Annotated in this window: 121 protein-coding genes; 64 read left to right on the forward strand and 57 right to left on the reverse strand. The window is 71.1% G+C overall.

The genetic code is table 11. The features are described 5' to 3' along the window. Positions 1-64 precede the first annotated feature (64 nt). The 3 genes from ACT4N7_RS17360 to ACT4N7_RS17370 all read right to left on the reverse strand — a co-directional run bounded on the left by ACT4N7_RS17360 (position 65) and on the right by ACT4N7_RS17370 (position 2,186). Positions 65-322 carry a hypothetical protein gene (locus ACT4N7_RS17360; RefSeq protein WP_444829792.1) on the reverse strand — a complete coding sequence of 86 codons (258 nt, stop codon included), beginning with the start codon at positions 320-322 and terminating at the stop codon, positions 65-67. Between the two features lie 9 nt (positions 323-331). Then, the gene (gene nagA / locus ACT4N7_RS17365) at positions 332-1,471 is read right to left on the reverse strand and encodes an N-acetylglucosamine-6-phosphate deacetylase (RefSeq protein WP_444829793.1); all 1,140 of its coding nucleotides are present in this window, start codon (positions 1,469-1,471) and stop codon (positions 332-334) included. Positions 1,472-1,568: 97 nt separating this feature from the next. Continuing rightward, a complete protein-coding gene (locus ACT4N7_RS17370; RefSeq protein WP_444829908.1) occupies positions 1,569-2,186 on the reverse strand; it encodes a SigE family RNA polymerase sigma factor in 618 nt (205 codons plus the stop codon). 125 nt (positions 2,187-2,311) lie between these two features. Here ACT4N7_RS17370 and ACT4N7_RS17375 point away from each other — a divergent pair, with 125 nt between their 5' ends. Then, a complete protein-coding gene (locus tag ACT4N7_RS17375) occupies positions 2,312-2,593 on the forward strand; it encodes a YciI family protein (RefSeq protein WP_444829794.1) in 282 nt (93 codons plus the stop codon). Here ACT4N7_RS17375 and ACT4N7_RS17380 read toward each other — a convergent pair. From ACT4N7_RS17380 to ACT4N7_RS17390, 3 genes are all read right to left on the reverse strand, one after another. Continuing rightward, positions 2,590-3,054, reverse strand: a complete 465-nt coding sequence (locus ACT4N7_RS17380; RefSeq protein ID WP_444829795.1) for a pyridoxamine 5'-phosphate oxidase family protein — start codon at positions 3,052-3,054, stop codon at positions 2,590-2,592. The two genes, ACT4N7_RS17375 and ACT4N7_RS17380, sit on opposite strands and share 4 nt — an antisense overlap. Before the next feature lie 30 nt (positions 3,055-3,084). Continuing rightward, on the reverse strand, positions 3,085-4,020 hold the full coding sequence (locus tag ACT4N7_RS17385; RefSeq protein WP_444829796.1) for an SDR family oxidoreductase: 936 nt from the start codon (positions 4,018-4,020) through the stop codon (positions 3,085-3,087). 75 nt (positions 4,021-4,095) lie between these two features. Then, positions 4,096-4,380, reverse strand: a complete 285-nt coding sequence (locus ACT4N7_RS17390; protein WP_444829797.1) for a DUF427 domain-containing protein — start codon at positions 4,378-4,380, stop codon at positions 4,096-4,098. Positions 4,381-4,462: 82 nt separating this feature from the next. On the opposite strand from ACT4N7_RS17390, the gene fbaA reads away from it, so the two are divergent. Further along, a complete protein-coding gene (gene fbaA / locus ACT4N7_RS17395) occupies positions 4,463-5,497 on the forward strand; it encodes a class II fructose-bisphosphate aldolase (RefSeq protein ID WP_444829798.1) in 1,035 nt (344 codons plus the stop codon). Between the two features lie 63 nt (positions 5,498-5,560). Here fbaA and ACT4N7_RS17400 read toward each other — a convergent pair whose 3' ends face one another. Then, positions 5,561-6,742 carry a hypothetical protein gene (locus ACT4N7_RS17400; RefSeq protein ID WP_444829909.1) on the reverse strand — a complete coding sequence of 394 codons (1,182 nt, stop codon included), beginning with the start codon at positions 6,740-6,742 and terminating at the stop codon, positions 5,561-5,563. 165 nt (positions 6,743-6,907) lie between these two features. Between ACT4N7_RS17400 and ACT4N7_RS17405 the strand changes: the two genes are divergently transcribed. Next, entirely contained in the window at positions 6,908-7,318 is a 411-nt protein-coding gene (locus tag ACT4N7_RS17405) for a DUF3151 domain-containing protein (RefSeq protein WP_444829799.1), read from the forward strand. 46 nt (positions 7,319-7,364) lie between these two features. Here the strand turns inward: ACT4N7_RS17405 and ACT4N7_RS17410 are convergent, their stop codons facing one another. From ACT4N7_RS17410 to ACT4N7_RS17430, 5 genes are all read right to left on the reverse strand, one after another. Next, positions 7,365-7,613, reverse strand: coding sequence for a hypothetical protein (locus ACT4N7_RS17410; protein ID WP_444829800.1), 249 nt, complete (start codon positions 7,611-7,613; stop codon positions 7,365-7,367). A 38-nt stretch (positions 7,614-7,651) separates the two neighbouring features. Continuing rightward, entirely contained in the window at positions 7,652-8,290 is a 639-nt protein-coding gene (locus tag ACT4N7_RS17415) for an HNH endonuclease family protein (protein WP_444829801.1), read from the reverse strand. Between the two features lie 208 nt (positions 8,291-8,498). Then, entirely contained in the window at positions 8,499-9,092 is a 594-nt protein-coding gene (locus ACT4N7_RS17420; protein ID WP_444829910.1) for an HNH endonuclease family protein, read from the reverse strand. Between the two features lie 146 nt (positions 9,093-9,238). Continuing rightward, complete coding sequence (locus ACT4N7_RS17425; protein ID WP_444829802.1) at positions 9,239-10,102, reverse strand: hypothetical protein; 864 nt, start codon at positions 10,100-10,102, stop codon at positions 9,239-9,241. Positions 10,103-10,237: 135 nt separating this feature from the next. Then, positions 10,238-10,918, reverse strand: a complete 681-nt coding sequence (locus ACT4N7_RS17430; RefSeq protein ID WP_444829803.1) for a hypothetical protein — start codon at positions 10,916-10,918, stop codon at positions 10,238-10,240. Between the two features lie 99 nt (positions 10,919-11,017). On the opposite strand from ACT4N7_RS17430, the gene ACT4N7_RS17435 reads away from it, so the two are divergent. Further along, a complete protein-coding gene (locus ACT4N7_RS17435) occupies positions 11,018-12,304 on the forward strand; it encodes an adenylosuccinate synthase (RefSeq protein ID WP_444829804.1) in 1,287 nt (428 codons plus the stop codon). Between the two features lie 396 nt (positions 12,305-12,700). Here ACT4N7_RS17435 and ACT4N7_RS17440 read toward each other — a convergent pair whose 3' ends face one another. Continuing rightward, positions 12,701-14,236: a Na+/H+ antiporter gene (locus tag ACT4N7_RS17440; RefSeq protein WP_444829805.1), complete on the reverse strand. Its 1,536-nt coding sequence runs from the start codon at positions 14,234-14,236 to the stop codon at positions 12,701-12,703. A gap of 70 nt (positions 14,237-14,306) precedes the next feature. Between ACT4N7_RS17440 and ACT4N7_RS17445 the strand changes: the two genes are divergently transcribed. Next, positions 14,307-14,567, forward strand: coding sequence for a UBP-type zinc finger domain-containing protein (locus ACT4N7_RS17445; RefSeq protein WP_444829806.1), 261 nt, complete (start codon positions 14,307-14,309; stop codon positions 14,565-14,567). Here the strand turns inward: ACT4N7_RS17445 and ACT4N7_RS17450 are convergent. Then, a complete protein-coding gene (locus tag ACT4N7_RS17450) occupies positions 14,564-15,688 on the reverse strand; it encodes a glycerophosphodiester phosphodiesterase (protein WP_444829807.1) in 1,125 nt (374 codons plus the stop codon). The genes ACT4N7_RS17445 and ACT4N7_RS17450 overlap by 4 nt on opposite strands. A 180-nt stretch (positions 15,689-15,868) precedes the next feature. Between ACT4N7_RS17450 and ACT4N7_RS17455 the strand changes: the two genes are divergently transcribed. The 11 genes from ACT4N7_RS17455 to ACT4N7_RS17505 all read left to right on the forward strand — a co-directional run bounded on the left by ACT4N7_RS17455 (position 15,869) and on the right by ACT4N7_RS17505 (position 26,344). Beyond that, a complete protein-coding gene (locus tag ACT4N7_RS17455; protein ID WP_444829808.1) occupies positions 15,869-17,926 on the forward strand; it encodes a TRAP transporter permease in 2,058 nt (685 codons plus the stop codon). Continuing rightward, complete coding sequence (locus ACT4N7_RS17460) at positions 17,919-18,905, forward strand: TAXI family TRAP transporter solute-binding subunit (RefSeq protein WP_444829809.1); 987 nt, start codon at positions 17,919-17,921, stop codon at positions 18,903-18,905. The genes ACT4N7_RS17455 and ACT4N7_RS17460 overlap by 8 nt, the downstream gene beginning before the upstream one ends. 78 nt (positions 18,906-18,983) lie before the next feature. Beyond that, positions 18,984-20,252, forward strand: a complete 1,269-nt coding sequence (gene purD, locus ACT4N7_RS17465) for a phosphoribosylamine--glycine ligase (protein WP_444829810.1) — start codon at positions 18,984-18,986, stop codon at positions 20,250-20,252. 110 nt (positions 20,253-20,362) lie between these two features. Beyond that, positions 20,363-20,770 (forward strand): hypothetical protein, encoded by a 408-nt coding sequence (locus ACT4N7_RS17470; RefSeq protein WP_444829811.1) that lies wholly within the window; start codon positions 20,363-20,365, stop codon positions 20,768-20,770. 287 nt (positions 20,771-21,057) lie between these two features. Further along, positions 21,058-21,411: a DUF3558 family protein gene (locus tag ACT4N7_RS17475; protein ID WP_444829911.1), complete on the forward strand. Its 354-nt coding sequence runs from the start codon at positions 21,058-21,060 to the stop codon at positions 21,409-21,411. Between the two features lie 8 nt (positions 21,412-21,419). Further along, positions 21,420-22,100 carry a DUF3558 domain-containing protein gene (locus ACT4N7_RS17480; RefSeq protein WP_444829812.1) on the forward strand — a complete coding sequence of 227 codons (681 nt, stop codon included), beginning with the start codon at positions 21,420-21,422 and terminating at the stop codon, positions 22,098-22,100. 9 nt (positions 22,101-22,109) lie between these two features. Further along, entirely contained in the window at positions 22,110-23,339 is a 1,230-nt protein-coding gene (locus ACT4N7_RS17485; protein ID WP_444829813.1) for a hypothetical protein, read from the forward strand. A gap of 8 nt (positions 23,340-23,347) precedes the next feature. Continuing rightward, entirely contained in the window at positions 23,348-24,112 is a 765-nt protein-coding gene (locus ACT4N7_RS17490; RefSeq protein ID WP_444829814.1) for an ESX secretion-associated protein EspG, read from the forward strand. Positions 24,113-24,131: 19 nt separating this feature from the next. Then, positions 24,132-25,280, forward strand: a complete 1,149-nt coding sequence (locus ACT4N7_RS17495) for a pyridoxal phosphate-dependent aminotransferase (protein ID WP_444829815.1) — start codon at positions 24,132-24,134, stop codon at positions 25,278-25,280. Positions 25,281-25,344: 64 nt separating this feature from the next. Next, positions 25,345-25,515, forward strand: a complete 171-nt coding sequence (locus ACT4N7_RS17500) for a hypothetical protein (RefSeq protein WP_444829816.1) — start codon at positions 25,345-25,347, stop codon at positions 25,513-25,515. A gap of 40 nt (positions 25,516-25,555) precedes the next feature. After that, the gene (locus tag ACT4N7_RS17505) at positions 25,556-26,344 is read left to right on the forward strand and encodes a potassium channel family protein (RefSeq protein ID WP_444829817.1); all 789 of its coding nucleotides are present in this window, start codon (positions 25,556-25,558) and stop codon (positions 26,342-26,344) included. On the opposite strand, the gene ACT4N7_RS17510 is transcribed toward ACT4N7_RS17505, so the two are convergent. Continuing rightward, positions 26,298-27,347, reverse strand: coding sequence for a threonine aldolase family protein (locus tag ACT4N7_RS17510; protein ID WP_444829818.1), 1,050 nt, complete (start codon positions 27,345-27,347; stop codon positions 26,298-26,300). The two genes, ACT4N7_RS17505 and ACT4N7_RS17510, sit on opposite strands and share 47 nt — an antisense overlap. 145 nt (positions 27,348-27,492) lie before the next feature. Between ACT4N7_RS17510 and ACT4N7_RS17515 the strand changes: the two genes are divergently transcribed. The 4 genes from ACT4N7_RS17515 to purB all read left to right on the forward strand — a co-directional run bounded on the left by ACT4N7_RS17515 (position 27,493) and on the right by purB (position 30,895). Next, positions 27,493-28,011 (forward strand): SigE family RNA polymerase sigma factor, encoded by a 519-nt coding sequence (locus tag ACT4N7_RS17515; RefSeq protein WP_444829819.1) that lies wholly within the window; start codon positions 27,493-27,495, stop codon positions 28,009-28,011. Positions 28,012-28,544: 533 nt separating this feature from the next. Next, on the forward strand, positions 28,545-28,820 hold the full coding sequence (locus tag ACT4N7_RS17520) for a hypothetical protein (protein WP_444829820.1): 276 nt from the start codon (positions 28,545-28,547) through the stop codon (positions 28,818-28,820). Between the two features lie 26 nt (positions 28,821-28,846). After that, on the forward strand, positions 28,847-29,428 hold the full coding sequence (locus ACT4N7_RS17525; protein WP_444829821.1) for a TetR/AcrR family transcriptional regulator: 582 nt from the start codon (positions 28,847-28,849) through the stop codon (positions 29,426-29,428). A 27-nt stretch (positions 29,429-29,455) separates the two neighbouring features. Next, complete coding sequence (purB, locus tag ACT4N7_RS17530; RefSeq protein ID WP_444829822.1) at positions 29,456-30,895, forward strand: adenylosuccinate lyase; 1,440 nt, start codon at positions 29,456-29,458, stop codon at positions 30,893-30,895. 7 nt (positions 30,896-30,902) lie between these two features. Here purB and ACT4N7_RS17535 read toward each other — a convergent pair whose 3' ends face one another. Further along, entirely contained in the window at positions 30,903-31,709 is an 807-nt protein-coding gene (locus ACT4N7_RS17535; RefSeq protein WP_444829823.1) for an SAM hydrolase/SAM-dependent halogenase family protein, read from the reverse strand. A 76-nt stretch (positions 31,710-31,785) separates the two neighbouring features. Here ACT4N7_RS17535 and ACT4N7_RS17540 point away from each other — a divergent pair, with 76 nt between their 5' ends. Together ACT4N7_RS17540 and ACT4N7_RS17545 are read left to right on the forward strand one after the other, a co-directional pair. Beyond that, complete coding sequence (locus ACT4N7_RS17540) at positions 31,786-32,670, forward strand: phosphoribosylaminoimidazolesuccinocarboxamide synthase (protein ID WP_444829824.1); 885 nt, start codon at positions 31,786-31,788, stop codon at positions 32,668-32,670. A 51-nt stretch (positions 32,671-32,721) separates the two neighbouring features. Then, positions 32,722-33,468 (forward strand): DUF2334 domain-containing protein, encoded by a 747-nt coding sequence (locus tag ACT4N7_RS17545; protein ID WP_444829825.1) that lies wholly within the window; start codon positions 32,722-32,724, stop codon positions 33,466-33,468. On the opposite strand, the gene ACT4N7_RS17550 is transcribed toward ACT4N7_RS17545, so the two are convergent. Then, positions 33,438-35,213 carry a S8 family peptidase gene (locus ACT4N7_RS17550; RefSeq protein ID WP_444829826.1) on the reverse strand — a complete coding sequence of 592 codons (1,776 nt, stop codon included), beginning with the start codon at positions 35,211-35,213 and terminating at the stop codon, positions 33,438-33,440. The genes ACT4N7_RS17545 and ACT4N7_RS17550 overlap by 31 nt on opposite strands. Positions 35,214-35,339: 126 nt before the next feature. Then, on the reverse strand, positions 35,340-35,981 hold the full coding sequence (locus ACT4N7_RS17555) for an MBL fold metallo-hydrolase (RefSeq protein ID WP_444829827.1): 642 nt from the start codon (positions 35,979-35,981) through the stop codon (positions 35,340-35,342). A 49-nt stretch (positions 35,982-36,030) separates the two neighbouring features. Here ACT4N7_RS17555 and ACT4N7_RS17560 point away from each other — a divergent pair, with 49 nt between their 5' ends. Continuing rightward, on the forward strand, positions 36,031-37,518 hold the full coding sequence (locus ACT4N7_RS17560) for an aldehyde dehydrogenase family protein (RefSeq protein ID WP_444829828.1): 1,488 nt from the start codon (positions 36,031-36,033) through the stop codon (positions 37,516-37,518). Between the two features lies 1 nt (position 37,519). Here the strand turns inward: ACT4N7_RS17560 and ACT4N7_RS17565 are convergent, their stop codons facing one another. Continuing rightward, on the reverse strand, positions 37,520-39,100 hold the full coding sequence (locus ACT4N7_RS17565) for a GMC family oxidoreductase (protein WP_444829829.1): 1,581 nt from the start codon (positions 39,098-39,100) through the stop codon (positions 37,520-37,522). Positions 39,101-39,205: 105 nt separating this feature from the next. Next, positions 39,206-40,201, reverse strand: a complete 996-nt coding sequence (locus tag ACT4N7_RS17570; protein ID WP_444829830.1) for an NAD-dependent epimerase/dehydratase family protein — start codon at positions 40,199-40,201, stop codon at positions 39,206-39,208. Positions 40,202-40,314: 113 nt separating this feature from the next. Between ACT4N7_RS17570 and ACT4N7_RS17575 the strand changes: the two genes are divergently transcribed. The 4 genes from ACT4N7_RS17575 (at position 40,315) to purL (ending at position 44,284) form a co-directional block, all read left to right on the forward strand. Next, on the forward strand, positions 40,315-40,848 hold the full coding sequence (locus tag ACT4N7_RS17575) for a hypothetical protein (protein WP_444829831.1): 534 nt from the start codon (positions 40,315-40,317) through the stop codon (positions 40,846-40,848). 258 nt (positions 40,849-41,106) lie between these two features. Further along, positions 41,107-41,346, forward strand: a complete 240-nt coding sequence (gene purS, locus ACT4N7_RS17580; protein WP_444829832.1) for a phosphoribosylformylglycinamidine synthase subunit PurS — start codon at positions 41,107-41,109, stop codon at positions 41,344-41,346. Further along, positions 41,343-42,014 (forward strand): phosphoribosylformylglycinamidine synthase subunit PurQ, encoded by a 672-nt coding sequence (gene purQ / locus ACT4N7_RS17585; RefSeq protein WP_444829833.1) that lies wholly within the window; start codon positions 41,343-41,345, stop codon positions 42,012-42,014. The genes purS and purQ overlap by 4 nt, the downstream gene beginning before the upstream one ends. Then, a complete protein-coding gene (gene purL, locus ACT4N7_RS17590) occupies positions 42,011-44,284 on the forward strand; it encodes a phosphoribosylformylglycinamidine synthase subunit PurL (protein WP_444829834.1) in 2,274 nt (757 codons plus the stop codon). The genes purQ and purL overlap by 4 nt, the downstream gene beginning before the upstream one ends. A 16-nt stretch (positions 44,285-44,300) precedes the next feature. Here purL and ACT4N7_RS17595 read toward each other — a convergent pair whose 3' ends face one another. From ACT4N7_RS17595 to ACT4N7_RS17615, 5 genes are all read right to left on the reverse strand, one after another. Further along, entirely contained in the window at positions 44,301-45,626 is a 1,326-nt protein-coding gene (locus tag ACT4N7_RS17595) for a hypothetical protein (protein WP_444829835.1), read from the reverse strand. Further along, positions 45,623-46,429, reverse strand: coding sequence for an ESX secretion-associated protein EspG (locus ACT4N7_RS17600; RefSeq protein WP_444829836.1), 807 nt, complete (start codon positions 46,427-46,429; stop codon positions 45,623-45,625). The genes ACT4N7_RS17595 and ACT4N7_RS17600 overlap by 4 nt, the downstream gene beginning before the upstream one ends. Next, the gene (locus ACT4N7_RS17605; protein WP_444829837.1) at positions 46,430-46,948 is read right to left on the reverse strand and encodes a hypothetical protein; all 519 of its coding nucleotides are present in this window, start codon (positions 46,946-46,948) and stop codon (positions 46,430-46,432) included. Between the two features lie 78 nt (positions 46,949-47,026). Further along, positions 47,027-47,953: a pentapeptide repeat-containing protein gene (locus ACT4N7_RS17610; protein WP_444829838.1), complete on the reverse strand. Its 927-nt coding sequence runs from the start codon at positions 47,951-47,953 to the stop codon at positions 47,027-47,029. 51 nt (positions 47,954-48,004) lie between these two features. Continuing rightward, positions 48,005-48,832 carry a lysozyme gene (locus ACT4N7_RS17615; RefSeq protein ID WP_444829839.1) on the reverse strand — a complete coding sequence of 276 codons (828 nt, stop codon included), beginning with the start codon at positions 48,830-48,832 and terminating at the stop codon, positions 48,005-48,007. Positions 48,833-49,132: 300 nt separating this feature from the next. On the opposite strand from ACT4N7_RS17615, the gene ACT4N7_RS17620 reads away from it, so the two are divergent. Continuing rightward, positions 49,133-51,250: a putative bifunctional diguanylate cyclase/phosphodiesterase gene (locus tag ACT4N7_RS17620; RefSeq protein ID WP_444829840.1), complete on the forward strand. Its 2,118-nt coding sequence runs from the start codon at positions 49,133-49,135 to the stop codon at positions 51,248-51,250. Between the two features lie 3 nt (positions 51,251-51,253). Here the strand turns inward: ACT4N7_RS17620 and ACT4N7_RS17625 are convergent, their stop codons facing one another. Then, positions 51,254-51,469 (reverse strand): hypothetical protein, encoded by a 216-nt coding sequence (locus tag ACT4N7_RS17625; RefSeq protein ID WP_444829841.1) that lies wholly within the window; start codon positions 51,467-51,469, stop codon positions 51,254-51,256. Between the two features lie 19 nt (positions 51,470-51,488). Beyond that, a complete protein-coding gene (locus ACT4N7_RS17630; protein ID WP_444829842.1) occupies positions 51,489-51,656 on the reverse strand; it encodes a hypothetical protein in 168 nt (55 codons plus the stop codon). A gap of 57 nt (positions 51,657-51,713) precedes the next feature. On the opposite strand from ACT4N7_RS17630, the gene ACT4N7_RS17635 reads away from it, so the two are divergent. Further along, positions 51,714-52,292: a CGNR zinc finger domain-containing protein gene (locus ACT4N7_RS17635; RefSeq protein WP_444829843.1), complete on the forward strand. Its 579-nt coding sequence runs from the start codon at positions 51,714-51,716 to the stop codon at positions 52,290-52,292. Here ACT4N7_RS17635 and ACT4N7_RS17640 read toward each other — a convergent pair. Next, on the reverse strand, positions 52,289-52,831 hold the full coding sequence (locus ACT4N7_RS17640; RefSeq protein ID WP_444829844.1) for a type VII secretion system-associated protein: 543 nt from the start codon (positions 52,829-52,831) through the stop codon (positions 52,289-52,291). The two genes, ACT4N7_RS17635 and ACT4N7_RS17640, sit on opposite strands and share 4 nt — an antisense overlap. Positions 52,832-52,909: 78 nt before the next feature. Between ACT4N7_RS17640 and ACT4N7_RS17645 the strand changes: the two genes are divergently transcribed. From ACT4N7_RS17645 to ACT4N7_RS17665, 5 genes are all read left to right on the forward strand, one after another. After that, entirely contained in the window at positions 52,910-53,533 is a 624-nt protein-coding gene (locus ACT4N7_RS17645) for a DUF3558 family protein (protein WP_444829845.1), read from the forward strand. A gap of 150 nt (positions 53,534-53,683) precedes the next feature. Then, a complete protein-coding gene (locus ACT4N7_RS17650) occupies positions 53,684-54,055 on the forward strand; it encodes a hypothetical protein (protein WP_444829846.1) in 372 nt (123 codons plus the stop codon). 101 nt (positions 54,056-54,156) lie between these two features. Further along, positions 54,157-55,440 carry a PPE domain-containing protein gene (locus ACT4N7_RS17655; protein ID WP_444829847.1) on the forward strand — a complete coding sequence of 428 codons (1,284 nt, stop codon included), beginning with the start codon at positions 54,157-54,159 and terminating at the stop codon, positions 55,438-55,440. Next, the gene (locus ACT4N7_RS17660; protein WP_444829848.1) at positions 55,440-56,246 is read left to right on the forward strand and encodes an ESX secretion-associated protein EspG; all 807 of its coding nucleotides are present in this window, start codon (positions 55,440-55,442) and stop codon (positions 56,244-56,246) included. Before ACT4N7_RS17655 ends, ACT4N7_RS17660 begins: the two co-directional genes overlap by 1 nt. A gap of 2 nt (positions 56,247-56,248) precedes the next feature. Then, positions 56,249-56,629: a sterol carrier family protein gene (locus tag ACT4N7_RS17665; RefSeq protein WP_444829849.1), complete on the forward strand. Its 381-nt coding sequence runs from the start codon at positions 56,249-56,251 to the stop codon at positions 56,627-56,629. Between the two features lie 167 nt (positions 56,630-56,796). On the opposite strand, the gene ACT4N7_RS17670 is transcribed toward ACT4N7_RS17665, so the two are convergent. Then, positions 56,797-57,432: a TVP38/TMEM64 family protein gene (locus ACT4N7_RS17670; RefSeq protein ID WP_444829850.1), complete on the reverse strand. Its 636-nt coding sequence runs from the start codon at positions 57,430-57,432 to the stop codon at positions 56,797-56,799. 108 nt (positions 57,433-57,540) lie between these two features. Here ACT4N7_RS17670 and purF point away from each other — a divergent pair, with 108 nt between their 5' ends. The 5 genes from purF (at position 57,541) to arfB (ending at position 62,042) form a co-directional block, all read left to right on the forward strand. Next, positions 57,541-59,085 carry an amidophosphoribosyltransferase gene (purF, locus tag ACT4N7_RS17675; protein ID WP_444829851.1) on the forward strand — a complete coding sequence of 515 codons (1,545 nt, stop codon included), beginning with the start codon at positions 57,541-57,543 and terminating at the stop codon, positions 59,083-59,085. A gap of 39 nt (positions 59,086-59,124) precedes the next feature. Next, a complete protein-coding gene (gene purM / locus ACT4N7_RS17680; protein WP_444829852.1) occupies positions 59,125-60,219 on the forward strand; it encodes a phosphoribosylformylglycinamidine cyclo-ligase in 1,095 nt (364 codons plus the stop codon). Positions 60,220-60,281: 62 nt separating this feature from the next. Further along, positions 60,282-60,791 carry a SigE family RNA polymerase sigma factor gene (locus tag ACT4N7_RS17685; protein ID WP_444829853.1) on the forward strand — a complete coding sequence of 170 codons (510 nt, stop codon included), beginning with the start codon at positions 60,282-60,284 and terminating at the stop codon, positions 60,789-60,791. After that, the gene (locus ACT4N7_RS17690; protein WP_444829854.1) at positions 60,788-61,588 is read left to right on the forward strand and encodes a hypothetical protein; all 801 of its coding nucleotides are present in this window, start codon (positions 60,788-60,790) and stop codon (positions 61,586-61,588) included. Before ACT4N7_RS17685 ends, ACT4N7_RS17690 begins: the two co-directional genes overlap by 4 nt. Before the next feature lie 25 nt (positions 61,589-61,613). Continuing rightward, on the forward strand, positions 61,614-62,042 hold the full coding sequence (gene arfB, locus ACT4N7_RS17695) for an alternative ribosome rescue aminoacyl-tRNA hydrolase ArfB (protein WP_444829855.1): 429 nt from the start codon (positions 61,614-61,616) through the stop codon (positions 62,040-62,042). A 3-nt stretch (positions 62,043-62,045) separates the two neighbouring features. Here the strand turns inward: arfB and ACT4N7_RS17700 are convergent, their stop codons facing one another. From ACT4N7_RS17700 to ACT4N7_RS17710, 3 genes are read right to left on the reverse strand one after another with little or no spacing between them, the layout of a single operon-like run. Beyond that, a complete protein-coding gene (locus ACT4N7_RS17700) occupies positions 62,046-62,285 on the reverse strand; it encodes a helix-turn-helix domain-containing protein (protein WP_444829856.1) in 240 nt (79 codons plus the stop codon). Then, the gene (locus ACT4N7_RS17705; protein ID WP_444829857.1) at positions 62,285-62,926 is read right to left on the reverse strand and encodes a DUF2975 domain-containing protein; all 642 of its coding nucleotides are present in this window, start codon (positions 62,924-62,926) and stop codon (positions 62,285-62,287) included. The genes ACT4N7_RS17700 and ACT4N7_RS17705 overlap by 1 nt, the downstream gene beginning before the upstream one ends. Before the next feature lie 58 nt (positions 62,927-62,984). After that, the gene (locus tag ACT4N7_RS17710) at positions 62,985-63,977 is read right to left on the reverse strand and encodes a LacI family DNA-binding transcriptional regulator (protein WP_444829858.1); all 993 of its coding nucleotides are present in this window, start codon (positions 63,975-63,977) and stop codon (positions 62,985-62,987) included. A 102-nt stretch (positions 63,978-64,079) separates the two neighbouring features. Between ACT4N7_RS17710 and ACT4N7_RS17715 the strand changes: the two genes are divergently transcribed. The 10 genes from ACT4N7_RS17715 (at position 64,080) to ACT4N7_RS17760 (ending at position 73,767) form a co-directional block, all read left to right on the forward strand. Continuing rightward, entirely contained in the window at positions 64,080-65,078 is a 999-nt protein-coding gene (locus tag ACT4N7_RS17715) for a Gfo/Idh/MocA family protein (RefSeq protein ID WP_444829859.1), read from the forward strand. Beyond that, positions 65,075-65,950 (forward strand): TIM barrel protein, encoded by an 876-nt coding sequence (locus ACT4N7_RS17720; RefSeq protein WP_444829860.1) that lies wholly within the window; start codon positions 65,075-65,077, stop codon positions 65,948-65,950. The genes ACT4N7_RS17715 and ACT4N7_RS17720 overlap by 4 nt, the downstream gene beginning before the upstream one ends. 26 nt (positions 65,951-65,976) lie before the next feature. After that, complete coding sequence (locus ACT4N7_RS17725) at positions 65,977-66,984, forward strand: sugar ABC transporter substrate-binding protein (RefSeq protein WP_444829861.1); 1,008 nt, start codon at positions 65,977-65,979, stop codon at positions 66,982-66,984. A gap of 16 nt (positions 66,985-67,000) precedes the next feature. Further along, a complete protein-coding gene (locus ACT4N7_RS17730) occupies positions 67,001-68,044 on the forward strand; it encodes an ABC transporter permease (RefSeq protein WP_444829862.1) in 1,044 nt (347 codons plus the stop codon). Continuing rightward, entirely contained in the window at positions 68,041-68,820 is a 780-nt protein-coding gene (locus tag ACT4N7_RS17735) for an ATP-binding cassette domain-containing protein (RefSeq protein ID WP_444829863.1), read from the forward strand. Before ACT4N7_RS17730 ends, ACT4N7_RS17735 begins: the two co-directional genes overlap by 4 nt. Next, the gene (gene iolC, locus ACT4N7_RS17740; RefSeq protein ID WP_444829864.1) at positions 68,817-69,746 is read left to right on the forward strand and encodes a 5-dehydro-2-deoxygluconokinase; all 930 of its coding nucleotides are present in this window, start codon (positions 68,817-68,819) and stop codon (positions 69,744-69,746) included. Before ACT4N7_RS17735 ends, iolC begins: the two co-directional genes overlap by 4 nt. Next, complete coding sequence (locus ACT4N7_RS17745; RefSeq protein WP_444829865.1) at positions 69,743-70,633, forward strand: Cgl0159 family (beta/alpha)8-fold protein; 891 nt, start codon at positions 69,743-69,745, stop codon at positions 70,631-70,633. The genes iolC and ACT4N7_RS17745 overlap by 4 nt, the downstream gene beginning before the upstream one ends. Then, the gene (gene iolB / locus ACT4N7_RS17750; protein ID WP_444829866.1) at positions 70,630-71,526 is read left to right on the forward strand and encodes a 5-deoxy-glucuronate isomerase; all 897 of its coding nucleotides are present in this window, start codon (positions 70,630-70,632) and stop codon (positions 71,524-71,526) included. The genes ACT4N7_RS17745 and iolB overlap by 4 nt, the downstream gene beginning before the upstream one ends. Next, positions 71,523-73,379, forward strand: a complete 1,857-nt coding sequence (gene iolD / locus ACT4N7_RS17755) for a 3D-(3,5/4)-trihydroxycyclohexane-1,2-dione acylhydrolase (decyclizing) (RefSeq protein WP_444829867.1) — start codon at positions 71,523-71,525, stop codon at positions 73,377-73,379. Before iolB ends, iolD begins: the two co-directional genes overlap by 4 nt. A gap of 112 nt (positions 73,380-73,491) precedes the next feature. Beyond that, entirely contained in the window at positions 73,492-73,767 is a 276-nt protein-coding gene (locus ACT4N7_RS17760) for a hypothetical protein (RefSeq protein WP_444829868.1), read from the forward strand. Positions 73,768-74,098: 331 nt separating this feature from the next. Here the strand turns inward: ACT4N7_RS17760 and ACT4N7_RS17765 are convergent, their stop codons facing one another. Continuing rightward, positions 74,099-74,281, reverse strand: a complete 183-nt coding sequence (locus ACT4N7_RS17765; protein WP_444829869.1) for a DUF3073 domain-containing protein — start codon at positions 74,279-74,281, stop codon at positions 74,099-74,101. A 194-nt stretch (positions 74,282-74,475) separates the two neighbouring features. On the opposite strand from ACT4N7_RS17765, the gene ACT4N7_RS17770 reads away from it, so the two are divergent. Then, entirely contained in the window at positions 74,476-75,366 is an 891-nt protein-coding gene (locus ACT4N7_RS17770) for a hypothetical protein (RefSeq protein ID WP_444829870.1), read from the forward strand. A gap of 28 nt (positions 75,367-75,394) precedes the next feature. Here the strand turns inward: ACT4N7_RS17770 and ACT4N7_RS17775 are convergent, their stop codons facing one another. The 5 genes from ACT4N7_RS17775 to ACT4N7_RS17795 form a co-directional block, all read right to left on the reverse strand. After that, positions 75,395-76,345 (reverse strand): asparaginase, encoded by a 951-nt coding sequence (locus tag ACT4N7_RS17775; protein WP_444829871.1) that lies wholly within the window; start codon positions 76,343-76,345, stop codon positions 75,395-75,397. Between the two features lie 8 nt (positions 76,346-76,353). After that, a complete protein-coding gene (locus ACT4N7_RS17780; RefSeq protein ID WP_444829872.1) occupies positions 76,354-76,932 on the reverse strand; it encodes an RsiG family protein in 579 nt (192 codons plus the stop codon). A 55-nt stretch (positions 76,933-76,987) separates the two neighbouring features. Further along, positions 76,988-77,836, reverse strand: coding sequence for a 3-keto-5-aminohexanoate cleavage protein (locus tag ACT4N7_RS17785; RefSeq protein WP_444829873.1), 849 nt, complete (start codon positions 77,834-77,836; stop codon positions 76,988-76,990). Between the two features lie 107 nt (positions 77,837-77,943). Beyond that, positions 77,944-79,059 (reverse strand): CAF17-like 4Fe-4S cluster assembly/insertion protein YgfZ, encoded by a 1,116-nt coding sequence (gene ygfZ / locus ACT4N7_RS17790; protein ID WP_444829874.1) that lies wholly within the window; start codon positions 79,057-79,059, stop codon positions 77,944-77,946. Then, complete coding sequence (locus tag ACT4N7_RS17795; RefSeq protein WP_444829912.1) at positions 79,056-79,436, reverse strand: Fur family transcriptional regulator; 381 nt, start codon at positions 79,434-79,436, stop codon at positions 79,056-79,058. Before ACT4N7_RS17795 ends, ygfZ begins: the two co-directional genes overlap by 4 nt. Before the next feature lie 107 nt (positions 79,437-79,543). On the opposite strand from ACT4N7_RS17795, the gene ACT4N7_RS17800 reads away from it, so the two are divergent. Further along, positions 79,544-80,389, forward strand: coding sequence for an aminodeoxychorismate lyase (locus ACT4N7_RS17800; protein WP_444829875.1), 846 nt, complete (start codon positions 79,544-79,546; stop codon positions 80,387-80,389). On the opposite strand, the gene ACT4N7_RS17805 is transcribed toward ACT4N7_RS17800, so the two are convergent. From ACT4N7_RS17805 to ACT4N7_RS17845, 9 genes are all read right to left on the reverse strand, one after another. Beyond that, positions 80,368-81,252 carry a biotin-dependent carboxyltransferase family protein gene (locus ACT4N7_RS17805; RefSeq protein WP_444829876.1) on the reverse strand — a complete coding sequence of 295 codons (885 nt, stop codon included), beginning with the start codon at positions 81,250-81,252 and terminating at the stop codon, positions 80,368-80,370. The genes ACT4N7_RS17800 and ACT4N7_RS17805 overlap by 22 nt on opposite strands. After that, on the reverse strand, positions 81,249-81,869 hold the full coding sequence (locus ACT4N7_RS17810) for a 5-oxoprolinase subunit B family protein (protein WP_444829877.1): 621 nt from the start codon (positions 81,867-81,869) through the stop codon (positions 81,249-81,251). Before ACT4N7_RS17810 ends, ACT4N7_RS17805 begins: the two co-directional genes overlap by 4 nt. An 11-nt stretch (positions 81,870-81,880) precedes the next feature. Continuing rightward, positions 81,881-82,510 carry an FABP family protein gene (locus ACT4N7_RS17815; protein ID WP_444829878.1) on the reverse strand — a complete coding sequence of 210 codons (630 nt, stop codon included), beginning with the start codon at positions 82,508-82,510 and terminating at the stop codon, positions 81,881-81,883. 250 nt (positions 82,511-82,760) lie between these two features. Beyond that, a complete protein-coding gene (locus ACT4N7_RS17820) occupies positions 82,761-83,939 on the reverse strand; it encodes a Fic family protein (protein WP_444829879.1) in 1,179 nt (392 codons plus the stop codon). Between the two features lie 120 nt (positions 83,940-84,059). Continuing rightward, positions 84,060-84,365, reverse strand: coding sequence for a DUF1416 domain-containing protein (locus ACT4N7_RS17825; protein WP_444829880.1), 306 nt, complete (start codon positions 84,363-84,365; stop codon positions 84,060-84,062). Positions 84,366-84,388: 23 nt separating this feature from the next. Beyond that, the gene (locus ACT4N7_RS17830) at positions 84,389-85,228 is read right to left on the reverse strand and encodes a sulfurtransferase (RefSeq protein WP_444829881.1); all 840 of its coding nucleotides are present in this window, start codon (positions 85,226-85,228) and stop codon (positions 84,389-84,391) included. After that, positions 85,225-85,671: a DUF4395 domain-containing protein gene (locus ACT4N7_RS17835; protein ID WP_444829882.1), complete on the reverse strand. Its 447-nt coding sequence runs from the start codon at positions 85,669-85,671 to the stop codon at positions 85,225-85,227. Before ACT4N7_RS17835 ends, ACT4N7_RS17830 begins: the two co-directional genes overlap by 4 nt. A gap of 284 nt (positions 85,672-85,955) precedes the next feature. After that, a complete protein-coding gene (locus ACT4N7_RS17840) occupies positions 85,956-86,375 on the reverse strand; it encodes a TlpA family protein disulfide reductase (RefSeq protein WP_444829883.1) in 420 nt (139 codons plus the stop codon). After that, positions 86,372-87,250 (reverse strand): LmeA family phospholipid-binding protein, encoded by an 879-nt coding sequence (locus ACT4N7_RS17845; RefSeq protein WP_444829884.1) that lies wholly within the window; start codon positions 87,248-87,250, stop codon positions 86,372-86,374. Before ACT4N7_RS17845 ends, ACT4N7_RS17840 begins: the two co-directional genes overlap by 4 nt. A 355-nt stretch (positions 87,251-87,605) precedes the next feature. Here ACT4N7_RS17845 and ACT4N7_RS17850 point away from each other — a divergent pair, with 355 nt between their 5' ends. The 10 genes from ACT4N7_RS17850 (at position 87,606) to ACT4N7_RS17895 (ending at position 96,951) form a co-directional block, all read left to right on the forward strand. After that, positions 87,606-88,343: a winged helix-turn-helix transcriptional regulator gene (locus ACT4N7_RS17850; RefSeq protein WP_444829885.1), complete on the forward strand. Its 738-nt coding sequence runs from the start codon at positions 87,606-87,608 to the stop codon at positions 88,341-88,343. Between the two features lie 14 nt (positions 88,344-88,357). Next, positions 88,358-89,242, forward strand: coding sequence for a mycothiol synthase (mshD, locus tag ACT4N7_RS17855; protein ID WP_444829886.1), 885 nt, complete (start codon positions 88,358-88,360; stop codon positions 89,240-89,242). A 205-nt stretch (positions 89,243-89,447) separates the two neighbouring features. Next, positions 89,448-90,575 carry a phosphate ABC transporter substrate-binding protein PstS gene (pstS, locus tag ACT4N7_RS17860; RefSeq protein WP_444829887.1) on the forward strand — a complete coding sequence of 376 codons (1,128 nt, stop codon included), beginning with the start codon at positions 89,448-89,450 and terminating at the stop codon, positions 90,573-90,575. A 123-nt stretch (positions 90,576-90,698) separates the two neighbouring features. Beyond that, positions 90,699-91,685 (forward strand): phosphate ABC transporter permease subunit PstC, encoded by a 987-nt coding sequence (gene pstC, locus ACT4N7_RS17865; RefSeq protein ID WP_444829888.1) that lies wholly within the window; start codon positions 90,699-90,701, stop codon positions 91,683-91,685. Further along, positions 91,682-92,593, forward strand: coding sequence for a phosphate ABC transporter permease PstA (pstA, locus tag ACT4N7_RS17870; protein WP_444829889.1), 912 nt, complete (start codon positions 91,682-91,684; stop codon positions 92,591-92,593). The genes pstC and pstA overlap by 4 nt, the downstream gene beginning before the upstream one ends. Before the next feature lie 21 nt (positions 92,594-92,614). After that, positions 92,615-93,391, forward strand: a complete 777-nt coding sequence (gene pstB, locus ACT4N7_RS17875; protein WP_444829890.1) for a phosphate ABC transporter ATP-binding protein PstB — start codon at positions 92,615-92,617, stop codon at positions 93,389-93,391. A gap of 126 nt (positions 93,392-93,517) precedes the next feature. Continuing rightward, complete coding sequence (locus tag ACT4N7_RS17880; protein WP_444829891.1) at positions 93,518-93,904, forward strand: hypothetical protein; 387 nt, start codon at positions 93,518-93,520, stop codon at positions 93,902-93,904. 38 nt (positions 93,905-93,942) lie between these two features. Further along, positions 93,943-94,503, forward strand: coding sequence for a DUF3558 domain-containing protein (locus tag ACT4N7_RS17885; RefSeq protein WP_444829892.1), 561 nt, complete (start codon positions 93,943-93,945; stop codon positions 94,501-94,503). Positions 94,504-94,521: 18 nt separating this feature from the next. Further along, positions 94,522-96,171 (forward strand): hypothetical protein, encoded by a 1,650-nt coding sequence (locus ACT4N7_RS17890; RefSeq protein WP_444829893.1) that lies wholly within the window; start codon positions 94,522-94,524, stop codon positions 96,169-96,171. Between the two features lie 6 nt (positions 96,172-96,177). Then, complete coding sequence (locus tag ACT4N7_RS17895) at positions 96,178-96,951, forward strand: ESX secretion-associated protein EspG (RefSeq protein WP_444829894.1); 774 nt, start codon at positions 96,178-96,180, stop codon at positions 96,949-96,951. A gap of 4 nt (positions 96,952-96,955) precedes the next feature. On the opposite strand, the gene phoU is transcribed toward ACT4N7_RS17895, so the two are convergent. From phoU to ACT4N7_RS17925, 6 genes are all read right to left on the reverse strand, one after another. Further along, positions 96,956-97,618 carry a phosphate signaling complex protein PhoU gene (gene phoU / locus ACT4N7_RS17900; RefSeq protein WP_444829895.1) on the reverse strand — a complete coding sequence of 221 codons (663 nt, stop codon included), beginning with the start codon at positions 97,616-97,618 and terminating at the stop codon, positions 96,956-96,958. An 81-nt stretch (positions 97,619-97,699) separates the two neighbouring features. After that, complete coding sequence (locus tag ACT4N7_RS17905; RefSeq protein ID WP_444829896.1) at positions 97,700-99,889, reverse strand: LCP family glycopolymer transferase; 2,190 nt, start codon at positions 99,887-99,889, stop codon at positions 97,700-97,702. Between the two features lie 1,935 nt (positions 99,890-101,824). Then, positions 101,825-102,751, reverse strand: a complete 927-nt coding sequence (locus tag ACT4N7_RS17910; protein ID WP_444829897.1) for a GGDEF domain-containing protein — start codon at positions 102,749-102,751, stop codon at positions 101,825-101,827. Between the two features lie 163 nt (positions 102,752-102,914). Then, positions 102,915-103,373, reverse strand: a complete 459-nt coding sequence (locus tag ACT4N7_RS17915; RefSeq protein WP_444829898.1) for a hypothetical protein — start codon at positions 103,371-103,373, stop codon at positions 102,915-102,917. A gap of 3 nt (positions 103,374-103,376) precedes the next feature. Then, positions 103,377-104,513 carry a tRNA dihydrouridine synthase DusB gene (dusB, locus tag ACT4N7_RS17920; RefSeq protein ID WP_444829899.1) on the reverse strand — a complete coding sequence of 379 codons (1,137 nt, stop codon included), beginning with the start codon at positions 104,511-104,513 and terminating at the stop codon, positions 103,377-103,379. 89 nt (positions 104,514-104,602) lie between these two features. Then, a complete protein-coding gene (locus ACT4N7_RS17925; protein ID WP_444829900.1) occupies positions 104,603-105,142 on the reverse strand; it encodes a hypothetical protein in 540 nt (179 codons plus the stop codon). Positions 105,143-105,283: 141 nt separating this feature from the next. On the opposite strand from ACT4N7_RS17925, the gene ACT4N7_RS17930 reads away from it, so the two are divergent. Then, positions 105,284-106,027: a 3'(2'),5'-bisphosphate nucleotidase CysQ gene (locus ACT4N7_RS17930; protein WP_444829901.1), complete on the forward strand. Its 744-nt coding sequence runs from the start codon at positions 105,284-105,286 to the stop codon at positions 106,025-106,027. Here the strand turns inward: ACT4N7_RS17930 and ACT4N7_RS17935 are convergent. Both ACT4N7_RS17935 and ACT4N7_RS17940 read right to left on the reverse strand, forming a co-directional pair. Further along, positions 106,024-106,494 (reverse strand): CYTH domain-containing protein, encoded by a 471-nt coding sequence (locus ACT4N7_RS17935; RefSeq protein ID WP_444829902.1) that lies wholly within the window; start codon positions 106,492-106,494, stop codon positions 106,024-106,026. The genes ACT4N7_RS17930 and ACT4N7_RS17935 overlap by 4 nt on opposite strands. A 12-nt stretch (positions 106,495-106,506) precedes the next feature. Next, positions 106,507-107,418 carry a phosphotransferase gene (locus ACT4N7_RS17940; RefSeq protein ID WP_444829903.1) on the reverse strand — a complete coding sequence of 304 codons (912 nt, stop codon included), beginning with the start codon at positions 107,416-107,418 and terminating at the stop codon, positions 106,507-106,509. A gap of 157 nt (positions 107,419-107,575) precedes the next feature. Between ACT4N7_RS17940 and ACT4N7_RS17945 the strand changes: the two genes are divergently transcribed. Continuing rightward, on the forward strand, positions 107,576-107,881 hold the full coding sequence (locus tag ACT4N7_RS17945) for a type II toxin -antitoxin system TacA 1-like antitoxin (RefSeq protein ID WP_444829904.1): 306 nt from the start codon (positions 107,576-107,578) through the stop codon (positions 107,879-107,881). A gap of 25 nt (positions 107,882-107,906) precedes the next feature. Continuing rightward, positions 107,907-108,497: a hypothetical protein gene (locus ACT4N7_RS17950; RefSeq protein ID WP_444829905.1), complete on the forward strand. Its 591-nt coding sequence runs from the start codon at positions 107,907-107,909 to the stop codon at positions 108,495-108,497. 67 nt (positions 108,498-108,564) lie between these two features. Here ACT4N7_RS17950 and ACT4N7_RS17955 read toward each other — a convergent pair whose 3' ends face one another. Continuing rightward, positions 108,565-108,993, reverse strand: coding sequence for a hypothetical protein (locus tag ACT4N7_RS17955; protein WP_444829906.1), 429 nt, complete (start codon positions 108,991-108,993; stop codon positions 108,565-108,567). Positions 108,994-109,146: 153 nt separating this feature from the next. Continuing rightward, a complete protein-coding gene (locus ACT4N7_RS17960) occupies positions 109,147-110,007 on the reverse strand; it encodes a hypothetical protein (protein ID WP_444829907.1) in 861 nt (286 codons plus the stop codon). Between the last annotated feature and the right edge of the window lie 46 nt (positions 110,008-110,053).

Consider the following 110,053-nt stretch of genomic DNA (forward strand, 5'->3'; position numbering starts at 1 on the left):
AACCAACAACACATATCCCACAATAAAATTTTTTTTGATCATCTTAACGGCCCCCCCAACGACACTAGAGCAGCGTCAACAGACCGACCAGCGACCCCGCGGCCAGCCCCAACAACACCGCCAGCACCAAGATCCACCACGCCCGCGGCGGCTGGGTGACGTCGAAGCGGGTCGTCGCCGGGGCCGTCAGGGGCAGGTCGCTGCCCGACAGCAGGCCGTACCCGCTGACCGGCGCCGTCATCGCGTCCAGCGGCGCCGGGGCCCGGGCCGCCTGGGCCCGCAGCGCCTCGGTGAGCAGCCGCTCCGGGTCGGCGTCGGTCATGGGCCGAAGTTAACCCACCCAGTCCCCGCGGCGCAGCACGGCGGTGGTGTGCAGGGTGTCGTCCAGCAGCACGACGTCGGCGGCCAGGCCCTTCGCGAGCCTGCCGGTGGACTCGGCGAGGCCGAGCAGCGCCGCGGGCAGGGTCGACGTCGCGGCGACAGCCTCGGGCACGCTCAAGCCGCAGCCGTGCACCAGGTTGCGGAACGCCGCGTCCATGGTCAGCGTGCTGCCCGCGAGCGACGTGCCGCCCGCCAGCGTGGGCACGCCGCCGCGGACGACGACCGGTAAGCCGCCGATCTGGTAGCTGCCGTCGCCGACGCCCGCGGCCGCGATGGCGTCGGTCACCAGCACCGTCCGGCCCAGGCCGGCGTGCCGGGCGGCGAGCCGCACGATGGTGGGGCGCAGGTGGACCAGGTCGCAGATCAGCTCGACGGTCACCCGCTCGTCGTCGAGCAGCGCGCCGATCGGGCCGGGCTCGCGGTGGTGCAGCGGGCGCATGCCGTTGAACAGGTGGGTCGCCACCGTCGCGCCGGCGGCGACGGCAGGCATGACCTGCGCTTCCGTGGCGTCGGTGTGGCCGATGGCCGCGATGGCGCCCTCGTCGACCAACTGGTGCACGGCGCGCACGGAGCCTTCCAGTTCCGGTGCCAGCGTCACCATCCGCACCGCGCCCCGGCCCGCGTCGAGCAGCGCGGCCACCGCGGCGCGGTCCGGCGGTTGCAGGACGGCCGGGTCGTGCGCCCCGCAGCGGGCCGCGGACAGGAACGGGCCCTCCAGGTGCACGCCCGCCAGCAGACCGTCCTCGACCAGCTCCCGCAGCCGGGCGACCTGCTCGACCAGTTCGGGCACGGGCCGCGAGACCAGACTGGCCAGCATCGTCGTGGTGCCGTGCCGGGCGTGCGTGGCGACCGCGTTGCGCACCCGGTCCGGGTCGGCGCTGGTGAACGGGTCGCCGCCGCCGCCGTGGCAGTGGATGTCGACGAACCCCGGCACCACCCAGGCCCCCGCCGCGTCGACGGTCTCGTCGGCCCTGGGCGCCTCGCCCGTGCCGAGCGCGCCGATGTAGCCGTCCTCGACCAGCAGCCAGCCGTCGGTCAGCACGCCGTCGGGGGTGACGAGCCTGCCACCTGAGATGAGCCGTCCTGCCATGCGTCCTCCGAGCATCCGTGCACGCGGTCAGTGCACAGTGGCAGTCTATTGGTCTATACCGCAATGGTCTAAACCAACATCGCCCGGCGGAGAGTGGCTACGGGGTGTTCATGATCTTCTGCAGCGCTTCGAGGGCACGGCTCGCGGTCGACTTCACCGTGCCCTTGGAGATCCCGGCCGCCTCGGCGATCTCGGCCTCGGTGAGGTTGCCGTAGTAGCGCAGCACCAGCACTTCGCGCTGCCGGGGCGGAAGCTGCGACAGCGCCCGCACCACGCCCTGGTGCTCGGCGGTGAGCATCGCCAGGCTCTCCGCCGACCGCGCGTTGACCGCGTGCGGCGGCGTGTACTCGCGGGCGGTCTTGCGCCTGCGCAGCACGCTGCGGGAGCCGTTGACCACGGCGGTGCGCAGATACCCGACGGCCGCGGCGGCGTCGCGCAGGTTGCCCCAGTGCCGGTGCAGCCCGGCGAACGCCTCCTGCACGACGTCCTCGGCGGTGGCGGGCTCGTCGACCAGCAGCAGCGCGAGCCGGATCAGCCGCATCCGGTGCGTTCGGTAGAGGTCCTCCAGCGTCAGCGGCGCCTCGGGCTGCGGCGGCGGCGCGCTCTTGAGGTCGATCACCCGCAGCCGGGTGAGCGTCTGCTCGACGCTGCGCTCGGCATTGCCCTCGACTGAGCCCTCCGGGGACGCGACGACCGGCTCCGGCGAGTCGCCCAGAGTGCCGCGCACCGGAGGATAGTCACCTGGTTGCACACCATCCCCTGCCACGTGCAAACCGTACCGGGCGAGGGGATGGAACACACTGTCCGACAGGCGCGAATGCCTGCTGGGATCATGGGCGCATGACGTGGTTCACCGTGGACACCCTGTACATCGCCGACCGCGACCGGCTGGCGGCTGTCCGCCCGGCCCACCGCGACTACCTGCGCGGGCTCGCCGACACGGGGCAGGTGCTCGCGGGCGGGCCGTGGGCAGACGGCACGGGCGGGTTCTTCGTGGTCAAGGTCGCCGACCGGGCCGAGTTGGACGCCATCCTCGCCGTCGACCCGTACACCACCGAGGGCATCGCGGCCGAGCGCACGGTCCGCGAGTGGACCATCGGGATCGGCCCCTGGGCGGCCTAGTAAGTGCCGCCGAGCTTGCGGTGGTCCCAGGACACGACCTTGGTCGGCGTGAACACCACGCCCACCCGCTTCTCGGCCTGCACCCGGACGAACTGCGACGCGGCGGCGGCGACCTCCGCGCTGCCGGTGTAGCGCTCGGTCAGGGCGCTGCCGATGGCGGCGACCCGCTCGGTGTCCTCGGTGAGTGCCACGTCGCATTCCAGGGACACCCCGCGCAGCGTCTCGTAGGAGTCGCCTGCCTCGATCAGCACGGTGGCCTGCGGGAGGCGCCGCAGGTTGGCCACCTTCTGCGACGTCGCGTAGGTCCAGGTGCTCAGGCCGTCGCCCTCGGGGATGTACCAGACGGGGATCAGGTGCGGGCGCCCGTTCGGGCCGATGGTGGCCACGTTCGCCACCCGCTCGGCGGCCAGGAAGTCCAGGACTTCCCCGGGGGTCAGCTTGATCTGGTCCCGTCGCGACATTCGTGTCTCCCTCGCCTGGTTGCGCCCGAGTTATAGCGCAGTGCCGCGCGGGCGCATGGCCGCCTCGCCGCCCGCGCCGACCGGGCGGGAGGACACCTCGGCGCCGCGGGCGGCGATGTCGGCGAGCGCGGCCTTGTCCGCCTTGGCGATCGCGTTGCCTGCCAGCCTGCCGCCCAGTTCGATCACCGGCGGGAGGAACGAGCGGACCAGCTTCAGCGCGCCGACCCAGCCGGGCACGTGCACGGTGCGGTCACGGCGCAGGATGCCCAGTTCCAGCGCGTCGAAGGCGACCGGCACGGGGTACGTCTTGCCGAGCGGGCCGGGCATCGAGGCGCGCAGCGGGCCGAACACCGGGTGCTTGTCGGCGCCGTTCACCAGGTCGGTCGCGATCCACGTCGGGTGCGCCACGCCGACCCGCACGCCCAGGTGCCGCACCTCGGCCCGCAGGCAGTTGGCGAACGCCTCGACGCCCGCCTTCGCCGCCGCGTACGCCGCCATCCCCGGCGCATGCGTGATCGCGGCGAGCGAGGAGATCACCAGGACGTAGCCCCTGCGCTCGACGACCTGCGGCAGCGTGACCCGCACGGTGCGCCACACGCCGAGCAGGTCGACCTCGATGGTGCGCTCGAAGGCGGCCGGGTCGATCGACCGGACGAACCCCGCGGCGGCGATGCCCGCGTTGGCCACCACGATGTCGATCCCGCCGAACCGCTCGACCACCCCGGCGGCGGCGGTCTCCAGCGCCACCCAGTCGGTGACGTCGGCCTCGAACACGGCGGCGTCGGGCCCGCACTCGGCGGCGACCTTCTTCAGCTCGTCCGGTTCCAGCCCGACGAGCGCGACCTTGGCGCCGCGCGCGGCGAACCGCTTGGCCAGCCCAGCGCCGAAACCGCGGGCGGCGCCGGTGATCAGGATGACCTTGCCCTCGACGCTGCGCTTGCGGGCCAGCAGGTTCGTCACGCCCATCGGGTGCCTCCTAGAACGGGTCCGGTCCGGGCACCGTACCGCAACTTACCGCCGGTAAGCTACCGCGAGTAGTTTCTACCCCGTCACCACCACGCCGCGCCAGAAGGCCAGGTGCCCCTTGATCTCGGCCGCCTCGTCCTTGGGCGTCGGGTAGTACCACGCGGCGTCGACGTTGTCCTTGCCGTCGACGTGCAGGGTGTAGTAGCTCGCGGTGCCCTTCCACGGGCACACGCTCGTGGTCTCCGACGGCCGGAGCAGGTGCTGGTGCACGGACTCCGCCGGGAAGTAGTGGTTGCCCTCGATGATCTTGGTGTCGCTGCTCTCGGCGATGATCTCGCCGTTCCATGTCGCTGTCGCCATGGGCACCAGTCTGCCCGCGCCGCGGTGCCGCTGCTCGTAGGATGCGCCAGAACGGCGAAAGCCACCCCGAGGAGGACCACCGATGCCCATCGCCACACCCGAGGTCTACGCGGAGATGCTGGACCGGGCCAAGGCGAACGAGTTCGCTTATCCGGCCATCAACGTCACCTCGTCGGAGACCCTGAACGCCGCGCTGCGCGGGTTCGCCGAAGCCGAGAGCGACGGCATCGTCCAGGTGTCGACCGGCGGCTCGGAGTTCGCCTCCGGGACCAAGGTCAAGGACATGGTCACGGGTTCGGTCGCGCTGGCGGAGTTCGCGCACATCGTCGCGGAGAAGTACCCGGTGAACATCGCCCTGCACACCGACCACTGCCCCAAGGACAAGCTCGACGGCTTCGTCCGCCCGCTGATCGCGATCAGCCAGGAGCGGGTCGCCGCGGGTGCCAACCCGCTGTTCCAGTCGCACATGTGGGACGGCTCGGCGATCGGGCTGGCGGAGAACCTGCAGATCGCCGCCGAGCTGCTGGAGAAGGCCGCCAAGGCGAACATCGTGCTGGAGATCGAGGTCGGCGTGGTCGGCGGCGAGGAAGACGGCGTCGCCAACGAGATCAACGAGAAGCTCTACACCTCCGCCGACGACTACCTCAAGACCGTCGAGGCGCTGGGCACCGGCGAGAAGGGCCGCTACCTGCTGGCCGCGACCTTCGGCAACGTGCACGGCGTCTACAAGCCGGGCAACGTCAAGCTGCGCCCGGAGATCCTCAAGCAGGGCCAGGAGGTCGTCGCGGCGCAGCTCGGGCTGGCGGCGGGCGCGAAGCCGTTCGACCTGGTCTTCCACGGCGGCTCCGGCTCGCTGCTGGAGGAGATCCACGAGGCGCTGACCTACGGCGTGATCAAGATGAACATCGACACCGACACCCAGTACGCGTTCACCCGGCCGGTCGCGGCGCACATGTTCGCCAACTACGACGGCGTGCTCAAGATCGACGGCGAGGTCGGCAACAAGAAGGTCTACGACCCGCGCAGCTACCTCAAGGCCGCCGAGCAGGCGATGGCCGCGCGGATCACCCAGGCGTGCGAGCACCTCAAGTCCGCGGGCCGCATGATCGCGGGCTGACAAACCCCCGATACCCGACGAGGGCCGTCCCGGCAGCCGGGACGGCCCTCGTCGGATGTCGGCTCAGGCGGGCAGGCGGGTGGAATCCGCCTCGGCGGCCTGCCGCCGGGCGAACCACCCGGCGATCGGCTTGCCGGTCCACCACAGCACCGCGAGCAGCGCGAACGTGATCGGCGCCGACCACCAGGCCACCGGCGGCGCCTCGATCAGCCAGCCCTGCAGGTACAGCGCGACGTGGCCGAGCAGGCAGACCACGGCGGCGCCCGCCACGGCGTCCATCAGGTGCGGCAACCGCATCCGGCGCACCATGTCGACCGCGATGCCGACGAACACCAGGTAGAACGGCACCGTCGACGGCGGGAAGTCGGCCACCACGAGCAGCGGCCAGATCACCGCGCGGTAGGCGACGTACACCCCGGCGACGGCGGTCGCCGCCCAGGTGCGGTCGATGGTCTTGCCCGCCACCGCGAGCACCAGCGCGGCTACTCCGATGCCCCACATCGGGTACACCCAGTCGGGGATCGGCAGCGCGAATTGCTTGATCGCCTCGAAGTCGACCGGGCGGCCGATCTGCGCGGCGGCGAACTCCAGCAGGCTGCGCTCGGCGTAACAGGTGTCGATGTTGAGCACGCCGTTGGGCAGGCAGGACGACATCTCCAGCACGCCGTACTCCTGCTGGCCGTTGGGGAACAGGGTGTTCTCCAGGAAGAACACCCACAGCCCGCCCAGCACCCAGGGCCGCGCCCGCCCGGTCGGGCCCGCGACGAGCCAGCCGTCGATGAGCCCGGCGATCATCAGCGCGGTGCCGAGGTAGAGCAGGCCGTGTGACGCGCTCCACGCGGTCAGGTCGAGCCCGTTGACCCGGTGGTTGATCACATCCAGCGGCGCGGCCACCAGGAAGATCGCCAACCCGATTTGGAGCAGTCGCTGTGAGCGTTTGCTCGCCGCCATCCCGGTGAACGTGTGGATAGCGACCAGGACCACCGCGATACCCGTGCCGACACTGTTGATCAAATGCGGTGCGGCGAGATCGTCGCGCTGGAACTTGAAATGCCACGATTCGTCCCAAGAGGACCCGAGCATCTTGAACAGCAGCGCGAGCAGCCAGGTCCGGTAGGCGAAGTGCCAGACCCAGTCGGGTGTCTGCCTGCCCGCGGCCCCACGCGTCCAATGCAGACCGAAGAAATCCTTGAACTGCCCGATCGGCCCCTTGAGCGCCGGGTCGTCGTTGTGTGCCTTCCCCATGTTCACCTGGACATCATGGCGCCGGAGAGCTGAGAACGGGAAGGGGGCCCCACCCCAATGGGGTGAATTGGAAATCTTCGATCACCCGTGCGCGGCCACGCGATCACACAGGGCGAGATCGACGCGCCGCGCCGCGCGGATTCGCCCGTGGGGCAGGATGACCGCATGCACGGCAACCTGCTCGGACCTGAACCCACCCGGCTCCCCGACCGCGCCGAGCCGCAGGGCGCGCTCGACAGCGGAACCGACCCGGCCGAGGTGGCCGCGTCGTGGCCCGACTTCAGCGAAGCGTGGGCGGCGCTCGCCGAACGCGCGCTGGCGGCCGACGACGCCGTCACCGCCTACGCCTACGCCCGCACCGGTTACCACCGCGGCCTCGACCAGCTCCGCCGCGCGGGCTGGAAGGGCTTCGGCCCCGTGCCGTGGTCGCACCGGCCGAACCAGGGATTCCTGCGCGCGCTGGCCGCCCTGGCACTCGCCGCCGGGGCGATCGGCGAGACCGCGGAGCACGAGCGCTGCTCGACCTTCCTCGCCGACTCCGACCCGGCCGCGCCCGCCGCCCTCGGCCTGGCCTGACCGCGCGGGGTGGCGTGTCCTTCGGGCGGCGCCACCCCGGCGCGGGTCAGCCGGACGGTCGGTTGAGCACCCCCACCAGCAGCGAGTGCACGGCGGCGTGGTCGGCGTCGTCGACCAGCTTGCACTGGCCGCCGCGCAGCCGGTACCACTCGTCGGCGCCCGCGTAGCGCACCTTGGCGGTCACCACACCGTCCCCGCTGCTCACCGTGCGCAGCTCCAGGTCCCCGGTGACCACGCCGACGTCCTCGGTCATCACCCCGGGCCCCGCGCTGAACGGGGACGAGTACTCCGACATCCGCTGCTCCTTCCGCCGTGTCCGCCGATCCTGCCCGGTCAGCAGGCGGCGAGCAGATCCTGCAGTGCCGCCTGCTCCGCGGCGTTCACGCTCAGCGACCAAGTGTGCTTCACGTGCGTGTAGGCGCGCGCGTATTCGCACGCGTGCGCGGCCAGCGGCGGCGTCCAGGTGGCGGGCGTCTGGTCGCCCTTGGACTGGTTGACGTTGTCGGTCACCGCCCAGAGCTGCGGGCTGTCCAGGTCGTTGGCGAACGCCTCGCGCCGGTCGGTGGTCCAGCCCGCGGCGCCCGAGCGCCACGCTGCGGCCAGGGGCACCATGTGATCGATGTCGACATCGCTCGCGGCCGTCCAGGTCTCGCCGTCGTACGGGCTGTACCAGCTTCCCGACGTCGCCGCGCAGTCCGAGCCGACCTCGACGTCGTCGCCGTCGCGCTGGAGGACCGTCTCCCGGGTGTTGCACGAGCCCTGCACGGTGCTCCAGTGCGGGAACTTCTCCCGCGAGTAGCCGGTCATCGGCCCGTCCGGTGCGACGGTCAGTCCCGCCAGCTCGGCCGACGCGGTCGCGGCGTCCGGGATGTTCGGCGGTGTCGCGCTCGCCGTCCCGGTGAACCCGGTCAAGGCACCCGCGGTCAGTACTAACGACGCGCCCAGAGCGCGCAGTTTCCCCGACGAAAACATGCCACCTCCCTGTCGTGTGGTGGGTGAAGTGCCCACGACGATGGTCGACGGACCTGACGAACGCAACACCTCTGGGTGACATACGAACGACGGAAGGTGAACACGGAGAGAGTCGGAACTATCGTCGCGCGGCCGATCTGCGCAACCGTTCCCGCAGCTGCGAAACGGCCCCGGGGACGGTGTCCCCGGGGCCGCGGCACGCCAGTTGTCAGCAGCGGTCGAGCATGGTCAGCACGGCCGACTTCTCCGCCGAGTTCACGCTCAGCGCGTACTTGTACTTCACCCGCGTCCACATCTTGGCGTAGGTGCACCAGTACGAGGTCACCGGCGGCTTCCAGGTCGCGGGCGTCTGGTCGCCCTTGGACTGGTTGACGTTGTCGGTGACCGCGATGAGCTGCGGGCTGCTCAGGTCGTTGGCGAACTGCTGGCGCTTGGTCGTGGTCCACGACGCCGCGCCGGAGCGCCACGCCGCGGCCAGCGGCACCACGTGGTCGATGTCCACATCGGACGCCGCGAACCAGGTCGCGCCGTCGTAGGGACTGAACCAGCGACCCGAGGTGGCCGCGCAGGAGGAGTCGGTCACGACCCCACTCCCGTCCCGCTTCAACACCGTCTCCCGCGTGTTGCACGACCCGGAGACCGTGCTCCAGTGCGGGAACTTGTCCCGCGAGTACCCGGACATGGAGCCGTCCGCCGCGACCCGCAGGGCGGCCAGTTCCGCGCGTGCGGTGGCCTCGCTGGGGATGCCGGGCGGCGTCGCGCTCGCGGCGGTCGCGAGACCGGCCGCGAGCACGACGGACATGAGTAACGAGCCGAGCAGGGTTCGCGTCTTCGACATGGTTCCTCCGTGGCGTGGGTGCACACAACCGTGTCGGTGTCACATGGCAGGTGTAATACCTATGGGTGACACACTGACGACCTACTGTAAAAGATCTAGCGCACTCAGCGTTAGACCGGGCAGGGCGGCCGGTTCCCCGCGTCCGGGTCCGGCCAGTAGCCGAACCGCGGGTGCGACGGGCTGATCAACCCGGCCGTGCAGCCGCGCGAGCGGATCTCGGCGTCCGAGTAGCCCACCCCGGTCTTGAGTCCCGCGATGTTGCGGAGCTGCACCACGGGGTCGTTGAAGTACACCGTCGCCCGGCCCTTCGGCTGCACGCACCACGACGGCACGAACGACCAGATCCCGAACGATCCGCCCGGCCGCGGCGCGCTGATCAGCGCGATCGCGCCGTCCTTGGTGATGTACCGGTACGTCACACTGTTCAGGTCCAGGTTGGTGACCCGCTGCGCGGGGTCGACCACGTCGGGCGCGGTGTCCCGGCGGGTGTAGTTCAGCGACGGCACGCACTCGGGGTGCGGCACCAGCGACACGCCGGTGCCGAACACGATCCGGCGCCAGCCCGCCCGGCCGTCCACGGTCACCTTGCGCAGCGACTCGAACGGGGCGTTGATCGCGCCCACCCAGTCGCGCCAGCGGTCGCCGTCGGTGCCGCAGCGCTCCGGCACGCCGTCGAGCCCGCCCGCCTTGCTCGCCCTGGTCAAGTTCTCCCGCAGCACCCAGCCGACCGGTGTGGCCATCACGCGCCCGCTCGTCACCTGGATGCGCACCCACGAGCCGCAGTGCCCGGTGAGGTTGACCCGGTCGCCCGCGTTCGCGTTCGCCAGCACCAGCCTGCCCGGGTACTCGCGCACCGTGGCGCGGTCGCTGGAGATGGTGTCCGTGGTGGCGGCCTGCCCAGTCGGCACCACCACCAATCCCACGGCCACGGCGGCGAGTAGCCCCACCGCCCACTTGATCCGAGTTCGTGCCATCGAGCCACCTCCGCTGTCGTTGCCCCGTCGGCGACAAGTAGTGCGTATATCCACCGATTCCGGGAACGACGTTGCGCGCACGGTCAACGACAGTGCACGCCGGGTCACAGCAAGCCGGGGCACAGCACTGTCGAGTTACAGCAGCCCGCGGGCCACCCGCAGATCCGCGGTGTGTCGGTACCAGGTCCACTTCGCCACGTTGCTGGGCACGCCGTCGCGCACCAGAGCCGTCTGCAGGCAGCCGATCTGGAACGCGCGGCCGTGGAAGGCGGCCACCCGCTTGCCGAGCAGACCCGTGCGCACCACCCGCGCCACCAGCCCCGCGCCGCCGTCCGGGTCCGGCGTGACCTCGATCCGCTTCGCCCGCCCGCGCAGCGCGGTCGCGTCGTCGCAGTAGGCCACCCCCTGCGGCTGCTCGATCACGCCGAGGCCGACGAGCACGCCGCCCGCGTCGTCGCGGATCAGCGGGAACGGGTCGATCTCGCCCGCCACCGCGACCTCGGCGAGCCGCCCCGGGTCGGTCGGCAGGCCCCACAGCTCCGGGATGGCCGAGCGACCCGGGTCCACCGGCAGGTACCCGACCGGGATGTCGGCGAGCCGCTCGGTCCGCATCAGCCGCAGCACCACCGCCGCCAGGTCCGCGTCGGTGCCGTACACCACGACCCGGCGGCCATCGACCGTCTGGAGCAACGGGTCCACCGCCGTTCGGTCGGGGGTGGCGGGCAGCTCCCGCCACTCCAGGTCGTCACGGTCCGTGAGCGTGGCCGGGCGTCCGGCGGCGCCCGCGTTTCCGCAGGCCAGCACGAGTGCGCTCACTCAGGTCTCCTGGTCTAGTCTCGGTCACCGGCATTCACCCGCGGGCAGCCCGGGTTCGGGTGTCCACAGGTTGTCCACTCCCAATACCTGGAGTTTCACATGCCGGCAATCGTGCTGATCGGCGCCCAGTGGGGCGACGAGGGCAAGGGGAAAGCCACCGACCTGCTCGGCGAGCGGGTGGACTGGGTGGTGCGGTACCAGGGCGGGAACAACGCGGGGCACACCGTGGTGCTGCCCGACGGCCAGGACTTCGCCCTGCACCTGATCCCGTCGGGCATCCTCACCCCTGGCATCAACAACGTCATCGGCAACGGCGTCGTGGTCGACCCGACCGTCCTGCTCAAGGAACTCGCGGGCCTCGACGCCCGCGGCGTCGACACCTCCCGCCTGCTCATCTCCGCCGACGCGCACTTGATCATGCCCTACCACGTGGCGATCGATAAGGTCACCGAGCGTTACCTCGGCAAGGCCAAGATCGGTACCACCGGCCGCGGCATCGGCCCGGCGTACCAGGACAAGGTCGCCCGCGTCGGCGTGCGCGTGCAGGATCTGCTGGACGAGAAGATCCTGCGGCAGAAGGTCGAGGCCGCGCTCGACATCAAGAACCAGATGCTGGTCAAAATCTACAACCGCAACGCGCTCGACCCGGAGCAGGTCGTCGACGAGGTCCTGGCCTGCGGCGAGCAGTTCGCCCACCGCATCGCCGACACCCGGCTGCTGCTCAACCAGGCGCTGGAGCGCGGCGAGACCGTGCTGCTGGAGGGCTCCCAGGGCACCCTGCTCGACGTCGACCACGGCACCTACCCGTTCGTCACCTCGTCCAACCCGACCTCGGGCGGCGCGGCGGCGGGCTCGGGCATCGGGCCCACCCGGATCACCACGGTGATCGGCATCCTCAAGGCGTACACCACCCGCGTCGGCTCCGGCCCATTCCCCACCGAGCTGAACGACGAGATGGGCGAGCGCCTGCGCAAGGTCGGCGGCGAGATCGGTGTCACGACAAAACGCCTACGCCGCACCGGCTGGTTCGACGCCGTGATCGCCCGCTACGCCAGCCGCGTCAACGGAATCACCGACTACTTCCTCACCAAACTCGACGTGCTGTCCGGCCTGGCCACCGTCCCGATCTGCGTGGCCTACGAAGTAGACGGCCGCCGAGTCGACGACATGCCGATGACCCAGACCGACGTACACCACGCCGTGCCGGTGTACGAGGAGATGCCGGGCTGGTGGGAGGACATCAGCCAATGCCGCTCCTTCGACGACCTTCCCGTGGCGGCGCGCGCGTATGTGGAGCGGATCGAGGAACTCTCCGGCGCCCGCGTCTCCGCAGTCGGCGTCGGCCCCGGCCGCGACCAGACGATCGTCCGCCACCAACTGGCCTGAGCCCCCGCCGGCCCGCGAACTATCCACATGCCGCCAACTCATCCACAGAATTTCGCCCCACCCCCACCCACCCCCTCAGACCGATAGACTGGAGCAGGGCAGTCCCCCCGAGGTGGGTGGGGGTTTGTCCTGCTGGGGCGGGGAATGGCGAAGTCGATCACCCCTGGATCCTCGTGACGGCGTGTGGTGCGGCGTTCGCTGATGTCGATCGCGGCAGCGGGTGGGTGCCACCCGACCAACCCACCCGTTCGTAACCCTGAACACCACACCGACTTGCCGGGACCCACTGAGGTGGGCGGGCCTGGGCGGTGGGGCAGGGAGAAGTCAACGTGTGGGTGGGTTCGGGCACGGGTGTGCCGGTGGTGGCGAGTTTGGGTGGGGCCGGCCAGTCGGGGACTACTCGCGGGATAGGGCGGCTTCCTCCAAGTCCAACTCCCGCTGCACCCGCCGCAGAATTTCGTCGTCTATGTCGCCCGCGTCCCGGGCGGCGACGAAGACGGCGCGCTCGGCTTCCAGCATCTGTCGGCGCAGCCGTCGGAAGGCGGCGGCCGGGCTCTCCTGTTCCTGCCGCCCCAACCGTTCCCACGCGGCGTTTCCGCGGTGTTCGGCGATGGCGCGCAGCCGGTCGGCGAGGTGGTCGGGGATCTCGCCCTCGCCCAGGATTTCCTCCAGGCGCTCGATCGCGGCGCGGGCGGCGGTGTTCTGGACCTGCGCCTCGGCGAGCGCGCGGTCGTGGCCGTCGTTCGCGCGGACGCCCAGTTTGCGGATCAGCGCGGGCAGCGTCAGCCCTTGCAGCAGCAGCGTCCCTACGGTCACCACGAAAGTCAGCAGCACCACCACGTCCCGCCCTGGCATGTCCAGCGGGATCGCCGCCGCCGCGGCCAGCGACACCACCCCGCGCATCCCGGCCCACGAGATCACCGTGACCACCTGCCACCCCGGCCGGGACTCCCGCTTCCTGATGCGCGGCGACAGCCACCGCGGTATGTGCGCGGCCGGGAACACCCACACGAACCGGCTCAGGATCACCGCGGCCAACACCACGGCCGACGCGCCGAGCAGCTCCCAGTCGGGTTGGGCGTCGGATACCACTGTGCGCAGTTGCAGGCCGATCAGCGCGAACACCAGCGCCTCCAGCAGCACGTCGACCGACCGCCACACCGCGAACTCCTGCAGCCGCGTCGAGAACCCGGCGGCGGGCGCGTTGTGCCCGAGGTACAGCCCGGCGACCACCACCGCCAGCACGCCGGACACGTGCACCTCCTCCGCGAGCAGGTACGCGCCGAACGGCACCAGCAGGCCCAGCGCGCTCTCCAGCACCCCGTCGCCAAGGCGGAGCCGGATCGCGTGCACGACCACGGCCAGCACCAACCCCACCGCCACGCCGCCGACCGACGACACCACCAGCGTCAGCACGCTCTCCCCCCAGGAGAACGCCGCCGCCCCGGCCACCGCGACCTTGAACGCCGTCAGTGCCGTCGCGTCGTTGCCGAGGCTCTCCCCGGTCAGCAGGGTCATCGCCCGCCGCGGGAGGCCGAGTTTGCGCCCGATCGCCACCGCCGCCACCGCGTCCGGCGGCGCCACCACCGCGCCGAGCACCAGGGCCGACGCCAACGGCAGTTCCGGGATCACCAGGTGCGCCACGACGCCGACGACAGCCGTGGTGAACAGCACCAGCCCGACCGCGAGCAGCCCGATCGGCCGCAGGTTCGCCTTGATGTCCAGATACGAGCTGTCCAGCGCGGCCGAGTACAGCAGCGGCGCCAGGACGAGCACGAGCACCAGTTCCGGGTCGAGCCGGAACTCGGGCATTCCCGGAATGAAGGACGCCGCCAGCCCCACCGCCACCAACAGCAGCGGCGCGGGCCAATCGAGCCGCTTGGCGAACGCGGTGACCGCCAGCGACCCCGCGAGCAGGAGGAGAAGTTCCACGCACGCCTCCTTCGTCGTTGTGCGTAAGGATTGCCCATCCGGGCTCACCAGGCACGCGAAGGAGACGGCGATGACCTGCGAACACGCGAACGCACTGCCCGGCGAGGTCGCCCCGGACGCCGAGGACCACTGCCCCGACTGCCGCGCCGCGGGCGAGCAGCACTGGGTCCACCTGCGCCAGTGCCTCACCTGCGGGCACGTTGCCTGCTGCGACTCCAGCCCCAGAAAGCACGCCACCGCCCACCACGAGGCGACCGGACATCCGGTCATGCGCTCGTACGAACCCGGTGAGCGGTGGCGCTGGTGCTATGTGGACTCGCGGATCGTCTAGCGCCGCGGGAAGGTCTCCGCGCGCGAGGCGACAGCGATGTCCGGGTTGTCGGTGAACACACCGTCGACGCCCGCCGCCCAGAACGCGGACAGTTCGCCGAAGAGGTTGCCGTAGTCCGACGGCACGGCCGACGAGCGCAGGTTCGCGGGCAGGAAGTTGTTCTCCACCCGGAAGGTGTACGGGTGCACCTTCAGCCCGGCGGCGTGGGCGTTGCCCACCAGCGCGGTCGGCGCGGCGAGGTTGCCCGCCGCGTCGCGCGGGATGACCTGGTCCTTGGCCGGGCCGACGCCATGGGCGTAGGTCGCCACCTCGCGCAGGCCCGCCGGGGTCAGCAGGTCGGCGTACGTACGCGGGTCGCCCGCCGCGACGAAGTCGTAGGGGGCGCCGGTGGCCGAGGTGAGCTGGATCAGCGGCACGCGCAGTGTGCGGCTCAGTGACTTCAGATTGCCCACCTCGAAGGACTGCACGAACACCTTGGCGTTGCGCCGGTTCAGGCCGTTGCGGTTGAGCGCGTCGACCAGCTTGGGCTCCAGTTCCAGGCCGAGCGCGCGGAAGTACGTCGGGTGCTTGGTCTCCGGGTAGATGCCGATCTCCCGGTCCAGCTCGCGCGAGAGCCGCTTGCTCAGGTCGATGATCTCCTGCAGCGTCGGCACCTGGTAGCGGCCGTCGTAGACGGTGTTCTGCTGGCGCAGCGCGGGAATCCGCTCGACGGCGCGCAGCGTCTTGAGCTCGGCCAGCGTGAAGTCCTCGGTCCACCAGCCGGTGACCTGGACGCCGTCCAGGTTCTTGGTCACCCTGCGGGTGGCGAACTCCGGGTGGGCCGCCACGTCGGTGGTGGTGCCGATCTCCGGCTCGTGCCGGGCGACCAGCACACCGTCCTTAGTGGACACCAGGTCGGGTTCCACGTAGTCGGCGCCGAGCCGCGCGGCCAGCTCGTACGAGGCGAGGGTGTGCTCGGGCCGGTAGCCCGACGCGCCGCGGTGGCCGAGCACGAGCGGCCCGGCCGAGCGGCCGCGGCGGTCCTGGTCGCTGTCCGGGGTCGCGCTCGCGGTGCTCAGCGTGGCGACGCCGAGCAGGGCGAGCGCGCACACGGCAACGCCCGCCAGCCGGGTTCGGAGCATGGGTGACCTCCTTGGTGTGGTGACCGGGCAACCCTGGTCGCGCACCGCGTCGCCAGGACCACCGGAGGGCGAAGGGCGCCCTACGCACTGGTGAACGTCGGTCACAGCGTTGCCCCTTCTGTGTGATGCCTACCACCGGTAGCGTGCGGTCGGGTATCCACGCACCACCGAGGAGGATGGTTGGCCCGCACCGTCGACCCGCCCGCCGAGCCGGTTCAGCGCGTCGATCCGGCGGACGTCGTCGGCGCGCACGACGAGGAGCGCCCCGCCCGCAGGCTGACCGGCCGCTGGGAACTGCTGGTCTGGGCCGCGGCGGTCGGCATCGCGCTGCTGGTGCTCAAGCAGGTCTTCTGGCCCTTCGCCACCGGCAACCAGTACTACCTGGTGATCTTCCTCGGGCTCACCCTGCCGCTGGTCTTCCTCACCTACCGCCCGACAGTCAAGCGACGCGACCCGGACAACCCCGGCGTGCTCGACTGGGTACTGGCAGGCGCCGCGCTGCTGGTCGGCCTCTACCCGGTACTTCCCTTCGGCGGCAACGGTTTCGCGGGCGGCTACGACGCCTTCCTCGACCGGCCGACACTGTCCACACCGGACGTCATCGCGGGCGCCCTGCTGCTCGTGCTGGTCCTGGAGGCCACCCGCCGCACCACCGGCCTGATGCTGCCGATCGTCTGCCTGGCCTTTCTCGCGTTCGCCTACTACGGCGGTTTCCTCCCGCAGAACTGGGACCTCGCGCACGCGGGCATCGACTTCACCCAGATCCTCAACGCGCTCTACAACGAACAGAGCGGGTTCTACGGCGTGCCGCTCGACGTCGCCGCGACCTACATCGTGCTGTTCACCATCTACGGCGCCGTGCTCAACGCGTCCGGCGCGGGCACGTTCTTCGTCGACTTCAGCTTCGCGCTGTTCCGCCGCTCGCGCACCGCCGCCGGGCGCACCGCGGCCATGTCGGGCTTCCTGCTCGGCACCGTGTCCGGCTCGGGCACCGCGACCACGGTCACCCTCGGCTCGATCACCTGGCCCGTGCTGCGCAAGGCGGGCTACCCCAAGGAGAACGCGGGCGGCCTGCTTGCCGCGTCCGGCATCGGTGCGATCCTCTCGCCGCCCACGCTGGGCGCGGCGGCGTTCATCATCGCCGAGTACCTGCAGACCTCGTACCTGACCGTGCTGGTCTGGGCGATCGTGCCGACGCTGCTCTACTACCTGGGCATCGTGTTCGCCGTCGAGGCCGACGCCCGCCGGTTCGGCGCCAAGCCGGTGCACGTGCCCACCCCGGGCGTCTGGCCGCTGCTCAAGCGCGGCGGCTACCACTTCGCGTCGCTCGCGATCATCGTCGTATTCCTGGCGCTGGACATCCCGCCGTTCACCGCCGTCGTCTACGCCACCGGGGTCGCGGCGCTGTTCGCGCTCACCGCCCGCGCGCTCCAGTCGGGCGGCGTCACCGGCGCGGTGCTGCGCACCTGGGTGCGCGACCTGGCCGACGCCCTCGCCGAGGGCATCCGCGGCGCGCTGCCGGTGATCGCCGTGTGCGCGGCCGCCGGGATCATCACCTCGACCATCACCAAGACCGGTCTCGGCCTCGAACTCGCCGCCGCGCTCGTCGACGCGGCGCGGGCGCTGGCCTCCGACCCGGCGATCGTGCTCGCGCTGACCGTGGTGTTCGCCGCCGTCGCGGTGAGCGTGCTGGGCCTGGCCGTGCCGGTGACCGCGTCGTTCATCATCTCGTGGGTCGTGCTCGGTCCGGCGCTGATCAACCTGGGGGTGGCGCCCGAGGAGACCGCGATGTTCATCTTCTACTACGCGGTGCTCTCCGAGGTCACACCGCCGACCGCGCTCGCCGCCGTCGCCGCGGCCGCGATCACCGGCGGCTCGGTCATCGGGACCATGTGGCAGACCTGGAAGTACACGCTGCCCGCGTTCCTGGTGCCGATCGCCTTCGTGCTCACCCACAACGGCGCGGCGCTGCTGTTGCAGCGCCCGCTCGGCGTCGTGCTCTGGGTGACCGCGGCGTCGGCCGCGGGTGTCGCCGCGCTCGCGGTGGTCACCGGGGGCTGGCTGTTCGGCCCGGCCCGCTGGCCCGAGCGCGCGCTGTGCGTGCCCGCCGCGCTCTTGCTGCTCTACCTGGAGCCGCTGTCGGTCGGCATCGGCATCGGCTTCCTGGCGCTCGCGGTTGTCGTGCACCTGGTCACCCGCAGCAAATCCACCCCCATCGAGGAGAACGTCCATGCGTAACCGAGTTGTGCTCACCGCGCTGGCGGTAGCCCTGGTCGCCGCGGGCTGCGGCGGCAAGCGCACCGACACCGGCAGCGGCGGCGCCACCGACGGGCCGGTCGCCTGCGAGGCCACCGAGGGCCGTATCACCATCGCCACCGGCAACACCGGCGGCGTCTACTACGCCCTCGGCGGCGGCCTCGCCCAGCTCATCAGCAACAACACCAAACTCAAGGCCACCGCGGCGGAAACCGGCGCGTCGGTGCAGAACATCCAGCAACTCGTCGCGGGCGACTACGACGTCGCGTTCTCCCTCGCCGACTCCGCGGCCGACGCCGTCGGCGGCAAGGGCAGCTTCGAGGGCAAGCCGGCGCAGATCCGCGCCCTCGCCCGGATCTACCCGAACTCCACCCAGGTCGTCGTCCGCACCGGCAGCGGCATCAAGTCCGTCGCCGACATGCGCGGCAAGAAGATCTCCACCGGCTCGCCCAAATCGGGCACCGAGGTCATCGCCAACCGGCTGATCAAGGCCGCGGGCCTGAACCCGGACAGCGACGTCCAGGCCCAGCGGCTCGCCCTGCGGCCCACGGTCGACGGCATGAAGGCGGGCCAGATCGACGGCCTGGTCTGGTCCGGCGGCCTGCCCACGCCCGAGTTGACCGACCTGTTCACCTCGCTCAAGGGCCAGGTCGAGTTCATCGACATCACCCCGTTGCTCGGCGAACTGCGGAAGGTGAACCCGGTCTACGCCACCGGCACCATCCCGGCGGCCACCTATAACCTGCCCGCCGACGTCCCGACGATCGTCGTGCCCAACGTCCTGCTGGTCCGCGCGGACTTCCCGGCAGGCAACGCGTGCGCGCTCACCAAGCTGATCCTGGACAAGAAGGCCGACCTGGTCACCGTCCACCCGGCGGCCAAGGGCATCGACCCGGCCACCGCCGCCGACACCGACCCCGTCCCGCTGCACCCCGGCGCCAAGCAGGCACTGGGAGGCTGACCACCACCATTCGGCAGACACGAGTGGTCACGACCAAGGATTCGTGACCACCGGTCGCAACCACTAGGCTCGGCACTCGTGCGTGTCCTGGTAGTCGGGTCTGGCGCCCGCGAACATGCCCTCGTCCTCGCGTTGTCGAAGGACCACGAGGTGACCGCGCTGGCGTGCGCCCCCGGCAACGCGGGCACCGCCGCGCTCTCGGAGACCTACGGCGTCGACGGCGCCGATCCGGCCGCGGTCACCGAACTGGCCCGCCGCTGGCAGGCCGACCTGGTGGTCGTCGGCCCCGAGGGCCCGCTCGTCCTCGGTGTCGCCGACGCCGTGCGCGCCGCGGGCATCGCCTGCTTCGGCCCGAGCCGCGCGGCCGCCCGGATCGAGGGCTCCAAGGCGTTCGCCAAGGATGTGATGACGGCCGCGGGCGTGCCGACCGCGCACAGCGAGATCGTCGACAACCCGGCCCGGCTCGACGCCGCCCTCGGCCGCTTCGGCCCCACCTGGGTCGTCAAGGACGACGGCCTCGCCGCGGGCAAGGGTGTCGTGGTCACCACCGACCTCGTCATCGCCCGCGCCCACGCCATGACCCTGCTCGACGGGGGCCACCCGGTGCTGCTGGAGTCGTTCCTCGACGGCCCCGAGGTATCCCTGTTCTGCGTGGTCGACGCGGTCGGCACGGTCGTCCCGCTGCTGCCAGCCCAGGACTTCAAACGCGTCGGCGACAACGACGCCGGGCCCAACACCGGCGGCATGGGCGCCTACGCGCCGCTCCCGTGGGCGCCGGACGGCCTGGTCGCGGACGTCGTCGCGCGCATCGTCCAACCGGTCGTCGACGAGCTGATCCGCCGCGGGTCGCCGTTCTCCGGCCTGCTGTACGCGGGCCTCGCGATCACCGCGGCAGGCCCCGAGGTCATCGAGTTCAACTGCCGCTTCGGCGACCCGGAGACCCAGTCGGTGCTGGCACTGCTGCGCAGCCCGCTGTCCGCCCTGCTGGCCGCCGCCGCCCAGGACACCCTCGCCGACCACCCGCCGCTGGACTGGGCCGACGGCTCGGCCGTCACCGTCGTCATCGCCGCCGAGGGCTACCCCGGCCGCCCCCGCACCGGCGACCTGATCACGGGCGCCGAGGCCGAGGGCGTCCTGCACGCGGGCACCCGCCGCCGCGACGACGGCGCCGTGGTGTCCGCGGGCGGGCGGGTCCTGGCCGTGGTCGGCATCGGCGACGACCTGGAATCCGCCCGCGCGGACGCCTACTGCCGGGTCGCCGCCGTCCACCTCGCGGGCTCCCACCACCGCACCGACATCGCCCTGCGCGCCCTCCGCGGCGAGATCGGCATCCCGGTCGGGCGATAACGGGAACCGAACGCCGAGTTTCTGCGTCAAAGCTCAGGTGGGCCTCACCACGCCGTTGGTAGCCTGCGAACCGAGACGACACCGTCACGATGCGTACGGGGGTGCGTGACATGAACATCGGCGCTTCGATCGGAGCGGTCGCCGGGGCCGCACTGGATGCCGCGAATGCCGTGATGAAGAACGTCCCGTCCGCGGGGGGCGGCCACTTCGTCGTCAACCACGACAACATCCTGGCCGCCGCCAAAATCATCCAAAACCAGGTCGACGCCCTCAGCGAGCGACTCGAAGAGGCCCGTTACGAATTGCGGATTGTCGGTCCGGGCGACGATGTCGTGAGTGAGAAGGTCGCCCAAGCCTGGAACGACCGACTTGTCAATGACGACGACTCATACAGCTTTCGGGTGGATGAGTATGTGCAGAGTCTGCGCAACCTCGTGATCCAGTTGATCGACAGCGCCAAGAACTACGGGTACAACGAGGACGAGATCGCCACCGCGCTCGGGGGATCGAGTGCGTAGTCGGATCGCCCTGTCCGCTGCGGTCATCCTGATGATCACTGGCTCCGCCGCGTGCACCAGCACCGAAGCAGGCGCGCCGATAGTGCCGACCTCTTCGGTCGGCACTGGGCCGTCGCCATTCGCCACAAGTTCGAGCCCGTCCAGCGGAAGTTCGCCCACGGTGGCGATTCCGGCGCGGCCCGTAGAGCTGAAGCTCGATGCCGTCGAGCCGTGCGCGCTGTTCACCGCTGCTCAACAGGCACAGTTGAAGGTCAACCGGACCCGCGCCAGGACCAACGGCACGGAAAATCTATCGCGGTGCGAAGGAATGCGTGCTGAATGTCTCCGCCCAGGAGCCGTTCTACGACTATTCGGCGACGTTGGTGACCACCGAGGGCATCGAGCTCTGGTTGTCCGGGAAGCGCAACGTGGATGCCGAACTCGCCTCCGTCGGCGGGTTCGCCGCCGCGAGGTACTACCTCAAAGGCGGCGGCGGGCCCACCAGTTTCGAGTGCATCACCGCCGTGGATGTCGCCAAGGGACAGCAACTGCAGGTCAGGGTGGCATTGACCAGCCGGGGCGCGTTCACTCAGGATCAGATTTGTCAGATGAGCGAGCAGGCCGCGGGCCTGGCATTGACCACATTGCAGACGCTCGGGTGAGGGCTGACATGCAGGAGACCGGCTCGGCGTCGCGCTCGGGGGCGAGACTGTTGACTAGTCGGGTCGTTCTGCTGTTGGTGTCGGTCGCGCTGGTGATCGGCGCTGCTGCTTGCACCAGTACCGAACCCGGTATGGCGACAACGCCTGTCCTGGACGAGCCGACCATCAGCGAGTCGCCGCCCCCCTCGTCCAGCAGCGGCTTGCCTGGCGTGACGATTCCGCCGCGACCTGAGGAACTGAAACTCGACTCGGTCGAGCCTTGCGCCCTGGTGACCGCCGCGCAACGAACCCAGTTGACAGTCAACAGGGCTCGCTCACTCATCACAGGCGGCGAGACCTATCGGGGCATGAAGCGGTGCGCGCTCGAAGTGTCGGCGCGTGAGCCGTTCTACACCTACTCGGTACTCTTGGTGACGACAGAGGGAATCGGACCTTGGTTGACCGAGAAGCGCAACGTCGATGTCCAGCTTGTGACGGTTGGCGGGTTCGCTGCGGCGCAGTACTACCTCAAGGGCGGCGGCGGACCCAACAGCTCGGAATGCACCACTTCTGTGGATGTCGCCAACGGCCAGCAGTTGATGGTCACGATGCTGTTGACCAGCCGGGGCGCGTTCACTCAGGATCAGATTTGTCAGATGAGCGAGCAGGCCGCGGGCCTGGCATTGACCACGTTGCAGACGCTCGGGTGAGGGGCTGACATGGCAGGGGACAACGGGCTAGGCGACCTCCGCTTCGAGGGCTACAGCCACGGGGCGCTCGCCGACGAGTTGGACATGCTGCGGCAGGGGCCGGGCTCGGAGAGCCTGTTCAAGGCCGTCCGTGCGCTCATGCAGATCGCGGACGGGCTGGCCGACACGGACCGGACCCTGCGCGAGGAGCTGGCCAAGATCGGTGTGGAGTGGGAAGGCGCGGCGTCCGCGGGCGGGACCGAGGCCACCAGGAACTCCGGCATCTACGCCGAAGAGGCGGTGCCGAACGTGGCCCACTCGGCGGGCGGGGTGAGTGAGCAGGGCGACCAGTTCTCCCATACCCGCAACGGTGCCCCCGGGGGCGACGAGCTGCGCGGGCCGAGCAAGCTCAACGGGTTCGACCGGTTCGCGGGCGCGCTCGGCCACACCACCGACAACGCCAAGCAGGTGCAGGCGACCAACGCGGCCCACCAACAGGCGGTCGCGGCGATGAACGGCTACAGCCAGGGCAGTCAGGCCGCGCTCGGCAACTACCAGTCGCTGCCGGTGCCGCCGGGGTTGGATCTGGTGGCGACTCCGGTGCAGGTGCGCGGGACGACGGGGGCGCAGGGCTTCGGCAGCGACCCCGGGTCGTTCACCCCGGGCGGGTCGGCGGCGGCGCCGGGCGCTCCTGGGTCGGCGGGGCAGGGTGGCGGCCACGGTTCCGCGGGATTGCCTGGCATCCCGGGCGGCGGCAACCCCGGGCTCCCGGGTCGGTCGATGGGCGTCGGGCCGGTCGGGCCGAACTTCGGCGGGCTGCCGGGCGGTGGTCCCGGGTTCCCCGGCGGCCTCCGCCCAGGGTTTCCCGGCCCGCTCATGGGTGACATCGCCGCGGTCGCGGGGATGGCGGGGGCCGGTGGCGCGGGTGCCGCGGCAGGTGCGTCGGCGCGGAAGGATCGGGTGGTCCGCGGGGGCGGCGCTGGTGTGGCCGGCGACGGTCCAGATGGTCGGCCCGCGCGGTCGACCAGCGCGATCGCCAACGTGCCCGAGGAGGAGGCGCGCGCGGCGCGCAACGCGGAGCGGCTCGGGGCGAAGGCGGGCAGGCCCGCGTCGTCGCTGATGCAGCCCGCGGCGGGGGCCGGGGCGCCAGGCGAGGACGACGAGGAGCACGTGCGCAAGTACGGCATCGACTCCGACGACGTTTTCGGCGACGACCGGCTCGTGGTGTCGCCGGTGCTCGGCAAAGACGACGACGACTGAGGGTCCACTTGTCCAACAGCGTGGTGCTCTCGACGCTGGAGTTCGACGTGCTCTGGGCGGCCGAGCGGCTGCCCCGGCGGCACGTCGCGCTCGACGTCGCCAGTCCGGGGCGGACGCACACCGAGCGGGCCGAACTGGTGGCCGCGGCGTTCGGCACGCTCGAAGAGCGCGGCCTCGCCGAGGGCACCCGGGCCGTGCCCGAGCTGGCCGACCGGCTGAGCCTGCTCGCGCACCCGCGGCTCAGCATCGATAGCTGGGTGTGGACCGACCACGAGATCGCGGCCCTGGCCGTGGTGTCCGGCGACGAGGGGATGCTCGCCGTTGTCGACGGCGACGAGGTGTGGCTCATCCCGGCCCGCGCGACGGCCATCGCGGAGGCCGCGGTGTCGATCGCGGGCGACGTGCAGGCGGGCACGGGCCGCTCGGTGAGCCTGCCGACCGACGTGCTCGTCGCGGCAGACGCCGGGTCGGGTGGCGAGCCGCACGCGATGGTCACCACATTGCGCGAGAGCGGCGTCGTGCTCCGCGACGCCCAGGCGCTGGCCGCGATGTTCACCGGGATGGGCAGCCGCGGCCAGCTCGGCGTCGAGCGCACCCAGCGTGACCAGCGCCGCAAGCGCGCCGACCGGGTCGTCGCGTTCCACGACACCGCTGCGGGCCGCTACCTCTACCTGGCCCGCCCCAGCAATGACGGCCGGATGTGGAGCACGGTCACCCCGGCCGACAACGCCCGGTTGGCGGCCTGCGTGTGGGAACTGCTCGACGAGGTGTGATCGGCCATAGGCTGCGGTCATGCATGCCCGTCTACTCAAGGTCGCCGCCCGCTCGGCAGTGCCGCCGTTCCACGTGATGGACGTGCTGGTCGCGGCCAACGCCCGGCAGCGGGCGCACGGCGACGTGATCTCGTTTGCCGCGGGCGAGCCGTCAACGGGCGCGCCGCGGGCCGTGCGGTTCGCGGCGGCGGAGGCGTTGGGCACGAGCCCCCTGGGCTACACCGAGCAGTTGGGCGTTCCCGTGCTGCGGGAGGCCATCGCCGGGCACTACGGGCGGCGGTACGCCCTCGACGTGTCGGCGCACGACGTCGTGGTGACCACGGGGTCCTCAGGCGGGTTCCTGCTGGCCTTCCTGTCCGCGTTCGACGTCGGTGACCGGGTCGCGCTGACCCGCCCTGGCTACCCGGCCTACCGCAACATCCTCACCGCGCTGGGCTGCGAGGTCGTCGAGCTGCCGTGCTTCCAGCCGACCGTGGCCATGTTGGACGACGCGGGCCCGCTCGACGGGCTGATCCTGGCGAGCCCGGCGAACCCGACCGGCACCGTGCTCGACCCGGCCGAGTTGGCGGCCATCGCGGGCTGGTGCGCCGAGCGCGGGGTGCAACTGGTCAGCGACGAGATCTACCACGGCATCTCCTACGGCGCCGAGACCAGCTCGGCGTGGCAGTACTCGCGCGAGGCCGTGGTGGTGAACTCGTTCTCCAAGTACTTCGGGATGACCGGCTGGCGGCTGGGCTGGCTGCTCGTGCCGCAGCGGCTGCACCGCGCTGTCGACTGCCTGACCGGCAACTTCACCATCTGTCCGCCCGCGATCTCGCAGCTCGCCGGGGTGGCCGCGTTCGACGAGGAGACCTACGCCGAGCAGGACGGCCACCTGGTCCGCTACGCCGCCAACCGCGCGCTCGTGCTCGACGGGCTGCGTGAGCTCGGCATCGACCGGATCGCCCCGGCTGACGGCGCCTTCTACGCCTACGCCGACGTGTCCCACCTGACCCACGACTCGATGAGCTTCTGCCAGCGGCTGCTCGCCGAGACCGGGGTGGCCATCGTGCCGGGCATCGACTTCGACCCGGAGCACGGGAACCGGTTCGTCCGGCTCTCCTTCGCGGGCGCGACCGAGGACGTCGCCGAGGGCATGCGCAGGCTCGGTGCCTGGCTGCGGCCCTGACGGGAACCAACGGTCCGGGCCGGCCGTTCAGTCATCGAGACCAAGCAGCGGGGAGGCGGCGGTCATGGTTCTGAAGATCATCGGCGCGGTGATCGTGATCTGGCTGGCGTTCAGCCTGATCGGATTCATCTTCAAGGCGGTCGGCACCTTGCTCATCGTGGCCGCCGTGGCGACCCTCGGTGTGGTGGCCTATGGCGCGATCAAGGGCAAGGCGGGCCACAAGCAGATCCGGTAGCCACTGGTCAGACTGCCCGCCCGCGGGTGAGGATGGCGGCGTGTCCGACATTCCCACGCCCGGCGAACGCAAAGTCGACCCGCTCGAACCCAGGCTGACCGCCTGGGAGGCGCGCACCGACCTTCCCCTGACCGCGCTCGCCGTCGTCTTTCTCGTCGCCTACGCCTGGCAGGTTCTCGATACCGGTGCGAGCCCGACCACCCGCTACGTCCTTGAGGTCGGCCTGTGGGTGGTCTGGGCCGTGTTCGTCGTGGACTACGTGGCCCGCTTGGCGCTGGCCAGGGACCGGCTGCGGTTCGTCCGCAGGCACCTGTTCGACCTGATCGTCATCGCGCTGCCGATGGTGCGCCAGCTCCGCGCGCTGCGGCTGATCACCGTGTTCAAGGTGCTCAACCGGCGCATCGGCAGCGGGATGCGCGGCCGCATCGGCGTCTACGTCGGCGGTACGACCCTGCTGGTCGGGCTCAGCGCGGCGCTGGCGGTGCTCGACGCCGAGCGGTCGGACCCGGACGCCACCATCACCACCTTCGGCGACGCCCTCTGGTGGACGCTGACCACGATCTCCACCGTCGGCTACGGCGACCGCTACCCGATCACTGTGGAGGGCAGGCTGGTCGCCGCGACGCTGATGGTCGGCGGGATCGCCCTGCTCGGTGTGGTGACCGGTGTGATCGCCTCTTGGTTCGTGGAGAAGATCGCAGGCGCGGAACACTCGATCGAGGAGACCACCCGCACCGAGGTGCGGGCGATGCGCGCGGAGTTGGCCGAACTGCGGGCCGACCTCAGGCGCGAACCGGCCGAACAGCCGCGGAACTCGGTGCCGCACTGATCCTGCGCACGACCTCGCCGATGTCGGCGGCCGACACATCCCGGTGCGTCACGAACCGGACCCCACCGGGGATGGCCACGGCGAGCACGCCGACGCGTTCGAGCGTGGACAGCGCCACGGTCACGTCGGGCACCGCGGCGAGCACGATGTTGGTCTGCGGCCGGGAGACCTCCCACCCGAGTTCGGCGAGTCCCTCGGCCAGCGCGACTGCGTTGGCGTGGTCGGCGGCGAGGTCGGGGATGCGGTCGAGCGCGATGAGCCCCGCCGCGGCCAGCACACCGCCCTGCCGCACGCCGCCGCCGAGCATCTTGCGGACCCGCCGCGCCTCGGTGACGAACGTCTTCGAGCCCGCGATCAGCGAGCCGACCGGGGCGCCGAGGCCCTTGCTCAGGCACACCTGCACGGTGTCGACGCCGACGGTCAGCGCGGCGGGCGGCACGTCCAGCGCGATGGCCGCGTTCCACAGCCGGGCGCCGTCGAGGTGCACGCGCAGCCCGGCATCCCGAGCGGTGGCCACGAGCTTGGCGTGCTCGTCGGGCGGGGTGACGACGCCGCCCGCAAAGTTGTGCGTGTTCTCCAGGCACAGCAGCCGGGTGCGCAGGGCGTAGTAGGGCGCGGTGCCCGCGGCCTGGGCGCGGATGTCGTCCAGCGCGATCCGGCCGGGTCCGCCGGACCACTCCAGCGGGTGCGGCATGCCGCCCGCGAGCCAGGCGGCGCTGCCCAGTTCGGCCTCCAGCACATGCGAGGAGCGCGCGGCGAGGAACCGGTCCCCGCGTTGCAAGTGGATCATCAGCGCGATCAGGTTGCCCATCGTCCCGCTGGGCACCCAGAGTGCCGCGTCGACCCCGAGCAGGTCCGCTGCCCGCTCTTCGAGTCTGCGCATGGTGGGGTCGTGGTCGAGCACGTCGTCGCCGACCTCGGCGGCGGCCATGGCCACCCGCATGGTCTCGTCTGGCTGGGTCACGGTGTCTGAGCGGAGGTCGATCCGGCGCACTGGGGTCACGATCCGATCACACCACAGCAGGCAATATCACTACACGCGAGGTCGGTCGGCGGGGGTGGCGTGCGTCTCATCGGGGTCTCGTGCAACCGTTGAGCGGGGTACGTCCGTCCCCTGATCGCAGAGATGACGAGCGGAGAGCGTCCGCGTGGACCAACGCGAGGAGCAGGAGTTCGCGGAGTACTTCGCCGCCCGGCGAGATGCCGTGCGGAGAACCGCGTACATGCTCTGCGGCGACTGGCATCGGGCGGACGATCTCACGCAGACCGCGTTCGTCGCACTGCACCGGAGCTGGCGCAAGATCCGGGACCGCGGGGCCCTGGACGCCTATGTCCGGCGCAGTGTGGTGCGGGCGCTGATCGACGAGACCCGGCGTCCCTGGCGGCGCGAGCGCCACGTCGAGCAGTTGCCCGAAGTGGCGACCGGCGACGGGGAGATCGGCGACGCGGTGGCCACGCGGTCGGCGTTGCTCGACGGTCTGTCGCGGGTGCCGCCGCGTCAGCGGGCGGTGCTCGTGCTGAGGTTCCTGGAGGGCTTGGACGTCGCGGGCACCGCCGAGGCGCTCAAGTGTTCGGAGGGAACCGTGAAGAGCCAGACGGCTCGCGGGCTCACCGCCCTGCGGGACGTGCTGGGCGACGCGTTGGACGACCTGAGGTCAACGCCGTGAGATCGGCCGTGCGGATCGGGAGGTGGATGTAGATGGATGAGCGAAGGATTTCGGAGTTGTTCCAGGAGGCGGTCCGCGACGTCCCCCCGCCCTCCTTCGACCGGGGCGATGTGACCGCCGAGTCGGCCAGATTGACCCGAAAGAGGAACGGCGTCCTGGCTGGATCGGCGCTAGGATTCACGTTACTGGCAGGCGCGGTTCTCGCGGGCGTGCTGGTGCGAGGTGGCACGGATGGCGGCGTAGATAACGGTTCGGCCGCACCAGCGAATGCATCGGCTGCGGATGGTAACGAAACGCTTGCTCCATACGAGGTAGCTTCTGACGGACCCGGCGCCCGATCCGAGCAATCGGCGGCGGCGGACTCCAGTTTCCCGTCGGCGACGCCCAAGCAGGGGGGCCCGCCGAGTGGGAATGCCGGCTATGAAGCTGGCAGCACCCCTGGTGGGTGCGGAACGGCGGACCGGGGGCTCGCTGCTGCCCTCGCGGGCGAGCTCCCGGCCGCCACTTCCCCTGGCACGCCTGAGGCGTCCCCCTTGACCTGCCCGTCCGGGACGAACGCGGTCGCGTTCACCGTGCAGAACGGTCCCCGCAAGGGCTTCCTGTCGATCATGGTGGCGCCCGCGGACGCGAAGTTCATCCTGCAGCCGCCGTGGGCGGACCGGCCTTCTGGCACGGTCGGTGCGGTCGTGAAGGCCCCGTCGGGCAAGTCGGTCATCGTGGTTGTCGAGCCTGTGCTGGGTTCCGCCGCGCCGCCGCTGGACGCGGGCGAGGTGCGGCGCATGGCGGAGGCGCTGGCGCCAGGGTTCTGAGCACGACCTGGCACCATCGTCGCACCATGACCACCGCCAGTACGCCCAAAGGTGAGCGCCGCAAGCAGGCCCTCGTGTCGGCGGCCGCCGACCTGCTCATCGAGGGCGGCTTCGACGCCGTGCGCCATCGTGCCGTCGCCGAGCGCGCGGGCCTGCCGCTGGCCTCCACCACGTACTACTTCGAGTCGCTCGACAAGCTGATCATGGCCGCGCTGGAGTTCCACGGACGGTCCGAGCTGGCCCGCGGCCGTGCCGTGCTGGACGAGTTGGCCGCCCGATCGCGCGGGCCGGAGGCGCTGGTGGAGCTGGTGCTCGACCAGTTGCTCGGCCCGGTGCGCGACAACGACTTCGACGCGGTGCTGCTGCGCTACGAGCGGCTGGTGGCCACCGGCCGCAGGCCGTACCTGCGGGCACTGATGCTCGACCTGGGTAGTGAGCTGCGCACGCTGCTGCTGGAGACCTTCGCCCGGTCGGGCGCCCCGATCGACGCCGTGCGGCTGGAGCAGCTCATCGCGCTGGTCGACGGCGCCGTGGTCAACGCGCTCATCGAGGTCGACCCCGACCCGCGCGCCGCCGCCCGCCGCATGCTGCGCGACGTGCTGGACTGACCGGGCGGGCCGGTAAGCTGGTCCGACGTGACCGCCGCGCGCAAGCCCCGCATCCCCAATGTCCTCGCAGGCCGCTATGCCTCGGCCGAGCTGGCCCTGTTGTGGTCGCCAGAGGAGAAGGTGCGGATGGAGCGCGAGCTGTGGCTCGCCGTGCTCACCGCGCAGGCGAACCTGGGGGTCGAGGTGCCGGCCGGTGCCGTCGAGGACTATCGCCGGGTGCTGGCCGACGTCGACCTCGCGAGCATCGCCGAGCGCGAACGGGTCTCCCGGCACGACGTGAAGGCGCGCATCGAGGAGTTCAACGCGCTGGCGGGCCACGAGCACGTGCACAAGGGGATGACCTCCCGCGACCTCACCGAGAACGTCGAGCAGGTGCAGGTGCGCCGCTCGCTGGAGTTGGTGCGGGCGCGCACGGCGGCGGTGCTGGCGCGGTTGGCGCGACTGGCCGCCGAGCACGCCGACCTGGTCGTCACCGGTCGCTCGCACAACGTCGCCGCGCAGGCCACGACGTTGGGCAAGCGCTTCGCCAGTGCGGCAGACGAGCTGTTGGTCGCCTGCACCCGGCTCGACGAGTTGATCTCCCGGTACCCGCTGCGCGGCGTCAAGGGGCCGGTCGGCACCGCGCAGGACATGCTCGACCTGCTCGGCGGCGACCCGGCCAAGCTGGACGAGCTGGAGCGCACGGTGGCCGAGCACCTGGGCTTCGCGTCGGTGCTGACCAGCGTCGGCCAGGTCTATCCGCGTTCGCTGGACTACGACGTGGTGTCCGCGCTGGTGCAGCTCGCCGCCGCGCCGTCGAGTCTGGCCAAGACGATCCGGCTGATGGCGGGCCACGAGCTGGTCACCGAGGGGTTCAAGCCCGGCCAGGTCGGCTCGTCGGCAATGCCGCACAAGATGAACACGCGCTCGTGCGAGCGGGTCAACGGCCTCGCGGTGGTGCTGCGCGGCTACGCGTCGATGGTCGGCGAGCTGGCGGGCGACCAGTGGAACGAGGGCGACGTGTCCTGTTCGGTGGTCCGCAGGGTCGCCCTGCCGGACGCCTTCTTCGCCGTCGACGGCCTTCTGGAGACCTTCCTGACCGTGCTGGACGAGTTCGGCGCGTACCCGGCGGTGGTGGCCCGCGAACTCGACCGCTACCTGCCGTTCCTGGCCACCACGAAGGTGCTCATGGCCGCCGTCCAGGCGGGCGTCGGCCGCGAGACCGCGCACGAGGCGATCAAGGAACACGCTGTCGCGGTGGCCCTGGCCATGCGCGAGCAGGGCATCGAGCGCAACGACCTGCTCGACCGCCTCGCCGCCGACGACCGCCTCCCGCTCGACCGCGCCCGGCTCGACGCCCTGCTCGCCGACCGGCTGCCGTTCACCGGCGTCGCGGGCGCGCAGGTGGCGGCGGTGGTCAAGCGCGTGCAGGACGTGTTGGCGCGGTTCCCGGACGCCGCGGGTTACGTCCCGGCGGCCATCCTCTAGTGGGCCACTAGCCGACAGCCACCTGGAGGACGGCCGAGTCGCCCGACCGCGCGGTCAGCACGCGCTCGGCCGAGCCGCTGTTCACCGCGATGGCCACGTGCCCGGCCGAGTCCACCAGCACGACGGACGCCCCGGCGGGCACGTCCGCGAACGTCCGCCCGAGCACCGCATCGACCGAGCCTTCGCCGACCTGAGCGTGCACCCGAGTGCCGAGCGTGGCACCGGTTGCGGCGAGGTCGGCGGCGGTCGCGGCGAGTTGCAGGTTGCCGAAGATGTCCGTGCCGAGCACCTCGGTGGTCAGCCTGCCTGCCGTCGCGACTGTCGTCGGCGCGGGTAGCCGGGACAGGGTTGTCGGGTCGACGGCTGGGCCGAGCGCGGCCGGGGCCACGCCCGCGGCCAGGTGGGCGGCGGCGGGGGCGAAAATGTCGCGGCCGTGGAAGGTCGCGGACACAGGTTCGAGCCGGTACTCGGTCAGTTCGTGCGCCCCGGTGATGCCGCCCAACGCCTCGGCGGCGGGCACGAGCAGGCCGTTGTCCGGGCCCACCAGGACACCGTTGTCGGTGACGACCGCGATCGGCCTGCGCGCCGTGCCGACACCCGGGTCCACCACGGCCAGGTGCACCGCCCTCGGCAGGGACGGCACGGTCTGCGCGAGGACGACCGCGCCGCGGCGGATGTCCTGCGCGGGCACGGCGTGCGTCACGTGCAGCACCCGCGCGGCGGGTGCGATCCGGGCGATGACGCCCTCGCAGGCCGCGGTGAACCCGCCGTCGAGGCCGTAATCGGTGGTGAACGAGATCCAGTCGTAGCCCATTCGGGGAGTCTCGCAGCCACCCGTTGCACCCGGTGCAAGCGTGGTGCCAATCGGGGAGTCCGTAGGCTGCCCGACCGTGGCCACGCTCGCTGACTACCCCAAGATCGCCGCGGGCAAGGTCCGCGAACTGCACGCGATCGACGACGAGCACCTCCTGCTCGTCGCGTCCGACCGGATCTCCGCCTACGACTTCGTGCTCGACACGCCGATCCCGGACAAGGGCCGCGTGCTGACCGCGATGAGTGTGTTCTGGTTCGAACTGCTGGCCGACCTGGTGCCCAACCACCTGGTGTCGGCCGACGACAACCGCATACCGGCTGAGGTCCGCGGCCGCGCGTTGGTCGTGCGGCGGCTGTCGATGCTGCCGGTGGAGGCCGTCGCGCGCGGATATCTGGCCGGGTCGGGCACCGCCGACTACCAGCGCACGGGCGCGGTGTGCGGCATCGCGCTGCCGGAAGGGCTGGTCGAGGGCTCGCGGCTGCCCGAGCCGATCTTCACCCCCGCCACCAAGGCCGCGCTCGGCGAGCACGACGAGAACGTCGACTTCGCCGCCGTGGCCGCCGAGATCGGGCCTGACCTGGCCGAACGCGTCCGCGACCGGACCCTCGCCCTCTACACCCGGGCCGCCGCGCACGCGCACGAGCGCGGGGTGATCCTGGCCGACACCAAGGTCGAGTTCGGCACCCTCGCCGACGGCACCGTGGTCCTCGGCGACGAGGTGCTCACCCCGGACTCGTCGCGCTACTGGCCCGCCGAGACCTACGCGCCCGGCCGCGCCCAGGCGTCGTTCGACAAGCAGTACGTGCGCGATTGGCTCACCTCGCCCGCGTCCGGCTGGGACCGCGCGGCCGACACGCCGCCGCCCCCGCTGCCCGAGGATGTCGTCGCGGCCACCCGCGCGCGGTACGTGCAGGCATACGAGCAGGTCACCGGTCGGAAATTCGCCGACTGGATCGGCTGACGCTCCGCGCACGACACCTGGGCGCCACCCGGTCGCGCTGTGCTTGGCGGTATGACGGCACGACTCGTGGTTTCACTGTCCGGGATCGGCGCCCGGACGCTGCACCGCTGCGCCGATCTCACCGACGAACTGGAGCGGCGCAAGGTTCCGCTGTCGCTGCTGGTCGCCCCCCGCCTCGCGGGCCCGACGACCGAGTGGGCGCGCACCCGTCGCGACGCCGGGGACGCGGTGCTGATGCACGGGTTCGACCACTCCGTCGAGCCGCGCGCCCGCACGGTTTCGCTGCGTCGCGCGGAGTTCGCCGCCCTGCCCGCGCATGAGGCGGGCTTGCGGCTGACCGCCGCGATGGCCGCCATGGAACGGGTCGGCCTGGTCACCGACAGCTTCGCGCCGCCGCGCTGGACGGCCTCGCGCGGCACGCTGATCGCGTTGCGGCGCAAGGGTTTCACCCAGTGTGCCGACCTGTTCGGGATCCGCGACCTGAGCAGTGGAACCGTGCACCGCGCGCGAGTGCTGAGCATCGGCACCTACGAGCGCGCCGAGACCTGGCGGTGCTTCGCCCTGGTGCTCGCCGCCGCCCGCATCGCGCGCCGGGGCGGGCTGATCAGGCTGGCCGTCGACGCGCCCGACCTCACGCGGCCCGGTCCGCGCCAGGCGTTCCTGGACGCCGTCGACATCGCGCTGCACCACGGCGCGGTCGCCCGCACCTACCCGGACATGCGGAAGGTGGCCGCCGAAACCGCTCGACGGCCACCTTCACGGCAGGATCAGAAGGTCAGCTTCCAGGAGTTGATGTAGCCGGTGTCGGCGCTGTAGACGTCGCGCACCTGCAACTTCCACGTGCCGTTGGCCAGTTCGGACGAGGCGTTGACCGTGTAGGTGGCCACCACGTTGTCCGCCGAGTCGCTCCCGGAGGAGTTCTTCAGCCGGTACGCGGTCCCGTCCGGCGCGACCAGGTCGATCACCAGGTCGCCCCGGTAGGTGTGCACGATGTTGACGTCGACCTTGAGGGTGGCGGGCGCGTTGCCCGCGACCCCGGTGACCGCGATGGCGCTGGTGATGGCCACACCCGCGTCGGGAATGGCCACATCGGCGGTGTTCTCGAAGACCTTGCCGGGCGGCAGGGTGCCGCCCACGGCCTCCTTGGCGTCGACGCGGCCCTCACCGTAGAAGTTGTTCTTTGCGGTGGTGCCCGAGCAGCGGGTGTCGCCGCAGGTCAGGTCGTCGGCCTGGACGGCGAGCTTGGCGCGCAGGTCGGCGACGGTCGCGGTCGGGGTCACGCTGGCCAACAGCGCCGCGACGCCCGCGACGTGCGGGGACGCCATCGACGTGCCGGAGAGCTGCGCGTAGCGGCCACCGGGCACGGTCGAGTAGACGTTGTCACCGGGTGCGGCGACGGCGATCTTGTCGGTGCCGTAGTTGGAGAACGACGACTTCACGTTCGACGAGTTGATCGACGACACGGCCAGCACGCTCGGCAGCTCACCCGGGACGCTCAGGCAGGCGTTGGTCACCGTGCGGGAGGTCGGGGTCGAGTCGTTCGGGCTGGTCGAGTCGGACGACTTGTTCGCCAGGTTGTAGTTCTCGTTGCCCGCGGCGGCCACGTTGAGCACGCCCTTGCCCTCGGCGTACGCGGACGCGCGCTTGACGCCTTCCAGGATCGCCGCCTGGTCGACGTTGCTCGGGCAGTTGAACAGCCACGGGTCGGTGTAGTAGCTGTTGTTGGTGACCTTGAAGCCCTTGTCACCGGCGAAAACGAACGCGCAGATGGTGTTCTCGGCGAAGAACAGCCCACTCGGCGTCTCCGCGATCCGCACCGACGCGATCTTCACGCTCGGCGCCACGCCGATCGCGCCCTTGCCGTTCTTCGCCGCGGCGACGGTGCCCGCGACGTGCGTGCCGTGCTGGCCGGTGTCGCGCCACGAGCCCGCGCGGGTGTCGAGCTTGCCGTAGGCGCACGACCCCGACTTCGTGGCGTCGAAGTTGGGCTTGAGGTCGTAGTGCTGGTCGTCCACACCGGTGTCGAGGATGCCCACGGTCACCGACGGCGAGCCCGTGGTGATCGGCCACGCCTGGTCGGCGCCGATCTGGCTCATGTCGACCCGGACGGTCTCGTTCGCGGTGGGTGTGATCTGCGTCGGAGCGGCCGGGATCGGCGGGTTGGCCACCTCGGTGGGCAGGTCGCTGGTGCGGGTCGCCCCGACCTGCTGCACACCGCTCACCGCGCGCATCCGGGTGGCGAAGTCGGTCGCCGACGAGTGCGCGACGACGACGCCGATCACGTCGTAGGAGGCGTAGACGGTGCCGCCGTTGGTCGCCACCGCCGCCTTGGCCCCCGCGGTGTTGTTCGGGGCGGTGATCACCAGGTAGGACCGGAGACCGGCGGCCGCCGACGCCGCGGGTGCCGCGGCCGAGTCGGGTCCGACCGGGGCGGCGATGGCGGTGCCCGCCCTCGTCGCGACCAGTCCGACGCCGATCGCGGCGGCGGTGGCCGCGCGCCGGAGCCGGCTACTTGAACGCAGGAACACGATGTCCTCCGACAACTCAGGGGGCGTTCCCGTGCCGGTCGGCGCGGGTGCAGGAGCCCCGTCAACAGGTCAGGAGGGCTCCTGGGGAGGTTCGGGACGCGGCTTCGGCGAGAAATCCGCGGAATTGACCCGGGCGGCCCATCAGACCTCGGTCGCCTCGGCGTTCGCCAGCACCCGCAGCGTCGCACCCGCGGGCGCCAGGGTGCTGAACCGGTAGCGCGCGGAGTCGATGCCCGCCGCGCTCAAGGTCAGTTCGTGGATCGGGACCGCGACCCGCGGAGCCACGCCGCGGAAGAACTCGACCGCCTCGGACACCTTCAGCCAGGGCGCGCCGGTCGGCAGGCCGAGCACGTCGATCCGCTGCTCGGGCACGACCAGCGAGTCGCCGGGGTGGTAGAAGGCGCCGTGGTCGACGACGTAGCCGACGTTCGGCGGCATCTCGACCTCGGGGTGGATGAGCGCGTGCTCCCCACCGACGACAGTGATCGCCGCGCCCGCCAGGTCGAGCGCGTCGCCCGGCCGGACGGTGCGCGCCTGGAGCCCTATCTGCTCGACCTCGGCGGCGGAGCCCGGGTCGACCACCAGTTCGGCGTGCTGGTTGGCCGCCATCAGCGCGCCGAGCCGCTCGGTGTCCAGGTGATCGCCGTGCAGGTGGGTGATGAGCACACCGTCGAGATCGCGCAGGTCCTCGAAGCCGTGCGACCACACGCCGGGGTCGATCAGCAGCCGGGCCGACCCGGTCTCCAGCAGGACGCACGAGTGGCCGAAGTGGGTGATCTTCACGCCGCCCAGGGTATCGCCACAGGGTGTACCGCTGGGTAGCTTTGACGCCATGACCACCGTGCAGGCCAAGCCCGAGACCTTCGACTCGCTGAACCCGGCGACCGGCGAGGTCGTCGGCAGCCACCCGATCCACCGTGCCGAGGACGTCCAGGCAGCCGTCGAGCGGGCCAGGTCCGCGGCCGAGTGGTGGGCCGAGCTGGGCTTCGCGGGCCGCGCGGAACGGTTGCAGCGCTGGAAAGGCGCGGTCACCCGGCGGGCCGCGCAGCTCGCCGACGTCGTGCACGTGGAGACCGGCAAGCCGCACGCCGACGCCATGCTGGAGATCATCCTGGCGATCGACCACACCGCGTGGGCGGCGAAGAACGCGCCCAAGGTGCTCGGCCCGAGCCGCCGCTCGTCCGGGCTGCTCATGGCCAACCAGGCGGCGACGGTCGAGTATCAGCCGCTCGGCGTGGTCGGCGTGATCGGGCCGTGGAACTACCCGGTGTTCACCCCGATGGGCTCCATCGCGTACGCGCTCGCCGCGGGCAACGCGGTGGTCTACAAGCCGAGCGAGTACACCCCGGGCGTGGGCAGGTGGCTGGTCGACAGCTTCGCCGAGGCCGTGCCGGAGCACCCCGTGTTCCAGTTGATCACCGGGTTCGGCGACACCGGGGCCGCGCTGTGCCGCGCGGGGGTCGACAAGATCGCCTTCACCGGCTCGGCGGGCACCGGCAAGAAGATCATGGCCGCGTGCGCGGAGACGCTCACCCCGGTGCTGATCGAGGCGGGCGGCAAGGACGCCCTGCTGGTCGACGCCGACGCCGACCTCGACGGTGCCGCCGAGGCGGCGGTATGGGGCGGCATCTCCAACGCGGGCCAGACCTGCGTCGCCATCGAGCGCGTCTACGTGCACGAGAACGTGTACGACGAGTTCGTGGCGAAGGTCGTCGCCATCACCCGCGGCGTGCGCCCCGGCTTCGACGACGAGGCGAACATCGGCCCGATCACCATGCCGTCCCAATTGGACGTCATTCGCAGGCACATCACCGACGCCCTAGCCCGCGGCGGCCGGGCCGTCGTCGGCGGCGCGGACTCCGTCGGCGAGCGGTATGTGCAGCCGACCGTGCTGGTGGACGTCCCGGAGGATGCCGAGGCGGTCCGCGAGGAGACCTTCGGCCCGACGCTGACCATCGCCAAGGTGCGCGACATGGACGAGGCGGTCGAGAAGGCCAACGACTCCAAGTACGGCCTCGGCGGCTCGGTGTTCTCCCGCGCCCGGGGCATGGAGCTGGCGCGGCGGCTGCGGGCGGGGATGGTCTCGATCAACTCGGTGATCAGCTTCACGGGCGTGCCGTCGCTGCCGTTCGGCGGTGTCGGCGACTCCGGTTTCGGCCGCATCCACGGCCCCGAGGGCCTGCGCGAATTCGGCCGGGCGAAGGCGATCACCCGGCAGCGCTTCCGCGCGCCGCTGACCCTGACGACGTTCGCGCGGACCAAGAAGGTGGACGCGCAGGTGGCGAAGCTGATCACCCTCCTGCACGGAAAGCGCCGCTGAGTCACGCTCCCTTGATCAGGTCGGCGGCCTTCTCGGCGACCATGATCGTCGGCGCGTTCGTGTTGCCCCGCGGCACGACCGGCATCACGGACGCGTCCACCACGCGCAGGCCGTCGACCCCGCGCACCCGCAGCGCCGGGTCGACCACGGCCTGCTCCCCGTTGCCCATCGCGCAGGTGCCGACGGGGTGGTAGAGGGTCTGCGTCCAGGCACGGACGTGGTCGGCCAGTTCGGCGTCGGTCAGGTCGCGCGCGGGCAGGAACGGCTGGTCGAGGTAGCGGCGCAGGCCGGACTGGTTGCCGATCTCGATCAGCGTGCGGCAGCCCGCGATGGTCGCGTCGAGGTCGGCGGGATCGGTGTAGTAGGCCGGGTCGATCACCGGGCGCCAGCGCGGGTCGGCGGAGTGCAGCCGCAGCGTTCCCCGGCTCAGCGGCGCCACCAGCGTGGCAGCCGAGGTGAACCCCGGTGCCGTCGGCTCGCGCAAACCGTTGTCGTAGAACATCGTCGGCGCGACGTGGAACTGCATGTCCGGCGCGGCCAGGTCGTCGCGGGTGCGCAGGAAGCCACCCGCTTCGCCTACGTTCGAGGTGAGCGGGCCGCGGCCGGTGGTCTGCCACTGGAGGAGCCGGGCCGGGGTCGAGTAGTCGACGAGGTCGGTGGTGCCCTTGGTGGTCCAGATGACCGGTGCCGCCGGGTGGTCGTGCAGATTCTCGCCGACGCCGGGCAGCGCCACCGCGACCTCGATGCCGACCGCCCGCAGGTGCTCGGCAGGCCCGATCCCCGACAACATCAACAACTGCGGCGAGTTGATCGCGCCACCCGCGAGCAGCACCTCCCGCTCGGCCCGCGCGACCCGGGTTTCGCCGAGCCGCAGGTATTCGACGCCGGTCGCGCGGGCGTTGTCGAGCAGCACGCGGGTCGTGTGCGCGCCGGTTCGGACGGTGAGATTGGGCCGCTTGAGCGCGGGCCGCAGGTAGGCGTCGGCCGTCGAACAGCGGCGACCCTTGTGGCAGGTCACCTGGTAGCGCCCGGCGCCCTCCTGGTCGGCACCGTTGAAGTCGTCGGTCGGCTTGAGCCCGGCCGCGACCGCCGACTCGACCCACGCGGTGCTCAACTCGTGGGTATAGCGCCGATCCTCGACATGCAGCGGCCCGTCGATCCCGTGCAGCGGCCCGCCGAGCCGGGTGTTGCGCTCGGCCTTGACGAAGTACGGCAGCACGTCGTCGTAACCCCAGCCTGCCGCGCCGTGCCCGTCGCGCCAGGTGTCGTAGTCGGCGCGGTTGCCGCGGATGTAGACCATCGCGTTCATCGAGCTGCACCCGCCGAGCGCCTTCATCCGCGGCCAGTAGGCGGTGCGACCGCCCATGTTCTTCTGCTCGACGGTCTCGTAGTTCCAGTCCCACTTGGTCTTGAACAGCGCGGAGAACGCCACCGGGATGCGGATCTCGTCCGCGTCGTCGGCGCCGCCCGCTTCCAGCAGCAGTACCGTCACCGCCGGATCCTCGGTGAGCCTCCCGGCGAGCACGCAGCCCGCACTGCCCGCCCCGACAACGATGTAGTCGAACGACTCCCGGTCGGACATGGGGCCTCCTCGCCAGCGGGTGGTGCCCTGATCTTGCCCCGTCGCCGACCGAAGCGCAGCAGGCAGCTCAGGTCTTGTCGCCCCGTGATCTCGCGCTGTGTGGGATCAGAGGGCGGCCAGAATCTCAGCCTCCTCTTCGGCGGTCAGGCCCGCGCGACGCTCGCGGTCGAGGCCGAGTGCCCGCTCGTGGGCGAGCGCCCCCGCCACCGCGTCGACCAAGGCCCGCGGTGTCAGTCCGGCCGCGAGGGCGGGCGCCATGTCGCGCCCGCCCATCCAGCGGTGCGACTCAGGCAGCCACAGCGGCAGCGATCGCGGCCCGGCCCACGGGTTGATCTTTAATTCGGCCAGCTTCTCCGGCGACACCGGCACCAACTCGACCTCCCCGCCGACCGCGTCGGCGATGCCCCGGAGCAGGCCCCGCAGCGGCACGGCCGGGCCTGCCGCGTCGAAGGTGCCTCCGGTGCCGTTTTCGCCCGAGTCGACAATCCAGGCCGCGAGGTCGCGCACGTCGATGTACTGCATCGAGATGTCCGCGTCGGGCACGACCACCCGGCCGCCGCGAACCATCCGGGCGGGCCAGTAGCCGAACCGGTCGTGCAGATCGTCGGGGCCGGTGATCAGCCCCGCGCGCACGATGAGCGCCCGGTCGCCGAACGCCGCCCGGACGGCGTTCTCACTGGCCACCTTGATCGAGCCGTAGGCGTCCGGGTCGTCTTTGCTCGCCGCGATGCTGTCGACCTGTTCCTCCCGGGGCGGCAGCACCGGATCCCCGACCCCCGTCGGCCGCGCGGAGAAGTCGCTGTACACACTGATCGACGAGATGAACGTCCAGTGCCCGACCTGGTCCCGGAGCGCGTCCAGCGCCCGCCGGACCCACGGGTAGGAGATCGTGGCCACGTCCACGGCGGCGTCGAACCGCTCACCGGCCAACGCCACCAACCCGTCGTCGGCGCCGCGGTCGACCTTGACCAGCGTCGCCCCTTCCGGCACCGCCCCCGACTCCCCCCGCGCCGCGCACACCACGTCGTGCCCGCGCCGCACGGCTTCCGCCGCGACGGCGCGTCCGAGGAACCGAGTACCGCCGAGAACAAGGAGTCGCATGCCTCCACACTGTCCGGTGCGCCACCCCGCCGCCACCGTTCTCGCCACGAGCGAACACGCGAACACCCGTTCGAGCGATAAAGCGCCAACCCGGATCGGACGATCTGCCAGAGGTGAGCTTGCATGTCTTCGTAGACGAATCTTGCCGTCGCGATCGCTACCTGATCGCCGCCGCGAGCCTTGATCCCGGCCAACTCGCGGGCGCGCGCAAGCTGCTGCGCTCGCTACTGCTGCCTGGCCAGCACGAACTCCACTTCAAGAAGGAAACGCCGCAGCGGCGCCGGATGGTCCTATCGCGACTGGTCGATGCAGGCGTTCGCTGCCGGATCTACGTCGCCGACTGCGCGATGGGCCACGAACAGGCCAGGCAGGCGTGCCTGGCTCGGCTCACGGAAGACATCTTGGCGGCGGAAGCGCACCGCCTCGTGCTTGACAGCCGAGATCGCCGGGACCGTTTCGACGCCGCCACCATCCGTGCCGTCCTCGGCAAGGTCGCCCGCGATTCCTGTCTCGTCTACGAACACTTGTGCAGCCATCAGGAGGAGTTGCTGTGGGTCGCGGACGCCGCCGCGTGGGCGTTCGGGGCGGGTGGTGACTGGCTGCGCCGGATCGCCCCGCTCGTGACGGAGGTCGTTACCGTGGCTTAGGTCGTCACCCTGCTCCAGGGCGTTGCTGTGCCCTGGACAGCGCGAAGCCCAGCCGCCGACCGTCCGGACGTGGGCTGGGCTCACTTCCCTGGCTTACGGGCCAGAGCTGAGGTCAGATTAGCCCGCCGCCCGTTGTTCGTCCACTGCGTTCACCCGGTCGTGCGCCAGGTCACCGATGTGCCCGGCTGTCAAGGGTGAATTCCCAGGTCAGGTACGCTTCTGCGGTACCGGCCTTCTCGAACTCAGGAGTAGCCTGCCGTGGCCCGAGTCGTCGTCGATGTGATGCCCAAGCCGGAGATTCTCGACCCTCAGGGTCAAGCCGTCGCGCGTGCGCTGCCGCGGCTGGGATTCGATGGTGTGTCCGATGTCCGTCAGGGAAAGCACTTCGAGCTGGAAGTCGACGACTCGGTCGACGACGAGACGCTCGCGAAGATCGCCGAGGGCTTCCTGTCCAACCCGGTGGTCGAGGACTTCGTGGTGCGGCGGGTGGGCTCGTGAGGATCGGCGCCGTCACCTTTCCCGGCACCCTGGACGACAGCGACACCATCCGCGCGATCACCGCGTCCGGCGGCGAGGCGGTCGCGCTGTGGCACGGTGACGCCGACCTGCGCGGCGTCGACGCGGTGATCCTGCCCGGCGGCTTCTCCTACGGCGACTATCTGCGCGCGGGCGCCATCGCCCGGTTTGCCCCCGTCATGCGCGAGGTTGTCGACGCCGCCCGCAAGGGGATGCCGGTGTTGGGGATCTGCAACGGGTTCCAGGTGCTCTGCGAGGCGGGCCTGCTGCCGGGCGCGCTGCTGCGCAACGCCGGGCTGCACTTCGTCTGCCGCGACCAGTGGCTCAAGGTGGAGAACAACACCACCGCGTGGACGACGCGCTACGAGCGGGCCGCGGAGATCATCATTCCGGTCAAGAACATGGACGGCCGGTTCGTCGCCGCGCGGTCCACTGTGGACGAACTGGAGGGCGAGGGTCGCGTGGTTTTCCGCTACGCGGGCGGAAATCCCAACGGCTCGCTGGACGACATCGCGGGGATCAGCGACGCGACGGGCCGCATCGTCGGGCTGATGCCGCATCCCGAGCACGCGATCGACGCGCTCACCGGGCCGTCCGACGACGGTCTCGGCATGTTCCTCTCCGTGCTCGACGCGGTGGTGGCGGCATGATCGACTCCGTCGACCGGGCGAAGGCCACCCCGGAGCAGACGCAGCCCTTCCGCGAACTCGGCCTCAAGGACGACGAGTACGCGCGCATCCGCGAGATCCTCGACCGCAGGCCCACCGACGCCGAACTCGCGATGTACTCGGTGATGTGGAGCGAGCACTGCTCCTACAAATCGTCCAAAGTGCACTGGAAGCACTGGTCGGCGAACACCACGCCCGAGATGCGGGCGAAGATGCTCGCCGGGATCGGGGAGAACGCGGGCGTGGTCGACATCGGCGACGGCTGGGCGGTCACCTTCAAGCTGGAGTCGCACAACCATCCGTCCTATGTGGAGCCGTACCAGGGCGCCGCGACCGGGGTCGGCGGCATCGTCCGCGACATCATGGCGATGGGTGCCCGACCGCTGGCCGTGATGGACCCGCTGCGCTTCGGCGCGCCCGACCACCCCGACACCAAGCGCGTGCTGCCCGGCGTCGTCGCGGGCATCGGCGGCTACGGCAATTGCCTCGGCCTGCCCAACATCGGCGGCGAAGTCGTGTTCGACTCGTCCTACCAGGGCAATCCGTTGGTCAACGCGCTGTGCGTCGGCGCTATGCGAGTGGAAGACCTGCACCTCGCGCACGCGTCGGGTACCGGGAACAAGGTCATCCTGTTCGGCGCGCGCACCGGGCTCGACGGCATCGGCGGCGTGTCCGTGCTGGCGAGCGAGACGTTCTCCGGCGACGAAGGCGGCGCGGGTCGCAAGAAGCTGCCCGCCGTCCAAGTAGGCGATCCATTCACCGAGAAGGTGCTCATCGAGTGCTGCCTTGAGCTGTTCCGCGCGGGCATCGTGGTCGGCATCCAAGACCTCGGCGGCGCCGGATTGTCCTGTGCGACAAGCGAACTGGCCAGTGCGGGCGACGGCGGCATGCACGTCGTGCTCGACCGGGTGCCGCTGCGGGCCACCGGCATGACCCCGGCCGAGATCCTCTCCAGCGAGTCGCAGGAGCGGATGTGCGCCGTGGTCGAACCGTCCGATGTGGACGCGTTCCTGCGGGTGTGCGCCAAGTGGGACGTCATCGCCACCGAGATCGGCGAAGTCACCGACGGCGACCGGCTGGTGATCACCTGGCAGGGTGAGACCGTGGTCGACGTGCCGCCGCGCACCGTGGCGCACGAGGGGCCGATGTACGAGCGGCCGATCGCCCGCCCGGCCGACCAGGACGACTTGCGGGCGGACGGACCGGAAAGCCTCGCCCGACCGTCCACATCGGACGACCTCAGGGCGACCATCCTGCGCATGGCGGCCTCGCCGAACCTGGCGTCGCGGCGCTGGATCACCGAGCAGTACGACCGCTATGTGCGCGGTGGCACCGTTCTCGCCCAGCCCGCCGACGCCGGGATGATCAGGATCGACGAGCAGACCGGCCGCGGCGTCGCGCTGGCCACCGACTGCAACGGCCGGTTCGTCAAGCTCGACCCGTACACCGGCACCCAGCTCGCGCTGGCCGAGGCGTACCGCAACGTCGCCGTCTCCGGCGCGACCCCGCTCGCGGTCACCAACTGTCTCAACTTCGGCTCGCCGGAGGACCCGTCGGTGATGTGGCAGTTCGAGCAGGCCGTGCGCGGCCTCGCCGAGGGCTGCAAGGCGCTGGGCATCCCGGTCACGGGCGGCAACGTCAGCTTCTACAACCAGACCGGCGGCACCGCCATCCTGCCCACCCCGGTCGTCGGCGTCCTCGGTGTCATCGATGACGTGCGCCGCCGTATCCCGACCGGAATCGGCGCCGAGGCGGGCGAAGCCCTGCTGCTGCTCGGTGAGACCCGCGACGAGTTCGGCGGGTCGGAGTGGGCGCACGTGGTGCACGGCCATCTCGGCGGGTTGCCGCCGAAGGTCGACCTGGCAAGGGAAAAGCTGCTTGCCGAGATCCTGGTGGCGGGCTCGCGCGACGGCATGGTGTCCGCAGCGCACGACCTGTCCGACGGCGGTCTCGCGCAGACCCTGGTGGAGGCGTGCCTCATCGGCGAGGTCGGAGCCCGGGTGGTCCTCGACCCCGATCAGGATCCGTTCGTCCAGTTGTTCAGCGAATCCGCGGGCCGTGTGCTCGTCGCGGTGCCGCGCTCGGAAGAACTGCGGTTCACCGAGATGTGCACCGCGCGCGGCCTGCCGTGGCGCCGGACCGGTGTAGTGGACCCGGAATCGGGCGCCCTGGAGATCCAGGACGTTGCCGAGCTGCCGCTCGCCGAACTGCGAGATGCTTGGGAGAGCACCCTTCCGGCGCTCTTCGGCTGACCTGACTCGCGGCCCGTCACCGACGCTCCACTTTGTACTGATGGGTCTGCACCGACGAACCGCCGAGGAAGACGTCCGCGCTGTCGACGAATCGGCGAACGGACGGGTCCGAGCCGGCGTCGAGTTGGTACGCGGCGTCGGTGTAGTTGCCGCCGAGGGCGTGGTTGCCGCCGAAGTTGCCGGACTGGTTGTCGAAGGTCACGGTGGTTCGGTTGTCGCTCGGCGGGTTCACGCGGGCGTCGAGGTGCGGGGTGATGTCGCCGTTGTTCTCCAGCGAGAGCACCTGCACGCTGTCCGGCACGAGGATGCCGCCGACCGGTGCGCCCGCGGTGAGCACATGGGTGACGTTGTAGCCCTGGGCGACGAAATCGGTGGCCGCGCGGGTGGCGACGATGCCGCCCTGGCTGTGGCTCACCAGCATGATCGGCGCGTCCTTGGGCACGCCCGCCGCGACCAGCGCCTCCTGGATGCCCTCCTGCAACACCGTCGGGTTGCCCACCATGCCGTCGACGTTGGTGCCGAAGTCGTTGGCGCTGCCCTGGTTGTCCTGCCAGGGCGCGTTCCACAGCCGCGTGCCCGGGATGTCCACGATGTAGGCGACCTGGCCATCGGGCCCCACGACGGTGCGGATGTCGACGTTGGCGTCGGTGCCGTTGCGGTGTTCCAGCCCGCGGACCAGGTCGCCGAGACCGTCGGGCGGGTCTGTCGCGATAGGACTGTTGTCGGCTCCGAGATCGACCAGTCGCGGGTCGCCGTCGGGGTAGGTGGCGGCGAGGAGTTCGGTGAGGGTCGCGAGGTCGGCCGGTAGGCCGAGGGCGCTGAGCGCACCCGGTGTCATGCCGAGGAGCGTGTCGACCATCCCGGGGTGTTCGACCAGCCACGCCTGCCAGTCGCCGTCGTAGTTGAGGTAGACGTCGGCGGCGATGGCGCCCACGCCCGCGACGGCGAGACCCGGCACGGCGCCGACCGCGGCACCCGCCAGCCAGCGCGACGCCTCCAGCGCCTTGGCATTGAGATCGTCGACCACCTGGTACGCCTGGTTGGTGGCCCGCAGCGCCAGCCCGCGCAGGCCGATGGCCGCCGAAGTGGCGGTGAGCCCGCTCGGGCCGTCGAGGGCGCCCAGCATGGCCCCCTCGAACCGGACCACGCCCACCGGATTGAGCAGCGCCGAGGCCAGCACGTCCGGGTCGGCGAGATACCGGTGGCTGGTCATCGCGATGGTGAGGGTGGCGCCCGCGACGTTGTCGGTGAGGTCGCCCATCGCGGCCAGATCCTCGTAGACGGCCTCGCTGCCGCCCGCGCCGCCGCTGACGGCGATGTTGGAAACACCGGGACCGGTCACGACAGAGCCGCCGAGACGAAGGGGGCCAGCCAGACCCCGAGATCCTCGCGGGCCACCGGTTCCAGGTCGACGAGCCTGCGGCTCGCGCCGGTCGGGGCGGGGCGGACGCCGACCCAGCCGGTGTCGCTGTGCAGCCACGTCAGTTGCGCGGTGTGCGCGTTCGCACCGACCAGCGCGGTGACCTGGCAGCGCAGCACACCGTCGCTGCGCCGTACCACGTCGACGGCGAACTCCGCCTCGGCCCTGGGCAGTTTCAGCTCGGCCAGCACGTATCCGGGAGCGTCCGGGTCGGCGTCGCGCAGCAGGTCGGCGACGCCCAGCTCGTGCAGCGCGGCCAGCGGAACCCGCCCGCGCAACGGCTCCGACGGCTCCGTGGTGTCCAAAGTGGACCCGAGGCCCGCAGGCTCGGCGGGCACCGCGCGCACCAGCTCGCGGCCCAGCTCGACCGCGGCGAACATGGACAGCTCGACGCCCGCGTCGGGCAGCGCGAACAGTGACGCGCCAACGGGTCCGGCGATGGCGTGCAGGCTGCGCGAGCCGCGGGCGCCGATGGTCGCCATGGTGTCGAACATGATCTGCGGACCGGCCAGCACGCGCAGGTTCGCCGCGACGGACGGGTGCACGACGCCGTCGCGCAGGACGCCCTTCTCCGCGAGCGGACCGGATTCCGCACCGGTCGCGATGTCGGGGGCGGGCGCCCACTCCGGCGGCAGACTGACGGCCACCTTCGCGACCAGGTAGGCGTACTCCGCGGCGGTCAGCGTGAGCCGGTGCGCGGCGGGCACCGCGGTGGACGGCGGCATCTACGCGACTCCCCGCGCCCGCATGAACTGGCCCACTTCGAGCCACTGCTTGTCGCCCGCAGGCGGCAGGTTGTGCGGCTGGAAGCGCCAGCCCTCCCACGGCGGCCGCGGCGGCTGCGGGGCGTCGCCGCCCACGCCGAACACGCTGCCGACAGTGTCGATCATGTCGTTGACCGCGTTCCAGAAGTTCTCCACGGCCCGGTTGAACCGGTCGATGGCGCTGGTGAACCAGTTGACCACCGCATCGGCGATCCGCTTGATCGCGGCAAGCAGCTCGCGGAGCTGCTGGGCGTGCTGACGCAAGCACGCGGCGGCCTCGTCGAGCTTGGTCGCGGAGCCGTCGAGGGCCCTGCGGTCGCCCGCGACCGTCTCGCGGCACCGGTCGGCGGCGATCGACTTCCAGCGCATGGCACCCGCCTGGGTGTCCAGGTCCGCGCCGCGTTTGCGCACCTCCCCCGCGCGCTGCTCGATCTGGCCCGCGATGCGGTCGAGCTCATCCGGGTCGCCGTAGAACGCCATCCCAAACCCCTCGGGTGCCGAAGCCGTGACGGAACCTTACGAGACGCAGACGACCGCGGGGAAGATCCGGTTCCGACGTCAGGGAAGTTCGAGCGCGGCGTGGAACCGGGCGCCATCGAACTTGGTCGGGCCGAGGAACCGGGTGCGGGCCAGGCGCAGCGGGCCGCGGGCCCGGAAGCCGCTGAACCACGCCTTGCCGTCGAAGCGGGTGTCGTGCAGATAGAGGATGCCGTGGCAGACCGCCCCGGTGAACCAGGCGTTGCCGGTGATGACGCAGCCCCAGATCGCATTGGACTCGTGCAGCGCGACGAACCGCATGGTGAGCGCGCCGACGGTCCGCTCCGAGATGTCGAAGTACTCCAGGTCGGCGCCGGTGAGGTCGAGGTCGTAGCGCGGCGGATCGGTGCGGGAGGTGTGCGGGAGCAGATCGGAGATCAGCCGCTGGGCGGTGATTCGGACCTGGCCTTCGCGCTCGTCGTCGCCCGCGCGGTCGAACGGGCGGCGCAGGTAGGCGCAGAGGACGTCGAGGACGGTCTGGGTGTAGTACTCGCGGTTGCGGGCCAGGCCTGCCAGCGCGTGCAGCGCGCCGACGCGCACCTGGTCGGCGTCGTGGCCGAGCAGTTCCACCGCGCGGGCGAACCGTTCGTCGGCGACGCGCTCGCGGTCGTGGTCGGCGCGGGCGTTCTCCAGATCCTGGCGGCGGCGCTCGATCTCCTGGCGGTCTTCGTCCACCCGACGCCTGCGGTCGTTGAGCCACAAGGCGTAGAGGGCCACGACCGAGCCCGCGGCGAGCCCGCCGGTCTTGAGCGCGTCACCGCGGTTGGGGTTCGGTTCGCCGAGCAGCCAGCCGGTGACCAGCGCCAGCAGGCCCGCGGCAACCAGCACGGTGGCCTGCAACCACCAGCCGCCGCGGTCGTGGCGCACCGCGAGAGCGGACGCCGCGAACACCAGGATGCCCAGTCCCAGCGCGGAGAATCCCGCGATCACGAACACAGTGCTGTTCACGCACCGGGAACCTAGTGCACCGGGGGCCCGGGAGCCCCCGGTGCACGTCGGTCAGCCGTTGGCGAGTGCCTGGAGCCGGTCGTAGGCGCCGTTGAAGTGGTTCTGGTCGAGCGGCGTGGACGTGTACTGCCAGAACGTCCACACCCCCCAGTTGTAGGGCAGGGTGCCGACCGACGAGGAGTACCGGGCGACCCAGAGCGGGTTGGTGCTCGCGAACGCCTGTGCGGTGCCGACGCACTGGGACCACCAGCTCGTACTGGTGTAGAACACCGCGTCGCGGCTGGTGCGGGCCCGGTAGGTGTTGGCGAAGTCCCGGATCCAGGCCGCCATGCTCGTCTTGCTCTTGCCGTAGCAGGTCGAGCCGTAGGGGTTGTACTCCAGGTCTGCCACACCCGGCAGTGTCCTGCCGTCGCGCGACCAGCCGCCGCCGTTGCTGGCGAAGAAGTTGGCCTGGGTGGCGCCGCTGGAGCGGTCCGGCAGGGCGAAGTGGTAGGCGCCGCGGATCATGCCGACGTTGTAGGAACCGTTGTACTGCTGGGCGAAGTACGGGTTGCGGTAGGAGGTGCCCTCGGTCGCCTTGACGTAGGCGAACCGCTTGCCCTGGCCCCAGTAGTAACTCCAGTTGACGTTGCCCTGGTGGCCGGACACGTCGATGCCCGCGACCGTGGCCTGGACGCCGATGTCCGTGGCGGTGATCGCGATCTTCTGGTCGCCGCCCTCGTGCTTGCGGATCTGCGACCCCATCGCGTGGTCGCCGGTTCGGTCCGCCTCGCCGCCCGCGGGCGTGGCGGATGCGGGTGCGGTGAAGCCGAGAAGTAAGGAGGATGCGGCCAGTGCGGTGGCCAGACCGCGCTTGACGCCACGAACGGTGGACTTCATGGTTCGCCCTTTCCGAGTGCCCTCACGCAGACGGCTTACAGGGGGTAGCCGCCTGGGTGACGATTGTGATCTCTTGACTACCCCTTTGTCACGCTTTCTTGTGAATAGATCACCAATGCTGGGTGACCAGCGCGTTCGTGATCGAGATCGGTGAACGCCTCCTCGGGCGCGGGCTGTGGGTAGTCACTCGGCCGCTCTATGTGACCAGAGTCGATCGGGTGCCGCAAACCCGCATCCGCGCTGGCTACCGGGCGTTGTACAGGTGAAACTGTGCGTGGGATCGCGGGGGAAGGGGTGAGGGTGGACGGCGCACCGGGCGGACCCGACGGGTTCGCTGACCTGTGGGCGACCATGCTCGCCGGGACCGGTTACGTGGCGATGAATCGCCCCGTGCTCGTGGACCGCGTCCGCGAGTACACCGAGGTGCTGCTGGCGGCGCTGCGGTCCGAGCGCTTCCACCCGGAGCCGGTGGAACGGGTCGGTCTCGGGCTGGTCGAGCTGCGGCTCGCGACGGTGGCGACGCTGTCGGGGACCATCCAGCTCATCGGCGAACACCTGTTGCCCGCGGTCTGCGCCGAGCGCGACCTGGCCGCGATCGAGCGGCTGCCCGCGGTGCAGGCGGCCTTCGCCGCCGGGTTCGCCGCCGCCATGCAGGACCGCATCTTCCGCGACCAGGAGGCGATCCGGCGGGCCACACTGGAGGCCCGGCGCGGCGCCGAGTCGGCGCTGCTGGCCAGCGAGGCCCGGTTTCGGGCGGTGTTCACCCAGGCCGCGGTGGGCATCGGGATCTCCGACGCGCGCGGGATCCTGCTGGAGGTCAATGCCGCGCTGGTGGGCATGCTCGGCTTCACCGCCGCCGAGATGCGAGGCATGCACGTCGACGACCTGCGCTTCCCCGACGAGCCTGCCGCGATGCGCCGCCCGATGGACGAGCTGCGCGCGGGCACCCGTGAACATGTCCACATGGAACAGTTGATGCGCCGGGCCGACGGTAGTCCACTGTGGACGAATCTGTCGGTGTCACTGGTGCGCGACGAACTGGGTGCGCCGCAGTTCGTCGTCGGCATGGCCGAGGACATCACCGAGCGCCACCTGCTGGAGCAGCGCCTGCGCCACCAGGCCAACCACGACCCGCTCACCGGACTGGGCAACCGTGCGCTGTTCACCGAGCGGCTCAACGCCGCGTTCGCGGGGAGCGCGGCGCGGATCGGCGTCTGCTACCTCGACCTCGACGGCTTCAAGGTCATCAACGACAGCCTCGGCCACGACATCGGCGACGAACTGCTGGTGGCCGTCGCCGCCCGGCTCGACGGCCTGGTCACCGAGTCCAACCGGCTGGTCGCCCGGATGGGCGGCGACGAGTTCGTGGTGCTGGTCGAACGCAGCACCGGGCCGGAGGAGATGGTCGTGCTGGCCGAGCGCGTCCTGGCCGCGCTCGCCGAGCCGGTGCGCATCGGCGGACACCGGCTGTCGGTCTCGGCGAGCCTCGGCCTGCTCGAACGCCCCGTCGCGGGCACCACCGCGGCCGAGACCATGCGCGACGCCGACGTGACGCTCTACTGGGCCAAGGCCGACGGCAAGAACCGTTGGGCGGGCTACGATCCCGAGCGCAACGCGCGCGAGGTCGCCCGGTTCACGCTGTCCGCGCGGATGCCCGCGGCAGTGGAGAGCGAAGAGTTCTATGTGGACTATCAGCCGATCGTCCGGCTCTCCGACGGCGCGCTGACCGGCGTCGAGGCGCTGGTGCGCTGGGCGCACCCGGAGTTCGGCAGGCTCGGCCCCGACCAGTTCATCGGCCTGGCCGAGGAGACCGGCCTGATCGTGCCGCTCGGGCGCTGGGTGCTGCGCGAAGCCACCCGGCAGGCCCGCCGCTGGCACGACGCGTACGGCGACCGCGCGCCCCGGGTGAGCGTGAACCTGGCCGCGCGGCAGACCGAGGAGCCCAATCTGGTCGCCGACGTCGCCACGATCCTGGAAGCCGCCCGGCTGCCCGCGTCGGCCATCCAACTGGAGTTGACCGAGAGCGCGATCATGGGCACTACCGGCAAGCCGCTGCGCGCCCTGCGCGACCTGGCCGACCTCGGCGTGCGCATCGCGATCGACGATTTCGGCACCGGCTACTCGAACCTGGCCTACCTGCGGCACCTTCCGGTGCACGCGATGAAGCTCGCCGGGTCGTTCATGGAGGGCCTGCGCAACGGACCGCACGCCGACCCGGCGGACGTGCAGATCGTCAGCACCCTGGTGTCGCTGGCGCACGCGCTCGACCACGAGGTCATCGCCGAGGGGGTCGAGGACCCGGAGCAGGCCGACCGGCTGCGCGAACTCGGCTGTGACAGCGCGCAGGGCTGGCTGTTCGCCAAACCCGGCCCGCCGGAAGAGATCGAGCGCTGGCTGGAGTTAGGGCCTGTCTCATAGGTCCTAGATGCCCAGTGCGGCGACCATGTCGGCCAGTACTTTCCGCCAGTGCTCGCGCTGTCTGCCGCGCTCCTCGGCGTCGGCCAGCCACTCCTGGTGGAAGCGCAGCACCGTGCGGCTGCCGCTGCCGGACACGGCCACCTGGATGGTCGTGTCGTGGTCCCACCCGGCGGGCCGCCAGGTGAGGCGGACCCGGTCGTGCTCGTGGTAGCCGCGCACCTCGCCGGTGGTGCCTGCGTCAGTAGTGTACCGGAACCCCCTTGTCCGGCTTGAGTTCCGCGCCAGGTCCGAGCCAGAGCGCGAGCCCTTCGGAACTGGTGACCAGCGCCCATACCCGCTCGATCGGCTGGCTGACCGTCTTCGACACGCCGATCTGCCAGCCGACGTCCTTGGTCTGTCCGACCATGTCCGCCTCCTGTTGTAACCACTTTAACCGGTGAACGACACCTAATATAGTGGTTACATGCGGGTGCTCACCAGTCCTACCGGCACGACCTACTCCTTCGACCCGGGCAGCTTCTGCCTCGAACTGCTGCTGACCGGCGGCCCCGGCCCGTACCAGCGCTACGAGATCCTGCACGCACCGGCCGACCTCGTCGCCTGGCTGCGCGACTCGCGGCTGGCCGAGATCGCCCCGCTGGGCGAGGTCCGGGTGCGGCAGGCGGAGTTGGCCCGCGTCAAGCACTTCCGCGACACGCTGTGGCGGCTCGCCCGCGCCGTCGCCGCTGGGGACACCCTCGACTCGGACGGGTTGGCGGTGCTCAACGCCGCCGCCGAGGCCCCGCCGCGCCCGCGCGTCGACCCGGAGACCGGGGTGCGCGGCTGGGCGGGCCCGATCACCGGCACGCACGTCCTCGGCGCCGCCGCCCGCGAGGCCATCGACCTGGTGGCCACCGACCTGGCCGCCCGCGTCCGCGAATGCGCCGCCGACGACTGTCAGCTCATGTTCCTGGACACCTCACGCCCCGGCACGCGCCGCTGGTGTTCGATGCGGCGCTGCGGCAACCGGCACAAAGTGGGCGTCTATCGAGGTCGCGGTTAGCCGGCCAGATGCGCGGCGGGCACCAGCGCGGTGATCGGGCCCATCGGGTTCACCACCAGCGGGTGACCGTAGAGCAGCGCCGCCAGGTCGCGCCCGCGCACCTCGCGCCAGCCCGGCCAGCTCGCAGGTACGTGCGCCGCCGACGTGCACGCGGGCACCATCACCGTGCCCGCCCGGTTCGGGAACCCGGTGACACCGCGGTCGCCCGGCGAGCCCGCGTACACCAGCAGCGTCGCGTCGAGCAGCGCGGGCAGCAGGTCGGCCTGGTCGCGGTGGCGGGTGTGGATCAACTGCATCACCTGCTCCACCGGGTTCGTCGGAACCGGCATCCGCAGCGCCTTCGGCGAGGGCCGGTATTCGTCGTTGGGGCGGAAGGCCGGGCCGATCTCGCCGCGCTCGTCGACCGGGAAGGCGCCCACCACCCCCCACTCCGGCACGTCGTCGTCCGGGCCGAACGCGGGGTCGATGACGTAGAGCCAGCTATTGGGGTTGGCCCGCGCGCCCGCGCGCATGTCGAGGGTGATCTCCGGCTGCTCCATGGACGGCTCCCTGCCCGAGGTGTCCCGTCATCGTAGGTTCTCCGTTCACGGTTGGTCACCATTCGGTACGTTGCGGTCATGGGGAGCCGCGGACCACGCCTGATGATCGCGGCCGCGGCGGCACTGCTGCTGGCGGCCTGCACCGAGACCGGCACGCCGGTCGCCACCGATCCGCCGTCGGTCGGGCAGCCGACGAGCGGGGGGCCGACGACTACGCCGACCAGCGCGCGTCCGACGGCCCCGCCGGTCACCCGTCCGGCGGACAAGGACATCACCGCCGTCGACCCGTGCCAGGTGGCCCGCGACCTGCGGCCAGCCGACTTCGGCATCGCCCGGGCAGGCGACGGCTACGGCGACGACTCGATCCCGTTCCCCGGTTCCCGGACGTGCACCATGACCAGCGTCGACGCCAACCTGATCCTGGGCGTCGACGCCGTGGTCACCAAGGGGTTCGATGCGCACGTCGGCGCCACCAACGGCCAGGTCGCGCGGGTCCCGGTCGCGGGCTATCCCGGCGCGGTGATCCGCCCGGTTCGGCCGACGTCGTGCTTCGCGGCCGTCGACGTCAAGGACGGGCAGATGCTCCTTGTCCAGCTCACCATCGCCCAACCCGACCGGCAGCCGCCGCATCCGCAGGACGAACTGTGCGCGACCGTGCCCAGGATCGCCGAGGCCGCGATGAAGGTGGTGATCGGCGGCTGAGACCGACGTCATATCCTGGTTGCGGGGCAGTCTCCCGAGGGACTGACAGGAATAGGTCACCAGATACGGCAAGACCAGGGGAACCATTCCACCGAACGGGTCATCAGAGCTAAAGTCATCGCAAATGCACAGCGCAAAGGAGTCACTACGGTGTTTCTAGCCGATGGCGGCGGGGGTCCTTACGAGGGTGTAACGACCTACGCCGGAACCCAGACACTGCGGGTCGAACCCGCCGCGATCCCCGGCGCCCTCGCGGCGTTCCAGGAGGCCCTCGACCGGGTGGCGCAGATGGTCCGCGGACTCGACGGGCTCGAATGCCTGAGTTGGGCCGGCGACCCGGTGAGCGGCGAGACAGCCACCCAGTTCGCCGACCGGACCAACAGCGGCACCGTGGACTCGGCGATCGCCTGCCTGCGCGGCTACCAGACCCAGCTCATGTCGGCCGTCGACGCGTTGCAGCAGGCCCACGACGGCTACGTGCTGACCGAGGGCACCAACTCCGCCATGTGGACCGGCAAGTAGCACCCGCCTCGACAACTCCGACTTCCGCCAGCGCACTCAAGGGTGATCCGACAATGGCAATGCACCGGTGGCGTGGGTACGAACACCCGACGCTCTTCTCGATGATCAACGCCGGGCCCGGCCCGGCCGCTTCGACACCGCAGACCGTCTACTGGGACGGGCTCTCGTCCGAGCTGACCCAGATCGACGCCGACCTCGGCGCGAAGCTCACCAGCCTGCAGACCACGTGGGAAGGCGGCGCCGCCGACAGCGCGCGGGGTGGGCTCACCCCGCTGCAGCAGTGGGCGGGCGACGCCGAGACCGGCGCGGTCGGCATGCGGGTGTCCACCGAGTACCAGGCCGACATGATCTCCCGGGCGCGGTCCGAGATGCCCCCGCCGGTCGTGGTCACCACCCCGGCGCCGTCCGGCTGGCAGATGCTCGCCGCCGGCGCGGCGCTGGTCACCGGCAACGCGGGCCCGGCAGCGGCGGTCGCGAGCCAGGCGGTCGACCACGAGGTGCAGGAGGCGGCCGCGGAGTCCGCCGCGCAGAAGGCCGTCGACACGATGGTCTCCTACGAGTCCAGCAGCGAGTTCAACCGCAACTCGCTGGGCACCTTCGTGCCGCCGCCGGACGTGGTGATCTCGACGCCGCCGCCCTCGGGTGGCACCGGGTACGCGGTCGGCACCTTCGGCGCCAACTTCGGCGCTCCTGGCGCGGGTTCGGGCACCACCGCCGCGGGCTTCGCCCCGTCCGGTGTCGGCCCGGGTGGCCAGGGCGGCTTCGTGGCGCCGTCCGGCTCGGGCGGTGCCTCGTTCGTGCCCCCGCCATCGTCGGGCACCCCGGTCGCCCCGGCGGGCTTCGTCCCGCCCCCGGGCGGGTCGACCACCTCCACCTTCGTGCCGCCCGGCGGCAGGCCAGGCGGGCCCGGCCAGGGCCTGCCGACCGTTCCGGGTAGCCCCGGCGGCTTGCCCATCGGCGGCGGCACCGGCCAGGGCGGCGGCGGGAGCAGCCGCCCGGTCGCCAAGCCCGGCGCGGGTCTGGGCACCGGCGCGGGCGGCAGCAACGTGCCCGGCGCCAAGGGCGGCCTGCCCGGCGGCGGTGCGGGCGGGCTGGGCGGCGTCGACGCCGACAGCACCCGGCAGAACTCCCAGCTCGGTCGCGGCGGCGCCGCGGGTGCGGGCGCGATCGGTGGCGACAGCCTCGGCGGCCGCGGCGCGGGTGCTGGTGCGGCAGGCGGCAACGGCCGCGGCGGCGTCGGCGGACCGGGCGCGGGCGGCCGTGGCGCGCCGGGCGAAGACGACGACGAGTACGAGCTCGCGAGCTACCTGGTGGAGACCGAAGACGTGTTCGGCGACGACCGCATGGTCTCGCCGACGGTCATCGGGGAAACCACCGAGAAGTGATGCCGTTCGGAGCTGTCGAGGTGGCGAGCGAGCCGGTCTCGCTCTCCACCCTCGAATTCGACGTGCTGTGGGAGTACCTCAAGCCCGGCACGATGCCACTGATCGTCAAGGTGCCCTCGCCGGGCAAGACCTACGAGGAGCGCGCGGAGATCGAGGACCGGGTGTGGGCCGCGCTCGACGGGCGCGGGCTCGGCCGCAAGGTCGACGTGAACCCGGAGATCGAGCACCTGTTCGCCCTGCTCGCCCGGCCCGACCGCGAGGTCGACGGCAGGCTGTGGGCAGGCGGGGGCCTGCGGGTGCTGGCCTGCTCGATCGGCGAGGAGGACGGCGCGCTCGCCGTGCTCGCCGACGAGCGGATCACGCTGAGCCGGGTGTCCCCGGCCGGGCTGGCCGCGGCCGCGGTCGGCGTGCTGCCCTCGGCCCAGGCCGGACCGGGCCAGTCGGTCACGCTGCGCTCCGACGACTTCGAGGCCGCCGCCAAGAGCGCCGACGGCACCCAGAAGAGCTTCGAGTCGAACCTGCTCGCCCACGGTGTCCGCGGCGACGACGCCACCGCGCTGGTCGCCATGATCGGCGACGTGCAGAGCACCGGGAACTTCGGCGCCGCCGCCCGCGACCGGCTCGGCCGCCGGGTGCGCGGCGAGCGGGTGGTGTCGTTCTTCGACACCGAGCAGGGCCGCTACGTCCAGGTCCGCCGCGCGTCGCCGGACGGCACGCTGTGGACGACCATCTCCCCGGCCGACAACCGGCGCCTCGTGCACCACGTCGACGAGGTGCTCACCGAGGTGGCCCGGGGCGAGGACTGAGCTTGGCCGGTCGCAGACGGGTCGACCCCGCCGAGGTTCGCGCCGCCGTGTCGGCGGTGCTGCCGTGGCTCGACGGCGGGGCCGAGCCCGCGCGCCCGGAGCTGGCCGCCGCGGTGCGGTCGAGTCTGCGCACGCTGGCGCAGGTCGCGCCCGGGCGGACGGTCGAGGTGCGGGTGCCGCCATTCGCGGCGGTGCAGTGCGTCGACGGGCCCCGGCACACCCGGGGGACGCCGCCGAACGTGGTGGAGACCGACGCGCGCACCTGGCTGGAGCTGGCGACCGGGCGGCTCGACTGGCCCGCCGCGGTGGACTCCGGCCGGGTGAGCGCGTCCGGCGGCCGCGCCGACCTCTCGGGTCTGCTGCCGCTGCTGCGCTTCGACTAGGCCGTGTCCCGTGGATCACGGCGGCGCTATTCGCGCCCGGATGGCCCCTGGCTGCGTAGCCGCAACGCCCGAGTACAACCCGGTACGAGAGACGTCGCGGCGCCTTGCCAGGAACCACCCGGATCACGAATCCCACCACCATGATCCACGGGACACGACCTGACGGGTCAGGAGACCCTCGTGCGGTGGAGCACCAGGTAGAGCCCGACGCCACCGGCCGCGGCCAGCGCGGCGTAGACGCCCAGCAGCGCGGGCGGGGTGGTGCCGGTGAGGGCGTCGCCCAGGATCACCACGGCGGCGGTGCCGGGCAGGCTGCCTATCAGCGTGCCGACAAGGTAAGAGCGGAAGCGGATCGCCGACAGGCCGCAGCAGTAGTTCAGCGGGGCGAACGGGATCATCGGGATCAGCCGCAGCGAGATCACCCCGGGCGTGCCGCCGCCGCTGAGCCGATCGTTCACCGCGCGCACGACAGTCCGCTCCAGGTGCCGCTCCACCCACCGCCTGCCCAGGGTCCTGGCCAGCGCGAACGCCAGCGCGGCGGACAGCCCGGTGGCGACCATGGCCACCACGACGCCCACCGCCTCGCCGAGCAGCAGGCCCGCCGAGAGGCTGAACACCGTGCGGGGAATGGGCGCGACGGTGAGGACGGCGTAGGCGAGCAGGAACAGCACCGGGGTGGCCCAGCCCGCCGCCGACGCCCACGCGCGGACCTCCGCGGGGCTCGGGATGGACACCAGCAGGCTCGCCGCCACCAGGGCGGCGAGCAGCCCTAAGGCGACGATCAACGCGGTGCGGCCGGACACGCCGACCACGGTAGCGGCGTGACGCGCCACACCTTCGGATGGCCGGTTCCGCGCCGGCGAGCACCTACACTTCAGTAACTGCCTGACCCCGTCCACAGGGAGCGCTCGGTGGTCACTGACCAGTTCTCGACTGGCCCCGTTCAACCCGACCCCCACGCCGACCAGCCCGAAAACGAACCTCGCGAGGAATGCGGCGTGTTCGGTGTGTGGGCCCCCGGCGAAGAGGTGAGCAAGCTCACCTACTACGGACTGTATGCATTGCAGCACCGCGGGCAGGAAGCCGCGGGCATCTCAGTGGCCGACGGCCACCAGATCGTGGTGTTCAAGGATCTCGGCCTCGTGAGCCAGGTGTTCGACGAGCAGGTGCTGTCCTCGCTTCGCGGCCACGTCGCGGTCGGGCACTGCCGCTACTCCACCACGGGCTCCACCACTTGGGAGAACGCCCAACCCACGTTCCGCACCACGGCCACCGGCAGCGGCCTGTCCCTAGGACACAACGGCAACCTGGTGAACACCGCCGAGCTGCGCGACCGCGCCGCGGGCCTCGGCGTGGTCACCCGCACGGGCGCCACCACCGACTCCGACCTGCTCGCCGGTCTGCTCGCGGCCAACGCCGCCGACATCGGCATCGAGCAGGCCGCGCTGGAGCTGCTGCCGACCGTGCGCGGCGCCTACTGCCTGGTGTTCTCCGACGAGTCCACCCTCTACGCCGCCCGCGACCCGCACGGCGTCCGGCCGCTCGTGCTGGGCAGGCTGGAGCGCGGCTGGGTCGTGGCCAGTGAGACCGCCGCGCTGGACATCGTCGGCGCGTCGTTCGTCCGCGAGGTCGAGCCCGGCGAGCTGATCGCCATCGACGCCGAGGGCCTGCGCTCGTCCCGGTTCGCCACGCCCGAGCCCAAGGGCTGCATCTTCGAGTACGTCTACCTGGCCCGGCCCGACACCACGATCAGCGGCCGCTCGGTGCACGCGACCAGGGTGGAGATCGGCCGCAAGCTCGCCGTCGAGTTCCCAGCCGAGGCCGACCTGGTGATCCCGGTGCCCGAGTCCGGCACCCCGGCCGCGATCGGCTACGCGCAGGCCAGCGGCATCCCGTACGGCTCCGGGCTGGTCAAGAACGCCTATGTCGGGCGCACGTTCATCCAGCCGTCGCAGACGATCCGGCAGCTCGGCATCCGACTCAAGCTGAACCCGCTCAAGGACGTGATCCGCGGCAAGCGGCTGGTCGTGGTGGACGACTCGGTGGTCCGCGGCAACACCCAGCGCGCCCTGGTACGGATGCTGCGCGAGTCGGGCGCGCTCGAAGTGCACGTGCGCATCGCGTCGCCGCCGGTGCGGTGGCCGTGTTTCTACGGCATCGACTTCGCCTCCCGCGCCGAGTTGGTCGCCAACGGCCTCGATCTCGACGGCATCCGCCGCTCGATCGGCGCCGACACCCTCGGCTACGTCTCGCTGGAGGCCCTCATCGCGGCCAGCGAACAGCCCAGGTCCCGGCTGTGCTCGGCCTGTTTCGACGGCCAGTACCCGATCCCGCTGCCCGACGACGCCCTGATCGGCAAGCACCTGCTCGAAGGAATCGAGAAGGGCGTGGCGGGCTCCGCCGCACCCGTGCTCACCGCCGGGTACGGTGCCGGAGACGCGCTTCGACGTCCCTAGGGGCGTGTCCCTAGCCACCCGCGACCTGTGATTCGAGCCATGACTGACACCAGCTCCGCAGAACCTTCGACGACCGATCCCGGCGCCACCTACGCGGCCGCGGGGGTGAGCATCGAGGCGGGCGACGAGGCCGTCGAGAAGCTCAAGCCGTGGGCGGCCAAGGCGCAGCGGCCCGAGGTGCTGGGCGGCATCGGCGGCTTCGCCGGGTTGTTCAAGCTCAGGCTCGACCGCTGGAAGGAGCCGGTGCTCGCCTGCTCCACCGATGGCGTCGGCACCAAGATTGCGATCGCGCAGGCGCTGGACATCCATGACACGGTCGGCATCGACCTGGTCGCCATGGTGGTGGACGACCTTGTCGTCTGCGGCGCCGAGCCGCTGTTCCTGCAGGACTACATCGCCACCGGCAAGGTGCTGCCCGACCGGGTCGCCGCGCTGGTCAAGGGCATCTCCGAGGGCTGCGTGCTGGCTGGTTGCGCGTTGCTGGGCGGCGAGACCGCCGAGCACCCCGGGCTGATGGCCGACGGCGCCTACGACCTGTCCGCGACCGGCGTCGGCGTGGTCGAGGCCGACCAGGTGCTCGGCCCGGACCGGGTGCGCCCCGGCGACGTGCTGATCGCCATGGCGTCCTCCGGGCTGCACTCCAACGGCTACTCGCTGGCCCGGCACGTGCTGCTGCAGATCGGCCGCATCCCGCTGTCCGGGCACGTCGAGGAGTTCGGCCGCACGCTGGGCGAGGAGATGCTGGAGCCCACCCGGATCTACGCCAAGGACTGTCTGGCGCTGGCCGCGGAGGCCGAGGTCCGCACGTACGCGCACATCACCGGCGGCGGGCTCGCCGCGAACCTGGCCAGGGTGATCCCGCCCGGCCTGCACGCGGGCCTCGACCGCGGCACGTGGACACCGCAGCCGGTGTTCTCGATGATCGCCCAGCGCGGCCGGGTGGAGCGCGACGAGATGGAGCGCACGTTCAACATGGGTGTCGGCATGGTCGCCGTGGTCGCGCCCGAGGACGTCGACCGCGCCCTCGCCGTGCTCACCGCCCGACACGTCCCGGCCTGGGTGCTCGGCGACGTCCGCCCCGCCGACGCCGACGCGCCGCGCGCCGAGCTGCGCGGCGACCACCCGCGGTTCTAGCGGGACACTAGGCAACCTTCCGCGGCGTCGGGCCGTATTACGGTCTGACCGAGGGAGGGCCGATGCCGGATCGGGACGCGGAGTTCGGGGAGTACCTGGACAGCCGGGCCGTCGTCATGCGTCGAACCGCCTTCCTGCTCAGTGGTGGTGACTGGCACCGCGCGGAGGATCTGGTGCAGACGACGCTCGCGAAGATCTACGTCGCCTGGCCGCGGCTGCACCGCGACGGCGCGATCGACGCCTACTCGCGCAGGGTGATGGTCCGCGCGGCCATCGATGACTCGCGCCGGGCGTTCCGCAGACGGGAGAACGTGGTCGAGCGGCTGCCCGAGGTGGGTGTGCCGCCGCCGAGGGTGGACGACGCGGTGGACGTTCGGCGGGCGCTGGCGCGGCTTCCCGCCGGTCAGCGGGCCGTGGTGGTGCTGCGCTACTGGGAGGACCTGTCGGTCGCCGAGACCGCGCAGGCCCTCGGCAAGAGCGAGGGCACGATCAAGAGCCAGGCGTCCAAGGGACTCGCCGCCCTGCGCGAGCTGCTGGCAAGCGGCCGAGTGCTCGTGGAGGGCCAGCGATGACCGACGACGTGAAAGACCTGCTCGGCCGGGCGTTCGCCGACGAGCCCCCGTTGCGGCTCGACCGGGACGCGGTGCTGGCCGACGGCAGGCGCAGGCTGCGGCGCAGGCGTACGGCCGCGATCGGCGGGGTCACCGCCGCGGTGGCCGCGGCCGTGGTCGGCGCGACCGCGCTGACCGGCGGTGCGCTGGGTCAGCCGGACGAGTTGCAACCCGCGGCACCGTCGATCAGCACGACGACCACGCCGTCGCTGCTGCCGACGACCGGGGTTCCCGACAGCCCCCGCACCGCGCCGCCCAGCCAGATCCTGCAGCCGCCCGCCGCCGCCTCGGGGCGGCTCAGTGAGGTGTTGCGGGCCGCGCCGATCGCGTGGCCCCCGGTGATCACCGACATGAAGGGCGACGCGCGCCCGTGGTACCAGTTCGACGGCAAGGGGAAGGCCACCGCGGACCTGGTCACCCGGCAGGGCAAGCGGTCGCTGGTGGTCACGGTGACCCCGACTGCCCCGCGCGACGATGCGATCATCTGCCCGGGGGTGCCGAGCGGCAGGCCGCTGCCGAACTGCACACGGCAGGAGCTGCCCGACGGCGGCACGATCCGGGTCAACGTCGATGAGCCGCTCGGCGGGAGCCCGGCGTCTCCGCTGAGCGTCGTGGTGACAGCCGCACGTGCCGACGGCACCACGGTCACGGTGACGGAGACCTCGGGCACCGGTCCGCAGTGGCGGACGGACCAGATCGTGCCGACCGACGTCCTCGTCGCCATCGCCACGCTGCCCGGATTCTCGTTGGTGGGATGACCGGCCGCTGCGGCATGCTTTCCGGGTGCCCGATGAGTTGGTGGTGTCCACAGCGCTGGTGATCCCGGCGGCCGAGCTGCGTGAGCGGTTCTCTCGGTCGTCCGGTCCCGGCGGCCAGGGCGTCAACACCGCCGACAGCCGCGTCGAGCTGTCCTTCGACGTGGCCCAGTCGCCGTCGGTGCCCGAGCACCTGCGCACCCGCATGCTCGCCCGGCTGGCGAATCGCCTGATCGACGGCGTAGTCACCATCGCTGCCAGCGAATACCGGGCTCAACTGGCAAATCGCCAGGCCGCGCGGGATCGGCTGGCCGCGCTGCTCCGCCAGGCCGCGGCGCCGCCGCCGCCCGTCCGCAGGCCGACCAAGCCGTCGCGGGGCGCGCGGGAACGTCGACTCACCGCCAAGAAGCGGCGCGCGGAGACCAAGCGCGGCCGTCGCGCCGGTCACGACGACTGAGCGTCAGGTCCGGCGGTGGCTGAGCAGGTCGCCGGGTTGGCAGTCGAGCACGTCGCACAGCTTGCTGAGGGTGCTGAACCGGATTGCCCTGGCCCGCCCGTTCTTCAGGATCGACAAGTTCACAATGGACACTCCGACCCGGTGCGCCAGCTCGGTGAGCGTCATGCCGCGGTCGGCCAGCAGCCGGTCGAGGGTGGTCTCGATGGCGTGCGGCTCCGGTTCATCCAGATCATCCGGTGCCATCACACGGTTCCGGCGAGCTCTTCGCGCATCGCGGTGCTGACCCGCATGATCCGGGAGAACGAGATGAGCACGACGCCGAGGAACAGCGCCAGCAGCGACAAGTCTCCTTCGTTGAAGAGCACCGCGGACCACGAGACCGAGGTGTCGACCATGGTGTCGATCAGCCAGACCTGCGCCGTCGACTCCGTCAGCGTGGCCGCGACCTCGCCTGCCAGGACGAACCAGCCGAGGGTCCGCAGCCGAACGGCCGTGTGCCGGGCGAAGATCCCGTTCCGGCGCATGGTGCGGAACAGCCGGACCGCCAGGGCAAGTGTTCCGATGAGCACCAGGAACGACGGCAGCAGCGCGAGGATGTGCAGGATCTGCTGACCCGCGCTCGGGGAGTCGGTGCACAGGGCCGCGGTTCGGGTCGACGAGGTGATGTCGTCGCCCGCACCCGCCACGACGTCGCCATCCGCCTGTGGCACCCGAACTGCTCCGCTGGTTGCCTCCACGCAGACTGTTCGGTCGCCGATGCCGAACAGGGAGCCGGAGCCGAAGATCGTCGCGACGAGGGTCAGCACGGTCAGGGCGGCGACCAGGGCGGCCACGATGTGGACCAAGGTCTCCGCGGGTTGCAGCGGGTCTCGGACCTTCGTCATGACGCCTCCTGGGCTATCGATCAACGATGTTATCGATAAACATAAACAACGTTAATCGTTAAGGCAAGAGTCGGGTGGCGGTCGTTCGGCGGACGACGAGGGACGGGTGCAGGAGGTGGCGGACGGGGTTCGTCCGCTCCCCGCGCACGCGTTGCAGCAGTGCCTCGGCGGCGAGCGTGCCCATCTTCATCCGGGGTTGGTCCACGGTGGTCAGTGAGACGTGCCGCAGGGCGGCGAGCGAGGTGTTGTCGTAGCCCACGACGGACACGTCGTCCGGGACGCGCAGGCCCGCCTCCTCCAGTGCGGAGATGGCGCCGACCGCGTTGAAGTCGTTGGCCGCCACGATCGCGGTCGGCAGGTCGCCGAGCAGTTCGCGCACCGCGAGGTCGCCCGCGGTGTCGGTGTACTCGCTGGCCACCACACGCGGGGTCAGGCCGTGCCGCCGCATCGCGTCGATGTAGCCCTTGCGGCGGACGGCGGACTGCGAGCCGTCGCCGCCGTCGAGGTGGGCTATCCGTTCGTGGCCCAGTTCCACCAGATGGTCGACGGCGAGGGCGGCACCCACCCGGCCGTCGTCGTTCACAGTGTCCACAGTGGAGAGTCGGGATGCCTTGGACACCAACACGACCGGCGCCTGCGCGGCGGCGGCCGCGATCGCCGACGCGGGCACCACCGGTCCGAGCAGCGCGACGCCCGCAGGCCGGAAGGACAACAGGCTGCTCATCGCCTGGCGTTCGCGCACGGCCCGGCGACCGCCGGTGTTGATGATCAGCTCGAAGCCCTGGTCGCGGGCGTAGGCGTCGAGACCGTCGACCACCTCGGCCCAGAACGCGTTGTGCAGGTCGGACACCATCACCCCGAGCACGCTCGACGTGCGGCTGGCCAGCGAGCGCGCCATGGCGTGCGGGGAGTAGCCGAGTTCCGCCGCCGCGGCCAGCACGGCCGCCCGCCGATGGCTGCTCACCTTCGGCGAACCACGCATGACCAGGGAAACCAGCGCGCGGGACACCCCCGCCCGGGCCGCGACGTCCTCCATCGTGGGACGAGGCATCGGCAATCTCCTCTTGACACCGAGGTAACCCGGTTCCAACATTGGAGCGCTCCAACTCTAGAGCGCTCTAACTCTAACAGCCCGAATGGACGGAGAACCCGGATGCGGATCGGCGTCGCCGGGGTCGGGCGGATCGGGGCGATGCATGCCCGCACGCTCGGCTCGCTCGACCAGGTCGACCAGGTGCTGCTCTACGACCCGCTGCCCGGGCGCGCGGCGGCGGTGGCCCGCGAGTTGGGCGCGGCGCACGTCGACACGCTCGACGAGCTGCTCGCGGGGAGTGCGGGCGTCCTGCTGGCCACCCCGACCGACACCCACCCCGAGCTGCTGCGCCGCGCGGTCGGCGCTGGCGTGCCGACGCTGTGCGAGAAGCCGATCGCGCGCGAGGTCGCCGAGATGGCGGTGCTGGTCGCCGACGTCGAGGCGTCCGGCGTGCCCGTGCTGGTCGGCTTCCAGCGCCGGTTCGACCCGGCGATCGTGGAGCTGCACCGCCGGATCCGCGCGGGCGAGGTCGGCACGATCTACCAGGTCCGCGCCACCGGAAACGACGCCGAGCCGCCCGACTTCGGCTACCTGCCCAGCTCCGGCGGCATCTTCCGCGACCTGCTCATCCACGACCTCGACGCGGTCCCGTGGCTGGTCGGCGAGCCGGTGGTCCAGGTGTTCGCGTCCGGCTCGGTGCTGGTCGACCAGGCGTTCGCCGACGCCGACGACGTGGACAACGCCGTCGTGGTGCTGCGCTTCGCGGGCGGCGCGCACGCCCTGCTGACCGGCGGCAGGCACAACCCGCTCGGCTACGACCACCGCGTGGAGGTGCTGGGCAGCCGCGATTCGCTGGCCGCCGGGCTCGACCCGCGCACGCCGCTGACCTCGCTGGAACCGGACGGCAGCCGGGTCGGCCCGGACGCCCATCCCGGGTTCGTGGAACGGTTCCGTGCGGCCTACCGCAACGAGATGGTGGTGTTCACCGAGGTGGTCGCGGGGCGGGCCGACAACCCGTCGCCCGTGCGCGACAGCCTGGTGAGCCTGCGGCTCGCGGTGGCCTGCGACCAATCGCGGCGCACCGGGGCGCCCGTGTCGATGCTGGAGGTGGCCCGGTGAAGATCGCGGCGGCGCCGATCTCGTGGGGCGTGTGCGAGGTTCCCGGCTGGGGCCGCGTCCTGGACCCGGCGACGGTGTTGGCCGAGATGGCCGCGCTTGGCTTGCGTGCCACCGAACTCGGCCCGCCCGGTTACCTGTCGGACCACCCGCGCGCCCTGCTCGACGCGCACGGCTTGCGCCTGGTCGGCGGTTTCCTCGCGGTCGTGCTGCACGACCGTGCCCGCCGATTGTCCACTGTGGACGAAGCGGATCGGGTGGCGCGGGTGCTCGCCGAGGCCGGGGCCGAGGTGCTGGTGCTCGCCGCCGCCACCGGCCTCGACGGCTACGACGCGCGCCCGAGCCTCACCGACGACGAGTGGCGCACGCTGGTGTGCACGGCCGAGGTCGTGCGCGACACCGCCGCCCGGCACGGCCTGCGGACCGTGTTGCATCCGCACGTCGGCACGCACGTGGAGACCGCCGCCGAGGTCGAGCGGTTCGTCGCCGACGCCGATCTCGACCTGTGCCTGGACACCGGCCACCTGCTCATCGGCGGCGCCGACCCGGTGGCGCTGGCCGAGCGGTTCGCCGACCGGATCGGCCACGTGCACCTCAAGGACGTCCGCGCCGCGGTCGCCGCCCGGGTGCGCGCGGGCGAGATCGGCTACGCCGCCGCCGTCGGCCAGGGCATCTACGTCCCGCTCGGCGACGGCGACGTCGACATCGCCGCCCTGGTGGGCTTTCTGCGGCAGGCGGGCTACGCGGGCTGGTACGTCCTCGAACAGGACACGTGCCTGGTCGCGGGCGCGACCGACGACGCGCGACCCGCCCTGGACACCGCGCGTAGCCTGCGTCACCTCGACTCGATCATCAGCGGGCGCACCGCCCGGTGACCCACATCCCCTGCGGAGGAAAGACAATGCCGGCCAACCAGTCATCCCGCACCCGCCGCTTCGCGTTAGGTGCCATCGCCGCGAGTGCGGCGCTGGTGCTGGCCGCGTGCAGCGGGCCCGCGTCCGACACGCCGTCGAACTCGGGCAGCCAGGCCAACACCCCCTCGGGTGGCGGCAGTTCGCTGCGGATCGCGGTGATCACCCACGGCAGCGCGGGTGACGCGTTCTGGAACGTGGTCAAGAACGGCGCGAGCGACGCTGGCAAGCAGCTCGGCGTCACCGTCGACTACAACTCCGACGGCGACGCGGGCGCGCAGGCCAAGCTGATCGACAACGCGGTGTCGCAGAAGGTCAGCGGCCTGGTCGTGTCGATGTCCAACCCGGACGCGCTCAAGACCTCGATCGAGAACGCGATCAAGGCGGGCATCCCGGTGATCACCATCAACTCCGGCTCCGAGCAGAGCAAGGAGTTCGGCGCGCTCGCGCACGTGGGCCAGGAGGAGGCCATCGCGGGCGAGCAGGCCGGGGCGAAGCTCAAGCAGGCGGGCAAGACCAAGCTGCTCTGCGTCATCCACGAGGCGGGCAACATCGGCCTCACCCAGCGCTGTGACGGCGCCAAGCGCGGCTTCGGCGATGTGCAGACCCTCCAGGTGGACATCAACAACCCCACCGACATCGAGTCGCGGATCAAGGGCGCGCTGCAGGCCGACGCCTCGATCGACGCGGTGCTCTCGCTCAACCCGCAGGTCGCGGTGAACGCGGCGAGCGCGGCCAAGGGCGCGAACTCCAAGGCGCAGGTCGCCACCTTCGACCTCAACCCCGACGTGGTCACCGCGATCAAGGCCGGCGAGGTGCTGTTCGCGGTCGACCAGCAGCAGTACGAGCAGGGCTACCTGCCGATCGTGATGATCAAGCTGTACGTGGACAACGCCAACACCGTTGGTGGCGGCAGCCCCGTGCTCACCGGCCCCGGGTTCGTCGACAAGTCCAATGTGGACACCGTGGCCAAGTACGCCGAGCGCGGCACCCGCTGACCCGCCGGAGGACTCGATGACCTTGGCAGCCAAGGCGCCGCCCGACGAGCGGGTGTCCACACCGAACGTGTTCGACCGGCTCATCGTGCGTCCGGAGATCGGCGCCCTGCTCGGCGCGGTGCTGGTGTTCGTGTTCTTCTCGGTGGTCACCGAGCAGTTCCTCACTGTGGGTGGGGCGGCCACCTGGCTCGACGACGCGTCCACGCTGGGCATCATGGCGGTCGCGGTGGCGCTGCTGATGATCGGCGGGGAGTTCGACCTCTCCGCGGGCGTCATGACCGCGTCCACCGCGCTGGTCACCGCGATGCTGGCCACCAAGGCGGGCTGGAACGTCTGGGCCGCGCTGCTCGCCGCCCTGGTGTTCGCGCTGGCGGTCGGTGCGCTCAACGGCTGGCTCGTGGTCCGCACCGGGCTGCCGAGTTTCATCGTCACCCTCGGTACTTTCCTTGCCCTGCAAGGACTCAACCTGGGTGTCACGCGGCTGGTCACCGACACCGTGCAGGTGTCGGGGATGCGCGCCACCGACGGGTACGAGAGCGCCGGGTATCTGTTCGCGTCCACGATCCCGATCGCGGGCGTGGAGTTCCGGCTCTCGATCCTGTGGTGGGTGCTGTTCGCGGCGGTCGCCTCGTTCGTGCTGGTGCGCACCCGGTTCGGCAACTGGATCTTCGCGGTCGGCGGTTCGGCGGCCAGCGCCCGCGCGGTCGGGGTTCCGGTGCAGCGCACCAAGATCCTGCTGTTCATGACCACGGCGTTCGCTGGCTGGCTGGTCGGCTCGATCAACATCCTGCGGTTCGCCAGCGTGCAGGCGAACCAGGGGATCGGCCTGGAGTTCCAGTTCATCATCGCGGCGGTCATCGGCGGGTGCCTGCTCACCGGCGGCTTCGGTTCGGCCATCGGCGCCGCGATCGGTGCGCTGATCTTCGGCATGGCGCGCCAGGGCATCGTATACGCCCGCTGGGACAGCGACTGGTTTCAGTTGTTCCTCGGCGCGATGCTGTTGGCGGCCGTGCTGGTCAACAACACCCTGCGGCGACGCGCGGAAAGGGTTCGGCGATGAGTGCCCTGCTTGCGGTCAACGGGATCGGCAAGACCTACGGCAGCGTCATCGCGCTGCGCGATGTGTCCACTGTGGTCAATGCGGGCGAGGTCACCTGCGTGCTCGGCGACAACGGCGCGGGCAAGTCCACGCTGATCAAGATCCTCGCCGGGGTGCACCAGCACGACACGGGCGAGTTCCTGGTGGACGGCAGGCCGGTGAGCTTCGGCTCGCCGCGCGAGGCACTGGACCGGGGAATCGCCACGGTGTACCAGGATCTCGCGGTGGTGCCGCTGATGAGCGTGTGGCGCAACTTCTTCCTGGGCTCCGAGCCCACCTTCGGGTGGGGGCCGGTGCGGATGCTCGACCGGCGCAAGGGCAGGCAGGTCACCCGGGACGCGCTCGCCGAGATGGGCATCGACCTGCGCGACGTGGAGCAGCCGGTGGGCACGTTGTCCGGCGGTGAGCGGCAGTGCGTGGCGATCGCGCGGGCTGTCCACTTCGGAGCGAAGGTGCTGATCCTGGACGAGCCGACGGCCGCGTTGGGCGTCAAGCAGGCCGGGGTGGTGCTCAAGTACGTCGCGCAGGCCCGCGATCGCGGGCTCGGCGTCGTGCTGATCACGCACAACCCGCACCACGCCTACCCGGTGGGCGACCGGTTCTTGCTGCTCAAACGCGGTGCCCCGCTGGGGAACTACGAGAAGTCCGAGATCGCCCTCGACGAGTTGACCAGGCAGATGGCGGGCGGCGCCGAACTGGAGACACTGGCCCACGAGTTGCGCGGGGTCGCCACTTGACGCCCGACATTCTCACTGTCGGCCGGGTGGGTGTCGATCTCTACCCGGAGCAGTCGGGCGTGCCGCTGGCGCGGGTGCGCACGTTCGCCAAGTCGCTCGGCGGCACCGCGACCAATGTCGCGGTCGCCGCCGCGCGGCTCGGCCGGGCCAGCGCGGTGCTCACCAAAGTGGGCCTCGACCCGTTCGGCGACTACGTGCGCTCGGCGTTGACCGAGTTCGGCGTGTCGGCCGAATTCGTTGGTACAGCGCCGAATCTGCTGACCCCGGTGGTGTTCTGCGCGCTCGACCCGCCCGCCGACCCGCCGCTGCTGTTCTACCGGCTGCCGATCGCGCCGGACCTCACGCTGTCCGAGCCCGACGTGCCGTGGGACGTGGTCCGCGACGTGCCGCTGCTGTGGGTCACCGGGACCGGTGTGTCCGCCGAACCGGCCCGCGCCACCCAGCGCAAGATGCTGGAACACCGGGCCCGCGCGGCGCATACCGTGCTTGATCTGGACTACCGGCCGATGTTCTGGCCGGACGTCGAGACCGCGCGGCGCGAGATCGGGTGGCTACTCGACCACGTCACCGTGGCTGTCGGCAACCGCGCGGAGGTCGAGGTCGCGGTCGGCACCGCCGACCCGGACGAGGCCGCGAAGCGGCTGCTGGCGCGCGGATTGTCGTTGGTGGTGGTGAAGAAGGGCGCCGACGGCGTGCTCGTGGCCACCCCGGACGGCTCGTGGACCGTGCCGCCGCACCGGATCGACGTGGTCTGCGGACTCGGCGCGGGCGACGCGTTCGGCGGCGCGCTGGCGCACGGCCTGCTCGCGGGCTGGGACCCGGCGCGGCTCGGCGCGTACGCCAACGCGGCGGGCGCGCTCGTCGCGGGTCGGCTGGCCTGCGCGGACGCGATGCCCGGTCCGGCCGAGATCGAGGAGTTGCTGTGATCACCGACGCCCAGTGGCGAGACCTGTTGCGCACCAGGGCGACCGACCCTGCCGCGATCCGCGATGCCTACCGGTCCCGCCGCGGACGGGCCGGGCTGCTGTCCGCGCACGACACGCTGTTCCTGGTCGCGGCCGACCACCCGGCGCGCGGCGCGCTCGCGATCGGCGACGACCCGATGGCCATGGTCAACCGGCGTTCCCTGCTCGACCGACTGCTTGTGGCGCTGGCGAATCCGGCGGTGGACGGACTGCTCGCCACGCCGGATGTGGTCGAGGAACTGCTGCTGCTCGACGCCCTGCACGGCAAGGTCGTCATCGGGTCGATGAACCGGGGCGGCCTCGCGGGCGCCGACTGGGAGATCGACGATCGGTTCACCGCCTACAACGCACAGTCCATTGTGGACAACGGGCTGGACGGCGGGAAGATGCTGCTGCGCCTGGTCGACGCCGACACCGGGACCGCGTCGACGCTGGAGTCCTGCGCGCGGGCGGTGTCCGACCTGGCGGCCCGCGGAGTCGTGGCGATGGTCGAACCCCTGCCGTACCAGCGCATCGGCGGCTCGCTGGCGTTGCAGACCGACGCGCCCGCGCTCGCCAGGGCGGTCGGTGTGGCCGCCGGACTCGGCGCCACCTCCGCGCACACCTGGCTCAAGCTGCCCGCCGTTCCGCACGAGGTGCTGGACGGCACCACGCTCCCGGTGGTGATCCTCGGCGGCGCGCCGACCGGCCGACCGGCCGAGGACCTGGCGTCCTGGCGCCGTGCGCTGACCCACCCCGTCGTACGCGGCCTGGTCGTGGGCCGGTCGCTGCTCTACCCGCCGGACGGCGATGTCGCGGGCGCCGTCACGGCGGCCGCCGAGCTGCTGCGCACCGGAGTTCCGGCATGAGCCTGCACCGTCCACACGGGACACTCGCCGACGGCGTCGACCCGATCCGGCTCACCCCCGAAGCGGCCGGGTGGGCGTATACGGGACTTCGAGTACTGCGCTTGGCGCCCGGCGAGCGGCGGACCGTGGCCACGGGCGAGTTCGAGGCGTTCGTGCTGCCGCTCGCGGGCGGCTGCGCGATCGAGGTCGACGGTGAGCGGTTCGAGTTGACCGGGCGCGACTCGGTGTTCAGCCGGGTAACCGATTTCGCTTATGTACCGCGCGATGCCGATGTGACACTGTCCAGTGTGGATGGTTGCGAGATCGCCCTCCCGATGGCCCGGTGTACGCGTCGGCTCGCGCCGAGGTACGGGCCTGCCGAGGCCGTGCCCGTCGAGGTGCGCGGAGCGGGCAACGCCACCCGGCAGGTGACCAACTTCGGCGTGCCCGGCGTGTGGGACCACGCCGACAAGCTCAACGCCTGTGAGCTGATCACCCCGGACGGCAACTGGTCGTCCTACCCGCCGCACAAGCACGACGAGGCGACCGAGTGCGAGGTGGTCAACGAGGAGGTCTACTACTTCCGCATCGCGGGCCGCGACGGCGTCACGCACTCCCGCGCGGGCTTCGGTCTGCACCGCACCTACACCGCCGACGGAACCATCGACGAAGACGTGGCCGTCCGCGATGGCGATGTTTTCCTTATCCCACGCGGATTCCACGGCCCGTGCGTGGCCGCCCCCGGCTACCCGATGTACTACCTGAACGTCCTGGCGGGCCCCGCCGCCGACCGCTCGATGGCCTTCTGCGACGACCCCGCGCACTCGTGGATCCGCGACACCTGGGCACACACCCCGACCGACCCGCGCTGCCCGGTCACCGACGCGCGCGGCCGAGTGAGGGAGACCCGGTGAGACTGACCACCGCGCAGGCGCTCGTCCGGTGGCTGCTCGCCCAGCGCACCGAACTGCTCGACGGCACCGAGGCGCCGCTGTTCCCCGGTGTGTTCGCCATCTTCGGCCACGGCAACGTGCTCGGCCTCGGCGTCGCGCTGGAGGAGCGGCGCGCGGAGATCCCGGTGTGGCGCGGGCACAACGAGCAGGGCATGGCGCTCGCCGCCATCGGGTTGGCCAAGGCGACGCACCGTCGACAGGTAGGCATCGCGACCTCGTCCATCGGGCCCGGCGCGCTGAACATGGTCACCGCGGCAGGCGTCGCGCACGCCAACCGGCTGCCACTGCTGCTGCTGCCCGGCGACACGTTCGTCAGCCGCGCGCCCGATCCCGTGCTCCAGCAGGTCGAGCATTTCGGTGACGCGACGGCCACGGTGAACGACGCGTTCCGCGCGGTCAGCCGGTACTTCGACCGGATCACCCGGCCCGAGCAGATCATCGCCACGCTGCCGCAGGTCGCCCGCGTGCTCACCGACCCCGCCGACTGCGGGCCGGTGACCCTGGCCCTGCCCCAGGACGTGCAGGGCGAGGTCTTCGATTTCCCCGACGCCCTGTTCGCGCCGGTAGTACACCGGCCGCGCCGCGCCCGCCCCGACCGGCGCGCGCTGGCCGACGCGGCAGACGCCGTGCGCGGGTCGGCCCGGCCGCTGCTCGTGCTCGGCGGCGGCGTCCGCTACTCCGGGGCGGCGGGCACCGCGCGGGAGTTCGCCGAGGCGTGCGGCATCCCGATCACCGAGACCACCGCCGGGCGCACCCTGATTCGGCACGACCACCCGCTCTACGCGGGCCCGCTCGGCGTCACCGGGTCGGCGTCGGCCAACACGCTGGCGGGCGCCGCCGACCTCGTGCTCGCCGTCGGCACCCGGCTACAGGACTTCACCACCGCGTCCTGGTCGGTGTTCGCCCCGGACGTGCGGATGGTCAGCGTCAACGCCGCGGCCTTCGACGCGGTCAAGCACGGTGCGCTCGCCGTGGTCGCCGACGCCGACGAGACCCTGCGCGAACTCGGCGACCTGCTCGCAGGCTGGCGCGCGCCAGAGCCGTGGGCCGCCAGGGCGGCGATCGAACGGTCCACATGGGACAGTCGCATCGACATACTGCGTGCCCCGGGGGTCGGATTGCCGACATACGCTCAGGTCGTCGGGGTGGTCAATGACCACAGTGGACCCGATGACTACGTCGTCACCGCGGCGGGCGGCCTGCCGGGCGAGCTGATCGGCGGCTGGCGCGGGTCCGGCGAGGTGAGCATGGACGTCGAGTACGGCTTCTCCTGCATGGGCTACGAACTGGCCGGTGCCTGGGGCGCGGCCATCGCGCGCGACCGGGGCGTGGTCACCACCCTGCTCGGCGACGGCTCCTACCTGATGCTCAACTCCGAGCTGTTCTCCGCCGCGTTCGCCGGGCACGGTTTCGTCGCCGTGGTCTGCGACAACGACGGCTACGCGGTCATCGACCGGCTCCAGCGCGGCCAGGGCGGCGCGGGCTTCAACAACCTCTACGCCGACTGCGCCACCACGCACGCCGACCCGCCGCGCGTCGACTTCGCCGCGCACGCCGCCGCCCTGGGCTGCGCGGTGTTCGGTGTGGACACCCTCGGCGAACTCGCCGACGCCTACCGCAAGGCGCGCGAGGTGGCGGTCGGGGAGCGCAGGCCTGCCGTCGTGGTCATCCGCACCCACCCGTCCGCGTGGACCGAGGCGGGCGCCTGGTGGGAGGTCGGCGTACCCGAGGCGGCGCACCGACCGGAGATCACCGCCGCCCGCCGCGACCTCGATCAGGCCCGCGCCCGGCAAGTGAGGCACCTCTCGTCCTGACCGCGACGAGGTTGAAGAGGCAGAGGCCGAGGCCAAGCCCGCGACGCGCGCCGGCAAGACCACCGCCGCGTAAGGCATGCTAACCGGGTTGACCCACAAAGGATGGAGCACCGTGCCGCCCGAGCACAAGACATTTCACGGTCGTCGCCATCCGACCGGCACCAACGGCGGAACTCCGTACACGATCTACGACGTCGCCGATGGCTGCACCGTCACGCTGTTCGATGACGGGCGGGTGAGAATGACCATGAAACCGGACGCCGACTGGGCGGTCGAGGTCAAGGAGACCGACGCCCGGTTCCCGGGCGCGAAGATGCTCGAACTCAAGCCCAAGGCGTCCAAGACGCCAACGACAAGGCCCACTTCGGCGGGCTTCGTCAGAGAATGATCAGTCTGCTGACACCCGCACTGGCGCTGAGGTCGTCCGTACGGCGTTCGCGTTTTCGCGCGTGACATCACCGACGCCCGCCAGGCCGAGCGGATCCTGGCCGACGGCTCGGCCGACCTGGTGCTGCTCGCCAGGGAGCTGCTGCGCGACCCGTACTGGCCGTTGCACGCGGCAGCCACCCTCGGTGTCGACGTGACCCCGCCCGACCAGTACGCGCGCGCGTTCTGAGCCGCACCGTGCAGGCCACCCGAGCGAACTCGGGTGGCCTGCACGGCGTTACGGAGGGGGTGCGGCGTTGTGGGTCCGACGCCGGTCGGCGACGGACCCCGGTTCATCGCCGATAGTCGTCGTACTCGTCCTCGGACGAGTCGTCGCTGCGGTCAGCGTTGTCGTGACCGCCGTCAGTGCCGCTCGACAGCTCGCGCTGCAAAGCGTCGAAGTCCGTGTGGTGTGAGCTGTACTTGAGCTCCCGGGCCACCTTCGTCTGCTTGGCCTTAGCTCGGCCGCGCCCCATGGCTCGACCCCCTCGCACAGTGACGGGGCGGCCGGGGGAACGGCGGCCCCGTAGATGTCGACAGTTGATTCCTGCTAACTACCGTACCGTGCCGACGGGGTTTGATGCGACGCGGCACGGTGTGCGGAACCGGACAGCGCGCCGAATGATCGCCCGGGCGCCGCGGCCGCCCCGGTCCGTGAAACGATGAGTGGGTGCCTCGACCGTTCGTCGCCTACCTGCGGGTGTACGAACCGTTGTCCGCGTTCCCTTCGCCCCTGCACGACCGGCTGCGCGCCGTGATCGAAGACGGTCATCTGGACCGCACCGAGGTCGGCATCCGCGAGCGCACGGTGTGGCTCAAGTCACAGCTCTCCGTGCCGCCGTCCACCCTGCCGGGCGAGCTGCCCGACGGGCGACCGTCCGCCAGCGCGATCCGCGACATCCTCGTGCTCGACCCGGCCGAAGTACCCACCGACCAGGCGACCGTGGGCCCCGGCCCACTCGTCTGCCCGCTCGACCTGCGCGCCCGCTCGGCGGCGGCCCTGGTCGGCTTCCTCGCCACCTCGACGCCCACCCTGCGCACGGCCGCGCTGACCGTGTCCCCCGAGACCCTGCGCCAGAAGGCGACCAGCGTCCTGGGCGAACTGGCGAGCGGGGCCGTGCACGTCGTGTCCACCACCTGGACCGTCCCGCTGCCGTGGTTCGCCTTGTTCGACCCGACCCAGCGGCACGTCGTGATCGCACCCCAGGACGACCCGCTGCGCCAGGTCTTCTGGCGCGCCTCGATGGGCGACGCCCGCCGGCGCGTCGAGCGTGCCCACACCCTGGCCCACAAGACCTTCGGCGAGGCGGGGCCGACCAAGGTGCTGCTGGACACCAGCCGGTGGCTCGCGAACTTCCACGAAGGCTCCGCCGTCGAACTCGACTACGGCGGCCTGGTCCAACTCCTGCACGACGAGGAGATGGTCGAGGACACCTCCGCGGAGGACGTGAACGCGATCCTGGACGCCATCGAGCGGTCCGACGCGGCCGCCGTCGCCGCCCGGTTCAGCCGGTTGCGCGATTTCTGGGGCGACCTGGCGATCCGCGAACGCTTCAACTAGTGGTCGCAACCACTAGTGGTCGTGACCACTAATCGAGGTCGTCGAGCAGGCCTGCGCGCAGGCGGGCGGCGCCGACCGGCACACCGCCGCCCAGGACGTCCCGCTCGGCCTTCTCCGCCAGTTCGGGCGCGTCGTAGCCCAGCGCGCGCAGCACGCCCACTAGGATCGGGGTCCGTGGCCGCGGCGCGCCGTCGTCGATCTTCATGGTCACCGCGGTGCCGTCCGGCAGGACCATCGCGTGCACGCCCTCGGCGCCGCCCTTGACCAGCAGGCCGGGGATGACCTGCATCAGCTCGGTGTCGTCGCGGTCCGTGCCGCCGACCAGGTGCGGGTGGGCGCGCATCGCGTCGGCGACGCGGCGGCCGTGGGTGCCGGGGTCGGCCCTCACCAGGCGGGTGTAGCCGGTGGCCAGGCCGCTCAGCGTCAGGGCGAACAGCGGGGCGCCGCAGCCGTCGACACCGATGGTGGCGATGTCCTCGCCGGTCATCTCGGTGACGATCTCGGCGATCGCGAGCTGCGCCGGGTGCTCCGGGTCGAGGTAGGTGCGCACGTCCCAGCCGAGCTGGACGCTGGTGGCGAGCATCGCGGCGTGCTTGCCCGAGCAGTTCATCGCCGCCGCGCGCTTGCCGCCGCCGCCCGCGATGACCCGGTTGCGGCTGACCTCGTTCATCGGCCAGTCCGGCGGGCAGCCCAGGTCGGACTCGGCCAGCCCGTTCTTGCCGAGGATGCCGAGCACCTGCTCCACATGCTCCGCCTCACCACTGTGCGACGCGCAGCCGACGGCCAAGTCGGCGTCGTCGGGCAGGTCGAGGCCCGCGCGCAGCAGGCCGAGGCCCTGCAACGGCTTGTTGCACGATCGGGTGAACACCGGCTCGTTGATCTCGCCCAGGGCAAGGCGAACCGTCCCGTCCGGCGCGAGCACGACCACCGAGCCGCGGTGTACGGACTCCACGAATCCTGAGCGGAGGACTTCGACCAAGACCGGGTTCAGCGTGTCTCCCCCTCGGTGTACTTGGCGCTCTCGGCGGCCAACAGGTCGTCCACCGACGCGCTGCCCGCGCGGTAGCGGCTGCCGATCTGCTCGTTGAGCAGGTCCATCACCTGCTGCACCTGGCGGCGGCGCTGCGAAACCGACGACTCCTCGGACTGGTAGGTGTGCAGCGCCAGCGCCAGCCGCTCGTCGGGCAGGGCGCCGACGTCGGACAGGTCGGCGTCGGAGACCAGGGCCTCGACGTGCCTGCGGTGCGCCTCGGCCCGCGAGGGCTCCAGGCTCTGGTAGCGGCCGGAGCCCATGGCGGGCCCCACCGCGTTGTCGGCGAGGATCGAGGCGAGCTGGTCGACCACCGACTGGGAGCCGCCCGTGGCCCGGCGCTTCTGCTCGGCGCGCACGATGTCGATCCGCCCGTGCAGCAGTCTGCGCAGGTAGGACAGGTCGGTCTCCTCCTGCGCGGCGTCGTCGCGGCGCGCGCGGACCTCGACCAGGTCGAGCTGGTCCAGGTTTTCGACGTAGTCCGGCGCCAGCACCCGGTCGATGCGCCTGCGCCCACCCGGGCGGACTTCGATCACGCGCACATCCTCCGATAAATACCGATCGATCGCCATATCTTGCCGCTGCGGACGCTCAGCTCGTCACCCCAAGGAGTACCCGCGCTTCGTCCGACCCAATCGGCGGCCGCTGCGCGATTCTGGCCAGACCGGACGCCCGCGCCACGAGTTGGGCATTGTCCTTGACCCGCTCGCCGCGGGCGTAGGAGACGGTGTCCTCCATCCCCACGCGCACGTGCCCGCCCGCGGACAGCGCGGCCAGCAGCACCGGCAGCGAGGTGCGGCCGACGCCGGTCGCGGAGAACGTGGCGCCGTCCGGGATGAGCCGCAGCGCCGCGGCCAGGGTCTCGGTGTCGCCCGGCATCCCGCCCGGCACCCCCATCACCAGGTCGACGTGCACGTGTCCGCCCGCGGGCAGTCCGTGCTGGTCGAGCAGCCGGTGCAGGGTGGTGAGCTGGCCGAGGTCGAAGATCTCGTACTCCGGCAGGATGCCCCGCTCGCGCATCCGGTTGTGCAGCTCGACGATGAACTCCCACCGGTTGAGGAACACGTCGTCGCCGAAGTTCACCGTCCCCATCGAGCACGACGCCGAGTCGGGCAGGGCGTCCAGCACGCGCAGCCGGTGTTCTTCGGGATCGGTCACCGCGCCCCCGGTGGACAACTGGACGATCAGCCTCGTCTGCTCGCGGACCGCCGCCACCGTGTCCTTGAGCCGCTGGAGGTCGAGGGAGGGCTTGGCGTCGTCGTCGCGGATGTGGATGTGGATCATCGCCGCGCCGACCCGCTCGCAGTCCCGCGCGGTCGCCACCAACTCGTCGATGGTGACCGGCAGGTTGGGCACGTCGGCTTTGGTGTGCTCGGCCCCGGTGGGCGCGACCGTGATCAACGTGCCGTGCGCGCCGGGACGGGGAGTGGACGGTGCCATGGCGCGATCCTGGCACACCCCCTGGCCAGTTGTGGATTGCGCTTCGCCTAAGCCCCGACGTCACCGACGATGACTTCGAGGCCGCACTCGACGAGGACTGAGGTCGGTCAACCCCGCAGACCCTGGGCGGCGGCGCGGCCGAGGGCTGGGGTGTCGGCGGGCACCGAGTCCGGGTCGATCGACGCCTGCGCACCGGCCTCGCCCTCGCCCGCGACCAGGTCCGTCCCCGGCTCGACCGACCGCTTGAGCAGCGCCAACGCGATCGGCCCCAGCTCGTGGTGTTGGGCGACGGTGCCGACCCGGCCGACCGTCCGCTCACCCGCGAACACGGGCGCGCCCGTCTCGGGCAGGGCGTCGGCCGAGCCGTCGAGGTGCAGCAGCAGCATCCGGCGGGGCGGCCTGCCGACGTTGTGCACCTTCGAGACGGTCTCCTGGCCGCGGTAGCAGCCCTTGGCGACGTGCGCGGCCACGTGCACCCAGTTGACCTCGTGCGGGATGGCCTTCTCGTCGGTGTCGACGCCAAGGCGGGCGTGGGTCGACTCGACGCGCAGGGCCTCGAAGCCCCAGCTTCCCATCGGGCGGGCGCCCGCGTCGGTCAGCCTGGTCCACCACGCGGTCAGCTCGGCGCGCGGCACCAGCAGGTCGGCCGCGTCGTGGCCCGGCCACGGCATCCGGCGCACGATCACGCCCGAGCCGACAGCCACCGCGTAGTCGCCCGCCGGGACCGGCAGGCCGACAGCGCCCAGCAGGTCCGGCGTCTCCGGCCCGACGAGCGACAGCACCGCGCGCTCCGCGGTGGCGTCCCGGGGCTCCACTTTGGACCAGAAGACCATCTGCGCCAGGTACTCCAGCAGCGGCACCTGCCCGCCGCGGACCCCTGTGGCGACGGCGCCGCGCTCCGTGTCGAGCCAGACCGTGTCCTCGGCGTGCGCGAGCACCATGTGCGCGTCGATCCGGCCGTGGCTGTCGAGCACCAGCGCCTCGGTGCCCGTGCCATCGGCGAGACCGGTGACGTGCTGGGAGATCACCAGGTGCAGCCAGGTCAGCCGGTCCTCGCCGGGCACAGCGACGACCTCCCGGTGCGAGCGGTCGACCACCGCGACCTTGCGCGCGGCGGCCCGCTGCTCGGCGAACGGGTCGCCGAAGTGCCAGGGCACACCGGTGTCCACCGACTCGTCGGGCCGGGCGATGGCGCCGGGCAGATCGAGGATCGGTGACCTCACGTGTTCTCCTCTGAGCAGCTCTTGCAGGTTCCTGACAGGGCGAGGTGGCTCGCGTCCAGTACGAACCCGTGCGCGGCCCGCAGTGTTCCGCACAGCTCGTCCATCACCGACCTCGGCGACTCGTCGACGTGGCCGCAGCGGTGGCACACCAGGTGGACGTGCTGGTGCTCGTGCACCGAATAGGTGGGCGCGCCGTGGCCGAGGTGGGTGTGCCGGACCAGGTCGAGGCTCTCCAGCAGTTCCAGCGTGCGGTAGATCGTGGTGATGTTGACCGTGGGCGTGGTCTGCTGCACGTGCTGGCAGACCCGCTCCGGCGTCGCGTGTTCGAGTTCGAGCAGCGCGTCGAGCACGAGCTGGCGCTGCGGGGTCATGCGCATGCCGCGCTCGTGCAGCGTCTGGCGCAGCTCGGCGCGGCGCCGGGTTATCGGGTGGGCGGTCTCCACCCGGCCGATGGTAGGCCCTGCCCAGGCGTAAGGTGCGGATCATGCGCGTGCTGGCGATGTTGGACGGAACCCTCGCCGACGCCGACGCCCCCCAGATCCGGGTCGACGACCTCGGACTCCTGCGCGGCGACGGCGTGTTCGAGACAGTGCTGGTGGTCGACGGCCGACCCCGCGAACTAGGTCCGCACCTGGACCGGCTGGCCCGCTCGGCGGCCATGCTCGACCTCCCGCCGCCCGACCGGGCCGCCTGGGAGCGGGTGGGCCAGGTCGTGATCGACGCCTGGAACGAGCCTGGTGAGATGGCGCTCAAGCTGGTCTACACCCGCGGCCCGGAATTCGGCGACGGCAGCCCGACCGGGTACGCGATTGGCCTGCGGCTCAGCGAGAAGGCGTTGCGCAACCGGGTGTCCGGCGTCGCGGCGGTGACCCTCGACCGCGGGTTCGACCCGGAGGTCGTCGAGCGCGCGCCGTGGCTGCTGCTCGGCGCCAAGACGCTGTCCTACGCGGTCAACATGGCCGGTCTGCGGCACGCGGAGGCGCGCGGCGCGGACGAGGTCATCTTCATCGCCGCCGACGGCTCGGTGCTGGAGGGGCCGACGTCCAACGTGCTGATCGTCAACGGCCGCACCCTGCGCACGACGCCGCCCGCCAGCGGGATCCTGCCGGGCACCACGCAGGCCGCGCTGTATCGCGCCGCCGAGCGGGCGGGCTGGTCGACCAAGATCGAGCCGATCTACCGGGCCGAGCTGGCCGAGGCCGACGCGCTGTTCCTGGCGTCGAGCGTCCGCAAGATCACCCGGGTGCGGGAACTCGACGGCGTGGTGCTGCCGGACGCGGGCATCGTGCAGGCCGAGCTGAACGCCCTCTACGAGTCCGAGTACGCCTGAACCTTCGCCCGCAGCCGCACCTTCGTGCCGGGGCGGGCCTGGGCCAGCTCGGACAGGTACCGAACCGGGACGACGCCGATCACCGGGTAGCCGCCCGTGGTCGGGTGGTCGGCCAGGAAGATCACCGGCCGACCACTCGCGGGCACCTGCACGGCCCCGGTGACCACGCCCTCGCTGGTCAGCTCGCGTCCGGCGAACTCGGCCGCGCGGGCCAGCGGCGCGCCGAGCAGCCGCAGCCCGATCCGGTTGCTCTCCGGCGACACCGACCACACCGCCGCCGCGAGCTGGGCGGCCGGATCGGTGAACCAGTCCTCGCGCGGGCCGAGCAGCACCGGCACGGTCACCTGGTCGGCCGGACTGGGCGGCGGCACCGTGTCCTCGCCGACCGGCGGGCCGAGCGGGCTGCCCAGCGGCAGCACGTCGCCCGCGCGCAGCGGCGCCGGGCCGATGCCGGAGAGCACGTCGGTGGACCGCGAGCCGAGCTGTGGGGGCACGGCCAAGCCGCCGGACACGGCCAGGTAGCAGCGCAACCCCGCGCTCGGCGAGCCCAGCGCCACCACCTCGCCCGCCCGCAGGTGCAGCGGCGTGTGCGAGCCCACGTCGCGCCCGTCGACCGTGACGGGGACGCTCGGGCCGGTCACCGCGACCGTGCACGACGCCGCCGCGCGCAGCCGTAGCCCGCCCAGCACCGCCTCGATGCCCGCCGCGTCCTCCCGGTTGCCCGCGAGCCGGTTCGCCAGCCGCAGCGACGGCACGTCCAGCGCGCCGGACGGCGGCACGCCGAGGTGCGCGTGGCCGGGCCTGCCGAGGTCTTGGATCAGCGCCAACGGCCCTGTCGCGAGCACGGTGAGCACGCGCGTCACGAGATCACCTCGAAGCGCACCCGGTCGCCCGGCGCCAGCAGGGCGGCGGGTTCGCGGGCGGGGTCGAACAGCGCCTCGGCGGCGTCGGCCAGCCGGGCCACCAGCCGCCAGCCGCCGGGGGAGGCGCGCGGGTAGATCCCGGTGAACTCGCCCGCGACGCCGATCGCGCCGACCGGCACCCGCGCGCGGGGCGTGTCCAGGCGCGGCTGACACAGCGGCTCGGGCAGGCCGGTCAGGTAGGCGAAGCCGGGCGCGAAACCGCAGAACGCGACGGCGTAGTCGGCCCCGGCGTGCAGCGCGATCGCCGCGGCGCGGCTCAGCCCGGCCGTGTCCGCCACCAGATCGAGATCGGGCCCGTCGTACACCGCGGGCAGCACGACCTCGCGGGACGCGACCGCGGGCGGCGTCGCAAGATCGGCCTGTTCGAGCACGTCGCGCAGCAGCCGGGCACCGGACGAGCCGGGTAGGAAGGTGGCCAGGACGGTCCGCGCGGCGGGCACCAGATCGACCAGGCCGGGCAGCTCGGCCGCCGCCAGCGCGGCCCGCGCCGCGGCCACGGCGGTCAGGGAGTCCAGCTCGACCAGGACCGCGTCCGCGCCGCACCGCCGCAGCCGCATCGGGCCCGGCTTCAGCCGACCACGCGACGCAGGTACGCCGAGGTGTGCGGTTGCAGCTCCTGGCCCATCATCGCGCGCTCCTCGACGTAGGCGAGGTCGATGTTGTTGACCAGCCCGTACAGCCGCCGCGCCGCGTTGACCTCCTTGGCGCTGGCCGTGCGGGTCACGATGTCGGTGTCCAGCTCCCACGAGGTCACCCCGCGCGGGGCGCCGTAGTAGATCTCCGTGACACCCGTCGCGTGCGCGAGCAGCACCTCGATCGTGTCGTCTTCCTTGGGCCGCCACCAGCCGACCTCGCGCGCGGCCGGTCGGATCACGGTGCCGTCGTCGTCGAGCAGCCACGCGCGCGACTCGTAGTACAGGAACGGGCGGCCGTCGTGGGCGAACGTGATCTGCTGGCCGAACTTGAACGGGCCGTCGATGGTCGGGTAGACGACCTCGCCCTCACCGCGCCACACACCGACGAGCGGCAACAGGGCCAGGCACGCGTCGTGCAGGTTGGGGCCCTCGCGCAGGTTCGCCGTGTCGGCCGGGATCGGCAGGTCGTCGAACTGCGGCAGATTGCGGTGGGCGGTCGCGGCCGCCCGCTCGGCGGCGGCCTGGATCGCCGCGTCACCGCTGCCGGGGACTGGTGGCGTCATCAGCGCTGGTCGGCGTACAGGCGGTAGACCACGTAACCGGCGAACCAGGTGGTTGCCAGGCCCATGATCACCAGCAGTGAGGTGAAGAAGATTTCCACGGGGTGGAGGATAGCCGCACAGCCCGCACCGACTCGACGACAGTTGCGGTAGCGGCCTGCGATCTGGCTGCTCAGGCACCGGACTGGTGCGACGTGACCCGCCCCGGTCGACGGCACTCGCTGCCGGGTCCGCCCAGGGTCGTCCCGCCAGGTTAGAGCAGTCGTACCCCGGCACGGCTGCTTCGTCGTTTTCTCGGTTGGTTGCGGTATGGATTGACCAAAGCCTGCCTGCCGGCCCGTACCCGATTCATTATTGTCTTGAGTTCAGTGCCGGCAACGTACCTGCGACCCTTTGTCTCGCCAACGGGGACCAGGAGTTCGCTGGCGACCAACATTCGTAGGTCGCGGGCGGCGGTGCCTGGCTCCAGTTCGGCGTCGAGTGCGTAGTGGGATCGCGTCACAGTCAATCCGATCAGCGCGTCGTACAGTGCGGCGGCGGCTCTCTCCGGCAGTTTTCTCGCGGAGAGAATCTCGTCCAGTTCGGCCCAGATTCGCCCGGCTTCATCGACGCGCCGCAGCACGGTTTGCGCTTGGATGTGATGGGCCGTCAGGTTGAATCGGACCCATTTCGCAGTACTGCGGTCAGGGCGCCAGGAACCGCCGCCGACCTTGGCGAGGACATCGTAGTATGCGTTGGTGTGGCGCCCCAGCCATTCTTCGATGCTGCTGAACTCGGGCGTGAGGATACGTTCTCGGGCCATGATCAGGGTTTGCAAGGCGCGGGCCATGCGCCCGTTTCCATCCCGGAACGGATGAATCATCACCAGATTCAAGTGGCCGAGGGCCGCGCGCACGTAAACTGGCAGCTCGGTCGGTGTCGTTAGCGAAACGGCCAGTTCGGCCATCAAGCCGGGAACCAGTTCCGGATCCGGGCCCTCGTAGACGATCTCACGTTCTTCCTCATTGTGCACGAATATCGAACTGGACCGGTATCGTCCCGGACTCTTGCTGAGATCGTGACCCAGCATCATGAAATGCAGGCTGCGCAGCAATGACTGATCGAGGGTCGCGCCCGGGTCATCAGCGAGTTGTTGGACGTAGGTCATGGCGTTTCGATAGCCGATGATCTCAAGTGACGTTCGACGGTCGGCTTCGAGCGGCTCCTCGTCTTCGACGATGGCGACCGCGTCGTCGAGTGACACGTCGTAACCCTCAATGCTGTTGGAGCCCCGGATCGCCCTTGCCTTGAGGTTTCTGCGGAGCCGCCCGGTCCATCGGCGCGGCTCGCGCAAGTTGTAGCGGAGGCGCTGCCTGAAGTCGTCGATCTCGCTGATCACTCGGTGGTCGTCGTCGGCCAGCGGCGGCGGTGCAAACAGCATGAAAAGCAGCATCGATGTTGACGAATCATTTGTCAAACTTGACCGGATGAATCGATCATCTCGCCACGAGTCGGAGCCCGGGAGGGTTGTGCTCTCCCGGGCTCCGGTCCTGCTCGACGTGTGGATGTCCTGCTAGCCGACGGTTACGGCAACCTCGTGTAGGCCGGGGGCATCGGCTGTTACTTTGGCTTCGCCGTTGCCGGTGCGGTGCAGGGCACGCACGGTCCATTCGCCGGGGGCGGCGAAGAACCGGAAGTCGCCCGCGTCCGACGAGACGACTTCCGCGGTGAACTCGCCGGTGGCGTCCAGCAGGCGGACGTAGGCGCCGCCGATGGGTTCACCGCCGCTGGTCACCTTGCCGTTGAGCACGATCTCCTTGCCCGCGTCGACATTGGCGGGCAGTGCCGCGTTCTGGTCGGGGGCTCCGCATCCACTCATGTGTCCGTACCTCTTCTCGTTGGTCAGCTCTGTGCGCCGACTTCGACCGGCACGCCGACCAGCGAGCCGTACTCGGTCCAGGAACCGTCGTAGTTCTTCACGTCCGCGTAGCCGAGCAGCTCGTGCAGGGCGAACCAGGTGTGCGACGAGCGCTCGCCGATGCGGCAGTAGGCGATGGTCGACTTCGCCTCGTCGAGACCGGCGTCCTGGTAGAGCTCGCGCAGTTCGTCGTCGGAGCGGAAGGTGCCGTCCTCGTTGGCCGCCTTGCTCCACGGCACGTTGATCGCGGTCGGGATGTGGCCCTTGACCTGTGCCTGCTCCTGCGGCAGGTGCGCGGGAGCGGCGAGCTTGCCGGAGAACTCGTCCGGGGAGCGGACGTCGACCAGGTTCTTCGTGTTGATGGCTTGCACGGCCTCCTCGCGGAACGCGCGCAGCGAGAGGTCCTGGTCCTTGGCGCTGTAGCTGGTCTCCGGGCGGCTCACGGCCTCGGCGTCGAGCGGGCGGCCGTCGAGTTCCCATTTCTTGCGGCCGCCGTCGAGCAGTTTGACGTTCTGGTGGCCGTAGAGCTTGAAGTACCAGTACGCGTACGCGGCGAACCAGTTGTTGTTGCCGCCGTACAGGATTACCGCGTCGTCGGTGCCGATGCCGCGGGCCGAGAGGAGTTTCTCGAAGCCCGCGCGGTCGACGAAGTCGCGGCGCACCGGGTCCTGCAGGTCCTGCTTCCAGTCGATCTTCACCGCGCCGGGGATGTGGCCGGTGTCGTAGGCGCTGGCGTCCTCATCGACCTCGACGAACACCACCCCGGGTGCTTCGAGGTTCTCCTCGGCCCACGCGGCAGTAACCAGCACGTCTTCGCGGCTCATCGGGCGGTTCCCACTTTCCTACTGGTGATGGACAGGCGGTTGATCAGCAGATACGCCTCGCAGCCGAGGCAGAACCCGAACGCGGCGTTCAGGAACGCGGCGGCCAGGGCGAACGCCGTCGCGACGAGGCCGAGCGTGGTCAGATCGGTGGCGAAGGCGACCGCGCCGAGGACGGCGAAGCCGAATCCGACTGCCTGGGCGAAGCGCAACGGCGCGGCGTCCTCGCGCTCGTCGGTCGGCCTCAGCCGCGGCGCGACGAGGGTGCGGTAGAGCACGGTGTACGGGGAGAAGCGCAGGCCGGCGAACGCACCGACGGCGAACACGACAGCCTGGGCGGCGAGCAGTGGCCACCAGCCGGTCAGCAGCACCGCCACCAGGACGGCGGTGGTGAGCCAAGCTGCGAACCGGGGACCGCGGGGGTCGACGGCCGGTCCTGCGGACATGTGGCCTCCTGACCTGTACAGGGATGGGGTCCGGCTGGGGGCGGTGCGGGGAGGCGCGAGCGCGCGACTCGGGGTGCGGCTGGAAATGCCGCGCTACCGCCCGGTCAGATCGAGGCCCGACACAGGCTGCTGTCGACGCGGCAGAAGTCCACCGCGCGGCGCCTGGTCAGGTAGCTGGTCACGGGATCGAGAGTACCGCCAGATCCCTGGAGCTGAGAGAGTTGTCCACCCAGTGAGACGGCGTCCGGCGCGGTTGCGCGCCGGGAATGCGCAGGTAGACCGACTCAGGCGGGCAGGTGCGGGCGGAGCGCGGTCAACAGGGTTTCGCGGTTCGGGACGCCGCCGACCCGCAGCACCTCGACACCCCGGCCGTCCACCGCGAGCGTCGTCGGCGTGCGCAGGACCGCCAGCTCCTTGGCCAGCTCCGGCTGGTCGGTGAGATCGATGTCGGCGTGGGCCAAGCCGTCCGTCCGACCGGCGAGGTCGCTCAGCACGACCCTGGCGTGCCTGCACGGCGCGCAGAACGTGGTCGAGAGTTGCACCAGGGTGATCGCGGCGTCCGGGTCGAGCACCCGGCGCACGTCTTCGGGAACCACGGTGACCTCCGCGCGACGCGTGCGGACTCGACCGTCGCGGGCGCGCAGCGCGACCCCCGCCACCGCTGCCACCAGCAGCGTGACGAGCGCCACGAGCGCACCGGTCACCGACCCAGCACCAGGTCTGTCGCCTTGCCCTTGACCATGAGCAGGCCGGGTTCGACGGTCACCGCGGTCGGCGTGACCTTGAACGGCAGCGTCCCCGGGTCGAGGGTGATCGCGAACAGCGGCAGCACCTTCGCCTGCAGGGCGGCGGGCAGCGCCGCGCTGGTCGCCCCGTTGCGCAGCTCCAGCCGCTTCGGCGAGACCACGATCTTGCCCTCGACCAGGGAGATGATGGAGAACACGCACAGCTCGGTCGACTGGCCCGCGATGTCGGCGGTGCCGCACAGCCGGACCCCGGCGGTGCTGCCCTCCTGGTCGGCGATCTCGTCCTCCTGCTCGGTCTCGGCACCCTCGGCGGGCGCCGTGGCCACGGTCTTCTCGCTGGCCGGGTCGACGGTGAGGTTGGTGAGCGCGGACACGACCTCGTTCTCGTTGCGCTGGATCGCCCGGTTCACGTCGGCGGCCTTGACCCGGACCTGGCCCTCGACCTCGCGCACCGGCACCCCGGTCAGCGAGCCGGACACCAGGTCGGACAGCGGCGCCCGCACCCCGCGCAGGTCGGCGTGCACATCGACGTCGCGCAGCGTGTCCCGCACCGGCACACCCTTGGCGTCCACCGTGACCAGGTCGTACTCGCCGGAGAACGCCTGCACCAGGAACGAGAAGCCGCCGACCTTGACCGACGGGTGGTCGCGCAGGTCGAACTGGGCCTGCGCGCGCTTGGACACCTCGTGTTCGAACACCGCCGCCGCCCCGAAATCGGCCGCGACCAGCAGGCCGAGCAGTACGACGAGGGTGATGACGAGGCGCCGCACCGTCTTGGAGCGCCGCCGCCGTGGCGCGGCCTGCGGCCTGCCGGAGTTCGTCACCGTGGTCATCCCGCCACCCGTTCTCTGCTGGACCATCGTGCCAGTCACCCAGGGTACGCAGGACCCCCGACGACCGAATGATGGGACGCTCAGCGGGGTAACACCGCATTCACAATGGATTCCCGACGAGTCCGGCGGCGGCCTTGATCGGCAGGTCCGAGCGGGATTTACCCGGTCGTAACACGACCCGCCTGACCTGCGCGCCATCGCCGAACTGGACGCGCATCCGTGTGACGCGAACGTCACGACCAGGACATTTGTCGAGACGGGCGGTTATTCTGTTTACCACGCAAATCGAAACCCCGCTTGGGGCCCGCACCTCACCGTCGCGGAGCGGAATTACGCAAGAGAGAGGCGGACTCGGATGAGCCTCGACCTGCTGTTGCTGACCGCCGACCCGGAGCCCGGTTCCGTCGTCCCGTCCCTGATGCTGTTGCCCCACGCGGTGCGCACCCAGGCTCCCGAGGTCACCGCCCTGCTGGACGCGGGTTCCCGCGACGCCGTCATTGTCGACGCCCGCACCGACCTGGCCGCGGCGAAGAGCCTCTGCAGGCTGCTGACCAGCGGCGGCGATAGCTGCCCGGTGCTCGCCGTGGTGAACGAGGGCGGTCTCGTAGCGATCAACTCCGACTGGCGCATCGATGAGATCCTGCTGCCCACCGCGGGCCCGGCCGAGGTCGACGCCCGGCTGCGGCTGCTCACCTCGCGCGGCCCTGCCGGTGCCGCCGCCGACGGGGCGCTGCGCCTCGGTGAGCTGGTCATCGACGACGCCACCTACATGGCGCGGCTGCGCGGGCGCCCGCTCGACCTCACCTACAAGGAGTTCGAGCTGCTCAAGTACCTCGCGCACCACGCAGGCCGGGTGTTCACCCGGGCGCAGTTGCTGCAGGAGGTCTGGGGCTACGACTTCTTCGGCGGCACCCGCACGGTCGACGTGCACGTCCGGCGGCTGCGCGCGAAGCTCGGCCCCGAGCACGAGCAGTTGATCGGCACCGTGCGCAACGTCGGCTACAAGTTCGTGCAGCCGCCCAAGGCGGGCGCCCGCCGCGAGGCCGAGGCCGTCCAGGAACCCGACCTGACCTACACCGTCGACGCCAGGTAAGTACCGTCGGCCCCGTGGCCGAACTGACCTGGCGCGCCGACGCCGCCGAGATCCGTCCGCTGCTGCTCGCCGCCCGGGAGACCGACGGCCGCCCGGAGGTGACCGCGGACGGGCCGCTGCCGCGCGAGTACCGCGGCGGCGAACACCTGCTGGCCACCCTCGACGGCGCCGTCGTCGGCTACGCGCACCTCGACACCGCGGGCGACGCGTTCGGCCGCCAAGTGGCGGAGGTGCTCGTGCACCCGGACTTCCGCCGCCGCGGGGTCGGCACCGAACTGGTCGCCGCCGTGCTCGACCGGGCCGCGTTCGGCGTCCGGTTGTGGGCGCACGGCGACCACCCTGGCGCGGCGGCCGTCGCGGCCCGCCTCGGCCTGGCCAAGGTCCGCGAGCTGCTCAAGCTGCGGTTGGTGTTCGGCGCCGACCCGCTGCCCGAGCCGGTCTGGCCAGCTGGGGTGCGGGTGCGCACGTTCGTGCCGGGCCGCGACGAGGCAGCCGTGGTCGCGGTCAACCGGCGCGCGTTCGACTGGCACCCCGAGCAGGGTGCGCTGACCGCGGCCGACGTCGAGGCGACCGAGCGGGAGTCCTGGTTCGACGCCGAGGGCTTCTTCCTCGCCGTCGACGCCGACGACCGGGTGTTGGGCTTCCACTGGACCAAGGTGCACCCGGGCAAGATCGGCGAGGTCTACGTCGTCGGCGTCGACCCCGACGCGCAGGGCGGCGGGCTCGGCAAGGCGCTCACCCTCGCCGGGCTAGGCCATCTGAGGGGCCTCGGTCTGCCCGAGGTGGTCCTCTACGTCGAGTCCGACAACGCGCCCGCGGTTGCGGTATACGGCCGAATGGGGTTCGCCCGATCGGCCGCCGACGTCCAGTACTCCCTTGTGGACACTCCGGGCGCATAGTCGGTTACGTACGGCAAACGCCCAGGTCACGACGGGGACACGGGTACGGGTCCAGCACGTCGCGCCGGTCACAATCGGGTGCTTGTTCACCCTGCGTTCACCTCTACAGGGGAAAGCGTCCATTACCGCTGCCTAGCGTCCCCGGCGAGGCGGCGGACGGAGAGTGACGCCGCGCCAAGAGAAGACTCCTGCCTGGAGGAATCACGTGATCATCAAGCGGCACGCGTCCGTGCTGGGCATCATCGCGGCGGGCGCCCTCGCGCTCACGGCGTGTGGCAGCGACGCCAACACCCCCGCGGCCCAGAACAACACCGCTGCCCCCGCGCCGACCAAGACCGCCGAGGTCGAGTGCGGCGGCAAGAAGGACCTCGTCGCCGAGGGATCGAGCGCGCAGAAGGGCGCCATCGAGGCGTTCACCGCCGCGTACGTCGCGAAGTGCAGCGGTCAGCAGTTGGCGTACACCCCGTCGGGCTCCGGCGCGGGCATCAAGCAGTTCAACGCGGGCATCGTCGACATCGGCGGCACCGACTCGCCGCTGAGCAAGGACAAGGGCGAGGTCGAGGCGGCCGCCAAGCGCTGCAAGAGCAACCCGGCCTGGAACCTGCCGATGGTCTTCGGCCCGGTCGCCATCGCCTACAAGGTCGACGGCGCCACCGACATCGCGCTCACCGCCGAGGTCACCGCGAAGATCTTCAGTGGCACCGTGACCAAGTGGAACGCCCCGGAGATCGCCGCGATCAACAGCGGCAAGACTCTGCCGGACAAGGCCATCACGGTCATCTACCGCGGCGACGAGTCGGGCACCACCGACAACTTCCAGAAGTACCTCAAGGCCGCGGCGAAGGGCGCCTGGACCAAGGACGCGGGCAAGAAGTTCAACGGCGGCGTCGGCCAGGGTGCCCAGGGCTCCGCGGGTGTCGCCGAGGCCGTCGGCGCCGGTGACGGCACCATCGGCTACGTCGAGTGGTCCTTCGCCCAGGACAAGAAGCTGTCCACCATCAAGATCGACAGTGGCTCCGGCCCGGTCGAGCTGACCGCAGAGTCCGCCGCCAACGCCATCAAGGCCGCCAAGGTCAAGGGCGAGGGCAACGACCTGGTCCTCGACCTCGACGCCCTCTACGCCAGCAACACCGCCGGGTCCTACCCGCTGGTGCTCGCCACCTACGAGGTCGTCTGCTCCAAGGGCTACGACGCCGACACCGCCAAGGCCGTCAAGGCGTTCCTGACCGTCGCCGCCACCGACGGGCAGGCCGCACTGGCCGACGCGGGCTACGTGCCGCTGCCCAACGAGTTCCAGGAGAAGCTGCTCACCGCCATCAAGGCCATCGCCTAACCGGTACTGGCAGACTTCGAGTCGAGGCGAGCAGCGATGAGCGACTCCGCCACGGTCGGACGCCCCGCAGCCCAGAACGGGCCGCGGGGCGGTTCGGCGTCCAACACCGCACCGGAGGCCGTGATGTCATCCACCGCGCAGGGCGCAGGCGGTCCCCCGCCGGGGCAGCTGGCAGGCGCCAAGGTCATCACCAGACCCGGTGACCGGATCTTCAAGGCGTTGACGGTCGGTTCCGGCATCTTCGTCGTCCTGATGATCGCGCTGATCGGCATCTTCCTGCTGATCCAGGCGATCCCGTCACTGGTCGACAACCAGGCCAACTTCCTGTTCAGCCGGGGATGGAACGCCGACCCGGCGAACCTCGCGTTCGGCGTGCTCGACCTGCTGCTGGTGACGGTGTTCAGCTCGGTGCTGGCGCTGATCATCGCGATGCCCGTCTCGCTCGGCATCGCGCTGTTTCTCACCCAGTACGCGCCGCGCAGGCTGGCCCGGCCGTTCGCCTACCTGGTCGATCTGCTGGCAGCGGTGCCGTCGATCATCTACGGCCTCTGGGGCGCCTACGTGCTGGCGCCCGCGCTGGCGCCGGTGACCGAGTGGCTCAACGAGAACCTGGGCTGGATCCCGCTGTTCGCCGAGGGCAGCTCCAGCCTCGCCATCGGCCAGACCATCTTCACCGCGGGCATCGTGCTCTCGGTCATGCTGCTGCCGATCATCACCGCGATCAGCCGCGAGGTGTTCGACCGCACGCCGAGCACCCAGATCGAGGGCGCGCTCGCGCTCGGCGCCACCAAGTGGGAGGTCGTGCGCACCACCGTGCTGCCCTTCGGCCGGGCGGGCTACGTCAGCGCGTCGATGCTCGGGCTGGGCCGCGCGCTCGGCGAGACCATCGCCGTGCTGATCATCCTCAGCTCCACCACGCAGAACTTCAGCTTCAGCCTGTTCGACGGCGGCGACACGATCGCCTCGAAGATCGGCCGGGCCGCGCCGGAGTTCAACGACCCGCGGGGCGCGGGCGCCTACATCGCGGCCGGACTCATGCTGTTCGTGCTGACCTTCGTGGTCAACGCGTTCGCCCGGTCCATCATCGCGGGTCACAAGGAGTACGAATGACAGCCGCGACCGACCTCGACCGCCCCGCGGCGCCGCCCGCCTTCCAGCAGGTCGGCTCGGGCCGCAAGGTCAAGAACCGGATCGCCACGGTCCTGGTCACCTCGACGTTCCTGATCGCGCTCGTGCCGCTGGTCTGGGTGCTCTTCACGGTGCTGGCCAAGGGCTTCACCCGCGTCCTGAACGCCGACTGGTGGCAGAAGTCCCTCGCGGGCCTCACCTCGCGCCAGTTCGGCGGCGGCGTCTACCACGCCATCATCGGCACCCTGCTGCAAGGACTGATCTGCGCGGTCATCGCGGTGCCGATCGCCATCCTCGTCGCGGTCTACCTGGTGGAGTACGGCAAGCGCTCGCGGCTGGCGCGCGCGGTCACCTTCACCGTGGACATCCTGTCCGGCGTGCCGTCGATCGTCGCGGCACTGTTCATCTACGCGCTGTGGATCACCACGCTCGGCATGCCGCGCAGCGCGTTCGCGGTGTCGCTGGCCCTGGTGCTGCTGATGATCCCGGTGGTCGTGCGGACCACCGAGGAACTGCTCAAGATCGTCCCCGACGAGCTGCGCGAGGCCGCGTACGCGCTCGGCATCCCCAAGTGGAAGACCATCGTCAAGATCGTCATCCCGACCGCGCTGTCCGGCATCATCACCGGCATCTCGCTCGCCATCGCCCGCGTGATGGGCGAGACCGCGCCGGTGCTGGTGCTCGTCGGCTACACGACCTTCATCAACTTCGACCCGTTCGGCGGCAGCATGGCGTCGCTGCCGCTGCTGATGACCTCCGAGCGCAACGCCCTCGGCGAGGTCGGCGAGGCGCGGGTCTGGGGTGCCGCGGTCACCCTGATCCTCATCATCACCGTGTTCAACCTGCTGGGATCGCTGATCTCGCGGTTGACGTCCCTGAAGACCAAGTGACCGGGCGGTAACTACCCAATCATGGCCAAGCGCATCGATGTCAAGGACCTGAACCTCTACTACGGCAAGTTCCACGCCGTCGACGAGGTCTCGCTCGCGGTGCCGCCGCGCAACGTCACCGCGTTCATCGGCCCGTCGGGCTGCGGCAAGTCCACGGTGCTGCGCTCGCTCAACCGCATGCACGAGGTGATCCCGGGCGCCCGCGCCGAGGGCAAGGTGCTCCTCGACGGCGAGGACGTCTACGCCGCCACCGTCGACCCGGTGTCGGTCCGGCGCACCATCGGCATGGTCTTCCAGCGGCCGAACCCGTTCCCGACGATGTCCATCCGGGACAACGTCGTCGCCGGCCTCAAGCTCGCGGGCGAGCGCGACAAGAAGAAGCTGGACGAGGTCGCCGAGCGCGCCCTGCGCGGCGCCAACCTGTGGGTCGAGGTCAAGGACCGCCTCACCAAACCCGGCGGCGGCCTCTCCGGCGGCCAGCAGCAGCGCCTGTGCATCGCGCGCGCCATCGCCGTGCAGCCCGACGTGCTGCTGATGGACGAGCCCTGCTCGGCCCTCGACCCGATCTCGACGCTGGCCATCGAGGACCTGATCGGCGAGCTGAAGAAGGACTACACGATCGTCATCGTCACCCACAACATGCAGCAGGCGGCCCGGGTGAGCGACCAGACGGCGTTCTTCAACCTCGCGGGCGTCGGCCAGCCCGGCCGCCTGGTCGAGGTCGACGACACCGAGAAGATCTTCTCCAACCCTGGCCAGAAGGCCACCGAGGACTACATCTCCGGCCGCTTCGGCTAGTGCGGGGACTTCGCCGGTTCCACGTGGAACCACATGGGTAGTCGTTTCGTCACACAGCAGACGCACCCTGCGGGCGATTGGTACGGTTCCCTGGGGTTCGAACGGCGATCGGACTGAGGGGCACACATGTACGTCGACGACGCGGGTGGCGCGGTGGCGGGTACCGGCATCGGCAAGTCCATGGCCGACTTCGCGGGCGGCGCCAAATCGGGCGCGTTCTCGGTCAACGAGGAGGGCGGCGCCGCCCTGCTCAAGGCCATCGCCGAGATGAAGGACTGGCTGGACGGGGAGCGTAACCGGCTCCACCTCCTCGGCCAGGAACCCGCGCTCGGCAGCAGCAACGGCGCCAACGTCATGCGCCCACACGTGCAGCAGGTCGCGACCGACACGCAGGGGTTTCTCACCCAACTTCAGGCGTTCGACGAGGCGCTCATCAAGGCCGACGAGGGCATTCGCCAGGCCATGGCGAACTATCAGCAGACTGACCAGGTCATCTCGACCAGACTCCGCTGAGCTGCGGCACATCGCGAACAGGGATTCAGGGGATTACCGTGAGGCGTTCGGTTCTGGTTTGGTTGCTGACGGCGATACTGCTGGCCGCGGGATGTTCGGTGACGACCGCGGGCACACCCACACCGGGTGGCAGCAGTGGCCAACCAGAAACCTCGACACCCACGAAGCCCTCGGTGCCCTCAACCAGCGCTAATCCGAGTCCGCTCGCGGACATCGGCCCGTGTGACCTGATGCCCGCGTCCGCGGCTACCGCTCTCGGCTTCGAAGACGCGAAGGGCGAAGAGGAAAAAATCGGCCGTGCCCGAAGCTGTAGCTGGAAAATCAGGGGCGCGACGCTGAGAGAGAACGTCAACTTGGGCGTCGCCATTTTCGATACGCTCGGGATCGCCGATATCGTCGCAAAGGGGCAGGTCGAGACCCTGCCGCCGATCGGTAAGCACGACGCGGTTCGGTTCACCGGCATCGCCGACAACTGTGTCTTCACGCTCGGCGTGACGAAGTCGGTCCGGGTCGACATCGTCGCCACCGGGTCGCTGTTCGAGAAGTCCTGCGATGTGGCGTCGCGGGCTGCCAAGCTTGTTGAACCTGAACTGCCCTGACGAGCGGGAGGAGACCCCATGCCTGGATATGCCCGGACCTACACCCCGCCGTCGGCCGACAGCACGACCGTCGACGTGTCCACTCCGTCGAGCCCGAACTACGACCCCGCGTCGCCGTCGTATGACGCGACCTACGACTCGGGCAGCGGGGTCTACATCGATCGACGGGGTACCTCCGAGACCGGAGCGGCGGTCGAGCAGCAAGCCGAGCAGCAGGTCGACCAGGAGATCGAGGACGCCAACTGGTGGGAGTTCTGGCGGGCGTTCACCCGAAACAGTGAGGTCAACGACCAGTACAGCCAGGAGTTGAGCGCCCAGGCAACCGCGCTCACCCAGGGCGTCGACCTGCGGCAGTCGCCCGCGCTGCAGCAGACGAACTACCTGAGCTACGCGCACTCGGCGCTCAAGCCGATGGTCACCGAGCAGGTGGACCCGGACCAGGTCGGCGAGATGGGCGACCTGTACGTCGGTGCGGGCAACGCCATGGCCAGGTTCCAGTCCGGCGTCGCGGACGCGATCAACAACAGCCAGGCCGACTGGCAGGGCCAGGCAGGCGACCAGGCGCGCCAGTTCATGGCCGATGTGGGCAACTGGGTGGGCAAGGCGGGGCAGAGCGCGCAGCTCGCCGGGACGCAGACGAACATCCAGGCCGCGGCGCTGTCCGAGGCCAAGAACTCGATGCCCGAAGAGGTGCCGTTCAACTTCGCCGCGGCCAACCAGGACCTGCTGACCACCACGAACCCGGTCCTGTGGGCCACCAAGGCCGCGGGCTACATGAACGACTACCGGGCGAGCCAGGCCGCGCACGAGCAGGCCGCGCGGGTGGTCGGCACCTACGACGGCACCCTGGGCAGCGCGGCCACCATGCCCGCTTTCTCGCCCCCGCCGGTCATGACCGGCGGCGACGGCACCGGCACGGGCACCGAGGGCGGTGGCGCCGGAGTCCAGCAGGGCTCGGGCACTGGCGTCTCCGTCAACGGCGGTGGCGGCCCTGGGGCAGGTGGCGGTCCCGGCGGTCCGGGCGGCGGTGCCGTCCCACCCGGTGGCTTCACGCCCCCGCCCGGCGGTGGCCCGGGCGGCCCCGGCGGCGGTCCGGGAGGTGGCGGTCCGGGCGGCACGCCCGGCGGTCCCGGCAGCGGCACCGGTCCCGGCGGCTTCGACCCCGGTGCGGGTGTTCCGCCCCTGCCGGGCGCGGGCGGTCCCGGCTCCGGCGGTCCGGGCAGTGGCGGCCCCGGCGGTGGCTTCCCCGGAGGCGTTCCGCCGATCGGCGGCGGCGCGATGGGTCCGGGCGGCGACAACGCCCGCGGCGGCCGCGGCGGGGCGGCAGGTTTCGGTGGCGGCCGCGGTGGCTTCGGCCCCGGCGGCGGCGGCTTCGGCGGCCCGGGTGCGGGCGGGCTCGGCGCCCGGCCCGGTGGGCCCGGCGTGGCTTCGGGCGCGGGCGCGCTCGCGGCGGAACAGGCGGCGACCGGCGGCCGTGCGGGCGCGGGTGGCCCGGGCGCGGCAGGTGGCCGCGGCGGTGCGGGTATGGGTGGCGGCATGGGTGGCGGCGCGCGCGGCCAAGGCGGCGAGGACGAGGAGCACCAGCGGCCCGCGTACCTGGTCGAGGCCGACCCCGACCAGGTGTTCGGCACCGACGAGATGACCTCACCCCCGGTGATCGGTGGCTAGCCGCTGATGCCAAGGTCGTTCACACTGTCGCTCGCGGCGGTGGACATGCTCTCCCAGGCGCTTCGGATCAGTTGCAGGCAGTTCCCGTTCGAGATCCCGAGCTTCGGCGAGTTCGAGGAGGATCGCAACCGGATCGCGAAGGCCGTGTTCACCGACCTGGCCAACCGTGGGCTGCTCAGGCGCAACCAGCTCGACCCAGACGTCGAGTCGGCGCTCGTGGTGACCGGCGAGCACGACATCGGGATTGCGGTCATGGGCTCCATCGACAAGGACCGGCAGGTCAAGGCCCGCGCCGCGGCCACGGGGAAGACGGCCGTGCTCGCCGTCCAGGAGGGGCAGAGCCTGCGGTTCGAGCTGATCAGCCCGGCCGCGCTGGCCCGCACGGTGGTCGCCCTGCTCCCCCCTGCCACGGCAGGCCCGGGCCAGTCCGTTCAGGTGGTCCAGCCCGCGCCGCAGAAACAGACCGAGGGCGACGGCGGCTTCATCCACAAGGTCCGCGCGCCCCGCTCGGCGTCGGACGCGCAGTTGCGGATGGCCGAGACCATGCTGGAGCGCCCGCGCACCGGCTCCGGGTTCTTCCTGGTCAGCGCGCGCGGCAGGCACGGCAGGGAGATCGACGCGGGCACCGTCGGCTGGATCGACACCGACGCAGGCCGCTACCTCTCGCTGACGCGCCCCACCGACGACGGCGAAGTGCGGGCGACGTACTCCCCGGCCGACAGCGCGCGGCTCACCCAGCAGCTCGGTGAGCTGATCGACTCGGTCACGCCCCGGAACTGACCGCTCAGAAGTCCTCGTCGGCCGCGCCGGGCATCCGGCCCGTCACCACGAATACGACGCGCTTGGCCACCGACACCGCGTGGTCGGCGTAGCGCTCGTAGAACCGGCCCAGCAGCGTCACGTCGACGGCGGCGGCCACCCCGTGCGGCCACTCCTTGTCCATGAGCACCGTGAACAGGTGCCGGTGCAGGTCGTCCATCTCGTCGTCGGCGTCCTCCAGGGCACGCGCGGCGTCGACGTCCTGCGACCGGATGACTTCCTCGGCCTGGGCGGCCAGCGCGACTGCGACCCGGCCCATCTCGGCGAAGTACCCGTGCACCGGCGCGGGCAGCACGGGCGCGGGGTGCCTGCGCCGGGCGGCCTTGGCCACGTGCAGGGCCAGGTCGCCCATCCGCTCCAGGCTCTCGGCGGCGTGGATCGCGGCCAGCACGGTGCGCAGGTCGGTTGCCACCGGGGCCTGCAGCGCGAGCAGCGCGTATGCGTGTTCCTCGCAGGACGATCGGGCGTCGTCGATCTTCTCGTCGCCGCTGATCACCTGTTCGGCGATGCCGAGATTGGTTTCCAGGAGGGACCGGGTGGCCAGCTCCATGGCCTCGGCGACCATCGAGCACATTCCGGCGAGATGGTCGGCGAGTTTTCCGAGTTCGAGATGGTAGGCCTCACGCATGGCCACAGCCTAGAGGCCACTGGTCCGCGGTACCCCATCGCCGGATGAATGCCGGGTGAACCACACGCGACCAGTCCGCGCTCAGGCGCAGGTGACGTCGCCGCCGTTGATGGTCGACAGGTCGTTGGGCAGCGGTTCGGGCTCAGGCGCGGTCGGGGTCTCGCCCGTGCCGGGTTCGATGACCTGGCCCTTGTACTCCGGGCCGAGCACCAGCACCAGCGCGCCCGCCATCGACGGGTCCTGTTGCAACTCGGCGCCCGGCACCGAGGACGCGAGGGTCAACGCCGCGGCCTCGTTGCCCTTGCCGTAGCGCACGACCGTCTTCGGCACCGACGGACCGGCGTTGACCTGCACCACCGTGTACCCGAACGCGGCGAGCTTGTCGGCAGTGCGGCGCGCGATGCCGCCGGTCTCGTTGCCCCCGTTGAGCACCTGGATCTTCAGCGTCTTCGGGTCCACCGGCTCCTGGCGCAGCGGCGCGGGCTGCGGCAACGCCTGCTGGCTGCCGCCGGGCGGGGCCGCGGCCTGCTCGCCGGGCAGCGGCTGGTCATTGATGATCGCCCGGAACAGGCTGCCGGTGTCCTCCTTGCGGAGCACCTCGTTGCCGCGGCCGTTCGCCTCGCCGACGGTCGGCACGGTGACGAAGGTGACCCGGCCCGCCTCCAGCCCCCCGAGCGACCGGCCGAGTTGGAACAGCGAGTCGAGGCCGATGTTGTCACCGAAGGTCGACTCGGCGAAGGCGCCGGTGAAGTCGGTGAGCTTGCTCGGGTCGAGCAGGATCTGGCCGGACATCGCCTTGCGCAGCAGGGAGGACAGGAACCGCTGCTGGCGCTTGATGCGGCCGTAGTCCGAGGTCGGGTCGCCGCGCACATGCCGGGAGCGGACGAAATCGAGGGCCTGGTCGCCGCGCAGTTCGACCTCGGTGCCCGCCTCCTGCACGATCCACTTCTTCAGGAAGGTGTCGTACATCGGCTTCTCGACGCACACCCGCACCCCGTCGACGGCGTCGACCATGCCCTTGAAGCCGGTGAAGTCGATGCCGATGAACCGGGTGATCTGCAGACCGGAGATCTGCTGTACCACCTTGGTCACGCACAGCGGCCCGCCGATCTGGTAGGCGGAGTTCATCTTCGCGGTCTGCTGCGGTGTGGCCCGCTCGCCGGTGTACTGCCCGGCCTTGGCGTCGAACCGCTCACACTCGGGCCTGCTGATCTCCAGGTCCCGCGGGAACGACACCACGACGACCCGTTTCCGGTCGGCCGGGACGTGCGCGATCATGACCGTGTCGGAGCGGGCGCCCGGCACCTGGCCCGCGTCGCCGACACCCTCCTCGGCCTCCGCGCCCTCCCGCGTGTCGGAGCCGACGAGCAGGAAGTTCTCGTCGCCGCGCTGCCCCTCGGCGTTCAGGATCGCGCTGGAGTTCGGGTCGAGTGCCCGCACCTGGTCGATGCTCTCGTCAGCCCACTTCTTGAACCCCCACCCGACGCCCGTCGCGATGAACACGAGCACGGCGGTGGCACCCGCGAACAGCTTGGCGACCAGAGCGGAGCGGCTCCGCTTCGGCGATTTCTTCGGCTCCGCCTGGACGACCGGCACCAGAACCGTCGGCTCGCCGGGGATCTGCGCCAACTCGTCGAGGTGGTCCTCCATTTCGTCGTCCTGCGCGGCCCACGGGTTCAGCTTGCTGCGCTTGGACTTGCGGGCGCGTTCCTCGGCCTTGAGGTCATCGTGGACCTTGGAGAACCGGGCGAGCGTCTCGTCGACCCGGCGCCGCTTCTGGGTCGCCTCGCCGATGGCCTCCATCTCGGTCGTGAGACAGACCATCTCCTCGCCGGTCGCGTTCGGCGGCGGGGTCAGCGGGACCCGGGAGGGTGCTTCCGGGTTGTCCAGCCCGTTGGTGACCCCCGGAAGGGACGCCTGGCCGGGGTGACGGGGCGCCGATGACTGGCCGGGCGGCTGCTGGCGGGGCATGGACGACTGGCCGGGCGGCTGCTGGCGCGGGATGTGCGGCCGGGGGCCGTCCTGGCCGCCGTCGAGGCCGGTGGCCGCCCGGTTCTGGCCGGTCGGGTCCGGGATGGGGTGCCTGCCGGATACCTGCCCGTGGCCGCCGTCCGGGTGGCGCCTGCCCGGTGGGTCCGGCCGTGGCGTGACGTCCGGGTGCTCGCCGGTCCCCTGCGGGTGACCGACCTCCGGCTCACCGGGTGCGAGGCGCTGCCCGATCGGCGGTCGGTTGACGCCTGGGGCAAGGCCATCTGCCGGAATGGGCGCCATGGACGGCTGGGACCGGTGTCCAGGGGGCGGAAGCGGACGCCTACCGGCGCCGGGCGGGACCGGCCGCCCTCCGGTCGGTGGCAGGGGATGCCTGCCGGTTCCCTGGGGGAAGTCCGCGGTCTCGGCTGGTCCGGGGTACGGGAGCCTGCCGGATGGTTGGGGCAGGTTTGCGGCCGAGGTTTGTCCCGGTGCGGGATAGGGGTGCCTGCCGGTCTGTTGCGCGGCGTCCGCGCTGCCGGCCTGGCCCGGTCCGGGGGGTGACTGCCTGGGGCCGCGCGTGTCGGTCGTGGGCAGGGGGCGTTCCGCGGTGGGCTGGCGTGGTCCACCGCCATCGTGTGGCGGGGGAAGGCGCCTGCCGGTGGTGTCTGGACCGGTGGCCGGGATCGGCTGCCTACCGGTCGCGTGGCCCGCCGGATACTGAGCCGCCTGCGGCTCGCCTGCGCGGTTGGGCCTGCCGCCGCGATCGTCGGTGGGGGCTGAGGATTCGCCGCGACCGACCGTCGTGGGGCGCTGTCCGGTGTGCCCTGTTGCCTCGGGGCCGCCGAACGGGCCGCCGCCGTGGTTCGCGGATCGGGGATCGTCGCCGGGGACGGCGCGGGAGAAGGCACCCGCGAGGGATCGGCGCGGTGGGCCTGGGGCGGGCCGGACGGCGGTGTCGTCCACCGAGGAAAAGCCGGGCTCGGCCGCACGACGGCTGCCCGCGGCAGGCGCGTCCGGCTGGACAGCGCCGCGGTCTGCTCCCCCACGGCTGGTCGCCAGATCCTCCTGGACAGCACGGCGGCCGGTGGCGTCGTCCGGCTGGTTCGCGCGGCGACCGGGCGACGGGTTCGTATAGGCCGTGGGAAGGTCCGGCTGCGCCGTGCCGGGGCCAACGGGGTGGCCTGGTTGAGCTGTGCCTCGGCCGGTGGCGTGATTCGGCTGGACCGCGCGGCGGCTGTCCGGGTAGACGGTGGAGGTGTCTGGCTGCGCCGTCCCGCGGCTGGTGGGATTCGGCTGGGCCCCGCCGTGACTGGCGTGGTCCTGCTGGGCCGCGCGGCGGCCGGTCGGCAGGTCTGTGTAGGCGGTGGGGAGGCCTGGCTGGGCCGTGCCTGCGCCGCCGGGGTTGTCTGGCTGGGCGGCGTGGCGGTCAGTGGAATGGTCTGGCCGGGCGGCGCCGTGACTGGTGGAGTGGTCTGGCTGTGCGACGCGGCGGCCGGTGGGGACCTCGGGAGTGGCTCCGCGATAGAGGTCCGGTTGTGCGACGCGGCGGCCGGTGGGGACCTCGGGAACGGCTCCGCCGTGGAGGTCCGGTTGCGCTGCGCGGCGGCCGGTGGAGTGGTCTGGAGAGGGGGCGGGGCTGGTGGTGGAGTGGTTTGGCGGTGTGGCGGCATGGCCGGTGGGGTGGTCTGGCTGGGCGCGGCGGCCTGCGGGAGCTCCACCGTGGCGGCCGGTGGCGGAGGTCGGTGATGCCTCGGCGCGGGGCGGGGCGGCGGGGGCCTGGTGCCGGGGAACTTCGGGCTGTTCCTCGGGTCTTGGTCCGCCGGGCGATATCGGCTGCAGATTCGGTCGCGAGCCCGTGTGTCGCTCGACCAGGTCCGAGACGCTGACGCCACCGGAGCCTTCCATTGACCGGCGCCTGCGCCGGGGCTGCTCGGTGGGCTCCGGTGCTCGGCGCTTGCCGCCTGGTTCCGGCCTGGGTGCGGTCGGGGTGCCGTCGCGGCCGTGGTCGTCGGGCACCCGTGCTCCTTTCCAGGTACTGCCTGAACCGATGCCAGTTGGTTATCAACACGTTGCGGTGCCGCGTTCGGTTGCTTACCCGATCGTGTCACTCTGCGGACGCGATAGTACGGATGGCTGTCGCTCGTGACGACTGATGTCCGAACTTGCCCACCACGGGTACTCGATTTTGCCGAAGTCGCTAGCCCAATCGGGGTAGCTGATCGCCGAGTGGTCGCGTCAGTGCGCCAAGGCGCGCGGAGCGGTGATCGCACGCCTACCGGCTGCCGATCCGGCCAGGTGGGGCTTACCGTCGAGTAGGTAGGCAACGGCGTTGCGGCCTGATTGCTTGGCCGTGTACAGCAAGCTGTCCGCCTCGCGAAGCTGGCACTCCGGCGAGAGCTGTGTGTCGTCCGCCACGTACCTGACGGGCTCGTGGGCGAGCCCGATGCTCACCGTCACCCGCAGGCCCAGCACCAGGCTGGACCACGCGTAGTCCTCCACCCGGGCCCGCGCCGCCTCGGCGAGCGCGATGGCCGTCTGGGCGTTGACAGCGGGCAGCACGAGCACGAACTCCTCGCCGCCGTAGCGGGCGCAGAACGCACCCTCCGGCAGGCCCTGCTGAAGCAGTTCGACGACGCGCTGCAGGACCCGGTCGCCGACGAGGTGGCCGAAGGTGTCGTTGACCTGCTTGAACCAGTCGAGGTCGACCAGGGCGACGGCGAGGCCGTCGGCGCGGCCCTGTTCGGCGAACACCTCGACCAGGCGCTGGTCGAGGTAGCGGCGGTTGTAGCTGGCGGTCAGGCTGTCGCGGATGCTCTGCTCGTGCGCCTCGGCGTGCTCGCGGCGCAGCCGGTCGACCTCGCGGCGGAACTGCTCGGGAATCTGCGGCGGCTCGCTCAGCTCGGACATCAGGTCCAGCGCGGACCGCAGGTGCTGGTATGCCTGCCGGAACTGGCCGCGGGAGGCGAGCAGCGCGGCGATCGACTGGTGCAGGCTGACGAGGTTGGCCGCGTCCGCGGGCGGGTCGGCGTCGGCGCGCTCACCGATCGCGGGGTGGCGCAGCGGAATGGTCGGCTCGCTGACCCGGTGCTCCAGCCACGCGGCATCCCGCTGGTCGGGCTCGGGCTTGGCGACACCTCGTCCCAGAACGGCCACCGCGGTCACCTCCCTACGTACGTGTGTGTCGTCCTTATCGACGTCTCGCTTGAGCCGACGGGACGCATGAACGGAGGAATTCCCCCTACTGGTGTACTCGGCATTGCGCCAAACCAGTGACAGGCCACCCGTCGGTCGCCGAACGCACACCTCCGGCGTCACCCGGATGGAGTCACCGTGTCGGGCAGGGCGTGAAGCCGTAGGCCCGGCCGTCGAGCACCACGACCCGTTGCGACCCGATCTGCTCCGCGAGGGTCGCGCTGTCCCGGCGGATCTGGATGGACACGCCGACGACGTACACCGCGCCGCGTGGGCGGGTGCTGGACTTCTCCGGCTTCCACTTCGCGTCGGTGCGCAGGGTGGACAGCGCGGGTTCGATCTTGAGTACCAGGTCGCCGAGGTCGCAGATCCGGTCGGCGAAGTCCGGGTGCTGGGACCGGCGCAGGAAGTCGCGCTGGGTCGACGGGCCGTCCGCGGCTGCCTCGTTGAGGTCGGCGAAGTACCGACCGACCAGTTCGCGTTCCTGCGTGGGCGCGGCGCCGCCGCCCGCCGGGACCGCGCGCCCGGCGACCGTCGTCGCGCACCCGGCCGCGGCGACCGCGACCATCAGCATCCCCACCGTGCGCCGCACCGCTCAGCCCCCCGAGTGCATCAGTTCGGCCCCCGAGGGCACGGCGGCGTCCTCTGGATCGTCCAACCAGCCCTCGGGCAGCGCGACCTTGCCGGGCGCGCCCTGCCTGCCACGCGGGCCCTCGGCGTCGGCCGGGTAGGGCGCGGTGTGGTCGAGTTCGCCGATCAGGTCGGCCAGTTCGGCCAGCCCGGCGACCATGGCGAAGCGCTGCCGGAGGTCGGCGCCGACCGGGAAGCCGCGCAGGTACCAGGCCATGTGTTTGCGCAGGTCACGCAGGCCCTTCTGGTCGCCGAGGTGCTCGGCGAGCAGGGTGGCGTGCCGGTAGAGGACGCGGGTGACCTCGCCGAGGTCGGGCCCGTCGGGGACCGGGTCGCCGGCGAACGCGGCGTGCAGTTCGCGGAACAGCCACGGCCTGCCAAGGCAGCCGCGGCCGACGACCACGCCGTCGCACCCGGTCTGGTCGACCATCTTGAGCGCGTCGGCCGCGCTGAAGATGTCGCCGTTGCCCAGCACGGGGATGGTGGTGACGGCTTCTTTGAGGCGCGCGATGCACGACCAGTCCGCTTGGCCCGAGTAGCGCTGGGCGGCCGTCCGCGCGTGCAGCGCGACCGCGACGGCCCCCTCGGCCGCCGCGATGCGACCCGCGTCGAGGTAGGTGATGTGGTCGTCGTCGATGCCCACCCGGAACTTCACGGTGACCGGGATCCCCGCGGGCTCGGCGGCGCGCACCGCGGCGGCCACGATGTCGCCGAAGAGCCTGCGTTTGAACGGCAGCGCCGCGCCGCCGCCCTTGCGGGTCACCTTGGGGGCTGGGCACCCATAGTTGCCGTCCAGGTGATCAGCCAGGCCTTCACCGACGATGATCTTTACCGCTTCGGCCATGGTCTTGGGGTCGACGCTGTAGAGCTGCAGCGAGCGCGGGTGCTCGTGCTCGGCGAAGGTGATCATCTCCATGGTCTTCGGGTCGCGCTCGACAATCGCTCGCGCCGTGACCATCTCGCACACATAGAGCGATGAGGCGCTGCCGAACTCCCGGCACAGCGTTCGGAACGCCACGTTGGTGATACCCGCCATGGGTGCGAGTACTACGGCGGGGTCGACCACGTACGGTCCGAGCTTGAGAGATGGGTTTACTGCCACGCGGTCCAGGTTACTGTTCGCCCCAGAGCTCCACCGCGACCTCGCGATCCGGTGGATCTCGCGGCGACCGGCGTGCCTGCTTCCGGTGCTCAGGTCTCCAGTTCCGAGTACCACTCCGACAGGGACGGTTCGGTGGACTCGTCGGGGACCAGGTTGTCGAACAGGTCGCCCGCGTCGGCCGGGTCGTCGTCGAGGGTGGTGAACGGGTCGTCGCCTTCTGCCTTGGCGTCGGGGTCGAAGTCGGCGACGGGGTTGTCCTCGGTCGGCTGGTTCTCGAACCCGCCGTCCTCCGGGACGTCGGAGGGGACGTCCTGGGTCTGGTCGTTCGGGGTCGCGTCGGTGGCGGGCTGGGTCTCGCCGTCGCCCGCTCGGGCGTTCCAGGTGCCCTCGCCGGTCGGGTCCGCGTAGGCGGACTCCGCGATGCCGTCGTTGTCGTGGTCGAGTAGGGCGGTGTCGGCTACGCCGTCGCCGTCGGAGTCCCACATCGCGTCGTCGTAGCGGCCGTCGCCGTCGAAGTCGACGGCGATGGCGTCGGGGGTGCCGTTGCCGTCGGCGTCCACATTGGCCTGGCCGTGGTGCACGGTCGGATCGCTCTCGCCGGTGCCGAACCGGTATTCGATGTCCGCCATCGCGGAGCCCCCTCAAGGTGGGTCGATGTCGACGGGGTAGACGTGCGTACCCCCGACCAGGTTCCCGCACGGCGCGTGCCGGAAAGCCTAGTCCCCGCTGGTAGATTGCGGCTTCGTTTCCCCACCACGGCGAGGAGTCGAGTGTCCGTCGACGCACGTCTCGCCGCTGACCTGGCCGGTCAGGCGGGCAGTCTGCTGCTCCGCCTCCGCGCGGACGCGTCCTGCGACGCCCGAACGCTCGGTCAACGCGGCGACGCCGAGGCCAACACGCTTCTGCTCGACCGGCTCGCCGCCGAGCGGCCCGGCGACGCGGTGCTGTCCGAGGAGTCGGCCGACAGCCCGGCGCGGCTCGACGCTGACCGGGTGTGGATCATCGACCCGCTCGACGGCACCCGCGAGTTCGGCCTGCGCGAGCGCCCGGACTGGGCCGTGCACGTCGCTCTCTGGCAGCGGGGCGCGGGCATCACCGACGCCGCCGTCGCGCAGCCGTCGCTGGGCGAGGTCTACGCCAGCGACGACGCGCACCTGCCGCCGCGCCCGGCCGAGCCGAGGATGCTGCTGCTGGTGAGCGACACGCGTCCGCCGGCGTTCGCGGCCCCGGTGGCCGCCGAGGTCGGCGGCGAGTTGGTATCGATGGGCTCGGCGGGCGCCAAGGCGATGGCCGTCCTCCGCGGCGACGCCGACGCGTACCTGCACGCGGGCGGCATGTGGGAGTGGGATTCCGCCGCCCCGGTCGGCGTCGTGCTGGCCGCCGGGCTGCACGCGTCGCGGCTGGACGGGACGCCGCTGCGCTACAACCAGTCGCACCCGTACCTACCCGACCTGGTCATCTGCCGGACCGAGGACGCGCCGCGGCTACTGGCCGCGATCAAACAGTCCACTTAGGACCAGGTGGAGAAGGGCGCGCGCGCGAGGTAGGCGTTGCGGTAGCGCTTGTCGTCGGTGACCTCGGTGCCGAGCCAGCCGGGCCGCGGGAACGGCGCGTCCTCCGCGTCGAGTTCCAGTTCGGCGAGCACCAGGCCCGTGTTCGCGCCGTGGAAGACGTCGACCTCGAACCGGTGGCCGTCGACCTCGACGATGTGCCGGTCCTTCTCGATCGGGTCGCCGACGCACAGCCCGGCGGCGCTGACGCCCTCGACGAAGTCCACCGGCACCTCCGTCTCGAACTCGGGCCGCGTGATGCCCGCTGCCTCGCCCTTGACGGTGACCCAGCCACGACCGCCCGCGCTGCGCACCCGCACCTGTGAACGCTCACCGATAGCCAGGTAGCCCTGCACGATCCGGTCGGCAGAGACGACCTCGGACCGCCAGGAGTCGTTCGCGACCAGGAACTTGCGCTCGATCTCGACCATGCCCGAAGGCTCTCACAGGTGGGTGTCGGCGAGGAGGCCGAGCAGCGTTTCGGCAGGCGCGTCGGCGAAGTCGCCGGGTTCGGCGGCCACCGCGCGGTGCCAGACCAGGGCGCGGGCGATCTTGCCGAGCCTGCACGCCAACTCCAGGTCCGCCACCAGTTCCGCGCGCGGCGCCAGGTCGGTGAACGCCTCCAGGTAGGCGTCGCGGGCGCGGTGGACGGCCGCGTCGTCGCCGAGTCGGCTCAGCGGAACGAGCATGGCGGCGAACGGGTGGGCGACCACGCTGTCGCCCCAGTCGTAGAAGCGGACCAGGCTCGGGTCGGCGGCGACGAGGATGTTCTCCGGGTGCAGGTCGTTGTGGTCGATGCTCGCCGGGACCGGTGACGCGGCCAGGCGGGCGCACCAGGCCGTCACCTGTTCGCCAAGCGCGGCAACGGGTTCCGCCGCGTCGCCGACGACCGACAGCGCCTCGGCGAAGCGGGTCGGCAGGATCGGCGGGCGCATGTCGGCGACGCCCGCGGCGAGCAGTCGGTCGACGTGCGGGGCGAGGTCGCGCTGGAGCTGTCCGTACCGCGGCAGGACGTCCACCAGCAAATCCTCCCGCAGGCCGCCCAGCGTGGGGCCGCCGTCGGGCAGGATCAGCCTGCCGCGGGCCGGATCGGTCGCGATCGGCGCGAGCACTCGGTCGGGCACGATGTCGTGCAGCACCTCGTAGAGGCCCGCCTCGAACGCCGTGCCCGGCCCCGCCGCCTTGAGCCACACCGGGCCGGCGGTCGTCGGCGCGGTCAGCACCGTGGCCCACGGCCGCACGCGGGGCTGCTCGACCTCGCCGGTGCGCACGATCCCCGCGTCGGCCAGGCAGGCGTCCAGCCAGGACACCGCGTCCGCCCGCCACGCCGCCGACGACCACAGCTCGGTTCCCATCCGGCCACCTTGCCGTACGCCGCACCGTGTGTGGTGTTCCCGCTGTAGCTGTAGTGTTGTCTACCTTCTAGGTAAGTGTTGCATGTTGACATTCCCATCGGGGGCGTGTTAGCTTGTATTACAGTCTGACCGAACCGTCGAGTCGAGGAGTAATACCATGCCTAACGACTCCTCTCCGGTGAGTTTCCGAATCTCAAACGAGGAGCGGGCACTGCTCGAAGCAGTTGCCCATTACATGGGGGAAACCCTGTCCAACTTCATTCGGCGTAGCGCGGTCACTCTCGCGCAGAGCATCGTGGACAACGATTCGCCGGATGTGGTGCTCAAAGGTTATCGGGAAATGCTTGCCCGAAAAGCAAGTTGGGACAGTGATCAGCTAGCTGGCCTGGAACGGCAGTTGCAGCGTTCCGTCAATCGAGGCGCCGCGGCGGTCGCGGCGCGACAAAAAGACAGACAAGACTGATCCGCCGCAGCACGGAGGACACGGAATGGCTAACGGTCCACACAGCAGCGCAGTCGAACAGGCTGTGGCACGAACAGCAGCCCGACGGCTGCGCACCGTCTGTGAAGGCCACCTCTACACGCTTCTCCAGTCGAACCTCGATGCCGAGAACGAGGACTACCAGCGCTATTTCATGGCCTGGCTGACCACACGGGCGCTGACCGGAGTCGCGATGTCCGAAATGCTGTCGGGTGACCGTGACCCGGCGACCGCGCCGACGGCGCGGTCTGGACCTTCCGATTCGATTCCCGATGGTGGCGCGGTGCCACCCGGCGAGACTGGTGTGCCGTCGGGGGTAGCACCTGTCCGGCCTGCTAGTGGCCGATTCGCATGGCGCGGGCTTACCCGGATCGTGGTGCGGTTCGTGGTCGGTGTGCGCGGCTGGAAGGGATGGCCACGCACGGTCGGCGACGGTGTTGCAGGCATGCCATTGCATGCCGATGGTGCCGGTGGGCGTCAACCCGCCATCGTCCTGCTGCCGTGGTCGCCTGAGCAGGACGGAGGGCTGCAACGATCGTCTTGGTCGCCGGTTGCCAGACCCGGGCCGGTGCCGCGGTTGGCGACGGCTCCCGGCTAGGGAACGGCCTGGGGTGATCAGGCGGGGGTTGGCGAATGGGTTTCCGGGATCGACGGGAGCCCATTCGCTAATACAACTCGATGACGTCCATGCCCTGGAGCCCGCTCACCACCACTGCGGCTTTGTTGAGCGCCAGGCGGCTGTTCATGAGAACTTGGTACGCGGTCGGGTCAATGTCGTCGAGAAAATCGGCCAGGCTGGTCAATGTGACATTGAGGTCGGCAATAAGGCAGACGACAACGATATTCGCGGTGCGCACGCCCCGAGTGGTGACGTACCGGAGGGCCTGAAGCTTGCGCATCGCGAAGACGGCTATCTCCCGCTTGTCCGACATCGTGCCGTTAGCCGAGTCGATGTTGAGCAGCGAGAATTGATGTCGATCCCGTACGCAGAATGCCCGCTTCACCACGGCGAACAGCTCGGCGGTCAGCTCGTGCAGGTCGACCAGTTCCACCGGCTTGGGCCGCCGCTGGGTCGAATCGTCGTGGTCACTCAAATCGGTTCCTAGTGTCCGCTGATCGAGTAGGGCGCTCGTTCAGTGGTCGGTCTGCGTGATGCCAGTGTTACTCGCTGCGCTGAACGGGTGACGCGACATGCCGCGAACCGAGGGGTGCCGTGTCGGCGTCCCTCGGCTCGTGTCCGGGCGGATTCAGGCAGGCGGCAGGCTCCGGTCGTCCCTGGTCGGTTCGGTCGGCAGTAGCAAGGCGTACTGCTGCCGCAGCCGGTGCGCCTCGTCCTCGTAGGCCCGCTGAAGCTGAAGGTGCTGCTGCACGAGTGCGCTGAGAAACGCCGAGTCATCCTGCTCGGGCGAGCCGTCGCGGAACGCGGTGAAGAACACCAGCAGCGCCGTGACCAGCATGACGAACGACACCAGGATGGCGAGCAGCGCGGCGAGGTTGTTCAGACCGCTGAGCAAACCCTCGGTGTAGACGCGCTCGAACATGACCACCGCGATCAGCGTCACCAGGAAGGCGACCGCGAGCAGGCTCGCCTTGGACCCCGGTGACAGGTCCTTGAGTACCAGCCTGCGCTGGTCGGTCTTGTTCTCGCGTTGGTTGCGGCCCAGGTGATACAGCACGGCCGCGGCGCTGCCGGTGCCCAGGATCGACACGACGATGCTGATCACCAGGTAGATCGGCGCGTCGAGCGGGGCGGTCCAGTCCACGTTGAACACCGAGCTGGTCAGCCACAGCATCAGCGGGAAGTCGACGACGACCAGACTGACCAGGCTGAGGAGTTTCAACTTGGCCGACACCACGCGGTGGCGCAGGCTGCCGCGGATCTCGGCCATGTCGATCGAGCTGGTGACGACGACGGCCCGCTCCATCGCCTCGCGGACGGTGAAATGCTGCCCCCGCGGGCCGATCACCGGGGTGTCCAGGACTCTGCCTGCGACGTACTGCAACTCGTGGATCCGCGCGCGGATCCGCTTGAGCGACCCGGCTCCAGGGCCGGAGTAAGGGTCGTCGCCATGGGCGGGGGTGTGGGTGGGGGGTTTAGTGGTAGTCACCGGACACGCTCCTCGGAGGTGGTGAGGTAGGAGGTGATTTCGACTC

The sequence above is a fragment of the Actinokineospora sp. genome (assembly GCF_052390155.1).
In the GTDB taxonomy this organism is placed as follows: Bacteria; Actinomycetota; Actinomycetes; order Mycobacteriales; family Pseudonocardiaceae; genus Actinokineospora.

Bases quoted from the DNA above. Each gene is read 5' to 3' on its own strand.
- ACT4N7_RS17360 (WP_444829792.1), bottom strand. From the start codon at position 322: ATGACCGACGCCGACCCGGAGCGGCTGCTCACCGAGGCGCTGCGGGCC.
- nagA (WP_444829793.1), bottom strand. From the start codon at position 1,471: ATGGCAGGACGGCTCATCTCAGGTGGCAGGCTCGTCACCCCCGACGGC.
- ACT4N7_RS17375 (WP_444829794.1), top strand. From the start codon at position 2,312: ATGACGTGGTTCACCGTGGACACCCTGTACATCGCCGACCGCGACCGG.
- ACT4N7_RS17380 (WP_444829795.1), bottom strand. From the start codon at position 3,054: ATGTCGCGACGGGACCAGATCAAGCTGACCCCCGGGGAAGTCCTGGAC.
- ACT4N7_RS17385 (WP_444829796.1), bottom strand. From the start codon at position 4,020: ATGGGCGTGACGAACCTGCTGGCCCGCAAGCGCAGCGTCGAGGGCAAG.
- ACT4N7_RS17390 (WP_444829797.1), bottom strand. From the start codon at position 4,380: ATGGCGACAGCGACATGGAACGGCGAGATCATCGCCGAGAGCAGCGAC.
- fbaA (WP_444829798.1), top strand. From the start codon at position 4,463: ATGCCCATCGCCACACCCGAGGTCTACGCGGAGATGCTGGACCGGGCC.
- ACT4N7_RS17400 (WP_444829909.1), bottom strand. From the start codon at position 6,742: ATGGGGAAGGCACACAACGACGACCCGGCGCTCAAGGGGCCGATCGGG.
- ACT4N7_RS17405 (WP_444829799.1), top strand. From the start codon at position 6,908: ATGCACGGCAACCTGCTCGGACCTGAACCCACCCGGCTCCCCGACCGC.
- ACT4N7_RS17410 (WP_444829800.1), bottom strand. From the start codon at position 7,613: ATGTCGGAGTACTCGTCCCCGTTCAGCGCGGGGCCCGGGGTGATGACC.
- ACT4N7_RS17415 (WP_444829801.1), bottom strand. From the start codon at position 8,290: ATGTTTTCGTCGGGGAAACTGCGCGCTCTGGGCGCGTCGTTAGTACTG.
- ACT4N7_RS17420 (WP_444829910.1), bottom strand. From the start codon at position 9,092: ATGTCCGTCGTGCTCGCGGCCGGTCTCGCGACCGCCGCGAGCGCGACG.
- ACT4N7_RS17425 (WP_444829802.1), bottom strand. From the start codon at position 10,102: ATGGCACGAACTCGGATCAAGTGGGCGGTGGGGCTACTCGCCGCCGTG.
- ACT4N7_RS17435 (WP_444829804.1), top strand. From the start codon at position 11,018: ATGCCGGCAATCGTGCTGATCGGCGCCCAGTGGGGCGACGAGGGCAAG.
- ACT4N7_RS17445 (WP_444829806.1), top strand. From the start codon at position 14,307: ATGACCTGCGAACACGCGAACGCACTGCCCGGCGAGGTCGCCCCGGAC.
- ACT4N7_RS17450 (WP_444829807.1), bottom strand. From the start codon at position 15,688: ATGCTCCGAACCCGGCTGGCGGGCGTTGCCGTGTGCGCGCTCGCCCTG.
- ACT4N7_RS17460 (WP_444829809.1), top strand. From the start codon at position 17,919: ATGCGTAACCGAGTTGTGCTCACCGCGCTGGCGGTAGCCCTGGTCGCC.
- ACT4N7_RS17470 (WP_444829811.1), top strand. From the start codon at position 20,363: ATGAACATCGGCGCTTCGATCGGAGCGGTCGCCGGGGCCGCACTGGAT.
- ACT4N7_RS17480 (WP_444829812.1), top strand. From the start codon at position 21,420: ATGCAGGAGACCGGCTCGGCGTCGCGCTCGGGGGCGAGACTGTTGACT.
- ACT4N7_RS17485 (WP_444829813.1), top strand. From the start codon at position 22,110: ATGGCAGGGGACAACGGGCTAGGCGACCTCCGCTTCGAGGGCTACAGC.
- ACT4N7_RS17495 (WP_444829815.1), top strand. From the start codon at position 24,132: ATGCATGCCCGTCTACTCAAGGTCGCCGCCCGCTCGGCAGTGCCGCCG.
- ACT4N7_RS17500 (WP_444829816.1), top strand. From the start codon at position 25,345: ATGGTTCTGAAGATCATCGGCGCGGTGATCGTGATCTGGCTGGCGTTC.
- ACT4N7_RS17525 (WP_444829821.1), top strand. From the start codon at position 28,847: ATGACCACCGCCAGTACGCCCAAAGGTGAGCGCCGCAAGCAGGCCCTC.
- ACT4N7_RS17535 (WP_444829823.1), bottom strand. From the start codon at position 31,709: ATGGGCTACGACTGGATCTCGTTCACCACCGATTACGGCCTCGACGGC.
- ACT4N7_RS17545 (WP_444829825.1), top strand. From the start codon at position 32,722: ATGACGGCACGACTCGTGGTTTCACTGTCCGGGATCGGCGCCCGGACG.
- ACT4N7_RS17560 (WP_444829828.1), top strand. From the start codon at position 36,031: ATGACCACCGTGCAGGCCAAGCCCGAGACCTTCGACTCGCTGAACCCG.
- ACT4N7_RS17565 (WP_444829829.1), bottom strand. From the start codon at position 39,100: ATGTCCGACCGGGAGTCGTTCGACTACATCGTTGTCGGGGCGGGCAGT.
- ACT4N7_RS17570 (WP_444829830.1), bottom strand. From the start codon at position 40,201: ATGCGACTCCTTGTTCTCGGCGGTACTCGGTTCCTCGGACGCGCCGTC.
- purL (WP_444829834.1), top strand. From the start codon at position 42,011: ATGATCGACTCCGTCGACCGGGCGAAGGCCACCCCGGAGCAGACGCAG.
- ACT4N7_RS17600 (WP_444829836.1), bottom strand. From the start codon at position 46,429: ATGCCGCCGTCCACCGCGGTGCCCGCCGCGCACCGGCTCACGCTGACC.
- ACT4N7_RS17605 (WP_444829837.1), bottom strand. From the start codon at position 46,948: ATGGCGTTCTACGGCGACCCGGATGAGCTCGACCGCATCGCGGGCCAG.
- ACT4N7_RS17615 (WP_444829839.1), bottom strand. From the start codon at position 48,832: ATGAAGTCCACCGTTCGTGGCGTCAAGCGCGGTCTGGCCACCGCACTG.
- ACT4N7_RS17630 (WP_444829842.1), bottom strand. From the start codon at position 51,656: ATGGTCGGACAGACCAAGGACGTCGGCTGGCAGATCGGCGTGTCGAAG.
- ACT4N7_RS17635 (WP_444829843.1), top strand. From the start codon at position 51,714: ATGCGGGTGCTCACCAGTCCTACCGGCACGACCTACTCCTTCGACCCG.
- ACT4N7_RS17640 (WP_444829844.1), bottom strand. From the start codon at position 52,831: ATGGAGCAGCCGGAGATCACCCTCGACATGCGCGCGGGCGCGCGGGCC.
- ACT4N7_RS17645 (WP_444829845.1), top strand. From the start codon at position 52,910: ATGGGGAGCCGCGGACCACGCCTGATGATCGCGGCCGCGGCGGCACTG.
- ACT4N7_RS17655 (WP_444829847.1), top strand. From the start codon at position 54,157: ATGATCAACGCCGGGCCCGGCCCGGCCGCTTCGACACCGCAGACCGTC.
- ACT4N7_RS17660 (WP_444829848.1), top strand. From the start codon at position 55,440: ATGCCGTTCGGAGCTGTCGAGGTGGCGAGCGAGCCGGTCTCGCTCTCC.
- purM (WP_444829852.1), top strand. From the start codon at position 59,125: ATGACTGACACCAGCTCCGCAGAACCTTCGACGACCGATCCCGGCGCC.
- ACT4N7_RS17685 (WP_444829853.1), top strand. From the start codon at position 60,282: ATGCCGGATCGGGACGCGGAGTTCGGGGAGTACCTGGACAGCCGGGCC.
- ACT4N7_RS17690 (WP_444829854.1), top strand. From the start codon at position 60,788: ATGACCGACGACGTGAAAGACCTGCTCGGCCGGGCGTTCGCCGACGAG.
- ACT4N7_RS17700 (WP_444829856.1), bottom strand. From the start codon at position 62,285: ATGGCACCGGATGATCTGGATGAACCGGAGCCGCACGCCATCGAGACC.
- ACT4N7_RS17705 (WP_444829857.1), bottom strand. From the start codon at position 62,926: ATGACGAAGGTCCGAGACCCGCTGCAACCCGCGGAGACCTTGGTCCAC.
- ACT4N7_RS17710 (WP_444829858.1), bottom strand. From the start codon at position 63,977: ATGCCTCGTCCCACGATGGAGGACGTCGCGGCCCGGGCGGGGGTGTCC.
- ACT4N7_RS17715 (WP_444829859.1), top strand. From the start codon at position 64,080: ATGCGGATCGGCGTCGCCGGGGTCGGGCGGATCGGGGCGATGCATGCC.
- ACT4N7_RS17725 (WP_444829861.1), top strand. From the start codon at position 65,977: ATGCCGGCCAACCAGTCATCCCGCACCCGCCGCTTCGCGTTAGGTGCC.
- ACT4N7_RS17730 (WP_444829862.1), top strand. From the start codon at position 67,001: ATGACCTTGGCAGCCAAGGCGCCGCCCGACGAGCGGGTGTCCACACCG.
- ACT4N7_RS17735 (WP_444829863.1), top strand. From the start codon at position 68,041: ATGAGTGCCCTGCTTGCGGTCAACGGGATCGGCAAGACCTACGGCAGC.
- iolB (WP_444829866.1), top strand. From the start codon at position 70,630: ATGAGCCTGCACCGTCCACACGGGACACTCGCCGACGGCGTCGACCCG.
- ACT4N7_RS17765 (WP_444829869.1), bottom strand. From the start codon at position 74,281: ATGGGGCGCGGCCGAGCTAAGGCCAAGCAGACGAAGGTGGCCCGGGAG.
- ACT4N7_RS17785 (WP_444829873.1), bottom strand. From the start codon at position 77,836: ATGGCACCGTCCACTCCCCGTCCCGGCGCGCACGGCACGTTGATCACG.
- ACT4N7_RS17795 (WP_444829912.1), bottom strand. From the start codon at position 79,436: ATGCGCATGACCCCGCAGCGCCAGCTCGTGCTCGACGCGCTGCTCGAA.
- ACT4N7_RS17800 (WP_444829875.1), top strand. From the start codon at position 79,544: ATGCGCGTGCTGGCGATGTTGGACGGAACCCTCGCCGACGCCGACGCC.
- ACT4N7_RS17810 (WP_444829877.1), bottom strand. From the start codon at position 81,869: ATGCGGCTGCGGCGGTGCGGCGCGGACGCGGTCCTGGTCGAGCTGGAC.
- ACT4N7_RS17815 (WP_444829878.1), bottom strand. From the start codon at position 82,510: ATGACGCCACCAGTCCCCGGCAGCGGTGACGCGGCGATCCAGGCCGCC.
- ACT4N7_RS17820 (WP_444829879.1), bottom strand. From the start codon at position 83,939: ATGCTGCTTTTCATGCTGTTTGCACCGCCGCCGCTGGCCGACGACGAC.
- ACT4N7_RS17825 (WP_444829880.1), bottom strand. From the start codon at position 84,365: ATGAGTGGATGCGGAGCCCCCGACCAGAACGCGGCACTGCCCGCCAAT.
- ACT4N7_RS17830 (WP_444829881.1), bottom strand. From the start codon at position 85,228: ATGAGCCGCGAAGACGTGCTGGTTACTGCCGCGTGGGCCGAGGAGAAC.
- ACT4N7_RS17835 (WP_444829882.1), bottom strand. From the start codon at position 85,671: ATGTCCGCAGGACCGGCCGTCGACCCCCGCGGTCCCCGGTTCGCAGCT.
- ACT4N7_RS17845 (WP_444829884.1), bottom strand. From the start codon at position 87,250: ATGACCACGGTGACGAACTCCGGCAGGCCGCAGGCCGCGCCACGGCGG.
- ACT4N7_RS17850 (WP_444829885.1), top strand. From the start codon at position 87,606: ATGAGCCTCGACCTGCTGTTGCTGACCGCCGACCCGGAGCCCGGTTCC.
- pstC (WP_444829888.1), top strand. From the start codon at position 90,699: ATGTCATCCACCGCGCAGGGCGCAGGCGGTCCCCCGCCGGGGCAGCTG.
- pstA (WP_444829889.1), top strand. From the start codon at position 91,682: ATGACAGCCGCGACCGACCTCGACCGCCCCGCGGCGCCGCCCGCCTTC.
- pstB (WP_444829890.1), top strand. From the start codon at position 92,615: ATGGCCAAGCGCATCGATGTCAAGGACCTGAACCTCTACTACGGCAAG.
- ACT4N7_RS17880 (WP_444829891.1), top strand. From the start codon at position 93,518: ATGTACGTCGACGACGCGGGTGGCGCGGTGGCGGGTACCGGCATCGGC.
- ACT4N7_RS17890 (WP_444829893.1), top strand. From the start codon at position 94,522: ATGCCTGGATATGCCCGGACCTACACCCCGCCGTCGGCCGACAGCACG.
- ACT4N7_RS17895 (WP_444829894.1), top strand. From the start codon at position 96,178: ATGCCAAGGTCGTTCACACTGTCGCTCGCGGCGGTGGACATGCTCTCC.
- phoU (WP_444829895.1), bottom strand. From the start codon at position 97,618: ATGCGTGAGGCCTACCATCTCGAACTCGGAAAACTCGCCGACCATCTC.
- ACT4N7_RS17905 (WP_444829896.1), bottom strand. From the start codon at position 99,889: ATGGCGCCCATTCCGGCAGATGGCCTTGCCCCAGGCGTCAACCGACCG.
- ACT4N7_RS17925 (WP_444829900.1), bottom strand. From the start codon at position 105,142: ATGGCGGACATCGAATACCGGTTCGGCACCGGCGAGAGCGATCCGACC.
- ACT4N7_RS17935 (WP_444829902.1), bottom strand. From the start codon at position 106,494: ATGGTCGAGATCGAGCGCAAGTTCCTGGTCGCGAACGACTCCTGGCGG.
- ACT4N7_RS17940 (WP_444829903.1), bottom strand. From the start codon at position 107,418: ATGGGAACCGAGCTGTGGTCGTCGGCGGCGTGGCGGGCGGACGCGGTG.
- ACT4N7_RS17945 (WP_444829904.1), top strand. From the start codon at position 107,576: ATGCCTAACGACTCCTCTCCGGTGAGTTTCCGAATCTCAAACGAGGAG.
- ACT4N7_RS17950 (WP_444829905.1), top strand. From the start codon at position 107,907: ATGGCTAACGGTCCACACAGCAGCGCAGTCGAACAGGCTGTGGCACGA.